General features: G+C 75.1%; 114 protein-coding genes (2 of these 114 running past the window's edge). 29 read left to right on the top strand and 85 right to left on the bottom strand.

Annotated features, from left to right (window positions below):
• From ACGBYP_RS05035 to ACGBYP_RS05020, 4 genes are all read left to right on the top strand, one after another.
• Positions 1-1502 carry the 3' portion of a putative bifunctional diguanylate cyclase/phosphodiesterase gene (locus tag ACGBYP_RS05035; RefSeq protein ID WP_411582164.1) on the top strand. 805 nt of this gene lie to the left of the window's left edge, so only the last 1502 of its 2307 coding nucleotides appear in the window; its start codon lies beyond the left edge, outside the window; its stop codon occupies positions 1500-1502.
• Between the two features lie 44 nt (positions 1503-1546).
• Positions 1547-2320, top strand: a complete 774-nt coding sequence (locus ACGBYP_RS05030) for a sulfite exporter TauE/SafE family protein (RefSeq protein WP_411582163.1) — start codon at positions 1547-1549, stop codon at positions 2318-2320.
• Positions 2317-3090 (top strand): sulfite exporter TauE/SafE family protein, encoded by a 774-nt coding sequence (locus ACGBYP_RS05025; RefSeq protein ID WP_411582162.1) that lies wholly within the window; start codon positions 2317-2319, stop codon positions 3088-3090. Before ACGBYP_RS05030 ends, ACGBYP_RS05025 begins: the two co-directional genes overlap by 4 nt.
• 68 nt (positions 3091-3158) lie before the next feature.
• A complete protein-coding gene (locus tag ACGBYP_RS05020; RefSeq protein WP_411582161.1) occupies positions 3159-3902 on the top strand; it encodes a hypothetical protein in 744 nt (247 codons plus the stop codon).
• Positions 3903-3945: 43 nt separating this feature from the next.
• Here ACGBYP_RS05020 and ACGBYP_RS05015 read toward each other — a convergent pair whose 3' ends face one another.
• From ACGBYP_RS05015 to ACGBYP_RS04975, 9 genes are all read right to left on the bottom strand, one after another.
• Positions 3946-4635: a hypothetical protein gene (locus tag ACGBYP_RS05015; protein WP_411582160.1), complete on the bottom strand. Its 690-nt coding sequence runs from the start codon at positions 4633-4635 to the stop codon at positions 3946-3948.
• Between the two features lie 130 nt (positions 4636-4765).
• Positions 4766-6445 (bottom strand): alpha-amylase family protein, encoded by a 1680-nt coding sequence (locus ACGBYP_RS05010; RefSeq protein ID WP_411582159.1) that lies wholly within the window; start codon positions 6443-6445, stop codon positions 4766-4768.
• A gap of 32 nt (positions 6446-6477) precedes the next feature.
• The gene (locus tag ACGBYP_RS05005) at positions 6478-7527 is read right to left on the bottom strand and encodes a TIGR03885 family FMN-dependent LLM class oxidoreductase (protein WP_411582158.1); all 1050 of its coding nucleotides are present in this window, start codon (positions 7525-7527) and stop codon (positions 6478-6480) included.
• An 82-nt stretch (positions 7528-7609) separates the two neighbouring features.
• Positions 7610-8215: a DNA-binding response regulator gene (locus ACGBYP_RS05000; RefSeq protein WP_411582157.1), complete on the bottom strand. Its 606-nt coding sequence runs from the start codon at positions 8213-8215 to the stop codon at positions 7610-7612.
• Positions 8212-9423 (bottom strand): sensor histidine kinase, encoded by a 1212-nt coding sequence (locus tag ACGBYP_RS04995; protein WP_411582156.1) that lies wholly within the window; start codon positions 9421-9423, stop codon positions 8212-8214. Before ACGBYP_RS04995 ends, ACGBYP_RS05000 begins: the two co-directional genes overlap by 4 nt.
• Positions 9424-9461: 38 nt before the next feature.
• Positions 9462-10274 carry an ABC transporter permease gene (locus ACGBYP_RS04990; protein ID WP_411582155.1) on the bottom strand — a complete coding sequence of 271 codons (813 nt, stop codon included), beginning with the start codon at positions 10272-10274 and terminating at the stop codon, positions 9462-9464.
• Between the two features lie 16 nt (positions 10275-10290).
• Positions 10291-11244: an ABC transporter ATP-binding protein gene (locus ACGBYP_RS04985; protein ID WP_411582154.1), complete on the bottom strand. Its 954-nt coding sequence runs from the start codon at positions 11242-11244 to the stop codon at positions 10291-10293.
• A 211-nt stretch (positions 11245-11455) separates the two neighbouring features.
• Entirely contained in the window at positions 11456-12379 is a 924-nt protein-coding gene (locus ACGBYP_RS04980; RefSeq protein ID WP_411582153.1) for a hypothetical protein, read from the bottom strand.
• Positions 12380-12487: 108 nt separating this feature from the next.
• Positions 12488-13087 carry a TetR/AcrR family transcriptional regulator gene (locus ACGBYP_RS04975; protein ID WP_411582152.1) on the bottom strand — a complete coding sequence of 200 codons (600 nt, stop codon included), beginning with the start codon at positions 13085-13087 and terminating at the stop codon, positions 12488-12490.
• Positions 13088-13431: 344 nt separating this feature from the next.
• Here ACGBYP_RS04975 and ACGBYP_RS04970 point away from each other — a divergent pair, with 344 nt between their 5' ends.
• Complete coding sequence (locus ACGBYP_RS04970; RefSeq protein WP_411582151.1) at positions 13432-14211, top strand: SDR family NAD(P)-dependent oxidoreductase; 780 nt, start codon at positions 13432-13434, stop codon at positions 14209-14211.
• Positions 14212-14337: 126 nt separating this feature from the next.
• Here ACGBYP_RS04970 and ACGBYP_RS04965 read toward each other — a convergent pair whose 3' ends face one another.
• Positions 14338-15366, bottom strand: a complete 1029-nt coding sequence (locus tag ACGBYP_RS04965) for an aldo/keto reductase (protein ID WP_411582150.1) — start codon at positions 15364-15366, stop codon at positions 14338-14340.
• Positions 15367-15546: 180 nt separating this feature from the next.
• Here ACGBYP_RS04965 and hrpB point away from each other — a divergent pair, with 180 nt between their 5' ends.
• The 6 genes from hrpB (at position 15547) to ACGBYP_RS04935 (ending at position 23016) form a co-directional block, all read left to right on the top strand.
• On the top strand, positions 15547-18015 hold the full coding sequence (hrpB, locus tag ACGBYP_RS04960; RefSeq protein WP_411582149.1) for an ATP-dependent helicase HrpB: 2469 nt from the start codon (positions 15547-15549) through the stop codon (positions 18013-18015).
• Between the two features lie 136 nt (positions 18016-18151).
• The gene (locus ACGBYP_RS04955) at positions 18152-18718 is read left to right on the top strand and encodes a sugar O-acetyltransferase (RefSeq protein WP_411582148.1); all 567 of its coding nucleotides are present in this window, start codon (positions 18152-18154) and stop codon (positions 18716-18718) included.
• A complete protein-coding gene (locus tag ACGBYP_RS04950; RefSeq protein WP_411582147.1) occupies positions 18715-19359 on the top strand; it encodes a TetR family transcriptional regulator in 645 nt (214 codons plus the stop codon). The genes ACGBYP_RS04955 and ACGBYP_RS04950 overlap by 4 nt, the downstream gene beginning before the upstream one ends.
• Positions 19356-20564, top strand: a complete 1209-nt coding sequence (locus ACGBYP_RS04945; RefSeq protein ID WP_411582146.1) for an MFS transporter — start codon at positions 19356-19358, stop codon at positions 20562-20564. The genes ACGBYP_RS04950 and ACGBYP_RS04945 overlap by 4 nt, the downstream gene beginning before the upstream one ends.
• Before the next feature lie 57 nt (positions 20565-20621).
• Positions 20622-22541, top strand: a complete 1920-nt coding sequence (gene malQ, locus ACGBYP_RS04940) for a 4-alpha-glucanotransferase (protein ID WP_411582145.1) — start codon at positions 20622-20624, stop codon at positions 22539-22541.
• 34 nt (positions 22542-22575) lie between these two features.
• Positions 22576-23016, top strand: a complete 441-nt coding sequence (locus ACGBYP_RS04935; protein ID WP_411582144.1) for a GNAT family N-acetyltransferase — start codon at positions 22576-22578, stop codon at positions 23014-23016.
• Between the two features lie 40 nt (positions 23017-23056).
• Here ACGBYP_RS04935 and ACGBYP_RS04930 read toward each other — a convergent pair whose 3' ends face one another.
• Complete coding sequence (locus ACGBYP_RS04930) at positions 23057-23881, bottom strand: alpha/beta fold hydrolase (RefSeq protein ID WP_411582143.1); 825 nt, start codon at positions 23879-23881, stop codon at positions 23057-23059.
• A 216-nt stretch (positions 23882-24097) separates the two neighbouring features.
• Here ACGBYP_RS04930 and ACGBYP_RS04925 point away from each other — a divergent pair, with 216 nt between their 5' ends.
• From ACGBYP_RS04925 to ACGBYP_RS04910, 4 genes are all read left to right on the top strand, one after another.
• Positions 24098-25126, top strand: a complete 1029-nt coding sequence (locus ACGBYP_RS04925; protein WP_411582142.1) for a helix-turn-helix domain-containing protein — start codon at positions 24098-24100, stop codon at positions 25124-25126.
• Between the two features lie 12 nt (positions 25127-25138).
• Positions 25139-25450, top strand: a complete 312-nt coding sequence (locus ACGBYP_RS04920; protein ID WP_411582141.1) for a hypothetical protein — start codon at positions 25139-25141, stop codon at positions 25448-25450.
• Between the two features lie 18 nt (positions 25451-25468).
• The gene (locus ACGBYP_RS04915; protein ID WP_411582140.1) at positions 25469-25909 is read left to right on the top strand and encodes a hypothetical protein; all 441 of its coding nucleotides are present in this window, start codon (positions 25469-25471) and stop codon (positions 25907-25909) included.
• A gap of 96 nt (positions 25910-26005) precedes the next feature.
• Positions 26006-26209: a hypothetical protein gene (locus tag ACGBYP_RS04910; protein ID WP_411582139.1), complete on the top strand. Its 204-nt coding sequence runs from the start codon at positions 26006-26008 to the stop codon at positions 26207-26209.
• A 62-nt stretch (positions 26210-26271) separates the two neighbouring features.
• Here the strand turns inward: ACGBYP_RS04910 and ACGBYP_RS04905 are convergent, their stop codons facing one another.
• Positions 26272-27483 carry an MFS transporter gene (locus tag ACGBYP_RS04905; RefSeq protein WP_411582138.1) on the bottom strand — a complete coding sequence of 404 codons (1212 nt, stop codon included), beginning with the start codon at positions 27481-27483 and terminating at the stop codon, positions 26272-26274.
• A gap of 44 nt (positions 27484-27527) precedes the next feature.
• Positions 27528-29111 carry a Mur ligase family protein gene (locus tag ACGBYP_RS04900; RefSeq protein WP_411582137.1) on the bottom strand — a complete coding sequence of 528 codons (1584 nt, stop codon included), beginning with the start codon at positions 29109-29111 and terminating at the stop codon, positions 27528-27530.
• 85 nt (positions 29112-29196) lie between these two features.
• Between ACGBYP_RS04900 and ACGBYP_RS04895 the strand changes: the two genes are divergently transcribed.
• Complete coding sequence (locus tag ACGBYP_RS04895; protein ID WP_411582136.1) at positions 29197-29634, top strand: hypothetical protein; 438 nt, start codon at positions 29197-29199, stop codon at positions 29632-29634.
• On the opposite strand, the gene ACGBYP_RS04890 is transcribed toward ACGBYP_RS04895, so the two are convergent.
• Entirely contained in the window at positions 29609-29941 is a 333-nt protein-coding gene (locus tag ACGBYP_RS04890) for a YnfA family protein (RefSeq protein WP_411582135.1), read from the bottom strand. The two genes, ACGBYP_RS04895 and ACGBYP_RS04890, sit on opposite strands and share 26 nt — an antisense overlap.
• Positions 29942-30039: 98 nt before the next feature.
• Between ACGBYP_RS04890 and ACGBYP_RS04885 the strand changes: the two genes are divergently transcribed.
• The gene (locus ACGBYP_RS04885; RefSeq protein ID WP_411582134.1) at positions 30040-30807 is read left to right on the top strand and encodes a DUF998 domain-containing protein; all 768 of its coding nucleotides are present in this window, start codon (positions 30040-30042) and stop codon (positions 30805-30807) included.
• Between the two features lie 256 nt (positions 30808-31063).
• On the opposite strand, the gene ACGBYP_RS04880 is transcribed toward ACGBYP_RS04885, so the two are convergent.
• Genes ACGBYP_RS04880 through arsM form a run of 3 tightly spaced genes read right to left on the bottom strand, consistent with a single transcriptional unit; the run spans position 31064 to position 33308 of the window.
• Positions 31064-31471, bottom strand: a complete 408-nt coding sequence (locus ACGBYP_RS04880; RefSeq protein ID WP_411582133.1) for an arsenate reductase ArsC — start codon at positions 31469-31471, stop codon at positions 31064-31066.
• Positions 31468-32580 carry an ACR3 family arsenite efflux transporter gene (gene arsB / locus ACGBYP_RS04875; RefSeq protein ID WP_411582132.1) on the bottom strand — a complete coding sequence of 371 codons (1113 nt, stop codon included), beginning with the start codon at positions 32578-32580 and terminating at the stop codon, positions 31468-31470. Before arsB ends, ACGBYP_RS04880 begins: the two co-directional genes overlap by 4 nt.
• Entirely contained in the window at positions 32577-33308 is a 732-nt protein-coding gene (gene arsM / locus ACGBYP_RS04870; RefSeq protein ID WP_411582131.1) for an arsenite methyltransferase, read from the bottom strand. The genes arsB and arsM overlap by 4 nt, the downstream gene beginning before the upstream one ends.
• A 96-nt stretch (positions 33309-33404) precedes the next feature.
• Here arsM and ACGBYP_RS04865 point away from each other — a divergent pair, with 96 nt between their 5' ends.
• Positions 33405-33725 carry an ArsR/SmtB family transcription factor gene (locus tag ACGBYP_RS04865; protein ID WP_411582130.1) on the top strand — a complete coding sequence of 107 codons (321 nt, stop codon included), beginning with the start codon at positions 33405-33407 and terminating at the stop codon, positions 33723-33725.
• Position 33726: 1 nt separating this feature from the next.
• On the opposite strand, the gene ACGBYP_RS04860 is transcribed toward ACGBYP_RS04865, so the two are convergent.
• Together ACGBYP_RS04860 and ACGBYP_RS04855 are read right to left on the bottom strand one after the other, a co-directional pair.
• Positions 33727-34638, bottom strand: a complete 912-nt coding sequence (locus tag ACGBYP_RS04860) for a DMT family transporter (RefSeq protein ID WP_411582129.1) — start codon at positions 34636-34638, stop codon at positions 33727-33729.
• Between the two features lie 106 nt (positions 34639-34744).
• Positions 34745-35599: an NAD(P)H-binding protein gene (locus ACGBYP_RS04855; protein ID WP_411582128.1), complete on the bottom strand. Its 855-nt coding sequence runs from the start codon at positions 35597-35599 to the stop codon at positions 34745-34747.
• 87 nt (positions 35600-35686) lie between these two features.
• Here ACGBYP_RS04855 and ACGBYP_RS04850 point away from each other — a divergent pair, with 87 nt between their 5' ends.
• Positions 35687-36412: a TetR/AcrR family transcriptional regulator gene (locus ACGBYP_RS04850; protein ID WP_411582127.1), complete on the top strand. Its 726-nt coding sequence runs from the start codon at positions 35687-35689 to the stop codon at positions 36410-36412.
• 38 nt (positions 36413-36450) lie between these two features.
• Positions 36451-36849 carry an SRPBCC family protein gene (locus ACGBYP_RS04845; protein WP_411582126.1) on the top strand — a complete coding sequence of 133 codons (399 nt, stop codon included), beginning with the start codon at positions 36451-36453 and terminating at the stop codon, positions 36847-36849.
• Positions 36850-36885: 36 nt separating this feature from the next.
• On the opposite strand, the gene ACGBYP_RS04840 is transcribed toward ACGBYP_RS04845, so the two are convergent.
• Entirely contained in the window at positions 36886-38769 is a 1884-nt protein-coding gene (locus tag ACGBYP_RS04840) for a PucR family transcriptional regulator (protein WP_411582125.1), read from the bottom strand.
• Between the two features lie 544 nt (positions 38770-39313).
• On the opposite strand from ACGBYP_RS04840, the gene ACGBYP_RS04835 reads away from it, so the two are divergent.
• Complete coding sequence (locus tag ACGBYP_RS04835) at positions 39314-40210, top strand: DUF2877 domain-containing protein (protein ID WP_411582124.1); 897 nt, start codon at positions 39314-39316, stop codon at positions 40208-40210.
• A gap of 21 nt (positions 40211-40231) precedes the next feature.
• Here the strand turns inward: ACGBYP_RS04835 and ACGBYP_RS04830 are convergent, their stop codons facing one another.
• The 9 genes from ACGBYP_RS04830 to ACGBYP_RS04790 form a co-directional block, all read right to left on the bottom strand.
• Complete coding sequence (locus tag ACGBYP_RS04830; RefSeq protein ID WP_411582123.1) at positions 40232-40687, bottom strand: SSI family serine proteinase inhibitor; 456 nt, start codon at positions 40685-40687, stop codon at positions 40232-40234.
• Between the two features lie 137 nt (positions 40688-40824).
• The gene (gene hisG, locus ACGBYP_RS04825; RefSeq protein ID WP_411582122.1) at positions 40825-41691 is read right to left on the bottom strand and encodes an ATP phosphoribosyltransferase; all 867 of its coding nucleotides are present in this window, start codon (positions 41689-41691) and stop codon (positions 40825-40827) included.
• 91 nt (positions 41692-41782) lie between these two features.
• Positions 41783-42046: a phosphoribosyl-ATP diphosphatase gene (locus ACGBYP_RS04820; RefSeq protein WP_411582121.1), complete on the bottom strand. Its 264-nt coding sequence runs from the start codon at positions 42044-42046 to the stop codon at positions 41783-41785.
• Positions 42043-42552: a 6,7-dimethyl-8-ribityllumazine synthase gene (ribH, locus tag ACGBYP_RS04815; RefSeq protein WP_411582120.1), complete on the bottom strand. Its 510-nt coding sequence runs from the start codon at positions 42550-42552 to the stop codon at positions 42043-42045. Before ribH ends, ACGBYP_RS04820 begins: the two co-directional genes overlap by 4 nt.
• 61 nt (positions 42553-42613) lie before the next feature.
• Positions 42614-43903, bottom strand: coding sequence for a bifunctional 3,4-dihydroxy-2-butanone-4-phosphate synthase/GTP cyclohydrolase II (locus ACGBYP_RS04810; RefSeq protein ID WP_411582119.1), 1290 nt, complete (start codon positions 43901-43903; stop codon positions 42614-42616).
• Positions 43900-44517 carry a riboflavin synthase gene (locus ACGBYP_RS04805; protein ID WP_411582118.1) on the bottom strand — a complete coding sequence of 206 codons (618 nt, stop codon included), beginning with the start codon at positions 44515-44517 and terminating at the stop codon, positions 43900-43902. Before ACGBYP_RS04805 ends, ACGBYP_RS04810 begins: the two co-directional genes overlap by 4 nt.
• 1 nt (position 44518) lies before the next feature.
• The gene (gene ribD / locus ACGBYP_RS04800; RefSeq protein WP_411582117.1) at positions 44519-45571 is read right to left on the bottom strand and encodes a bifunctional diaminohydroxyphosphoribosylaminopyrimidine deaminase/5-amino-6-(5-phosphoribosylamino)uracil reductase RibD; all 1053 of its coding nucleotides are present in this window, start codon (positions 45569-45571) and stop codon (positions 44519-44521) included.
• The gene (gene rpe / locus ACGBYP_RS04795; RefSeq protein WP_411582116.1) at positions 45568-46233 is read right to left on the bottom strand and encodes a ribulose-phosphate 3-epimerase; all 666 of its coding nucleotides are present in this window, start codon (positions 46231-46233) and stop codon (positions 45568-45570) included. The genes ribD and rpe overlap by 4 nt, the downstream gene beginning before the upstream one ends.
• 53 nt (positions 46234-46286) lie before the next feature.
• Positions 46287-46679, bottom strand: coding sequence for a VOC family protein (locus ACGBYP_RS04790; RefSeq protein WP_411582115.1), 393 nt, complete (start codon positions 46677-46679; stop codon positions 46287-46289).
• 63 nt (positions 46680-46742) lie between these two features.
• Here ACGBYP_RS04790 and ACGBYP_RS04785 point away from each other — a divergent pair, with 63 nt between their 5' ends.
• Complete coding sequence (locus ACGBYP_RS04785) at positions 46743-47399, top strand: cyclase family protein (protein ID WP_411582114.1); 657 nt, start codon at positions 46743-46745, stop codon at positions 47397-47399.
• A gap of 104 nt (positions 47400-47503) precedes the next feature.
• Positions 47504-48982 (top strand): aldehyde dehydrogenase family protein, encoded by a 1479-nt coding sequence (locus ACGBYP_RS04780; RefSeq protein ID WP_411582113.1) that lies wholly within the window; start codon positions 47504-47506, stop codon positions 48980-48982.
• A gap of 80 nt (positions 48983-49062) precedes the next feature.
• On the opposite strand, the gene ACGBYP_RS04775 is transcribed toward ACGBYP_RS04780, so the two are convergent.
• Genes ACGBYP_RS04775 through def form a run of 3 tightly spaced genes read right to left on the bottom strand, consistent with a single transcriptional unit; the run spans position 49063 to position 51970 of the window.
• The gene (locus ACGBYP_RS04775) at positions 49063-50478 is read right to left on the bottom strand and encodes an RsmB/NOP family class I SAM-dependent RNA methyltransferase (RefSeq protein ID WP_411582112.1); all 1416 of its coding nucleotides are present in this window, start codon (positions 50476-50478) and stop codon (positions 49063-49065) included.
• A complete protein-coding gene (gene fmt / locus ACGBYP_RS04770) occupies positions 50475-51488 on the bottom strand; it encodes a methionyl-tRNA formyltransferase (protein WP_411582111.1) in 1014 nt (337 codons plus the stop codon). The genes ACGBYP_RS04775 and fmt overlap by 4 nt, the downstream gene beginning before the upstream one ends.
• Positions 51413-51970, bottom strand: a complete 558-nt coding sequence (gene def, locus ACGBYP_RS04765; protein WP_411582110.1) for a peptide deformylase — start codon at positions 51968-51970, stop codon at positions 51413-51415. Before def ends, fmt begins: the two co-directional genes overlap by 76 nt.
• A gap of 62 nt (positions 51971-52032) precedes the next feature.
• On the opposite strand from def, the gene ACGBYP_RS04760 reads away from it, so the two are divergent.
• Positions 52033-52527, top strand: a complete 495-nt coding sequence (locus ACGBYP_RS04760) for a hypothetical protein (RefSeq protein ID WP_411582109.1) — start codon at positions 52033-52035, stop codon at positions 52525-52527.
• 10 nt (positions 52528-52537) lie between these two features.
• Here the strand turns inward: ACGBYP_RS04760 and ACGBYP_RS04755 are convergent, their stop codons facing one another.
• The 15 genes from ACGBYP_RS04755 to pyrR all read right to left on the bottom strand — a co-directional run bounded on the left by ACGBYP_RS04755 (position 52538) and on the right by pyrR (position 70256).
• Positions 52538-53254 (bottom strand): hypothetical protein, encoded by a 717-nt coding sequence (locus tag ACGBYP_RS04755; RefSeq protein ID WP_411582108.1) that lies wholly within the window; start codon positions 53252-53254, stop codon positions 52538-52540.
• Positions 53255-53390: 136 nt separating this feature from the next.
• Complete coding sequence (locus tag ACGBYP_RS04750) at positions 53391-55364, bottom strand: primosomal protein N' (protein WP_411582107.1); 1974 nt, start codon at positions 55362-55364, stop codon at positions 53391-53393.
• A gap of 76 nt (positions 55365-55440) precedes the next feature.
• Positions 55441-56664 carry a methionine adenosyltransferase gene (gene metK, locus ACGBYP_RS04745; RefSeq protein WP_411582106.1) on the bottom strand — a complete coding sequence of 408 codons (1224 nt, stop codon included), beginning with the start codon at positions 56662-56664 and terminating at the stop codon, positions 55441-55443.
• A gap of 127 nt (positions 56665-56791) precedes the next feature.
• Complete coding sequence (gene coaBC, locus ACGBYP_RS04740) at positions 56792-58012, bottom strand: bifunctional phosphopantothenoylcysteine decarboxylase/phosphopantothenate--cysteine ligase CoaBC (RefSeq protein ID WP_411582105.1); 1221 nt, start codon at positions 58010-58012, stop codon at positions 56792-56794.
• 134 nt (positions 58013-58146) lie between these two features.
• Positions 58147-58410, bottom strand: a complete 264-nt coding sequence (gene rpoZ / locus ACGBYP_RS04735) for a DNA-directed RNA polymerase subunit omega (RefSeq protein WP_014741310.1) — start codon at positions 58408-58410, stop codon at positions 58147-58149.
• An 83-nt stretch (positions 58411-58493) separates the two neighbouring features.
• Complete coding sequence (gene gmk / locus ACGBYP_RS04730) at positions 58494-59072, bottom strand: guanylate kinase (RefSeq protein ID WP_411582104.1); 579 nt, start codon at positions 59070-59072, stop codon at positions 58494-58496.
• Between the two features lie 47 nt (positions 59073-59119).
• Positions 59120-59476 carry an integration host factor, actinobacterial type gene (gene mihF / locus ACGBYP_RS04725; RefSeq protein ID WP_411582103.1) on the bottom strand — a complete coding sequence of 119 codons (357 nt, stop codon included), beginning with the start codon at positions 59474-59476 and terminating at the stop codon, positions 59120-59122.
• Positions 59477-59692: 216 nt separating this feature from the next.
• Positions 59693-60748, bottom strand: coding sequence for a hypothetical protein (locus tag ACGBYP_RS04720; protein WP_411582102.1), 1056 nt, complete (start codon positions 60746-60748; stop codon positions 59693-59695).
• Positions 60745-61566, bottom strand: a complete 822-nt coding sequence (gene pyrF / locus ACGBYP_RS04715) for an orotidine-5'-phosphate decarboxylase (RefSeq protein ID WP_411582101.1) — start codon at positions 61564-61566, stop codon at positions 60745-60747. The genes ACGBYP_RS04720 and pyrF overlap by 4 nt, the downstream gene beginning before the upstream one ends.
• Positions 61563-62921, bottom strand: coding sequence for a dihydroorotate oxidase (locus ACGBYP_RS04710; protein WP_411582100.1), 1359 nt, complete (start codon positions 62919-62921; stop codon positions 61563-61565). Before ACGBYP_RS04710 ends, pyrF begins: the two co-directional genes overlap by 4 nt.
• 26 nt (positions 62922-62947) lie before the next feature.
• Positions 62948-66259 carry a carbamoyl-phosphate synthase large subunit gene (gene carB / locus ACGBYP_RS04705; protein ID WP_411582099.1) on the bottom strand — a complete coding sequence of 1104 codons (3312 nt, stop codon included), beginning with the start codon at positions 66257-66259 and terminating at the stop codon, positions 62948-62950.
• Positions 66259-67419 carry a glutamine-hydrolyzing carbamoyl-phosphate synthase small subunit gene (gene carA, locus ACGBYP_RS04700; RefSeq protein ID WP_411582098.1) on the bottom strand — a complete coding sequence of 387 codons (1161 nt, stop codon included), beginning with the start codon at positions 67417-67419 and terminating at the stop codon, positions 66259-66261. Before carA ends, carB begins: the two co-directional genes overlap by 1 nt.
• A gap of 76 nt (positions 67420-67495) precedes the next feature.
• A complete protein-coding gene (locus ACGBYP_RS04695; protein WP_411582097.1) occupies positions 67496-68773 on the bottom strand; it encodes a dihydroorotase in 1278 nt (425 codons plus the stop codon).
• On the bottom strand, positions 68770-69690 hold the full coding sequence (locus ACGBYP_RS04690) for an aspartate carbamoyltransferase catalytic subunit (RefSeq protein WP_411582096.1): 921 nt from the start codon (positions 69688-69690) through the stop codon (positions 68770-68772). Before ACGBYP_RS04690 ends, ACGBYP_RS04695 begins: the two co-directional genes overlap by 4 nt.
• Positions 69687-70256 (bottom strand): bifunctional pyr operon transcriptional regulator/uracil phosphoribosyltransferase PyrR, encoded by a 570-nt coding sequence (gene pyrR, locus ACGBYP_RS04685; RefSeq protein WP_411582095.1) that lies wholly within the window; start codon positions 70254-70256, stop codon positions 69687-69689. The genes ACGBYP_RS04690 and pyrR overlap by 4 nt, the downstream gene beginning before the upstream one ends.
• A gap of 249 nt (positions 70257-70505) precedes the next feature.
• Here pyrR and ACGBYP_RS04680 point away from each other — a divergent pair, with 249 nt between their 5' ends.
• Complete coding sequence (locus ACGBYP_RS04680; protein WP_411582094.1) at positions 70506-71051, top strand: transcriptional regulator; 546 nt, start codon at positions 70506-70508, stop codon at positions 71049-71051.
• A 267-nt stretch (positions 71052-71318) separates the two neighbouring features.
• Here the strand turns inward: ACGBYP_RS04680 and nusB are convergent, their stop codons facing one another.
• The 16 genes from nusB to ACGBYP_RS04600 all read right to left on the bottom strand — a co-directional run bounded on the left by nusB (position 71319) and on the right by ACGBYP_RS04600 (position 85827).
• Positions 71319-71723, bottom strand: a complete 405-nt coding sequence (gene nusB / locus ACGBYP_RS04675; RefSeq protein ID WP_411582093.1) for a transcription antitermination factor NusB — start codon at positions 71721-71723, stop codon at positions 71319-71321.
• 4 nt (positions 71724-71727) lie between these two features.
• The gene (gene efp, locus ACGBYP_RS04670) at positions 71728-72288 is read right to left on the bottom strand and encodes an elongation factor P (protein WP_411582092.1); all 561 of its coding nucleotides are present in this window, start codon (positions 72286-72288) and stop codon (positions 71728-71730) included.
• The gene (locus ACGBYP_RS04665) at positions 72289-73386 is read right to left on the bottom strand and encodes a M24 family metallopeptidase (RefSeq protein ID WP_411582091.1); all 1098 of its coding nucleotides are present in this window, start codon (positions 73384-73386) and stop codon (positions 72289-72291) included.
• Positions 73383-73817 (bottom strand): type II 3-dehydroquinate dehydratase, encoded by a 435-nt coding sequence (gene aroQ, locus ACGBYP_RS04660; RefSeq protein WP_411582090.1) that lies wholly within the window; start codon positions 73815-73817, stop codon positions 73383-73385. The genes ACGBYP_RS04665 and aroQ overlap by 4 nt, the downstream gene beginning before the upstream one ends.
• On the bottom strand, positions 73814-74872 hold the full coding sequence (gene aroB, locus ACGBYP_RS04655; protein WP_411582089.1) for a 3-dehydroquinate synthase: 1059 nt from the start codon (positions 74870-74872) through the stop codon (positions 73814-73816). Before aroB ends, aroQ begins: the two co-directional genes overlap by 4 nt.
• Positions 74869-75390, bottom strand: a complete 522-nt coding sequence (locus ACGBYP_RS04650; protein ID WP_411582088.1) for a shikimate kinase — start codon at positions 75388-75390, stop codon at positions 74869-74871. Before ACGBYP_RS04650 ends, aroB begins: the two co-directional genes overlap by 4 nt.
• Positions 75387-76565: a chorismate synthase gene (aroC, locus tag ACGBYP_RS04645; protein WP_411582087.1), complete on the bottom strand. Its 1179-nt coding sequence runs from the start codon at positions 76563-76565 to the stop codon at positions 75387-75389. Before aroC ends, ACGBYP_RS04650 begins: the two co-directional genes overlap by 4 nt.
• Positions 76566-76580: 15 nt before the next feature.
• Positions 76581-77213, bottom strand: coding sequence for a prepilin peptidase (locus ACGBYP_RS04640; protein WP_411582086.1), 633 nt, complete (start codon positions 77211-77213; stop codon positions 76581-76583).
• Positions 77214-77223: 10 nt separating this feature from the next.
• Positions 77224-78015, bottom strand: coding sequence for a shikimate dehydrogenase (locus ACGBYP_RS04635; RefSeq protein WP_411582085.1), 792 nt, complete (start codon positions 78013-78015; stop codon positions 77224-77226).
• A gap of 40 nt (positions 78016-78055) precedes the next feature.
• Positions 78056-80071: an endolytic transglycosylase MltG gene (gene mltG / locus ACGBYP_RS04630; protein WP_411582084.1), complete on the bottom strand. Its 2016-nt coding sequence runs from the start codon at positions 80069-80071 to the stop codon at positions 78056-78058.
• Positions 80068-80559 carry a Holliday junction resolvase RuvX gene (ruvX, locus tag ACGBYP_RS04625; protein ID WP_411582083.1) on the bottom strand — a complete coding sequence of 164 codons (492 nt, stop codon included), beginning with the start codon at positions 80557-80559 and terminating at the stop codon, positions 80068-80070. Before ruvX ends, mltG begins: the two co-directional genes overlap by 4 nt.
• Complete coding sequence (locus ACGBYP_RS04620) at positions 80549-80818, bottom strand: hypothetical protein (protein ID WP_411582082.1); 270 nt, start codon at positions 80816-80818, stop codon at positions 80549-80551. The genes ruvX and ACGBYP_RS04620 overlap by 11 nt, the downstream gene beginning before the upstream one ends.
• Positions 80819-80895: 77 nt before the next feature.
• On the bottom strand, positions 80896-83577 hold the full coding sequence (gene alaS, locus ACGBYP_RS04615) for an alanine--tRNA ligase (RefSeq protein WP_411582081.1): 2682 nt from the start codon (positions 83575-83577) through the stop codon (positions 80896-80898).
• A gap of 65 nt (positions 83578-83642) precedes the next feature.
• Positions 83643-83933, bottom strand: coding sequence for a hypothetical protein (locus ACGBYP_RS04610; protein ID WP_411582080.1), 291 nt, complete (start codon positions 83931-83933; stop codon positions 83643-83645).
• Entirely contained in the window at positions 83933-84358 is a 426-nt protein-coding gene (locus ACGBYP_RS04605; protein WP_411582079.1) for a DUF948 domain-containing protein, read from the bottom strand. Before ACGBYP_RS04605 ends, ACGBYP_RS04610 begins: the two co-directional genes overlap by 1 nt.
• A 107-nt stretch (positions 84359-84465) precedes the next feature.
• A complete protein-coding gene (locus ACGBYP_RS04600; RefSeq protein WP_411582078.1) occupies positions 84466-85827 on the bottom strand; it encodes a replication-associated recombination protein A in 1362 nt (453 codons plus the stop codon).
• 66 nt (positions 85828-85893) lie between these two features.
• On the opposite strand from ACGBYP_RS04600, the gene ACGBYP_RS04595 reads away from it, so the two are divergent.
• Positions 85894-86769, top strand: coding sequence for an aldo/keto reductase (locus tag ACGBYP_RS04595; RefSeq protein WP_411582077.1), 876 nt, complete (start codon positions 85894-85896; stop codon positions 86767-86769).
• Positions 86770-86970: 201 nt separating this feature from the next.
• The gene (locus tag ACGBYP_RS04590) at positions 86971-87849 is read left to right on the top strand and encodes a DUF559 domain-containing protein (RefSeq protein ID WP_411582076.1); all 879 of its coding nucleotides are present in this window, start codon (positions 86971-86973) and stop codon (positions 87847-87849) included.
• 84 nt (positions 87850-87933) lie between these two features.
• On the opposite strand, the gene aspS is transcribed toward ACGBYP_RS04590, so the two are convergent.
• Genes aspS through ACGBYP_RS04570 form a run of 4 tightly spaced genes read right to left on the bottom strand, consistent with a single transcriptional unit; the run spans position 87934 to position 92724 of the window.
• On the bottom strand, positions 87934-89697 hold the full coding sequence (gene aspS, locus ACGBYP_RS04585) for an aspartate--tRNA ligase (RefSeq protein WP_411582075.1): 1764 nt from the start codon (positions 89695-89697) through the stop codon (positions 87934-87936).
• A gap of 45 nt (positions 89698-89742) precedes the next feature.
• On the bottom strand, positions 89743-90744 hold the full coding sequence (locus ACGBYP_RS04580) for an aldo/keto reductase (protein WP_411582074.1): 1002 nt from the start codon (positions 90742-90744) through the stop codon (positions 89743-89745).
• Entirely contained in the window at positions 90741-92003 is a 1263-nt protein-coding gene (gene hisS, locus ACGBYP_RS04575) for a histidine--tRNA ligase (RefSeq protein WP_411582073.1), read from the bottom strand. The genes ACGBYP_RS04580 and hisS overlap by 4 nt, the downstream gene beginning before the upstream one ends.
• A 37-nt stretch (positions 92004-92040) precedes the next feature.
• Positions 92041-92724, bottom strand: coding sequence for an MBL fold metallo-hydrolase (locus ACGBYP_RS04570; protein WP_411582072.1), 684 nt, complete (start codon positions 92722-92724; stop codon positions 92041-92043).
• A 149-nt stretch (positions 92725-92873) separates the two neighbouring features.
• Here ACGBYP_RS04570 and ACGBYP_RS04565 point away from each other — a divergent pair, with 149 nt between their 5' ends.
• Both ACGBYP_RS04565 and ACGBYP_RS04560 read left to right on the top strand, forming a co-directional pair.
• Positions 92874-93698, top strand: a complete 825-nt coding sequence (locus ACGBYP_RS04565; protein ID WP_411582071.1) for a peptidylprolyl isomerase — start codon at positions 92874-92876, stop codon at positions 93696-93698.
• Between the two features lie 89 nt (positions 93699-93787).
• The gene (locus ACGBYP_RS04560) at positions 93788-94429 is read left to right on the top strand and encodes a class I SAM-dependent methyltransferase (RefSeq protein WP_411582070.1); all 642 of its coding nucleotides are present in this window, start codon (positions 93788-93790) and stop codon (positions 94427-94429) included.
• Positions 94430-94554: 125 nt separating this feature from the next.
• On the opposite strand, the gene ACGBYP_RS04555 is transcribed toward ACGBYP_RS04560, so the two are convergent.
• From ACGBYP_RS04555 to thrS, 18 genes are all read right to left on the bottom strand, one after another.
• Positions 94555-96954 (bottom strand): RelA/SpoT family protein, encoded by a 2400-nt coding sequence (locus ACGBYP_RS04555; protein ID WP_411582069.1) that lies wholly within the window; start codon positions 96952-96954, stop codon positions 94555-94557.
• Positions 96955-97043: 89 nt separating this feature from the next.
• Positions 97044-99119, bottom strand: a complete 2076-nt coding sequence (locus tag ACGBYP_RS04550; protein WP_411582068.1) for an NAD(+) synthase — start codon at positions 99117-99119, stop codon at positions 97044-97046.
• A gap of 15 nt (positions 99120-99134) precedes the next feature.
• Positions 99135-99716, bottom strand: coding sequence for an adenine phosphoribosyltransferase (locus ACGBYP_RS04545; protein ID WP_411582067.1), 582 nt, complete (start codon positions 99714-99716; stop codon positions 99135-99137).
• Positions 99713-101149 (bottom strand): protein translocase subunit SecF, encoded by a 1437-nt coding sequence (secF, locus tag ACGBYP_RS04540; RefSeq protein WP_411582066.1) that lies wholly within the window; start codon positions 101147-101149, stop codon positions 99713-99715. Before secF ends, ACGBYP_RS04545 begins: the two co-directional genes overlap by 4 nt.
• The gene (gene secD / locus ACGBYP_RS04535; RefSeq protein ID WP_411582065.1) at positions 101146-102807 is read right to left on the bottom strand and encodes a protein translocase subunit SecD; all 1662 of its coding nucleotides are present in this window, start codon (positions 102805-102807) and stop codon (positions 101146-101148) included. The genes secF and secD overlap by 4 nt, the downstream gene beginning before the upstream one ends.
• Positions 102808-102821: 14 nt before the next feature.
• The gene (gene yajC, locus ACGBYP_RS04530) at positions 102822-103160 is read right to left on the bottom strand and encodes a preprotein translocase subunit YajC (protein ID WP_411582064.1); all 339 of its coding nucleotides are present in this window, start codon (positions 103158-103160) and stop codon (positions 102822-102824) included.
• 146 nt (positions 103161-103306) lie between these two features.
• A complete protein-coding gene (gene ruvB / locus ACGBYP_RS04525; protein WP_411582063.1) occupies positions 103307-104443 on the bottom strand; it encodes a Holliday junction branch migration DNA helicase RuvB in 1137 nt (378 codons plus the stop codon).
• Positions 104440-105078, bottom strand: coding sequence for a Holliday junction branch migration protein RuvA (ruvA, locus tag ACGBYP_RS04520; protein ID WP_411582062.1), 639 nt, complete (start codon positions 105076-105078; stop codon positions 104440-104442). The genes ruvB and ruvA overlap by 4 nt, the downstream gene beginning before the upstream one ends.
• A complete protein-coding gene (ruvC, locus tag ACGBYP_RS04515) occupies positions 105075-105644 on the bottom strand; it encodes a crossover junction endodeoxyribonuclease RuvC (RefSeq protein WP_411582061.1) in 570 nt (189 codons plus the stop codon). Before ruvC ends, ruvA begins: the two co-directional genes overlap by 4 nt.
• Before the next feature lie 149 nt (positions 105645-105793).
• Positions 105794-106546, bottom strand: a complete 753-nt coding sequence (locus tag ACGBYP_RS04510; protein ID WP_411582060.1) for a YebC/PmpR family DNA-binding transcriptional regulator — start codon at positions 106544-106546, stop codon at positions 105794-105796.
• Positions 106543-107208, bottom strand: a complete 666-nt coding sequence (gene pdxT / locus ACGBYP_RS04505) for a pyridoxal 5'-phosphate synthase glutaminase subunit PdxT (RefSeq protein WP_411582058.1) — start codon at positions 107206-107208, stop codon at positions 106543-106545. Before pdxT ends, ACGBYP_RS04510 begins: the two co-directional genes overlap by 4 nt.
• Entirely contained in the window at positions 107205-108116 is a 912-nt protein-coding gene (gene pdxS, locus ACGBYP_RS04500; protein WP_411582057.1) for a pyridoxal 5'-phosphate synthase lyase subunit PdxS, read from the bottom strand. The genes pdxT and pdxS overlap by 4 nt, the downstream gene beginning before the upstream one ends.
• A gap of 66 nt (positions 108117-108182) precedes the next feature.
• Positions 108183-108707, bottom strand: a complete 525-nt coding sequence (locus ACGBYP_RS04495) for a hypothetical protein (protein WP_411582056.1) — start codon at positions 108705-108707, stop codon at positions 108183-108185.
• 60 nt (positions 108708-108767) lie between these two features.
• On the bottom strand, positions 108768-109973 hold the full coding sequence (locus ACGBYP_RS04490) for a glycosyltransferase family 4 protein (RefSeq protein WP_411582055.1): 1206 nt from the start codon (positions 109971-109973) through the stop codon (positions 108768-108770).
• Positions 109973-110911, bottom strand: a complete 939-nt coding sequence (locus tag ACGBYP_RS04485; RefSeq protein WP_411582054.1) for a phosphatidylinositol mannoside acyltransferase — start codon at positions 110909-110911, stop codon at positions 109973-109975. Before ACGBYP_RS04485 ends, ACGBYP_RS04490 begins: the two co-directional genes overlap by 1 nt.
• Positions 110908-111561, bottom strand: coding sequence for a phosphatidylinositol phosphate synthase (pgsA, locus tag ACGBYP_RS04480; protein ID WP_411582053.1), 654 nt, complete (start codon positions 111559-111561; stop codon positions 110908-110910). The genes ACGBYP_RS04485 and pgsA overlap by 4 nt, the downstream gene beginning before the upstream one ends.
• Entirely contained in the window at positions 111562-112131 is a 570-nt protein-coding gene (locus ACGBYP_RS04475) for an HIT family protein (RefSeq protein ID WP_411582052.1), read from the bottom strand. It abuts the gene before it with no gap.
• A protein-coding gene (thrS, locus tag ACGBYP_RS04470; protein WP_411582051.1) for a threonine--tRNA ligase crosses the window boundary here: on the bottom strand, positions 112128-113132 show its 3' portion. The gene runs 1047 nt beyond the window's last position; the window shows 1005 of its 2052 coding nt (coding positions 1048-2052); its start codon lies beyond the right edge, outside the window; the stop codon is at positions 112128-112130. The genes ACGBYP_RS04475 and thrS overlap by 4 nt, the downstream gene beginning before the upstream one ends.

The following is a 113132-nucleotide window of genomic DNA, read 5'->3' as shown; positions in this document are numbered from 1 at the left end:
CGGTCGTGCCGCCGACGGCGCTGGTGCTCAGCTCGGGCATCCGCGGCGAGTGGCTGGCCGTGCCGATGCCGGACTCCCCCGGCGGACACATGCTGCTCGGCGGGCACCCCACGGTCCCGCGCGACGCGGTGCTCGCCGTCCAGTCGATGCTCAACCAGGTCGCCCTCGCCCTGCGCACCAGCAGCGCCCACCGGGAGCTGCGGGCCCAGGCGCTCACCGACCGGCTCACCGGCCTGGCCAACCGCACGGCCTTCTCCACCGCCGTGAACGCCGCCCTCGCCGACCCGGACTCCGAGGCGTGGGTGCTGTTCCTCGACCTCGACGACTTCAAGGTCGTCAACGACAGCCTCGGCCACCTCTCCGGCGACCGGCTGCTGGCCCACCTGGGCTGCGAGCTCACCGGCACGCTGCGCACCGAGGACCTGTGCGCCCGGCTCGGCGGCGACGAGTTCGCCGTCCTGCTGCGCGGCGCCACCGAGGCCGAGGCGCGCCGGATCGGTCAGCGGGTCGTGGAGATGATCTCCACCCCGGTCGAACTGCCCGAGGGCCTGGCCCGGATCGGCGCCAGCATCGGCGTCACGCGGGTGCTGCCCGGCTCGACCGAGACGGTGGTCGTGCACCAGGCCGACGTGGCCATGTACGCGGCGAAGTCCGCGGGCAAGAACCGCGTGCAGTTCTTCCACCCCGGGCTGCTCCAGCTCGAGGACGCCGCCAGCGCGGAGGCCGAGCTGCGGGCCGCGATCGACGGCGGCGAGCTGGTGCTGGCCTACCAGCCGATCGTGTCGGCCGCCGACGGCAGCTGCACCGCCGTGGAGGCCCTGGTCCGCTGGGCGCACCCCAGCCGCGGGCTGCTCTCCCCCGACGCGTTCCTGCCGCTGGCCGAGGAGACCGGCGCGATCGTGCCGCTGGGCGAGTTCGTCGTCCGCCGGGCGTGCGCGGACGCGGCCGGGTGGGCGCAGGCCGGCACCCCGGTCGCCGTCCACGTCAACGCCTCGCCCACCCAGCTGGCGCACCCGCGGTTCGTGGAGCTCGTGCGCGAGTCGCTGGCCGCGGCCGGCCTGCCGCCCGAGCGGCTGGTCGTGGAGGTGACCGAGACGACGGTGCTGGACTCCCCCGTCGTCACCGCGACCCTCGACGCGCTGGTCGCCCTCGGCGTGGGCCTGGCCCTCGACGACTTCGGCACCGGCTACTCGGCGCTGACCACGCTGCGCAGCCTGCCGATCGGCATCGTCAAGATCGACCGCTCCTTCGTGGCCGGGGTGCTCACCCAGGCCGCCGACCAGGCGGTGGTCGAGGCGATCGTGCAGATGGCCCACCGGCTGGGCCTGCAGACCGTCGCGGAGGGCGTGGAGTCGGGAGAGCAGCAGGACGTCCTGGAGCGCGCCGGCATCGGCTCGCTGCAGGGGTACCTGTACCTCCCGCCGGCCCCGCGCGAGGCGTTCACCCGCTGGCTGGCCGACAACCGGCGCCGCTCCTCGGCCGGGGAGCTCACCCCCGCGTGAGCCGGGGCCACCCACGGCTGTGACACGCTCGCCGGGATGCGGGCATGACGGCGTGGGAGATGGTCGCGGTGGCCGCCGCGGGGCTGGCGGCGGGCGGCATCAACGCCGTCGTCGGCTCGGGCACCCTGGTGACCTTCCCGGTGCTGCTGGCCGTCGGGCTGCCGCCGGTGACCGCCACCGTCTCCAACTCGCTGGGCCTGGTGCCGGGCAACCTGACCGGGGCGATCGGCTACCGGCGCGAGCTGGCCGGGCAACGCGGGCTGCTGCTGCGGCTGCTGCCGGCCTCGGTGCTCGGCGCGATGAGCGGGGCGTTCCTGCTGCTGCACCTGCCGGCGTCGGCGTTCGAGGCGGTCGTGCCGGCCCTGGTCGGGCTGGCCGTGGTCCTGGTCGCCGTCCAGCCGTGGCTGCAGCGTCGGCTGCGCACCCGCCCTCCCGGCGGAGAGGGCGGCGTGCGGGGAGCGCGGCTGGCCGGGCTGGTGGCCGGCGCGTACGCCACCGGCACCTACGGCGGGTACTTCGCCGCCAGCCAGGGCGTGCTGCAGGTGGGCGTCTTCGGCCTGCTGCTGCGCGAGTCGTTGCAGCGGCTCAACGCGATCAAGAACGTGCTGACCCTCGGCGTGAACGCGGTCGCCGCGCTCACCTACGTGGTGGTGGCCACCGACCGGGTCGACTGGCGCGCGGCCGGGCTGGTGGCCGGCGGCTCGCTGGTGGGTGGTCACGTCGGCTCGACCTACGGACGGCGGCTGCCCGCCCCGGTGCTGCGGGCGGCGATCGTCGTCCTGGGCCTGGTGGCCATCGGCGTGCTGGTGACCCGGTGAGCGTCCCGGAGTTCCTGCTCCTGGTGCTGGCCGGGGTGGGTGCCGGCCTGGTCGGCACCGTCGCCGGCCTGGCCTCGCTGATCAGCTACCCGGCGTTGCTGGCCACCGGCATCCCGCCGCTGTCGGCCAACGTCACCAACACCGTGGCCCTGGTGTTCAACGGCATCGGCGCGGTCAGCGCCTCCCGCCCCGAGCTCACCGGGCAGCGCGACCGGCTGGTGCGGCTGTCCGCGGCCGGGCTGGCCGGCGGCGTGGTCGGTGCGGTCCTGCTGCTGCTCACGCCCTCCTCGGCGTTCGAGAAGCTGGTGCCGTTCCTGATCGCGGCGGCCTCCGCGGCGATCCTGGTGCAGCGCCCACCCCGCGAGCTGGCCGCCGAGGGCGCCGCCGCGCAGGCCGCGCACCCGCATCGCGACCACTGGGGACTGGTGCTGGGCACCTTCCTCATCTCGATCTACGGCGGCTACTTCGGCGCGGCCGCCGGGGTGCTGATGCTCGCCACGTTCCTGCTCGTCATGGGCGTCGGGGTGCCGCAGGGCAACGCCTTGAAGAACGTGGTGCTGGGCGTGGCGAACTCGGTGGCCGCGCTCGGCTACGCCTTCCTCGCCGACGTCGACTGGACGGCGGTGCTGCCGCTGGCGATCGGCTGCCTGGTCGGTGGCCGGCTGGGGCCGGGGGTGGCCCGGCGGGTGCCGCAGGTGCTGCTGCGCCGGCTGATCGCGGTGGCCGGGCTGGGCCTGGCGGTGCACCTGGGCCTCGACGCGTTCGGCTGAGCGGGCAGAGTGTGCAGTGCAGGTCGTCCGGGGCACGCACCCGGGCGCGACGACGACGGAGGACTGAGATGACCGTGCCGGGTCCGGCAGCACGACGCTTCGAGACCGAGCTCGGCAAGCTGCCGCCGCCGGAGCTGCGCGGCCCGGAGATGCTCGCCGTCCGGCTGGCGCGCGCCGCGGTGGCCGCACTCCCGGTCGACGGCGCCGGCCTGAGCATCCACGACATGGAGGGCCACCGGACGCCGATCGGCGCCAGCGACCCGGTCGCCTCCCGCGCCGAGCGGCTGCAGTTCACCCACGGCGACGGACCCGCGCTGCGGGCGCACGACGACGGGGTGACCATCGCCTTCGACCAGGCGGCGATCGCCCGCAACTGGCCCGAGCTGCACGAGTCGCTGATCGGGCAGACCGACCTGCACGCCGTCCTGTCGGTGCCGCTGCTGCCGCCGCTGGGCCCGCTGGTGGTGCTGGACCTCTACGTGCGCGACGCCGACGCGCTGCCGGCCACCGACCGCGAGGACGTCGCCGACGTGACGATCGCGATGACCCGGGCGATGGTCACCGCCGCCCTGGGCGCCCCGGTCGAGGAGGGCCGCCGCGGCTGGTGGGACGGCCCGGACGCGCTGCGCCGGGCGCGGGTGTGGCAGGCCACCGGCATGGTCAACGTCGGCTTCGACCTCGACACCGCCGACGCGCTGGCCGTCCTCAAGGCGCACGCCTTCGCCACCGGCCGGGTGGTGGACGACGTCGCCGACGACCTGGTCGCCGGGCGGATGGGGCTCGACGAGCTGCACGTCCCGCGGCGGGACTGACCCGCCACCCGGCCGGCGCCCCGCAGGCGCCGGCCGGGTGCGCTCAGCTCCCGCTGGTGACGTAGGCGGACAGCAGCAGCGAGAACGCGCTGGCGGTGATCAGCAGCCGGGCCGGGGTGAGCCCGTTGAGCAGCCCGGCGATCATCCCGGCGTTGGCCGAGCGGGCCTCGACGGCCTGCGTGCCGCGGCGCAGCAGCCGCACCTCGTCGGCCAGCAGGGTGCCGCCGGCGCCCAGCAGCGCCATCCCGAGGACGACGAAGACCAGCGCCATCCGCTGGTCGAAGGTGTCGGCGGACGACGCCAGGAACGCCACCACGACCAGGCCGAGCAGCAGCCCGACGGCGGCGCCGGCGACGGGGGCCCACGGCCCCATCCGGATCATCGTCTCCGACCGGGGCATCCGCGGGCGCGGCCGGGAGCGGGCGGTGACCGGCGTCGTCGGCTGGTGCCCCGGCGTCGCGTCGTCCGCCGCCGGCTCCGCGGGCACCGGGACCGGCTGGGGCTCGCCCGCCGGGACCGCCGTCCCGCGCGGGCCCACCATCGGCACTCCGGGCTGGGTCAGGTGCCCGCTGTCCGGCTCGGCCGCCGCCACCGGCTGCGGCGCCGGCTGGGTCACCGGCGCGGTGGCCGGCGCGGCCTCCGTGCGCTGGCCGGGCACCACGGCGGTCGCCCCGGTCTCCGGTCGTCCCTGGTCGACCCGTCCGGTCGTCGCCACGTCCTGCTCGTCACTCATGTCTGTGATCACCTCGGGTCAGACGCTAGGTGGGTCCCCCGACCGGACCGGGAGGTGGGCGGGTGTGGCGCGCGGGGCGGGTGCGACCTCGGCGCGGAGTCACCCTCCGTGGTCCGCCGGGGTCGCAGGGTCAGAGCAGCCGGCGGCTGTCCTCGGCGACGACCCGCAGCCAGCGGTAGCCGTAGCCCTCCAGCGGCAGCTCGACCGAGCCGTCGTCCGCGATCGGGGTGCTGCCCACGGTGAGCAGGTCCTCCAGCCGGTGGGTCGACCCGCAGCCGGGCAGCACGAGGGGCACGGTGCGCGGCTCGGCGCCCAGGTTGTGCAGCGCCACCAGCGCGCCGTCGTCCCAGCTGCTCAGCGAGGCGAGCACCTGCGGGTGCGGCTGGCCGAGCACCTCGTACTCGCCCCAGCCCAGCTCGGGGCACTCGCGGTAGCGGCGCACCAGCAGCTTCATGAACGACAGCAGCGAGTCCGGGTCGCGCCGCTGCTGGGCGACGTTGACGAACTCCGGGGAGAAGCCGCCCTCGACGACCGGGCCGGGGAGCTTGCCCGGTGCGGCGGAGGAGAAGCCGCCGTTGGTGCCGGCGGTCCACTGCATCGGGGTGCGCACGGCCAGCCGGCCCTCGGCCGCCAGGTTCTCGCCCATGCCGATCTCCTCGCCGTAGAAGAGCACCGGGGTGCCGGGCAGGGAGAACATCAGGCTGTAGACCATCCGGACCCGGCGCGGGTCGCCGGCCAGCATCGGGGGCAGCCGGCGGGTGAGCCCGCGGTCGTAGACCTGCATGTCCGGGTCCGGGCCGAAGGCGGCGAACACCTCGGCGCGCTCGTCGTCCGAGAGCTTGTCCAGGGTCAGCTCGTCGTGGTTGCGCACGAACATGCCCCACTGGTTGTCCGGGGACGTCGCCGGGCGGGCAGTGATCGCGTCGACCAGCGGCGCGACGTCGCAGCGGGCCAGCGACAGGTACATGGCCTGCATCGCGATGAAGTCGAACTGCATGGTCAGCTCGTCGCCGTCCGGGCCGCCGAAGAACTCCAGCTGCTGGTCGTGCGGCAGGTTCACCTCACCCAGCAGCACGCCGTCGCCGGAGCGGCGGTCGACCAGCGAGCGCAGCGCCCGCAGGTACTCGTGCGGGTCGGGGAACCGCTCGGCCTCGGCCGGGTCGATGCCCTCGGTCTCCAGCAGGAACGGGACGGCGTCCACCCGGAAGCCGGCGAGGCCCAGCTGGAGCCAGAAGCCGATGACCTTGGCGATCTCGTCGCGGACCAGCGGGTTGGCGACGTTCAGGTCGGGCTGGGTCTTGTAGAACTTGTGCAGGTACCACTCGCCGGTCTTGTCGTCGAGCTCCCAGATGCTGTCCTCCTTGTCGGGGAAGACGACCTGGGCCGAGGTGTCCGGCGGGGTGTCGGAGCGCCAGACGTACCAGTCGCGGTACGGCGAGTCCTTGGACCTCCGCGCGGCCTTGAACCACGGGTGCTGGTCACTGGTGTGGTTGACCACCAGGTCGGCGATCACGCGCATGCCGCGGTCCTTGGCCGTGCGGATCACCTCGACCAGGTCACCGTGGGTGCCCAGCCGCGGGTCGACGCCGTAGAAGTCGGTGATGTCGTAGCCGTCGTCGCGCTCGGTGGTCGGGTAGAAGGGCATCAGCCACAGGCAGGTGACGCCCAGGTCGGCCAGGTGCTCGATGCGCTGGGCGAGACCGGCGAGGTCACCGATCCCGTCGCCGTTCCAGTCCATGTAGGTCTCGACGTCCAGGCAGTAGACGACGGCGTTCTTCCACCACAGGTCCGCGGTGTCGGTGATGCGCATGTCGCTCCTCTTCTCGGGGCCGTGGAGCGGGATCAGGGCAGGACGGCGGGCTGCGGCGCCTGGTGCGGGCGCAGCGGGTCGGCCGGGCCCGGCGGGTCGATGGCGACCGCCGGGGCGGGTGCGGTGACCTGCAGCTGGGGCAGCACGTGCTCGCCGAACGCGTCGAGGAAGGGGATCTGCTCCTTGGGCACGTGGTGCAGGTAGACCTGGTCGAAGCCGAGCTCGACGTACTCCTGGATCCAGGCCGTGTGCTGGCCCAGGTCGGCCGAGACGCGCACCGCGTCGTGCATGTCCTCGGGCCGCACGTGGGTGCTGGCCTGGTCGAAGGCGTGGGTGGTGTCGAGGTCCCAGCACAGCGGCGGCGGGAAGACGTTGCTGCGCCACTGGTCGTGGGCCAGCGCGAGCGCCCGGTCGGGGTCGGGGTCGTAGGAGACGTGCACCTGGATGGTCAGCGTGCCCTGGCCGCCGGCGTCGCGGTAGGCACCGATGACCTCGCGCAGCTTCTCGTGCGGCTGGTTGATGGTGACCAGCCCGTCGGCCCACTCGGCGTGCCGGGCGGCGGTCCTCGCGCTGACGGCCGGGGCGATGAGCGCCGGCTGCTGCTCGGGCAGCGTCCAGATGCGGGCGCGGTCGACGGTCACCAGGCCCTCGTGGCTGACCTCCTCACCGGCCAGCAGCGCGCGGATGACGTCGACGCACTCGCGCAGCCGGGCGTCGCGCAGCTCCTTGTTCGGCCACACGTGCCCGGTGACGTGCTCGTTCATCGCCTCGCCCGACCCCAGCGCCACCCAGAAGCGGCCGGGGAACATCGACCCCAGCGTCGCGATCGCCTGGGCGATGATCACCGGGTGGTAGCGCTGGCCGGGGGCGTTGACCGCGCCGAAGGGCAGGTTCGTGGTGGCCAGCGCAGCGCCGAGCCACGACCACGCGAAGCCCGAGTGGCCCTGCCGCTCGTTCCACGGTTCGAGGTGGTCGGAGCACATGGCGGCGGTGAAGCCCACCTGCTCGGCGTGCTGGACCGCACGCAGCAGGTCGGAGGGGTGCACCTGCTCGTGGGAGTTGTGGAAACCGATCACCGTCATGGGGCATGCCTACCGGGGGCGGTGATCATCCGCAGGCTCTGGTGCACCGCGCAACGACCGTCGACCGGCGACCGGCGACCGGCTAGATCCAGCCGTGCCGGCGCGCGACCTCGACGGCCGCGTGCCGGTTGGGCGCCCCCAGCTTGGTGGCGGCCGCGGACAGGTAGTTGCGCACCGTGCCCGGTGACAGGTGCGCCCGGACGGCGATCTCCTCGACCGGCGCGCCACCGGAGGCGAGTTCCAGGACGTCGGCCTCGCGCGGGGTCAGCGGGCTGTCACCGGAGCTGATCGCCTCCGCGGCGAGCTCGGAGTCGACGTACCTCCCGCCGCGGTGGACGGTGCGCACCACCTCGGTGAGCACCGTCGCGCTCACCGTCTTGGGCAGGAAGCCGCGCACGCCGGCCTCCAGCGCGCGCTTGAGGTGCCCGGGCCGGCCGTGGCCGGTGACGATCACCAGGCCGCAGTGCGGCAGCACCGTGGTCAGCTCGGCGGCGACGCTGATCCCGTCGCGGTCGGGCATCTGCAGGTCCAGCACGGCGACGTCGGGCCGGTGCGCCCGGGCCATCGCCAGCGCCTCGGCACCGGACGACGCCTGGGCGACCACCTCGAGGTCGTCCTCCAGGCCGAGCAGCGCAGCGAAGGCCGAGCGCACCAGGTTCTCGTCGTCGGCCAGCAGCACCCGGATCACCGGGCACCCCCGATCGGCAGCGTCGCGGTGAGCCGGAACCGGTCGCCGTCCCGGACGGCGTCCAGCGTCCCGCCGCCTGCGGCCAGCCGCTCGCGCAGGCCGGCCAGGCCGCTCCCGACGCCGGCCGGCTCGCCCGGCACCCCGTCGTTGGTCACCGTCAACCCGACCTCCCCGTCGCCGCGGGTCAGCGCGATGGCGCACTCGCCCGCCGCGCTGTGCCGCAGCACGTTGGTCACCGCCTCCCGCACCACCCAGCCCAGCGCCACCTGGACCGGCTCGGGCAGCGCACCGGCGGCGTCCTCCCCCTGCACCGTGCACGCCACCCCGGCCGCGCGCAGCACGGAACGGGCCCCGGCCAGCTCGCTGGTGAGGTCGGTGCTGCGGTAGCCGCGCACGACCTCGCGCACCTGCCGGAGCGACTCCTCGGCGATCCGGTGGATGTCGGCCACCTCGTCGGCGGCCTCGGGCCGCGACCGGCGCACCAGCTCGCCGGCCAGCTGTCCCTTCACCGCGATCGCCGACAGGTTGCGGCCCATGACGTCGTGCAGGTCGCGGGCGAAGCGCAGCCGCTCCTCGGCCACCGCGAGCTGCAGCTGCAGGCCCCGGGTGCGCTCCATCTCCAGCACCACGTCGAGCACCCAGACGGAGAACCGGAACGCCAGGACGACGGCGTAGACGGTCAGCCCGATGACCACGGCGCTGACGGTGGCCGCGACCACCGGCGACCCGCCGACCGCGACGGCGATCCCGGCCAGTGCCCCGACGAGCAGCGCCGGAACGGCGAGCTGCCGGCTGCTCCAGACGGTCGTGCAGGCGGTGAGCACCATGCCCAACGGCAACCCGATGGACCAGATCACCGGGGACTCGTCGGCACCGGGGCCGAACGCCCACGCACCGGCCGCGGCGGTCAGCAGCGCGGCCGCGACGGCGAGCGCCGGCACGGACACCGGGATGCGCCGGCCGGTGCGGTGCGCGGCCAGACCGCGGGCGGCCAGCAGGACGGCGGCGACGGCGGTGACCACCGCGCCGACGAGGAACAGCCGGACCGCCAGCACCTGCGCGGCACCGACGGGGCCGGCCGAGCCGACGATCGCCAGCGCGAGCAGCGGCAGGCCGCCGCCGAGGTAGGCGTAGAAGGACCACCGGGTGTAGAGGTCGATCCGCTGCGGCGCGGTGCGGCTGCTCCACCAGCGCGAGACGGTCGGCACGGCGGTCATGCTGCCGTACCGACCCACCCGCCCGGTGCTCACCGGCGAGGCGCCCACCGGAACCCCCGGCAGGCGACTCCGCCGACCAGCAGCCAGCCGGCCAGCACCGCCAGCGGCGGGACGGCGGCCGACCAGGCTCCGCCGGCGTCCACGGTCCCGCCGTCCCACGTGCGGCCGGCCAGGCCCAGCTGCAGCAGCTCGATGACGGGGGTGACCGGCAGCAGCCGGGCGACGGTGGCCAGCGTGTCCGGGAACGAGCTGAGCGGGTAGAGCAGGCCGGACAGCGACGTCGTCGCGACCATGAGCGGCAACGTGGTGATCTGCGCGCTCTCCGGCGTCCGGGTGAAGATCGTGCTGGCGGCCGCGAGGACGACCATCACCGCGACCCCGCCGAGCAGGGCGACCAGCGGGAGCACGTACTCCACCGGTGCGCTCCACTCCCCCAGCACGGCCACGCCCACCGCGACCAGGACGACCTGGCCCAGGGTGATCAGCAGGCTGGGGGCGGCGGTGCCCAGCAGCACCTCGGGGCCGGTCAGCTCCCCGGTGCGCATCCGCTGCAGCACCAGGTCCTCGCGCCGGGCCACGTAGGTCGCGACGAGGTTGTAGTAGGTCAGGAAGATCAGCGTGACGCCGACGGCGGTGGTCAGCAGCTGCGGGCCCAGCGGCACGTCGCCGCCCAGGTCGAGCGCCGGGACGGCGGCGACGAGCAGCAACGGCAGGAGCAACGAGTTGACGACGGCGGTGCGGTTGCGCAGCAGGAGCCGGAGCTCGCTGCGGGCCAGGGCGCCGACGCGGCGCACGCGGCTCGGGCCGGCGGCGGCCGTCGCGGGGGCGAGGGTGCTGGTCATCGCTGGTCCTCTCAGGTCAGGCGGTGGGGGTGGTCTCGGAGCCGGCGGCGACGGCGAGGAAGGCCTGCTCGAGCGAGGCGGCCCGCGCCTCCAGCGCCCGCAGGACGACGTGGTGCTCGGCTGCCCAGGCCAGCAGCTCGGCCAGCACCGGCTGGAGTGCGCGGGTGTGCCACTCGGTGCGGCGGCCCTCGGCGACCACCTGGGCGGCGGCCGGTCGCGGCGGCCGCGGCGCGTCGTCGTCGAGGGTGAACCGGATCGTGGCCGGCTGGGTCTCCGCGATCTCGGCCTGGGTGCCCGCCAGGACGATCTGGCCGGCGCGCAGGACCGCCACCCGGTCGGCGAGCTCCTCGGCCTCCTCCAGGTGGTGGGTGGTGAGGACGACGGCCACGCCGTCGGCGACCAGGTCGCGGACCAGCCCCCAGACCTGCCGCCGGCTCTCCGGGTCCAGGCCGGTGGTCGGCTCGTCCAGCACGACCACCCGGGGGTGGCCGAGCAGGGCGAGGGCCAGGTCCAGTCGTCGGCGCTCCCCGCCGGACAGGCTGCGCACCCGGACGTCGGCCCGGCCGGCGAGCTGCACCTGCTCCAGCGCCTCGGCGACCGGGCGCGGGTCGGTCAGGGTGCCGGCCCAGGTGCGCAGGGTCTCGACGACGGTGAGGTCGCCGGGCAGGCCGCTGGACTGCAGGAGGACGCCGAGGTGCGGGCGGACGCGGGCCCGGTCGCGCACCGGGTCCGCGCCGAGCACCCGGACGCTGCCGCTCCCGGCCGGGGCCAGCCCCTCGAGGACCTCCAGCGCGGAGGTCTTGCCCGCACCGTTGACCCCCAGCAGGGCGAGGACCTCACCGGGCTGCACCTCGAAGGAGATGCCGCGGACCGCCTCGAAGTCGCCGTAGCCGCGGCGCAGGTCGCGGACCTCGACCGCCGGGGCCGCGGTCCGGGCGGGTGGGGCGACGGGCGGGGCGCTGGGCTGCACGGGGACCTCCTCGGTGCGCCGCCGGCCCCTGGTGGGCCGGTCCGTCGACGCACCTCCGACGGTGCCGCCGAGGTCGGGCCGGCACAGGTGCAGCCGTGCACCTCTTCCCGGGGCGTGCGCACGGGTGGGCCATGACATGCGTCATGCGACGTCCGTCCCCCGACGGCAGGTCGCGCGGGGGCCAGGTGCGGGCGGCCCTGGGGCAGTACCCCTAGTCGATCGGCTCCAGCTGACTCGACAGACGGACGGCGCCCGCGCCGAACTGCTCGTCCAGCGCCCGCTGCTGCTCCAGCGTGCCGCGGACCACCGCGAGGTCGACCGTGCCGGCGAACGGATCGGGCACCGTGTACAGCGCTTCCGGGACGTCGCGGAGCGCCTCCTGGACGGCGAGGAGATCTGCCTCGCTGCGTGGCGCACTGCTGACGCACAACGACCCGCCCCACACCTGGCGCAGCGCAGCCTCCAGCTCCCGCACGTCCGCCGTCGTCGAGGCGTTCAGCACGATGCGCTGGGGGTCGTTGCCGTTCTCCCCGGTGAGCTCGGCGGCGGGGACCCGCTGGTCGATCCACAGGCCGGCGTACCCGGGCGACCCGGCCGCCACCTCCTGCGCGGCCCGCAGGGCCCCCTCGGTCGCCCGGGCGGGGTCCGGGGGCATCCAGCCGCCGGCCGGCGGCGCGCAGGGCGTCGCGAAGCGGTCCTCCTCGGGCCGGGTGCTGCCGGGACCGGCGCCGGGGTCACGGGCCAGCGCCGGCTCGGTGAGGGTGAACGCGCCGTCGGCGAAGGTGCCCACCAGCTCGTAGTGGCCCCAGGTCGTGCCGGCGACCGACTCGGCCGGCACCGCCGACCAGTCCCACCCCCGGACGTCGGGACCGCCACACTGCGGAGGCAGCGACTCGGCCATCGACCAGCACAGCTGCGGGCCGCGGGCCGGGCTCTCCAGGACGCTGGCCACCGCCCGGTAGCGACCGTCGTAGGCCTCGGCGACGAGGTTGCGCTCACCGGCGAGCGCCGCGGGCGTCTCGACCACGGCGGCTGAGGGCGCGTCCGCGGCGGCCGACGGCGAGCCGCAGCCAGCGACGGCCGCGGTGCCCACGCCGCCGGCGATGAGTGCTGCACGTCGCCACGACCGGTCCATGCGCTCAGGCTGTCAGCTGGGGACTGCGCTGACCATGACGCCCGCGCCGTCTTCCCGGTGGCTGCGCCATTGCCCCGCGGCGTGGAACAGGCCGGCGGCGACGCGCGGTCAGCCGGTCGACCCGGAGTCGAGTCCGCGTGCCCACGCGCGCACTGCGCCCGCCACGACCGTGTCCGCTCCTGCGGCACCGACCACGTGCGCGAGACGGTGCTCCACCAGGAGCGCGGCGACACCGTGCGCGATCGACCAGAGCTCCGCCGCACGGCGGACCAGCCCCGCGGCATCGTCGCCCACCAGTTCGCGGAGCGCGTCCTGGAGCCGGGACTGCACCTGGCCTGCGCACTCCAGCAGCTCGGGGTGCCGCTCCTTGTCGATGCCCGCGGCGAACATCACCTCGAAGCGTGCGGTGTCCGCTCGCGCGAAGTCGACGTAGACCTCGGCCGTGGCGACCGCTCTCGCGACCGGGTCTGCCGGATCGGCGATGCCGTCGAGCACCTGCTGCAGCTCGGCGAAGCCCCTCGTCGCGACGGCGGCCAGCATGGCCTCGCGATCGTCGAAGTGCCGGTAGGGCGCGGCGATGGAGACACCCACCCGGCGGGCAGCCTCCGAGACGCTGAAGCCGCGGGCCCCCTTCTCCCGCACCAGTTGCGCCGTCACCTCGAGCAGCGCGCTGCGCAGGTCGCCGTGGTGGTACGAGCCCTTCGACACGCGCGTCCCTCCGCCCGAACAGGTGTTGAAGTCTCTTACATCGTCGCATAGCCTCCCCGATGAGAGAGCCTCTTACATTGGAGACGTCGGTGAGCGCAGCGAAGGGACGGTCCCGGTCGAGGGCGGCTCGGGGCCTGGCCTGCGCGCGTTCTCGGGGACGCCCTGGCCGCACCGCTGCCGTCCCTGCCGGACGGCAGTTCCCGACGCACGGCCACGGTCACCGACGTCGTCCGGACAGCCCACCGGCGACGCCGCCCGGTGTGACGACCCTCCACCTGTCGCCTCCGCGACCTGTTCACAGATCCACCGTCCGATGCCCTGCCGACCACTCCCGGGAGCCCTTCGTGCAGTACGCCCACACCACCGCACTCATCACCGGAGCGAGCTCGGGCATCGGCGCCGAGTTCGCTCGCGCCCTGGCCCACCGGGGTGCCGACCTCGTCCTCGTCGCGCGCCGGGGCGACCTGCTGGAGACACTGGCCGCCGAGATCCGCAGCTCCAGCGGGCGAGCGGTCCACACGATCCCCCTGGACCTGACGGCGGACGGCGCGGGCCACGACCTCGCACGCCGCGTGGCCTCGATCGGCCTGGCCGTCGACACCGTGGTCAACGCGGCAGGCACCGGCCGCACCGAGCACTTCGCCGTCTCGGACGCCGCCACGCTCCACCAGCAGCTCGCGCTGAACGTCCACGCCGTCGTGGACGTGTCGCACGCCTTCCTGCCCCAGCTGGTGAGCTCGGGGCGGGGCGCCCTCGTGAACATCGCCAGCCTGACGGGCTACATGCCCGTGCCCGGCATGGCCGTGTACGCCGCGTCGAAGGCCTTCGTCATCCGGTTCACCGAGGCCCTCGCCCACGAGACACGGACCTCGGGGACCGCGGTGCTCGCCGTCTCCCCCGGACCGACCCGGACCGGCTTCTACGCGGACTCGGGGACCGCCACGGCCGGCGTGCGGTTCGAGACACCCGCCCAGGTCGTCGCGACCACCCTCTCCGCACTCGAGCGGCGCCACCCCCCGGCGAGCGTCATCTCCGGTGCCGGCAACCGACTGACCCGCCGGGTGGTCGGACTGCTCCCCACCCGGCTCGTGCTCCGCATGGCGGAGTCGCAGCCGGCGCAGTGAGGGCCGGACCGGATCGGCCCCTGCCTGGGGCTCCGCGGTCGGCTCACGACAGGACGGGCACGCCCGCCGGCCCGGCCACGCGTCGCGTGACCGGGCCGGCGGGCGCATGGGTGGCCCGACCGGCCGTCAGAGGCTCTGGCCGGCAGCCGCCGCGAGGGGCTCGATGGCGGCGAGCTCGTCGTCGGTGAGGTCGGGACCCTGCAGGGCCTGGAGGTTGCCCTCCAGCTGGGCCACCGAGCTGGCGCCGATGATCGCGGTGGTCACCCGCTGGTCGCGCAGCACCCAGCGCAGCGCGAGCTGGGCCAGCGTCTGCCCGCGGCCGGCGGCGATCTCGTTCAGCGACCGGGCGCGCTCGGTGAGCTCCTCGGTGACGTCGTCGGCGGACAGGTAGATGCTGTGCGTCGCTCGCGAGCCCTCCGGCACGCCCTGCAGGTACCGGTCGGTGAGCCGGCCCTGGGCCAGCGGGGAGAACACCGCCACCCCGGCCCCTGCGGTCGCCGCCGCGTCGAGCACGCCGCCCTCGGGGGTGCGGTCGAAGATCGAGTACCGCGGCTGGTGCAGCGTGAGCGGCGTCCCCAGGTCGGCCAGGATCTCCGCAGCGCGTGCGGTGTCCTCGGGCGAGTAGTTGGAGATGCCGACGTACAGCGCCTTGCCCGCGCGGACGACGGCGTCCAGGGCGCCCATCGTCTCCTCGAGCGGGGTCTCGACGTCGCGCCGGTGGGAGTAGAAGACGTCGACGTGGTCCAGGCCCGTGCGGCGCAGCGACTGGTCCAGGCTGGCCACCAGGTACTTGCGGGAGCCGCCGTCGCCGTAGGGGCCGGGCCACATGTCGTAGCCGGCCTTCGTGGAGATGACCAGCTCGTCGCGGTACGGGCGCAGGTCGCTGGCCAGCACCTGCCCGAACGTCGTCTCCGCCGAGCCGTAGGGCGGGCCGTAGTTGTTGGCCAGGTCGATGTGCGTGACGCCGAGGTCGAAGGCCCGCCGCAGGATCGCCCGCGGGGTGGCCAGCGGCCGGTCGGCGCCGAAGTTCTGCCACAGGCCCAGCGACACCGGCGGCAGCAGCAGACCGCTGCGCCCGGCTCGCCGGTAGGCGGTGCCCTCGTAACGGTCGGGCGCGGGAGCCCAGGTCTGGTCGGTGCGGTCGTCGGTGATCACGGTCGCCGATCCTCCCAGGACCAGCCGCTCCGGGCGCGTCCTCCCGGCCCCGGACGCGGCACCTGCGCACGGCGGTTGGAGCCGAGCCGGGACGGCAGCCGCCGCGCGGCGGGCTCCCACCACCGACGCTGACCGGGTCGGTCCAGGAGAGGACACCGCGGCGTCGGCCAGACTGTCCGCGTGCTGCCACCGACCGGGACGCCGGGGACCGACCTCCCGGTCCGCGCGGTGCTCCCGGCCCTCGACACCGCGCTCGACCACGGTGGCGCCGCCGTCCTGGTCGCCCCGCCCGGCACCGGCAAGACGACGCTGGTGCCGCTCGCGCTGGCCGACCGGCTGCCCGGCCGGGTCCTCGTTGCCGAGCCGCGCCGGGTCGCCGCCCGCGCCGCCGCCCGCCGGATGGCCGCCCTGCTGGACGAACCGGTGGGCCGCTCGGTCGGCTACAGCGTCCGCGGGGACTCCCGGCACAGCGCCGCGACCCGGGTCGAGGTGGTCACCACCGGGCTGCTCGTGCGCCGGCTGCAGGCCGACCCGGAGCTCCCCGGCGTGGACGCCGTGGTGCTCGACGAGTGCCACGAGCGCGCCCTGGACACCGACCTCGCGCTGGCCTTCACCCTCGACGTCCGCGGCTCGCTGCGCCCGGAGCTCGAGCTGCTGGCCATGTCGGCCACCGCGCAGGCCGGCCGGCTCGCCGAGCTGATGGGCCGGGCGCCGGTCGTCGAGGCCACCGGATCGCTGCACGACGTCGAGCTGGTGTGGTGCCCGCCCGCACCCCCGGTCGCGCCGGCGCACGGGCTGCACGTCGATCCGCGGCTGCTCACCGCCGTCGCCGACACGGTGCGCCAGGCACTGGCCGAGACCACCGGCGACGTCCTGGTCTTCCTGCCCGGCGCCGCCGAGATCGGCCGGGTGGCCGGTCTGCTCAGCGGCGTCGACGCCGACGTCCGGCCGCTGCACGGGCGGCTGCCCAGCGCCGAGCAGGACGCCGCGCTGACCGCCGGGCCGCGCCGGCGAGTGGTGCTGTCGACCGACGTCGCCGAGACCAGCCTGACCGTCCCGGGCGTGCGCACGGTGGTGGACGCCGGGCTGGCCCGGGTGCCGCGCTACGACGTGGCCCGCGGCCTCGGGTCGTTGATCACCGTCCGGGTGTCGCGGGCCGCGGCGACCCAGCGGGCCGGCCGCGCGGGGCGCGAGGCACCGGGCCGGGTGTACCGGCTGTGGTCGGCCGCCGAGCACGACCGGCTGCCCGCCGCGCCCGAGCCGGAGATCGCCGTCGCCGACCTCACCGGGCTGGCGCTGGAGCTGGCCTGCTGGGGCGAGCCCGACGGCACCGGCCTGGCGCTGCCCGACGTCCCGCCGGACGCCGCCTTCACCGTCGCCCGCAGCACGCTGCGCCAGCTGGGCGCGGTGGACGACGCGGGCCGGGTCACCCCGCGCGGCCGGTCGCTGACCGCGGTCGGCGCGCACCCGCGGCTGGCCCGGGCGCTGCTCGACGGCACGCCGCTGGTCGGCCGGCGCCGGGCGGCGGAGGTGGTCGCGCTGCTGTCGGCCGACGTCCCGTCCCGCTCCGACGACCTGGTCGCCGACTGGCGGGAGGTCCGGCGCTCCCGCGACGGGCGCTGGCGCGACGAGGTGGCCCGGCTGACCCGCGCCGCCCCGGACTCCCCCGACACCCGGCTGCCCGACGACGTCGCCGCCGGTCTGGTGGTCGGGCTCGCCCACCCCGAGTGGCTGGCCCGCCGCCGTCCGGGCACCGAGCGCACCTACCTGCTGGCCGCCGGCACGGGCGCCGAGCTCGCCCCCGGCACCGCGCTGGCCGGCGCACCCTGGCTGGCGGTCGCCGCGGCCGACCGGGCGCCGGGACGCCGCGACGCCCGGGTGCGCACCGCGGTCGCCGTCGACGAGGCCACCGCGCTCGAGGCGGGGGCGGCCGGGCACACCGACGGCCCGGAGGTCACCTGGCGGGACGGCGACGTGTCCGCCGCCCGGGTCGAGCGGGTCGGCGCGATCGTGCTGGCCGAACGCCCGCTGCCCGACCCCGACCCGGCCGCCGTCACCGCCGCACTGGCCGAGGGGCTGCGCCGGGAGGGCCTGGCCCTGCTGCGCTGGACGCCGGCGGCCACCGCGCTGCGCGAGCGACTGGCCGCCGCCCACGCCGGGCTCGGCGACCCGTGGCCGGCCGTGGACGACGCGTCGCTGCTCGCCGCCCTGGGCGAGAGCCCGGCGCTGTCCGGCGCCCGCAGCCGGCGCGACCTCACCCGGGTCGACGTCGTGACCGCGCTGCGCTCGCTGCTGCCGTGGGAGCTGGCCGGCCGGCTCGACGAACTGGTGCCCGAGCGCGTCCCGGTGCCCACCGGCTCGGCGATCAGGGTCGACTACAGCGACCCGGACGTGCCGACGCTCTCGGCGCGGGTGCAGGAGCTGTTCGGCTGGGCGGCGGCCCCGGTGGTCGCCGGCCGGCCGCTGCGGCTGCAGCTGCTCTCCCCCGCCTCCCGGGTCGTGGCCACCACCGCTGACCTGGCCGGCTTCTGGGTCACCGGCTACCCCGCGGTGCGCAGCGAGCTGCGCGGCCGGTACCCGCGCCACCCGTGGCCCGAGGACCCGGCCGCGGCGACCCCGACCCGGCGCGCCAAGCCCCGCGGCAGCTGACCTCCCCCGTCGTCGCGCCTGGCCTTCCCACTTTTCCCGTGCGGAGTCGTTGGGGATAACGGTCGACGGAGAACGGTGGGCGCGTCGCCGCGCCGTCCGTGTACAGGCGTACGCATCACTGTGTACGGTCGTACGCATGGCCGACGAGCGCTCGATGCGCGACCGCATGCTGGCCGGCGAGCCCTACATCGCCGACGACCCCGAGATCGCCCGGGACAGCACCCGCGCCCAGGCGCTCACCCACCGCTACAACACGATGGACCCCACCGACGGCGCCCAGCGGCGCGCCGTGCTCGAGGAGCTGCTGGGCGCGTTCGGGCCGGGCAGCGAGCTCCGCGCCCCGTTCCACTGCGACTACGGCTACCAGACCACCATCGGGGCCCGGACGTTCGCCAACTTCGGTCTGGTCTGCCTCGACGTCGCCCGGGTGACCATCGGCGACGACGTCCAGATGGGCCCCGGCGTGCAGCTGCTCACCGCCACCCACCCGCTGGAGCCGGGTCCGCGCCGGGACAAGTGGGAGTCCGCCGAGCCGATCACCATCGAGGACAACGTCTGGCTCGGCGGCGGCGTCATCGTCTGCCCCGGCGTCACGATCGGCGCGGACACCGTGGTCGGCGCCGGCTCGGTCGTGACCCGGGACCTGCCCGCCGGCGTCGTGGCCGTCGGCAGCCCGGCCCGGGTCGTCCGGTCGCTCGGGTGACTGCCGAACCCACCTCCGAGCCCACCGCCGAGCCCACCGCCGAGCCCACCTCCCAACCCGCGGCCGACCCGCTGGAGCGCCCGGCGCGCCGGCACGACCCCGACCGCCGGCAGCGCATCGTCGAGGCGGCCATCGGGGTCATCGCCGAGCACGGGGTCGCCGGCACCACGCACCGGCTGGTCGCCGCCGCCGCCGACGTCCCGCTGGGCTCGATGACCTACCACTTCACCGGCCTGGACGACCTGCTCGCGCAGGCCTTCGCCCTGCACGCCGAGCGGATGGCGGTGAAGTACGAGGCGCACTTCGCCGAGGTCCGCAGCACCGAGGACGTCGTCGAGGCCGTCACCGCGCTCATCCACGCCGACGCGGACGCCGACGAGCGCGACTGGGCGGTGTCCTACGAGCTCTTCCTGGCCGCCCTGCGCGACCCGGCGTTGCGCACGGTCACCGAGGCCTGGATGCGCCGCAGCCGCGGCGTGCTCGAACGCTTCGTCGACCCGACGACGTCCCGCGGGGTCGACGGGCTCATCGAGGGCCTGGTCATGCACAAGGTCCTCTCCACCGGCCCGGTCTCCCGAGCCGAGACGCACGAGATCATCGCCCGGGCCGTCCGGCCCACCACCGAGGGAGCAGCACCGTGACCACCACCGACGCCCGACGGGCACCCGGCCCGGCCCAGGTGGAGGCCGCCAAGCGCGGGGTCTACGTCGCCTTCGTCGGTGCCGGGTTCGCCTTCGCCAGCTGGGCCTCGCGGATCCCGCAGGTGCGCGACCGGCTCGAGCTCGACCCGGCCGCGCTGGGCCTGATCCTGCTGGCGATCGCGGCAGGGTCGGTGATCGGCCTGCCGCTGGCCGGCACCGTGATCGCCCGCCTCGGCTCGCGCCGCACGGTCGTGGTCATGTCGCTGGTGCTGGCCGCGTCCCTGGGCGTCGTCGCCGTCGGCTCGGTCACAGGAGTCGCCGTCCTGGTGGCCGGGCTGTTCGTGATGGGCCTGTCCAACGGCGCCTGGGACGTCGCGATGAACGTGCAGGGCGCGGTCGTCGAGCGGCACCTGGGCCGGGCCACGATGTCCCGCTTCCACGCCGGCTTCAGCCTCGGCACGGTCGCCGGCGCGCTGCTGGGCGCGGCGATGGTGCACCTCGGCGTGGGCGTCCCCGCGCACCTGGCCGGCGTCGCCGTGCTGATCGCGGTGCTCGTGCCGGTCGCCGTCCGGGGCTTCGTCAGCGACGTCCACGTCTACGACGACGGCGTCCCGGCCGAGAAGGGCAGCGCGCTGACCGCCTGGCGCGAGCCGCGCACCTGGCTCATCGGCGTCGTGGTGCTGGCCTTCTCCTTCGCCGAGGGCACCGCCAACGACTGGCTGGGCGTCGCGCTCATCGACGACCACGGCACGTCGGAGACCGCGGGCACGCTGGGCTTCGCGCTCTTCCTGACCGCGATGACCGTGGCGCGGTGGTTCGGCGGTGGACTGCTGGACCGCTACGGCCGGGTGCAGGTCATCCGGCTGCTGGCCGGACTGGCCGTCGTCGGGCTGCTGCTGTTCGTCCTCGGCTCCCCCGAGCTGGCCTTCGTCGGCGCCCTGCTGTGGGGGGCCGGGGCCTCGCTGGGCTTCCCGACCGGCATGAGCGCCGCCGCCGACGAGCCGGCCGCGGCCGCCGCCCGGGTGAGCGTCGTCGCCTCGATCGGCTACTGCGCCTTCCTGGCCGGCCCGCCGCTGATCGGGCTGCTCGGCCAGCAGGTCACCGTGCTGCGCGCGCTCACCGTGGTCGCCGTCCTGCTGGGCATCGCCGCCCTCGTCGCCGGCGCCCTCAAGCCGCCGGCCGGGGCCACGGGCACGCCGGTGTGACCTCTCGCGCAGCCGCTCCACCGGGCAGAACGGGCCGCGACCGGTGAGGATCGGGGCGTGACCAGCACCGCCCCGAAGCCGAAGCCCACGACCGACGCCTGGGGCATCGACGCCAGTTGGCTCGACGCCTTCGACGAGGAGCACACGGTCGCGCCCGCGACGATCGAGCGGCTTCGGGAGGTCATCGGCACCCCGCCGGAGGACCTCCTGGACCGGGCGCCGATCGTGGCCCGCCCCGGTGACGCCCTCGAGGTCGAGGCCGGCGACGTCGAGTGCGAGGACGGGACGACGCGGCACGTCGACGGCGCGCTGCCCGAGGACTTCCCGCTGGGCTACCACCGGCTGCGCACCCCCGAGGGCCGCACCCGCTCGCTGATCGTCTCCCCCGGCCGCTGCTGGCTGCCGCAGGACTGGCGCGCCTGGGGCTGGGCCGTGCAGCTGTACGCCACCCGGGGCAGGAGCAGCTGGGGCATCGGCGACCTCGGCGACCTGCGCACCGTGCGCGAGTTCGCCCAGGCGCAGGGCGCGGGCTTCGTGCTGGTCAACCCGCTGCACGCGGTCGCCCCCACGCCCGAGCAGGAGGCCAGCCCCTACCTGCCGGCCACCCGCCGCTTCCGCAACCCGCTCTACCTGCGCATCGCCGACGTCCCCGGCGCCGACGCCGTCGAGGTCGAGGGCGACGCCGGGCAGGCGCTGAACGACGGCGAGCTCATCGACCGCGACGCCGTCTGGGCGCTCAAGCGCCGGGTGCTGCAGCGGGTCTTCGACGCCGGCTTCGACGAGACGCCGTTCCGCGACTGGTGGTGGCACCAGGGCCAGGCGCTGATGGACTGGGCGACCTGGTGCGCGGTCGCCGACGAGCACGGCCCCGACTGGCACGCCTGGCCCGAGGAGCTGCGCGACCCGCGCGGCGCCGGGACCGCCGACTTCGCCGCCGCGCACGAGCGGGAGATCGCCTTCCACGCCTGGCTGCAGTGGCAGCTCGACGTCCAGCTGCGCGCCGCCGCCGACGGCATCACCGTGATCCAGGACCTGCCGATCGGCGTCGCCGGTGGCGGCGCGGACGCGTGGGCCTGGCAGGGCGTGCTGGCCCAGGGCGTGAGCATCGGCGCCCCGCCGGACGCGTTCAACGCCCTCGGCCAGGACTGGGGCTCCCCGCCGCTGGTGCCCTGGCGCCTGCAGGCCGCCGACTACGAGCCGTTCATCGAGTCGATCCGGGCCACCATGGCCGGCGCCGGGGGCTTGCGCGTCGACCACGTCATGGGCCTGTTCCGGCTGTGGTGGGTGCCCTCGGACGGCTCGGCCGCCGACGGCGCCTACGTGCGCTACCCCTACGAGGACATGCTCGACATCGTCGCGCTGGAGAGCCACCGCGCCCAGGCGATCGTCGTCGGCGAGGACCTCGGCACCGTCGAGGACGGCGTCCGCGAGGCCATGGCCGAGCACGGGATCCTGTCCTACCGCCTGCTGTGGTTCGAGGACGACGCCCCCACCGCGTGGCCGGCCGAGGCGATGGCCGCGATCACCACCCACGACCTGCCGACGGTCGCGGGGCTGTGGACCGGGTCCGACATCGCCGAGCAGCGCGAGCACTCCCTGGGCTCCGACGCCGACCTCGAGCGCGGGCGCAGCTCGCTGCTGGAGCACCTGGCCGGGGTCCCGGAGGACGCGACCCCGGCCGAGGCGGTCCTGGAGGCCCACCGCCGGCTGGCGACGGCGCCGTCGGTGCTGCTGTCGGCGACGCTGGACGACGCCCTCGCCGAGGAGCGCCGGCCCAACATGCCCGGTGCGAACAACCGGCCCAACTGGTGCCTGCCGCTGCCGGTGGCCACCGAGGACCTCGCCGCCCACGCCGGCGTGCAGGCCGTGGCGACGGTGCTGGCCGAGGGGCTGCGGCCCGCGCCGCCGAAGAGCAAGCACAAGGGCGGCAAGAAGCCCGAACACGGCAAGAGCGGCGGGAAGAGCAGGAAGAGGTGACGGCGGCGCGGGTCACCGCGCCGACCGAGGAGGAGTGGGGCGTCGTCCGGGACGTGCGGCTCGCGGCGCTGGCCGACGCCCCGGACGCCTTCGAGTCCTCCCTGGCACGCGAGCAGGGCTGCCCGAGGACGACTGGCGCGGGCTGCTGCGCGCCGGCGGGCAGCGGCTGGCCTGGCTGGGCGACGTGCCGGTCGGGCTGGCCCGCGGCGCGGTGCACCGGGACGAGCACCACCTGGTGGGCATGTGGGTCTCCCCCACCGCCCGCGGGCACGGCGTGGCGGCCGCGCTCGTGCAGTCGGTGGTCGAGTGGGCACGCGGGCTGGGCGCGCCCCGGCTCCTGCTGTGGGTGGTCGGCGACAACGCGGCCGCGCAGGAGCTCTACCGCCGGGCCGGGTTCGCCCCCACCGGCCGCACCCAGCCGCTGTCGACCCGCCCGTGGCAGACCGAGGCGGAGTGGGCCCTCGAGCTGGGCTGACGCCGTCCCCCGGTGACCCTCGGAGGACGGCGCCGGCCGGTCAGCCCTGCACGAAGGCCAGCAGGTCGGCGTTGATCGTGGCCGCCTCGGTGGTCGGCATGCCGTGCGGGAAGCCGGCGTAGGTCTTCAGCGTGCCGTTGGGGAGCAGCTCGGCCGACAGCGGGCCCGAGTCGGCGTAGGGCACGACCTGGTCGTCGTCCCCGTGCATGACCAGCACCGGCACGGTGATTTTCTTCAGGTCGTCGGTGAAGTCGGTCTGGGAGAAGGCCACGACGCCGTCGTGGTGCGCCTTGACGCCGCCGGCCATCCCCTGGCGCCACCAGTTCTGGACGACGGCCTCCTGCGGCTCGACGCCGTCCCGGTTGAAGCCGTAGAACGCCGTCGCGGGCAGCTCGCGGTAGAAGTTCGACCGGTTCGTGGCCACCTGCTCCTGGATGCCGTCGAACACGCTCCTGGGCAGCCCACCGGGGTTGGCCTCGGTCTGCACCATGATCGGCGGCACCGCGCTGATCAGCACCGCCTTCGCGACGCGGTCCTGGCCGTGCCGGGCGATGTACCGGACGACCTCCCCGCCGCCGGTGGAGTGGCCGACGTGGACGGCGTCGCGCAGGTCCAGGTGCGCGACGACGGCGGCCAGGTCGTCGGCGTAGTGGTCCATGTCGTGGCCGTCGGCGACCTGGGCCGACCGGCCGTGGCCGCGGCGGTCGTGGGCGACGACCCGGTAGCCGTGGGACACGAAGAACATCAGCTGGGCGTCCCAGTCGTCGCTCGACAGCGGCCAGCCGTGGCTGAACACGATCGGCTGACCGGTGCCCCAGTCCTTGTAGAAGATCTCGACGCCGTCGGGGGTGGTGACGAAGGGCACGGTGGCTGCTCCTCTGCTCGGGTCGGGTGCGTCCGGCCGGCGGCCCGGGCCCGGACAGGCGTGGACGCTAGGCCCGGGGCGCCCTCGTCGGGTGTGCCCTGCCTGCCCGGCCCTGGACCCTGACTGCCGACCCGGTGCTTGCCACGACGCGGGCGGACGGCCCAGGATCGGTGGGGTCAGGGCAGTGCCGCCACGGACCCGACCCCGGGGGCTGTCATGGTCGTGCTGGTCGACACCGACCTCCTCCCACCGCCCGAGCGGCGACCGGCGCAGGTCGGCGCCCTGCTGGAGGCGGCGATCGGCTCCCGCGTCCGCTTCCCGGGCCGTCGTCCACCCACGCACGCCCGGATGGACACCTGGCCCCTCGGCGGGCTGTCGGTCACGCGCGCCGACCTCACCGGCGAGCTCGAGCTGACCCAGTCCGTCCGCCAGTCCCGGCAGGACGTCGAGCCGCTGGTCTCCTTCGCCGTCCAGGAGGTGGGCGTGGCGCTGCAGGACCACCTCGGTGGCCGCCGGGTCGTGCCGGTCGGCGGGCTGACGCTGACCGACGTCACCTCCCCGTACGAGTACCGGTGGTCCGGCCACGGGGTGTGCCGGTCGCTGCAGATCCCGGTCGCGCGGCTGGGGCTGTCCGTCGACGTCGTCCGCCGGGCGCTCCCCCTGGTCGGGCACAGCCCGTTGCACGGCCTGGTGAGCGCCCACCTGGAACAGGTGACGCTGCACGCCGAGGAGCTGGGGGCCGAGCCGATGGTGCAGGCGCTCGCGTCGGCGACGGTCGACCTGACCCGGGCACTGCTCGCCTCGGCCGTCGACGCCGGCCGGGCGGCGCAGGACGCGGCGGCCGAGACGCTGCTCAGCCAGGTGCGGGCGTACGTGCGCCAGCACCTCACCGACCCCGGGCTGGACGCCGGACGGGTCGCCGCGGCGCTGGCCGTGTCGGTGCGCCAGCTGTACCGGGTGTGCGCCGCGGCCGGGTTCAGCCTCGAGCAGTGGGTGATCGAGCAGCGGCTGGAGGGTGCCCGCGCCGAGCTGGCCGACCCCGGCAGCCGGAGCCGGTCGATCGCGGTGGTGGCGCGGCGGTGGGGCTTCACCGACGCGTCCTACTTCAGCCGCCGCTTCCGCGCGGCGTACGGGGTCGCCCCCCGTGAGTGGCGACAGGCCGGGGCGAGGTCTGGACGCCGCCCGTCCCCCGACGAGGCGGCTGACGGCGCCCGCATCGATCGAACAGGTGTTCGACCGACGTGAGAGCATCTGCCGGTGGCCGGGGGGATGCAGCGCGGACAGCACGGCATCTCGCTGGCCGACCGCGCCGCGCGCTCCGGCGTGCCCGCACCGCCGTCCGGGCCCGAGCCGCGCCCGGCACCGCGCCGCCCCGCCGGCGACGGGTCCGGCCGGCACTGCTGGGTGCTCGACCCACCCGACGCCCCCGGCACGTGGCCGGGCCTGCTGGTCGAGTGGCGCCAGCAGGAGGACGGCTGGCACGGCCGGGTCGCCTACGCCGTCCCCGGGGCGCACGGGCCGGTGCTGGTCGAGGCGTGGCTGCCTGCCGACCAGCTGAAACAGGGCTGAGCGTCCTACGCTCCACGCGTGACCGAGCAGCCGCGGGCGCCGGCCCGACGCCGTCCGTTCTCGGGGCTGGAGGTCGCCGCGATCGCGAGCGGCGTCTTCGCCGGCGTGTTCGTCGGCCTCCCCGGGCTCGCTCTGGCCCTGTGGCCGCCGCTCACGTGGTCGGCCGTCGGGGTGCTGGCGCTCCCGCTCGGCCTCGCCCAGGTCGCCGGCGCCGTCCGGCACCGGTCCGGCGGACGGGCGCGCCGGCTGGTGGTCCCGCCCCTGGGGATCGTTGGCACGGTGGTGGCGGTGGCCTGTTCCGACGAGGAGCTGGCCGGCGACGGCCGGGCGGGTCAGGCGGTCTACGCCGTCCTGGCCTCCGCGCCGGCCACGGCGGTGCTCCTCGCCGCCGTCCTCGCGACCTGGTCGGTCACCCGGCAGGGACGCCGCGCGCAGCGACCGGCCCGACCGCGCCGGTGACCGTCCTCCCGGGTCGGTTTGCGCAGGCACCGTCACGGGATAGGGAGGGGTGGACGACGTCCGGGAGATGCCCGGACACCGAGAGCGGAGGCAGAGATGACCAGCCCGCACGACGAACCGACGCTCGACGACGTGATCCTCCCCGAGGAGCCGGTGACCCGGGACCGCACCGAGCACGCCAAGGACCCGCACCCCTCCGACGAGGTCCTGGAGCACCGCACCGAGCTGGAGCGCCAGGCCGTCGGCTCCGACGACGCCGACCCCGCGGGGGCCTACGAGCACGACGCGACCGAGGCCTGACCGCACCGGTCCCGACCAGGGGCGGCGTCCCGGCATCGCCGGGTCGCCGCCCCTGGCGCGTGTCAGGGGGTGAGCGCGCGGGTGCGCCCGAGCAGCACGGCGAGCACCAGCGCCCCGGCGGTGCACCCCCCGGCGAGCAGGACGACGCCGGTCCACCCGGCGCCCTGCCAGGCCCGGCCGGCCAGCGTGCCGGCCACCGAGGAGCCGACGTAGTACCAGAACGAGTACAGCGAGGCCGCCTGTCCCACGGCCCGGCCACCCAGCTGCGCCCGCACCGCCACCCAGCCGCTGGCCACCCCGTGCGCGGCGAAGAAGCCGGTGGACAGGACGCACAACCCGAGCACGACGCACCACAGCGGGTCGAGCAGGGTCAGCGCGATGCCACCGCCCATCACCGCCACCGTCGCCGGCACCACCAGCCGGCGCCCGAACCGGTCGGACAGCGCACCGGCCACCGGCGAGCTGGCCGACCCCGGCAGGTAGGCCAGGAACACCAGCCCGGCGAGCGCGGGGGTGAGCAGGTAGGGCAGCGCCTCCAGCCGGAACGTGACCGCGTTGTAGACCGCCACCGACCCGCCCATCAGCAGCGCGGCGATCCCGTAGAGCGCCAGCAGCGCCGGGTCGGTGAAGGCCCGGGCCAGCTGGGGCAGCAGCCGGCCCTCAGCGACCACCGGCGTGAACAGCCGGGAGCCGGGCAGCAGCAGCCGGACGGCGACCGCGCAGGCCACCGCGAGGACGGCGGTCCCGCCCAGCGCCGTCCGCCAGCCGCCGAGCTCGGTGAGGAACCCGGTGACCAGCCGCCCGGACAGCCCACCGATCGCCGTCCCGCTGACGTAGAGCCCGATGGCCCGTGAGCTGACGCCCGGGTGCAGCTCCTCGCGCAGGTAGGCCACCGCGACCGCGGGCAGCCCGGCGAGCGCGAAGCCCTGCAGCCCGCGCAGCACGAGCAGCACCGGCCAGGCCGGCGCGAGCGCGATCAGCACCCCCAGCACCGCGTTGGCGGCCAGGCTGGCGTGCAGGATCCCGGTGCGCCCGCGCCGGTCCGACAGCGGCCCGAGCACCAGCAGGCCCACGGCCAGCGCGGCGGTGCTCACCGAGATCGACAGGGTGGACGCGGCCGGGGTGACGGCGAAGGACCGGGTGAGCTCGGGCAGCAGCGCCTGCGGGGCGTAGAGGCTGGAGAACACCGCGACCCCGGCGAGGAACACCGCGACGGCGGCGCGCCGGAAACCGGGCTCCCCGGTGCGGTGCCCGACCCACTCCCCCGTGCTCATCGCGGCCAGCCTGCCCCGGTGCGCCGGGTCCCCGGCAGCGGGGGTCAGGAGGCCCGGTCGGCGAGCTCCCCGGCCAGCTCGACGGTGGCCACCTCGTTGAGGGCGGTCACCACGTTGGGCGCGGCCCCGCGGGCCCGCGCGGCCCGTGCCTCCAGCGCCTCACGGGCCACGCCGGCGTCCTCGAAGGCCACCGGAGGGCCGTCGTCGGTCATCGTCGTCTCGTGACCGCGGCCGACCACGATCACCACGTCGGCGTCCCCGGCGGTGTCGACGGCGGCGGTGATCGCCGCCCGGCGGTCGAGCACGGTGCGCACCTCGGCGCTGCCGCCGAGCAGCCCGACCCGCAGCTCCTCGACGATCGACGCGGGCCGCTCCCCGTGGCTGCCCTCGTTGGTCAGCCACACGGTGTCGGCGGCGCGGGCGGAGACGCCGAGGCCCTGCCGCTTGTACCGGTCGCGCCGGCCGCGGGCACCGAGCACCAGGTGCACCCGGCCACCCTCACCGGTCAGTTCCTGGGCGGTCTGCAGCGCCGCGGCCAGGGCGCGCGGGGTGTGTGCGTAGTCGACGACCACGAGCGGCCCGACGTCGGCGCGCAGCAGGGTGTTGCGGCCGACCGGGGGCGCGGTGGTGGCCAGCCCCGCGGCGACGGTCTGCGCCGGGATGCCCAGCACCCGGCCGGTGGCCCAGGCGGCGGCGAGGTTGCCCACGTGCACCCGGCCGACCAGCGGCGAGGACAGCCAGTGCCGCCCGTCGCCGTCCTCGAGCACCAGGCTGGTGCCCGAGGCGCCGGTGCGCCAGCTGAGCACCCGCACGTCGGCGGTGGGGTCGTCGGTGGCCGAGACCCGGGTGATCGGCACCCGGGCCTGGTCGGCGAGCCGGCGTCCCCACGGCTCGTCGACCACGACCACCGCGCTGTCGGTGCGCTCGGGGCTGAACAGCCGCGCCTTGCTGGCCCAGTACTGCTCGATGGTGCCGTGGTGGTCGAGGTGGTCCTCCTCGAACCCGGTGAACACCGCGACCTGCACGTGCACGCCGTCGACCCGGCCGACGTCCAGGGCGATCGAGGAGGCCTCCACCACCGCACTGGTGGCGCCCGCGTCGAGCATCCAGGCCAGCAGTCCGTGCAGCTCGGGCGCCTCCGGTGTGGTCAGCCGGGTGCCCCGCTGCTGGTCGCCGACCCGGGCGCCGAGCGTGGTGACCACCCCGGCGCACTCGCCGGCGGCCTGCAGCACGCCGCGCACCAGGGTGCTCGTCGTCGTCTTGCCGTTGCTGCCGGTGACCCCCACCAGGCGCAGCCGGTCGGCCGGGTCGCCGGCCAGCAGGGCGCCCAGCGGCCCGAGTTGCGCGCGCACCGAGGGCACCAGCAGCTGCGGGACGTCGGCGTCGACCGGCCGGTCGACCAGCAGCGCCGCGGCGCCGGCGGCCACCGCCGCGGCCGCGAACCGGTGGCCGTCGCTGCGCCCGCCCCGCACGCAGGCGAACAGGCAGCCCGGGGTCACCGCCCGCGAGTCGGTGACCAGGCCGTGCAGCACGAGCCCGTCGGTCGCACCGGAGGCCACGACCGGGCCGGTCGCGGCCGTACGGGCCCGCCCCTCGACGGCTGACCAGGGGACCCCGGGGAGCGACACCCGGTCCACGGTAGGGGGAACCGCCGCGATCAGCAGCACGAGACCGTGCCGTGCACCACCGGTCACGGCCTGGTTGGCTGCCGCCATGGGCCGACTGACCACCGCCGACGTCGCCTGCTGGGTGATCAAGAGCTCCCGCCCACCCGGCGAGGTGCTGCCCGGGTGGCTGCCCGGCGCCACCGCCGAACTGGACCGCTGCGTGCGCCCGTCCTACCGGCTGGAGCTGGTGCGCGCCGGGCAGCCGGTGCTGCTGTGGGTCAGCGGCCGCGACCGCCCCGGTGTGCAGGCCCTCGGCGAGGTGGCCGGCCCGGTCCGGGACACCGACGGCGGGCCGGCGGTGCTGGTGCGCCTCACCCGGCTGGCCGAGCCGGTCGACCGCGCCGAGCTGCTGGCCGACCCCGCGGCGCGGGACGCCGAGGTGCTGCGGATGCCCGCGGGCAGCAACCCGTCGTGGCTGTCGGCCGAGCAGTACGCCGCGGTGCTGGCGCTGGCCGGAGTCAGCCGCCGCGGGGCGCGTACATGATCAGCGCCACCCCGGCCAGGCAGACCGCCGCGCCCAGGACGTCCCACCGGTCGGGCCGGAAGCCGTCGGCGACCACCGCCCACAGCAGCGACCCGGCGACGAAGACCCCGCCGTAGGCGGCCAGCACCCGGCCGAAGGCCGCCTCGGGCTGCAGGGTGGCGACCATCCCGTACAGCGCGAGCGACACCATGCCCACGCCCACCCAGAGCCAGCCGCGGTGCTCGCGCAGCCCCTGCCAGACCAGCCAGGCGCCGCCGATCTCCAGCAGCGCGGCCAGCACGAACAGGGCGATGGAGCGGATGGTCACACCACCCACTCTGCCGCCCCGCCCCCCGGGCCCAGGATCGGGTGGGACGATGACTCCTCGTGACGGACAGCCGGTACCGCCTGGGCGGACTCGCGTGGGTGCTGACTCTGCAGTTCTTCGTCGTGGAGGCCATCGCGGCCTCCCGGTTCGGGGGCTACTCCTACACCCGCGACACGATCAGCGACCTCGGGACGGCGGAGTCCTCGGCCCGGCTGCTGATGAACGGCTCCTTCATCGTGCAGGGCGTGCTCATCGCCGCCGGCGCGCTGCTGCTCGGACCGGGGCTGGCCGGCACCGGCGGGCGGCTGACCCGGGTGCTGCTGACGCTGTCGGGCATCGGCGTCCTGCTGGTCGGGGTCTTCCCCTCCGACGGCGACGGCACCGTGCACGCGGTCGCCGCCGGCGTGCACCTGTTGGGCGGCGCGATCGGGCTGACCGCGCTGGCCTACGGCGTGCGGCCCCGCTCCGAGGGCCTGGGCACCCTGCTGGCGGTGCTCGGCCTGCTGGGCGTCATCGCCACGATCTTCTTCGGCGCGGCCGTGTTCCTCTTCCTCGGCGAGGGCGGCACCGAGCGGGTCGCGGCCTACGTGCTGCCGATCGGGCTGACCGCGGCCGGTGTCGCGCTGTGGCGGCAGAAGGACGACTGGCTCGCCCTCACCAACCCCGACGGGACGCCGAGCCGCCGCCAGCTGCGCGAGGACGCCCGGCTGCAGCGCGCCCAGCAGGCCGCGGCCCGCGACGCGGCCCTCGAGGCCGCCGCGAACCGCCGTCCCGAGCCCCGCCCGGCCCCGCAGCCGGCCTCGCAGCCCGCGGCCGAGGACGACGACTTCGACCCCGAGGACCCCTGGGCCCCCCGCCGCCGCTGACCCCGGCGACCGCCCCTCGACGCTGCCGGGATCAGGTGACCTGATCGTGGTTGCTCCTGGCTCACGGCGTGTCCTGAGCCAGGAGCGAGCGGGGTGAGCCAGGACGGCGCCCGGCCGCGGCTCAGCGGGCGAGCCACTCCTCGCCGCAGCGCAGGCGGGGCGCCAGGCACCGCATCGTCCAGGTCCACCTCGAGCCCGACGTGCACGTCCGACGACGGCTCCAGCAGCAGCCGGTCGGTGCGCAGGACGGCCTGGGTCACCGGGCGGTGACGTCCAGCTCGGTGAGCAGGCCGCGGATGCGGGCCTCGAGCTCGTCGCGGATCGGGCGCACCGCGTCCACGCCCTTGCCGGCCGGGTCGGTCAGCGCCCAGTCCAGGTACCGCTTGCCCGGGAAGACCGGGCAGGCGTCGCCGCAGCCCATGGTGATGACCACGTCGGAGGCCTCGACGGCGTCGGTGGTGAGCACCTTCGGGCGCTGGTCGGAGATGTCGATGCCGACCTCGGCCATCGCGGCGACGGCGGCGGGGTTGACCTGGTCGCCCGGGACCGAGCCGGCGGAGCGGACCTCGACGGCGTCGCCGGCCAGGTGCCGCAGCCAGCCGGCGGCCATCTGGGAGCGGCCGGCGTTGTGCACGCAGACGAACAGGACGCTGGGGGTGCTCACGGGGTGGTCCTCCTCGGGACGGTGGGGTCGTCGGGCAGCCAGCGGCGGCCTGCCCACAGCGAGACGTACACGAGCGCGACGAGCGCGGGCACCTCGATGAGCGGTCCGACCACGCCGGCCAGGGCCTGCCCGGAGGTGACGCCGAAGGTGCCGATGGCCACCGCGATGGCCAGCTCGAAGTTGTTGCCGGTGGCGGTGAAGGCCAGCGTGGCGGTCTTCGCGTACCCCAGCCGCAGCCGCAGGCCGAGCACGAACGAGCCGCCGAACATCAGGACGAAGTAGGCCAGCAGCGGCAGCGCGATGCGGACGACGTCCCAGGGCGCGGACGTGATCGCGTCGCCCTGCAGCGCGAAGAGCACGACGATGGTGAACAGCAGCCCGTACAGCGCGACCGGGCCGATGCGCGGCAGGAAGCGGCTCTCGTACCAGTCGCGGCCCCGGGTGCGCTCACCGATCGTGCGGGTGGCGAACCCGGCGACCAGCGGGATGCCCAGGAAGACCAGCACGCTGAGCACGATGGCGCCGACGCTGAACTCCGCCGAGGTGGTCGGCAGACCCAGCCAGCCGGGCAGCACCTGCAGGTAGAACCAGCCGAGCGCGGCGAAGGCCACGACCTGGAACACCGAGTTGATCGCGACCAGCACCGCGGCGGCCTCGCGGTCACCGCAGGACAGGTCGTTCCAGATCAGCACCATGGCGATGCAGCGGGCCAGACCGACGATGACCAGGCCGGTGCGGTACTCGGGCAGGTCGGGCAGCAGCAGCCAGGCCAGGGCGAACATCAGCGCCGGGCCGATGAGCCAGTTGAGCGCCAGCGAGGCGCCGAGCAGCCGGCGGTCGCCGGTGACCCGGTCCAGCTCGGAATACCGGACCTTCGCCAGCACCGGGTACATCATCAGCAGCAGGCCGAGCGCGATCGGCAGGCTGACCTCGCCCACCCGGACGGCGTCCAGCGCGTCGTCCAGGCCGGGCACTGCCCGGCCGAGCAGCAGCCCGGCGGCCATCGCGGTGAGGATCCAGACCGGCAGGAAGCGGTCGAGGCGGGAGAGCCGGGCCAGGACCGGCGCATCGGGGGCCGGGCTGGCGAGGTCGCCGACGACGTCGCTCACGCGGGCTTCCCGGCGCGCACGATCGCGCCGTGCATGCCGTCGGCGACCGGGTGGGTGAGCACGACCTCCGGGTCGGCGAAGCCGGCGGCCAGCAGCCCGGCGGTGTACTCGCCGATCGACAGCGCCCCGGCGATGCAACCGACGTGGCTGCCGCGCGCGGCCCGCTCGGCCGGGGTCAGCGCGTCGTCGGCGACGACGTCGGAGATGCCGAACCGCCCGCCGGGTGCCAGCACCCGGAAGGCCTCGGCGAGGACCGCGGCCTTGTCGGTGGACAGGTTGACCACGCAGTTGCTGATCACCACGTCGACGCTGGCGTCGGCGAAGGGCAGCGCCTCGATCTGCCCGCGGCGGAACTCGACGTTGGTGGCGCCGGCCCGCTCGGCGTTCCGCCGGGCGAGCGCCAGCATCTCCTCGGTCATGTCCACCCCGTAGGCGAAGCCGGTCGGCCCGACCCGCCGCGCGGACAGCAGGACGTCGATGCCCCCGCCGGAGCCCAGGTCGAGCACCCGCTCCCCCGGCCGCAGGTCGGCGACCACCATCGGGTTGCCGCAGCCCAGGCTCGCCGCGACCGCCTCGGCCGGCAGCCCCGCGGTCTCGCCGTCGGCGTACAGCCCGGCGCCGAAGCGCTCGTCGACCTCGACCGGCTGCGGACCGCAGCACCCGGCGTCGGTCACCTGCCGGGCGGCCGCGGCGTACCGCTCGCGCACCTGCTCACGGAGCTCGCTCATCGTCCCCTCCTCCATCGACGTCCGTCGATGCCTCGTCGGAGGCAACTGTGACCCAACAGATCGACGGATGTCAATGTCTGCGGCACGATGGGCGTCATGACCACCGTCGCCTGCTGCTCGCCCCTGCAGGGCGCCCCCCTGTCGGCCGAGGACGCCCAGGCGCTGGCCCGCACGGTGAAGGCGCTGGCCGACCCGACCCGGCTGCGGCTGGTGTCGCTGGTCGCCGCACACGGCGGCGAGGCCTGCGTCTGCGACCTGACCGAGCCGGTCGGCCTGTCGCAGCCGACGGTCTCCCACCACCTCAAGGTGCTGGTCGACGCCGGGCTGATGACCCGCGACAAGCGCGGGGTGTGGGCCTACTACGCCCTGGTGCCCGGCGCACTGGCCGACCTGGCCCGGGTGCTGTCGACCCCCTGACTCACGCCGAGGCCCCTGCCTCGGCGGGCGCCGGCACCGGCGGGCGCACCCGCCGCCGGGACACCGCCACCCCCACCAGGCAGACGGCGCCACCGACGAAGGCCAGGCCCGGGGGCACCTCGTCCAGCAGCGCCCAGCCCAGCAGCACGACGATCGGCGGGACCAGGTAGGTGGTGACCGCCAGCCGCCCGGCGTCCATCCGGCCCAGCGCGTAGGCCCAGGTGCTGAACGCCAGCGCCGTCGGCACCGCGCCCAGGTAGACCATGCCCAGCACCGACGACGCCGGGGCGGCCCCCAGGTCGGCGACCAGGGCACCGGCCCAGGGCAGGCAGCACACCGCGCCGATGGCGCAGGCGGTGAAGGTGACCTGCAGCGCCGGCAGCCGGCGCAGCAGCGGCTTCTGCGACACGACGCCGATGGCGTAGGTGAGTGCGGCGACCAGGCACAGGACGACGCCCAGCAGGTCGGCGCCCGCCTCACGGGTGGCGAAGCCGATGAGCAGGACGCCACAGAAGGCGACCGCCAGCCCGATGACCAGCCAGCGCGGGAACCCCTCACCGAGCAGCAGGCCGGCGAACACCGCGATGAGCACCGGGCCGATGTTGACCAGCATCGCGGTGGTGCCGGCGTCCAGGTGCTGCTCGGCGGCGTTGAGCGCGACGTTGTAGACGCCGAACCAGCCCACGCCGCAGACCACCAGCAGCCGCCACTCCCCCGCCGTGGGCCGCACCCAGCCGCGCGGGGCGAGCAGCAGACCGAGCACGAGCGTGCCGACGGCCAGCCGGCCCAGCGCGAGCGCGCCGGGCGAGAGGTCCTCGCCGACCGCGCGGATGCCGATGAAGGCCGACGCCCAGGCGAGCACGGTCACCGAGACCGCGAGCAGGACCAGGGGCGAGCGTGGGGTGGCGGGCACGTCGCCGACCCTAGGTGGCGCCGGCGACGTCCTCCGGCGGCTTCCGGCCACGGCACCCGGGACTGGCCGTCCCGGAGCGATGAGTGGCAGGAGCGGTGCGGTCGGGTCAGTGCGCGGGTGCGGCCAGCAGGTCGCGCACGGTGCGCGGCTCCCGGCCCAGCAGCTCGCCGAGCAGCGGGTCGACGCCGGCGAAGAAGCCCTGCTCGGCGGCGGAGTACATGCCGAGCATGAAGCGGGCGACGAACTCCGGCGTGCCGCCGGCCACCTGGCCGGCGAGCCACTCCCCGGGGTCGACCAGCACCCGCTCGACCGGCCGCCCGGCCACCTCCGCGGCGGTCGCGGCGACGTCGGCGAAGGTGGGCGCCGCGGTCGCGGTGAGGGTCACCGGCCCGTCGTACCCGCCGTCGGAGAGCAGGACGAGCGCAGCGGCCTCGGCCTGGTCCTCCCGCGAGGTCCAGGACACCGGGCCGTCGGCGGGGACCTCGATCCGGCCGGTCTCCCGCCACGCCCCGGTCATGAAGAGCAGGCTGTGCGCGTAGAAGCCGTTGCGCAGCGACGTCCACGCGAGGCCCGAGTCGGCCAGCTTCTGCTCGGTGGCGGCGTGGTCGCGCCCGGGGCCGAACGGCGTCGCGGGCGCGGCCCCCTGGTGGCTGGTGTACAGGACCCGGCCGACGCCCGCCGCGACCGCCGCCTCGATCGCGGTGCGGTGCAGGGCCACCGCGTCGGCGGCCGGGTCGCTGGAGGACACCAGCAGCAGCTGGTCGGCCCCGGCGAAGGCGGCCGGCAGGGACGCCGGGTCGGCGTAGTCGCCGTGGCGCACCTCGACCCCCCGGTCGGCGAACCGCCGGGCCGCCGCGACGTCGCGGGCGACGACCACGAGCTGGTCGGCGGGCAGGCGTTGGAGCAGGTGGTCGACGGTCGCGCCGTTGAGGGCGCCGGTCGCTCCGGTGACGGTGATCATGAGGGGCTCCTGAGGTCGTATCGCTGGAAACGGTGAAGCGCTTCCAGTGATATCACACTGATATCTGCAGTGCGATAACGTTGATACGTGAGCGAGACCGACCGGGGCGACCTACGCACCCGCATCGTCGACGGCGCCGCCCAGCTGCTGCGCGAGCACGGCCCGGCCGCGGTGACCACCCGTGGCGTGGCCGAGGCGGCCGGCGTGCAACCGCCGGCGATCTACCGCCTGTTCGGCGACAAGGACGGCCTGCTCGACGCCGTGGCCGAGCACGTGATGACCACCTACGTCACCGCCAAGGCCGCCCAGGTCGAGGCCGCGAGCGCCGACGACGTCGACCCGGTCGCGGACCTGCGCGCCGGGTGGGACCGGCAGATCGACTTCGGCGTCACCAACCCGACGCTGTTCCGACTGCTCAGCGACCCCGACCGGGTGCGCCCCTCCCCCGCCGCGCAGCAGGGCCGGGAGGTGCTCGCGGCCCGGATCCGACGGGTGGCCGCGACCGGCCGGCTGCGGGTGAGCGAGCAGCGCGCCGTCGCGGTGTTCCAGGCAGCCGGGATCGGCGCCATCCACGTGCTGCTGGCCACCCCGCCCGACCGGCGCGATCCCGGGCTCGCCGACAGCATGTTCGAGGCGGTCCTGCGCGAGGTGCTCACCGACGCACCGGCCACCGCCGACGCCGGGCCGATGGCCGCGACCGTCGCCTTCCGCGCGGTGGCGCCACAGCTCGACGTGCTGACCCCGGGCGAGCAGCACCTGCTGGGCGAGCTGCTCGACCGCGCCGTCGAGGCGCTCGCCGCCGGGCAGCCGTAGCCCCCCGTCCGGCCGGTCCCACGCGCCAGGATGGGCCCATGCGCGAGTCCCTGCACCTGGCCGTCGCGATCGACCGGCCCGCCCGCGAGGTCTACGACTACGTCCGCGACCCCGCCCACCTGCCCGCATGGGCCGCCGGGCTGGCCGGGGGCATCGCCGAGGTGGACGGCGAGTGGGTCGCGGACTCACCGATGGGGCGGGTCGTCGTCCGCTTCGCCGAGCGCAACCCCTTCGGTGTCCTCGACCACGACGTGACGCTGCCCGACGGCACCGCGGTCACCAACCCGCTGCGCGTGCTGCCCGACGGCGAGGGCTGCGAGGTCGTGTTCACCCTGCGCCGGGCACCGGGCACGGCCGACGAGGACTTCGCCGCCGACGCCGCGGCGGTCACCGCCGACCTCGCCACCCTCAAGCGGGTGGTCGAGGCCGGGCGGTGAGGCCCGGAGCTGCCGGCCCCACTGCGGGGCCGGACGTCACACCAGCGACTCGAGCCCGTCGTCCAGGACGGCGGCGGCGACGCTCTCCACCGGCGGGCGGTGCGGCTGGTCCAGCCCGCGGATCCGCGCGGCGTGCAGCGCGAGGAGCAGGTTCAGCCGCAGCGTCGGGTCGGTGGTGAAGGGCCCCAGCAGCCGCTCGAGCTTGCCGATCCGGTAGCGCATCGTGTTGTAGTGGAAGTGCAGCCGGCGCGCGGACTCCGCGACGTTGAGGTTGGTCTCCAGCAGCACCCGCAGGGTGTCGCGCAGGTCGACCGAGTCCGGGTCGGTGGAGTCGGCCAGCGGGCCGAGCACCTCGTCGACGTAGGACCGCAGCTCGGAGCTGTCGGGGATGAGCGAGAGCAACCGGAAGACGCCCAGCTGGTCGAAGTGGGTGACCGCGTGCCCGCCGTGGATCTCCTGGCCGACGACCAGCGCGCGCTGGGCCTGCTGGTAGGCGTCGCCCAGCACCTGCAGCGACTCGGCGGGGCGGCCGATCCCGGTGCCCAGCAGCCGGCCGACCCGGCGCAGCCGCGCGTTGACCCGGGCGGTCACCGCGGCGACCAGGCCCGACAGCTCCTCGGGGGTGCGCCCGTCCAGGGGCAGCACGGTGACGATCTCGGTCGCCAGGCCCGCGACCGCGGCACCGGCGACCTCGCTGTCGACCGCGGACCGCCAGCCGTCGGCCAGCCGGTCGAGCACGTCGAGCGCCCGGGTGGGGTCGGCGCCGGCGTCGGCGACGGTCTCGGTGGCGGTCACCAGGACCACGACCGGGCCGTCGAGCCGCCAGCCGAAGGAGCGCGCGTAGGCCAGTGCCCGTTCGGTGTGGGCGAACGAGCCACCGACCAGCCGGCGCACCATGTCGCCCTGGAAGCGCAGCTCGACCGAGTGCACGGCCTGCATCCGGATCTCCGACAGCGCGGCGATGACCGCGGCCTGCTCGAGCACCGCACCGGCGCCGAGCAGCATCGGCCCGTGCCGGTTGACCGCGACCAGCCAGCCGTGCCGCTGCTCGCCGGCCATGACCGGGGCGACGGCGTACTCGCCCACCCCGCCGGGGAGCTCGTGGTGGCCGGGCACGAGCAGGATGCCGTCGGCCGGTGACAGGTCGGCGTCGGCGAGGACGTCGGCGGGGGTGACCACGCTCTGGTCGGCGCGGTTGCCCGACAGCCGGCGGGACGGCGTGAGGTCGGCGAACGCGTCGTCGGCGGCGGCGTCGAGCAGCCACAGCCAGTCGCGGATCTCGGCGACCTCCTCCGGCGGGCCGGCGCTGGTGGCGACCTCGCGGTCGGGCCCGAGCCCGAGCACCGCGGCACCCGCCAGGAAGGTCGACACCTGGGTGGTCACCTCGGCCAGCCCACCGCCGGACAGCGCCACGTCGATGAACTGGTTGTGCATCCGGTTGGCGAGGCTGAGCGCCTGGGTCTGCTTGTCGATGATCGCGCCGAGCACCTCGGCCACGACCTCGTCCAGCCGGGTGGACGACGGCAGCGCCAGCACCGGGAAGCCACGGCGGTCGGCCTCGGCCAGCACCTCGGCAGGCACCTCCCCGGCGGCGTTGCCCTGCCCGCCCTCGGAGCGGAAGGCGAGCGCCCCGCTGCCGGCGCGGTGCAACCGCTCGATGACCGCGCGGCTCTGCGCCGGGTCACGGGACCCGAGCCGCCCGGCGAGCACCACCAGGACGTCGGGCCCGGCGCTGCCGAGCGGGTCGTGCGGCTCCTCGACGACGACGTGCCGCACGATGCGCCGGGTGCCGGTGGCGCCGCCGACGACGATCGTGCCGGTCAGGCCGGGCAGGTCGAGCAGCTGGTCGACGGTGAGCCCCATGCTGTCCTGCAGGGCGGTGCGGTCGGCCGGGGGCAACTGCGAGAGCACCGGTTCCACCGAGGGTGGGACCGTGCTGAACGTGGCCGAGCGGTCACTATGTGCAGCGTATGTCACGGACGTCTCACGTTCAGTCACTGTACGTACCCCCAAAACGCCGTGTCACGTAGAACCAGGCGAGATTCTGTCAGACGTCTCTGGACGCGAGAACCAACGCTTGGCGAGAATCGCCATACAGGCCCGGGGGACGCGCCACATACGTTCGTCCCCCGACCTGTGTCCCGATCGGATGGTAGGCGGCTCCGTGCAACCAGGGGCCGGCGCCGCCGCCCGGGTGAGCAGTTGGGACGGCAGTCGGCACATCGACCGCTGCCGGCGACCGCACGGGGGTGGAGGTCAGATGCGCACGATCGACGAGAGCACCGGCGGGCAGGGTGACGCCGTGACCAGCGAGGTCACGACCGGGACCGGCCCGCACCGCACAGTGGCACCACGGTCGGCCGCGAACCGGCCCACCGCGGCACGCAGCACCGCGCCGTCCGAGCCACAGCGTTCCGCGCCGGCTCCGCGGTCCGGCCGTCCGGGGCGGGCCGCCCGCGCCGGGATGCCGACGCTCCACCTGTCCGGGGCCATGCCGTCCGGCGCCCGCCCGTCGGTGCCGGCCCAGGCCAGCACCGGGGTGGCCGAGCTGCTCCGCGGCCCGCTGCGCCAGGGCACGGTCCTGCTGTCGGCGCCCACCGCGCTGTACGTCAGCGTCCCGACGCCGTCCGGGCCCGAGGTGGTCGGCGTGCTGACCTCCGACGCCGCGCGGCTGCCCCTGGGGCTGGTGCTGTTCCGCCCGTCCAACGGCCACCCGTTGGTGTCGGCGCCCAGCGGGGCACCGGCCCAGGTCGGCGGCGGCCGGCTGGTCGTCGGCGACCTGACGGTGAGCGCGGCGGCGTGGTGGGACCCGCGGCCCAAGCTGCCCACCGCCCGGCCGGCGCTGCTGCCCGAGGGGGTCCGTGAGCTGCGGTCCGCCCTCTACGGCGAGGGCGTCCCGCACAGCGCGTTCGTCCTGCCCGGCCTGGCCGGCGGGCCGAGCGGCCCGCTCGCCGCGCTGCGCGGTGCGGTCCGCCGCGCCGACCTCGACGCCGCCCTGCGCACCGCGACCCGGCTGGTCGGCGAGGGCCCCGGCCTGACCCCGGTCGGCGACGACGTGCTGGCCGGCACCACCGCCGGGCTGGTGCTGCTGGGCCACCCGGCCGCGGAGCGCTTCGGCAGCGGGGTCACCGGCCTCGCCGCCGGCCGCACCACCGAGCTGTCCCGGGCGCTGCTGCGGCACGCGGCGGCCGGCCGGGTCACCGGCGAGTACGCCGCCGTGCTGCGGGCGATGGTCGGCGACGGCCCGCTGGTCCCGGCGATCCGGGCGCTGCTGGCCAGCGGCGCGACCAGCGGCCGCGCGCTGGCCCTGGGGCTGTGCACCGCGATCGACCTGGTCGAGCGCACCAGCCGTCCCCGCTGAGCGGTCCCGGTCCGGCCGGCGTCAGCCGGTCGGACCGGGCAGCAGCGCAGCGAGGCGGTCCCACTGGGCGATCCGGCAGCCGTCGGTGCGGGAGAGCTGCAGGTCCACCGGCTCCCCCGCCCACCGGCCGGTGACGTGCGCGGTCTGCGGGCCGCCGAACAGCTGGGTGCACATGGTGTCGGCCGACAGCTCGGCGAACGGGTCCGGCTGGCCCGCCAGCTGGGCGCAGGCGGCGGCCGGGTCGGGGAGGTCGCCGGCGGGCTGCCCGGCGCAGGAGAGCCGGTAGGTCTGCGCGGCCTCGCCCTGCTCGGGCACCAGCTCGACGACCAGCTCGCCGTCGGCCGGGCCGCTCGACGCGGCCGCCGTGCTCGACGCCGGCGCGCCGGTACTGCCGGTGGCGGAACCGCCGCCGTCCCCGCCGCACGCGGTGAGGACGGCGAAGGGCAGCAACAGGACCGGCACGGCGATGCGGCGCATCCCCCCAGCATGCCGCCTCCACGGGCACGCCCGGCCGAGGACACGGCCCGCGCTGCGGCGTCCGTGCCCGTGTCGACAGCCCGCGGGGACGACGTCCCGCCTCGGCGCGACCGGCCGCCGCGCCGGACCGCCCGGACTCAGATCCGGGAGGCGGCGATGCTGGTGACCAGGATGGCGCGGGCGCCGAGCTCCCAGAGCTCGTCCATGACCCGGTTGGTGTCGTCCTTGCCGACCATCGCCCGCACCGCCGACCAGCCCTCGGTGTGCAGCGGGCTGACCGTCGGGCCCTCGAGCCCGGGGGTGATGGCGGTGGCCCGGGCGAGCAGCTCGTTGGGGCAGTCGTAGTCGAGCATCACGTAGCGCCGGGCGACCAGGACGCCCTGCAGCCGGCGGCGCAACTGGGCGACGGCCGGGATCTCCTCGGCGCCCTCGCGGCGCACCAGCACCGCCTCGCTGGCCAGCACCGGCTCGCCGATGATCCGCAGCCCGGCCGCGCGCAGCGTCGTCCCGGTCTCGACCACGTCGCACACGGCGTCGGCGACGCCGAGGCGGCAGGCGGTCTCGACCGCGCCGTCGAGCTTGACGACGTCGGCCTTCATGCCGGTCGAGTCGAGGAAGCGCTGCAGCAGGCCGGGGTAGGCGGTGGCGATCCGCCTGCCCTCGAGCTTGGCGACCTCGTCGACCGTGGACTCCGCGGGGCTGGCGAAGCGGAAGGAGGACCGCCCGAAGCCCAGCGCCATGACCTCGGCCGCGACCGCCCCGGCGCCGTCGGTCGGGGTGGTCTCCAGCAGCATGTCGCGGCCGGTGATCCCGACGTCCAGCGTGCCGGCGGCGACGTAGATCGCGATGTCCCGCGGCCGCAGGTAGAAGAACTCGGTGTCGTTCTCCGGGTCGTACACCGCGAGGTCCTTGAGGCTGCGCCGCTGCCGGTAGCCGCTCTCGGCGAGCATCGCCTGGGCGGGTTCGCTCAGGACGCCCTTGTTCGGGACGGCGACGCGCAGCACAGCAAGCTCCTTCAACGGGCGGTTCGGGCGGCCCCCTTGCAGGGCCCCGCCACGAGCCTGCGAGTGGTGGGGGGCAAGGGGGTCCTCACGTTCAGAGGTGAGCGTAGACGTCGGCCAGGGACAGGCCCCGGGCCAGCATCAGCACCTGCACCCGGTAGAGGAGCTGGCTGATCTCCTCCGCGGTGCGCTGCTCGTCCTCGAACTCGGCGGCCATCCAGGACTCGGCCGCCTCCTCGACGACCTTCTTGCCGGCCGCGTGCACGCCGTCGGCGACGGCGGTGACGGTGCCGGAGGCGGGGTCACCGGCGGCGACCTTGTCGCTCAGCTCGGCGAAGAGCTCGTCGAAGGTCTTCACGCCGGGGTCACCCCGAAGCCGGTGCCCTGCTTGGGCGTGCGCAGCTCGCGCAGGACCAGCGCGGTCTGCAGGGCGGCTGCGGCGGCCTCCCAGCCCTTGTCCTCACCGGAGTCGTCCATGCCGGCGCGGTCGCGGGCCTGGCGCTCGCCCTCGGTGGTGAGCACGCCGTTGCCGACGGGCTTGCCGGAGTCCAGCGCCACCCGGGTCAGGCCGGCGGTGAAGGAGTCGCAGACGTACTCGAAGTGCGGCGTCCCACCGCGCACGACGACGCCGAGGGCGACGACGGCGTCGTGGGTGGCGGCCAGCGCCTGGGCGACCACCGGCAGCTCGAGCGCGCCGGGCACCCGGACGACGGTCGGCGAGGGGATGCCGGAGGCCTCGGCGCAGGCGACCGCGCGGGCCAGCAGGGAGTCGGCGATCTCGCTGTGCCAGGTCCCGGCGACGATCCCCAGGGTCAGCCCTGCGGCGTCGATCGGCTGCTGGCCCGGTGCTCCGGCCCCGCTCATGGGTGCTCCTCGGTGTTCGTGGGGAAGGACGCTGCAGTGTGCCCGGTACCGACGGCGGCGCTCACAGCGGCTGCTCCTCGTTGCGCCGCACGGGCACCGCGAGCTCGTCGGCGAGGTCGGGGCCCTCCGGCTCGATGATCTCGAGCAGGTGGCCCATCCGGTCGCGCTTGGTGCGCAGGTAGCCGATGTTGTCGGCCGTGACGTGGGTGGGCAGCGCGACCCGGCCGGTGATCTTCAGGCCGTAGCCCTCGAGCCCGGCGCGCTTGGTCGGGTTGTTGGTGAGCAGCCGCATGGTGCGGATGCCCAGGTCGACCAGGATCTGTGCTCCGGTGCCGTAGTCGCGGGCGTCGGCGGGCAGGCCCAGACCCAGGTTGGCGTCGATGGTGTCGGCGCCGGAGTCCTGCAGCTGGTAGGCCTGCAGCTTGTGCAGCAGGCCGATGCCCCGGCCCTCGTGCCCGCGGATGTACAGGACGACGCCGCGGCCTTCCTGGGCCACCGCGGTCAGCGCGGCGTCCAGCTGGGGGCCGCAGTCGCAGCGCAGCGAGCCGAAGACGTCGCCGGTGAGGCACTCGGAGTGCACCCGCACCAGGACGTCCTCGCCGTCGGCGATGTCGCCGTAGACGAAGGCCACGTGCTCCCGCTCGTCGTAGGAGCTGCGGTAGCCGACCGCGGTGAACTCGCCGGCGCGCAGCGGCACCCGGGCCTCGGCGACCCGCTCGACCAGCTTGTCGAAGCGCTTGCGGTAGGCGATGAGGTCGGCGATAGCGACCATCACCAGGTCGTGGGCGTCGGCGAATTGGCGCAGCTCCGCGCCGCGGGCCATGCCGGTGGGGTCCTGCTCGCTGACGACCTCGCACAGCGCGCCGGCCGGGCGGAGCCCGGCGAGCACGGCCAGGTCGACGGCGGCCTCGGTGTGGCCGGGGCGCCGCAGCACCCCGCCGTCCCGGGCGCGCAGCGGGACGACGTGGCCGGGGCGGGCCAGGTCGCCGGAGGTGGTCTCGGCCGAGGCCAGGGTGCGGATCGTGTGCGCCCGGTCGACGGCGGAGATGCCGGTGGTCACGCCCTCGCGGGCGTCGACGGTGACCGTGTAGGCGGTGCCGCGCCGGTCCTGGTTGACCCGGAACATCGGGGGCAGGTCGAGCCGGTCGGCGTCGGCCTCGGTGACGGCCACGCAGATGTAGCCCGAGGTGTAGCGGACCGTGAAGGCGACGACCTCGGGGGTGGCCAGCTCGGCGGCGAAGATGAGGTCGCCCTCGTTCTCCCGGTCCTCGTCGTCGATGACGACGACGGGGCGGCCGCCCTTGATCGCGGCGATGGCGTCCTCGATGGTGTCCAGCCGCAGCTCGCTCATCGACGTGCCCCCAGCAGCCGCTCGACGTACTTGGCGATGACGTCCACCTCCAGGTTGACCGGGCTGCCCGGGGTGCGGGCGCCCAGCGTGGTCTCGCGCAGGGTGGTCGGGATGAGGCTGACCTCGAACCACGGCTCGGGCTCGTCGGCCAGTGCGCTGACGGTGAGCGAGACGCCGTCGACGGTGATGGAGCCCTTCTCCACGACGTAGCGGGCCAGCTCGGCCGGGACGGCGATGCGCACGACCTCCCACTGGTCGCCGGGCGTGCGGGAGACGACGGTGCCGACGCCGTCGACGTGGCCCTGCACGATGTGCCCGCCGAGGCGGGTCTCGGCGGTGACGGCGCGCTCGAGGTTGACCGCGTCGCCGACGCCGGTGGCGCCCAGGCTCGAGCGGCGCAGCGTCTCGGCCATCACGTCGGTGCGCCACACGGAGCTGCCGTCGGCGCCGGGCTCGACGCCGGTCACGGTCAGGCACACGCCGTTGACCGAGATCGAGTCGCCCAGGGCGACGCCCTCGAGGGTCTTGCGCGCGCGGATGCGCAGCACGGCGCTGTCCGCGCCGTCCTCGCGCACCTCCAGGGTGCCGAGCTCCTCCACGATGCCGGTGAACACGTCAGCTCCCTCCGCCGGTCGTCTGCCCACCAGTGTGCCGGGTGGGACGCAACCGGATCTGCACGTCCCCGCCCAGGCGGGTGACGTCGGTGATCGCCAGGTGCAGCGCATCGGTGATCGTGGCGATTCCCAGGCCGCCCACCATGGGTGCACCGTCACCCAGGAGCAGCGGCGCCTGGTGCAGCACGACCTCGTCGACCAGGCCCGCGGCGAGGAGGGACGCCGCCAGCGTGGGGCCGCCCTCCAGCAGCAGCCGGCGCACGCCGCGGTCGAACAGCTCGGCCAGCAGCGCGGTGGGGTCGGCGACCCGGCTGACGTGGGTGGCGGCCGCGTCGTCGTGCACCCGGGCGGTGGCCGGCACCCGGCCGCGGCGGTCGAGCACCACCCGCAGTGGCTGCCGGGCGGCGTTGCGCCCCTCGGCGTCCCGGACGGTCAGCTGCGGGTCGTCGGCCAGCACGGTGCCCGACCCGACCAGGACGGCGTCGCAGGTGGCGCGCAGCCGGTGCACCTCGGCGCGGGCCTGCGGACCGGTGATCCACCGGCTGGTGGAGTCGGCGGCGGCGACGCGGCCGTCGAGGGTGGTGGCGACCTTCCAGACGACCTGCGGGCGGTGCTCGCGCACGCCGGTGAGCCAGCCGGCCAGCGCGCCCTCCTCCGCCGCCTGCTGCTCGGCGCCGAGCTCGACGTCGATCCCGGCGGCGCGCAGCCGCTGCGCGCCGCCGGTGGCCAGCCGGGTCGGCTCGGGGACGGCGACGACGACGCGGCGCACCCCGGCGGCGATCAGCGCGTCGGCGCACGGGCCGGTGCGGCCGGTGTGCGCGCACGGCTCCAGGGTGACCACGGCCGTGCCGCCGCGGGCGCGCCCGCCGGCCTGGGCGAGGGCGTGCACCTCGGCGTGCGGGCCGCCGACGGGCGAGGTGGCGCCCTCACCGGCGACCGCGCCGCCGGCGTCGAGCACGACGGCCCCCACCGGCGGGTTCGGGCTGGTGGTGCCCAGCACCCGCTCCCCCAGCTCGCGGGCGCGGGCCATGGCCGCCTGCTCGGCGGCGTTCACCGGCTGGACGCGGCCTTGGCCCGCAGCGCCCTGATCGCCGCGGCGGGGTCGTCCGCGCCGTAGACGGCGGAGCCGGCGACGAAGACGTCGGCCCCGGCGGCCGCGGCCTGCTCGATGGTGTCGGCGTTGATGCCGCCGTCGACCTCGACGAAGAGCTGCAGGTGGCCGGTGTCGACCAGCCGGCGGGCCTCCCGGACCTTGTCCATCGTCTCCGGCATGAACGACTGCCCCCCGAACCCGGGCTCCACGGTCATGACCAGCAGGGTGTCGAAGTCGGGCAGCACGTCGAGGTAGGCCTCCAACGGCGTCCCCGGCTTGATCGCCAGCCCGGCCAGCGCGCCGGCGGCCTTGAGGTCGCGGGCGACGGCGCGGGGGTCGGTGCACGCCTCGGCGTGCACCGTGACGTTGCGGGCACCGGCCTCGGCGTACCCGGGGGCCCACCGCTCGGGGTCGGTGATCATCAGGTGGCAGTCCAGCGGCACCGGGCTGACCGCCTGGATCGCCTGGACGACCGGCAGCCCCAGGGTCAGGTTCGGGACGAAGTGGGCGTCCATGACGTCGACGTGCACCCAGTCGGCGTCGGTGATCCGCTGCACCTCGTCGGCGAGCCGGGCGAAGTCGGCGGACAGCAGGCTGGGCGCGATCATCGGTTCCTGGGCCACGCGGTGATCGTAGGGGCGGGCCCCGGTCGACCCCGTGGACCCGGGCCGGGCCGTCAGCCGGCCGCGGTCACCTCGGCCTCGCCGCGCAGCAGGCAGAACTCGTTGCCCTCCGGGTCGGCGAGCACGAACCAGCCGCCGCCGTCGGGACGCCGCCGGTCCTCGACCAGGACCGCGCCCAGCTCCAGCAGCCGCAGCAGCTCCTCGTCGCGGGTGCCCGAGGCCGGCCGCAGGTCCAGGTGCAGCCGGTTCTTGACCGTCTTCGCGTCGGGCACCTCGATGAACAGCAGCCGCTGGTGCCCGTCGGGCGAGAGAACCAGGCACTCCTCGTGCCCGGGCTCGTTCGGGTCCTCGGGGTCCTCGCCCCAGCCGAGCACGGCGGACCAGAACAGCGACTGGGCGTGCGCGTCGCGGCTGTCGACGGTGACGTGGGAGAGCAGCGCGGTCATGCCCGGCAGCGTCCCCATCCGCCGTCCGCACGTCCAGCCGGTCCCACCTGCCAGGATCCCGGCATGCGCCTGATCGACCTGAGCCACGTCGTCGAGCACGGGATGACCACCTACCCCGGCCTGCCCACCCCCGAGATCGGCGTCCACCTGGGCTTCGAGGAGTCCGCCGGCGTGTACGCCGCGGGCACCGAGTTCCAGATCGGCCGCATCGCCATGGTGGCCAACACCGGCACCTACCTGGACACCCCCGCGCACCGGTACCGCGACGGCCACGACCTCGCGGGCCTGCCGCTGGAGCGCTGCGCCGGGCTGCCGGCCGTCGTCGTCCGGGCCGCCGGGCACGGGCACGCCCTCGACGCCGGTGTGTTCGCCGGTCTGGACGTCGCCGGCCGTGCGGTGCTCGTGCACACCGGCTGGGACGACGCCTGGGGCACCGACGCCTACCTGGACCGCGACCACCCACACCTGACCGAGGACGGCGCCCGCGCGCTGGTGGACGGCGGGGCGACGCTGGTGGGCATCGACTCGGTCAACATCGACGACACGGTGGGCACCGCCCGCCCGGCGCACAGCGTGCTGCTGGCCGCCGGCATCCCGGTCGTCGAGCACCTGACCGGGCTGGCCGCGCTGCCCGACACCGGCGCGACCTTCACCGCCGTCCCGGTCGCCGTCCGCGGGCTGGCCACCTTCCCGGTGCGCGCCTTCGCGGCCGTCGACTGAGGTCCGCGTCCTCGCGGCCTCCCGGGCCGGGAGGCCACGAGAGCGCAGCCGTCGCCGGCGGCGCCGCTCGTGTCGGCCCGGGGCACGGGGGTACCGGGGCGGCCATGGCAGCCGAGACGACAGCACCCACCCGGTACGACGGCTTCGACACGATGCCCATCGCGGGCACCTGGCGGGCCGGCCGGGCCGGGAAGACCGCGACCGACACCGACCCCTACACCGGCGAGACGCTCACCGAGATCCCGCTCGCGGACGCCGGCGACCTCGACGAGGCCTACGCGACGGCGAAGACCGCCCAGCGCGACTGGGCGGCGCGGCTGCCCAGCGAGCGGGCCGACGTGCTGCGCCGGGCCGCGCGGATCATGGAGGACCGCAAGGCCGAGATCGTCGACTGGCACATCCGCGAGAGCGGCGCCGCCGCCCCGGCCGCCGAGTTCGAGTACGCGATCACGCTGCGGGACTTCCACGAGGCGTCGTCCTACCCCTACCGGGTCGAGGGCCGGATCCTGCCCGCCGACATCGAGGGCAAGGAGAGCCGGGTCTACCGCCGTCCGGTCGGGGTGGTGGCGGTCATCAGCCCGTGGAACGTGCCGATGCACCTGTCCAACCGCTCGGTCGCCCCGGCCCTGGCGACCGGCAACGCCGTCGTCCTCAAGCCCGCCGGCGACACCCCGGTCACCGGTGGCCTGCTGCTGGCCAAGGTCTACGAGGAGGCCGGGCTGCCGCCGGGCCTGCTGTCGGTGGTGATCGGCTCCGGCAGCGACATCGGCGACGCGATGGTCTCCCACCCGACGCCGCGGGTGGTGTCCTTCACCGGCTCGACGCCGGTCGGCAAGGGCATCGCCGCGAAGGCCGGGCTGAAGAAGCTGTCGCTGGAGCTCGGCGGCAACGGGCCGCTCGTCGTCCTCGACGACGCCGACCTCGGCTACGCCGTCGACGCCGCGGTGTTCGGGAAGTTCTTCCACCAGGGCCAGGTCTGCATGATCACCAACCGGATCGTCGTCGACGACTCGGTGCACGACGAGTTCGTGGACCGCTACGTCGAGCGGGTGCGCGGGCTCAAGGCCGGCGACCCGCGGGAGTCCGACACGGTGATCGGGCCGATCATCAACGCCAAGCAGCTCGAGGGCATCCAGGACAAGGTGGCCCAGTCACTGTCCGACGGCGCGCAGCAGCTGCTCGGCGGTGATCCGACCGGGCCGATCGGGTCGGTGCTCCCGCCGCACGTGCTACTGGGCAGCAACGACGTCGCCAGCGCCCGCAACGAGATGTTCGGGCCGGTCGTGACGATCATCCGGGCCCGCGACGAGGCCGACGCGCTGGCCATCGCCAACGACACCGAGTACGGGCTGTCCAGCGCCGTCTTCACCGAGGACACCCTGCGCGGCGTCGACTTCGCGCTGCAGGTCGAGGCGGGGATGACGCACGTCAACGACTCGCCGCTCAACGACGAGAACAACACAGCGTTCGGCGGCGAGAAGGAGTCCGGGCTGGGCCGCTTCGGCGGCGACTGGGCGATCGAGGAGTTCACCACCGACCACTGGGTGAGCGTCCAGCACACCAAGCGCGCGTTCCCGTTCTGACGCCGGCGGCGGCTCTCCGCTGAGCCGGTGTGCGGTGGGTGCCCACCCCACGGCGGGAGCGGGCACCCACCGCACAGTGCTCAGCGGGTGCGGCGGAGCAGGGCCAGGAACATCGCATCGGTGCCGTGCCGGTGCGGCCACAGCTGCCCGTACTCGCCGCGCGCGAGGCCGGGCACCTCCGGGAACAGCGGCGCGACCGGCAGCACCTCGACGTCGTCGCGCCCGGCGGCGGCGTCGACGACGGCGACCGTCTCGGCGGTGTGCGGGGAGCAGGTCACGTAGGCGACCACTCCCCCGGGCCGCACCGAGGCCAGCGCGCTGTCCAGCAGTCGGGTCTGCAGCTCGGCGAGCGGCGCGACGTCCGCAGGCTCGCGGCGCCAGCGCACCTCCGGACGGCGGCGCAGCGCGCCCAGCCCGGTGCACGGGGCGTCGAGCAGCACCCGGTCGAAGGAGCCGGCCGGCCAGTCGGGCGAGGTGGCATCGGTGACCCGCACGTCGACGTCGTCCTCGCCGGCCAGCGCCCCGCGGACCAGCTCGGCCCGGTGCGCGGCGCGGTCGGCGGCCGTCAGGTGCACCCCGGCCGGGCGGACGGCGGCCAGCAGCCCGGCCTTCCCGCCGGGGCCGGCGCACATGTCCAGCCAGGCGGCGTCCGGGCCCTCGAGCGGGGCGCGGGTGAGGGCGAGCGCGGCCAGCTGGCTGCCCTCGTCCTGTACCGCGGCCGCGCCGGTGCGCACCGAGGCCACCTTGCCGGGGTCGCCCCCGGGCAGCCGGACGGCGTAGGGCGACCACGGGCCGGCCTCACCCCCGGACTCGGTGACCAGCGCGTCGCGGTCGACGTGCCGGGCCACCAGGTGCACCTCGGGGGCCACGTCGTCGGCCAGCAGCGCCGGCTCGACCTCGGCGTCGTCGGCCAGGGCGTCGCGCCAGGCCTCGACGATCCAGCGCGGGTGGTCGGTGCTCAGCGCCAGCCGGTCGGCGTCGTCGGCCGGGGCCAGCGCGGCCACCCACGCGGCGCGGTCACCGCCGGCCGCGACCTTGCGCAGCACCGCGTTGACCAGCCCGGAGGCGCCCGTGCCCACGATCGCCCGGGTGAGCGCGACGGTGGTGTCGACGGCCGCGTGCGCCGGGACCCGCAGGTCGACGATCTGGTAGGTGCCCAGCCGCAGCAGGTCGAGCACCTTGCGGTCGAGCTCGGCCAGCGGCCGGGAGACCAGCGTGGTCAGGACAGCGTCGAGCGTGCCGGTCGCGCGCAGCGTGCCGTAGGCCAGCTGGGTGGCGAAGGCGGCGTCGCGCGGCTCGAGCCGGCGCTCGCGCAGCAGCTGGGGCAGCAGCAGGTTGGCGTACGCGTCGCGGCTGGAGACGCCGTCGAGGACGTCGTAGGCGGTCAGCCGGGCACCGTCCAGCACCGGCCGGTGCCGGCGGGACTGCGGGCGCTGGTTGCCGCGGCCGGGGTCGTTGCGGCGCTTGGAGGCGGCGCGGCGCTCGGGGCCGGTCACGCGCCCCCCTGCTCGCCCAGGCGCTCGCCGGGCTCGAGCCGGGCGCCGCGCGCCCAGTCGGCCGCCGCGAGCACCTTCTTGCCGGCCGGCTGCACCTCGGTGAGCCGGACGGCGCCGCGCGCGGTGCCGACCAGCACGCCGGTGGGACCGACCGACAGCTCGCCGGCCTCCAGCGCCAGCGACGCCGTCAGCGGCTCGACCGGGGCCAGCCGCAGCCGGTTGCCGCGGAAGGTGGTCCAGGCGCCGGGGGCCGGGGTGACCCCGCGGACCCGCCGGTCGACCACGTGCGCCGGCAGCGCCCAGTCGACCCGGGCGTCCTCGGTCTGGATGCGCGGCGCCAGGCTGACGCCCTCGGCCGGCTGCGGCTCGGCGCGCAGCGAGCCGTCGGCGATCCCGTCGAGGGTGGCCACCAGCAGCCCGGCGCCGCTGACGGCCAGCCGGTCGAGCAGGTGCCCGGCGGTGTCGCGGGGGCCGATCGGCTCGGTCACCACGCCGAAGACCGGGCCGGTGTCCAGGCCGGCCTCGAGCTGGAAGGTGGCCGCGCCGGTGACCTCGTCGCCGGCCATCACCGCGTGCTGCACGGGTGCGGCCCCGCGCCAGGCGGGCAACAGCGAGAAGTGCAGGTTGACCCAGCCGTGGGCCGGGACGTCCAGGGCCGCGGGCGGCACGAGCGCGCCGTAGGCGACCACCGGCGCGCAGTCGATGCGCAGGTCGGCCAGCTGGGCGAGGAACTCCGGCTCGCGGGGCGAGCGGGGCTGCAGCACCGGGATGCCGGCGGCGTCGGCGCGCTCGCCGACCGGGGACCGGCTGGTGCGCCGGCCGCGGCCGGCCGGGGCGTCGGGCCGGGTGAGGACGGCGACGACCTCGTGCGCGGAGCCCAGCAGCGCCTCGAGGGAGACGACCGCCGGCGCCGGGGTGCCGGCGAACAGGAGCCTCAGTGGGGGCTCACTTTCACGACGGGGGCCGGCAGCGGCGAGCCGTCGGGCACGTAGGACGGGTGGCCCTGCCACTCGGCGCCGGCCAGCACCGACAGCGCGGCCTCGCGGGCCTCGGCGTCCAGGCGGTCGACGAACAGGACGCCGTCGAGGTGGTCGGTCTCGTGCTGGATCGCGCGGGCCAGCTTGTGCGAGCCCTCGACCCGGATCGGCTCGCCGTGCATGTCCCAGCCGGTGGCGGCGACGGTCAGGTAGCGGTCGCAGTCGAAGCGGTAGCCGGGGATCGACAGGCAGCCCTCGGCGTCGCGCTCGACGTCCTCGCCCACCGGGACGACGTCGGGGTTGACCAGGTGGCCGACCTCGCCGTCGACGTACCAGGTGAACACCCGCAGGCCGACGCCGATCTGGGGCGCGGCCAGGCCGGCGCCGCCGGCGGCGTGCATGGTGTCGGTCAGGTCGGCGACGAGCTGGTGCAGCTCCTTGTCGAAGTCGACGACGGGGGCGGCGGGGGTGCGCAGCACCGGGTCGCCCATGATCCGGATCGGGGTGACGCTCACCCGGCGAGTCTAGGCGGCGCTCAGGGAGCCGGGAGCACCGCGACCTCGCTACCGTGCTGAGGATGAGCCCGGTGACCGCCCACCACGCCCGTGCCGTCGTCCGCTGCGCCACCGACGGCCTGCTGCTCGGCCTGGCCGAGGCAGCCCTCGACCACCCTGCCCGCTCACGCGACCGCCGCCGGCTGTACCTGGCCGCCGCAGCCGCCGTGGCGGCCGACAGCGTCGTGCAGGAGGAGCCCTGGCTCCGCCAGCTGCTGGAGGGGACCCAGCCCGACCCGCCGGCCACCGAGGACCTGCACGTGCTGCTGCGCCAGGGGGTCGTCGCCTGCGGGTGGGGGCTGCTGGTCACCGTCGTCGACGGGCCGCTCGCCCCGGTGCTGCGCCGGCACGGCGTGCAGCGCCCGCACGCGCTGATGGGCCTCGTCGTCGGGGTCGCCACCGCGCTCAGCACGCTGCCGGGCTGGTGGCGGCAGGCCGACGAGCGGGCCGCGATCGACCAGGCCACCGCCCGGCTGGACGAGGAGCTCGCGGAGCTGCTCGACCAGCCGGCCGGCTGACCACCGGGGGTCAGTCGCTGAGCTGCACCGAGCCGCGGTCGGCCTCGACGTGCTGGGCCTGGGCGGCCAGCTGGGCCGCGCCCTCGGCGTCGTCCACGCCGACCGTGGCGGGGAACCCGCCGTCGTGGCCGGCGACGGTGCCGGTGAAGTCGACGCGGTCGCCCTGCCGCACCTGGTACGGCGACTCGCCCGCCTCACCGGCGAGCTGCACCCACACGCGCTGGGCGTCGGAGCTGCCCACCCAGAAGCCCTCGTCGGCGGGGACGGAGAGCACCTGGACGGCGGTGCCGGTGACCTGCTGGCCGGTGACCTGCCCCAGCACGGGCGCCGGGTCGGCGGGTGCGGCCGGGTCCAGGACGGCGGTGCCGTCGGCGGCCACGAGCGAGCTCGGCTGACCGGCCGCGGCACCGCCGGCCGCGCCACCCGACGGGGAGGCCGAGGCGCTCGCCGAGGCGGAGGTGCTCGCCGAGGCGGAGGTCGACGTGCTCGCGCTCGACGACGGGCCGGCGGACGAGGACGGAGCGGCCGAGGAGGCGCCGGTGGCGCTGGACGCCGCACCCGGCTGGGGGTCGTCGTCGCCGCCGCACTGGCTCAGCAGCAGCAGGAGCGCGATCAGCGCGGCGGCCAGGGCCAGCCCGAGCCACAGGCCCTTCCGGCTCTTCTTCTCCGGGCCGACGCTGGTGGCGCCGCGGGTGGTGCCGGCGGCAGGCGTACGGGGGTCGCTCATGGGTGCTCCTGACGTGAGGACGCCGCCCGGCGGAGGGCCGGGCGGCGTCGGGGCGCGGCACCCCGAGGGACGGGGCGCCGTCAGCCGTCCCCCGCTACCCGACCCGTTTACAACGTAAACCGGCCTGGTCGGCGGCTCAGGCGAGCTCCAGCGGGTCGAGCTGCACCCGCACGTGCTCCAGCGCCTTGCGTGCGCTGCGCACGCCCTGGACGTCGTGCAGGGCGCGGGCCAGCGCGACCCCCTCGCTGCGCCGGATGCGCACCAGGTACCGCTCGCGCTCGCCCTCCTGCCCCGGCCGCGGTGGCTCCGGGACCGGCCCCAGGACGTCGGCGCCCTCGGGCAGCCGCAGCGCGTCGAGGAACTCCTGGAGAGCCGCCGGGGACGCCGACAGCGAGGCCATCCGGGTCACCGGCGGGAACCCCAGCTCGCGGCGGTCGGCGAGTTCGCGGGTGGCCAGCCCGGCCGGGTCCCAGCGCACCAGCGCCTGCACGACCGGGTGGGCGGCGTCGGCGGAGACCACGACCCGGCCACCGGCCCGCACGAGCGCCGCGGCGTTCATCCAGCGCCGCATCGTCTCCTCCCCCGCCCGCAGGTCGGCCCGACCCAGCAGCGCCCAGGAGTCCAGCAGCAGCGCGGCGCCGTAGCCGCCCGCGGCGACCGGCTCGGCGCCCGGGGTGGCCACGACGATCGCCGGGTCACCCGAGACCGTCGCCAGCACCCCGGAGCTGCGGCCGGAGACCCGCACCGCGGCCCCGGGGAACGCCCGGCCCAGCTCCTCGGCCGTGCGGGAGGCGCCGATGACGGCGGCGCGCAGCTTGGTGCCGTGGCAGTGCGGGCAGTCGAACGTCGCCGCCGGCCGCGCGCACCAGCGGCAGGCCGCGATCCGCACACCGCCCTGCCCGGGTTGCGGGGCGATGCCCAGTGGCCCGGCGCAGTGCGCGCAGCGGGCCGGGGCCCGGCAGCGGTCGCAGACCAGCGAGGGCACGTAGCCCGACCGCGGCACCTGGATGAGCACCGGCGCACCGGCCTGCAGCGCCCTGCGTGCCACGTCGAACCCGAGGGTGGGCAGCCGGGCCGAGCGGGCCGCGGGGTCGCGGGCCAGCTCGAAGTCGCTGCCCAGCGCCTCGACCCGCGGGGCGGTCGTGCGCAGCGTGGCGCGGTCGGCGACCAGCTCGTGCGCCCAGCCGGACTCGACCAGCAGCGCGGCCTCGGCGGTACGCGCGGTGGCGGCGACCACGGCAGCACAGGAAGCCAGGTGGGCGCGGTGCACCAGCACGTCGCGGGCGTGCGGGTAGGGCGCGCGGGGCTCGGCGTGCAGGTCGTCGCCGTCGTCCCAGATGACCACCAGGCCCAGGTCACGCACCGGGGCGAAGACCGCCCCGCGGGTGCCCAGCACCACCTGCGCCGTCCCGCGGGAGGCGGCGAGGAACCGGCCGTAGCGGGTGTCGGGCGAGGAGTCGGCGCGCAGCACGGCGACCGACCCCGCCGGCAGCAGCCGCTCGGTCGCGGCGGCGAGCCGGTCGAGGTCCTTGCCGTCGGGGACGACGACGAGCGCGCCCCGCCCACCGGACAGCGCCGCCTGGCACAGCTCGGCGAGCCGGGTGGGCCAGTCCTCCCCCGGCAGCGCGGTCCACACCGCCCGGGCCGCGTGCCCCTGGGCGACGGCCTCCAGCAGCAGGGGCCCGGTCGGGTAGCGGGCGAACCCGGCCGGGTCCGGCGCCGGTGGGGGCGGCGGCGGGTCCTGGCGGGGCCGCTTCTCCGGTGCACCACGGCGCGGCGGGAGAGCCAGCCGCAGCACGTCGGTCATCGACCCGGCGTACCGGTCGGCCACCGAGCGGGTCAGCTCGGCGACCTCCGGGGTGAGCACCGGCTCGGGCGAGACGACCTTGGCCAGCGGGGCCAGCTTGCCGGTGTGGTCGGTGCTGCCGGCCAGCTCGAGCACGACGCCGTCGACGAGCTTGCCGGCGAACCGCACCCGCACCCGGCAGCCGGCCACCACATGCTCGGCCAGCTCCTCGGGCACGGCGTAGTCGAAGGGCCGGTCCAGGTGCGCCAGCGGCACATCGACGACGACCCGGGCCACCCGCACCGCGTCAGTCTCCCCGCTCACCCCGACAGTTCCTGCGGCCCCCTCGCAGGGACCCGGCCCGCGCGGAGCGTGGCGTGGGGGGCGAGGGGGTCCTCCCTCAGGCGCCCGTGGCCGCGCGGAGGGCGTCGACCCGGTCCAGCCGCTCCCAGGGCAGCTCGACGTCGGTGCGCCCGAAGTGGCCGTAGGCGGCGGTGGGGGCGTAGATCGGCCGCAGCAGGTCCAGGTCGCGGACGATCGCGCCGGGGCGCAGGTCGAACACGGAGGTGATCGCCTTCTCCAGCACCTCCTCCGGGACGGCGTTGGTGCCGAAGGTCTCCACGAACAGGCCGACCGGGTGCGCGGCGCCGATCGCGTAGGCCACCTGCACCTCGCAGCGCCGGGCGAGGCCCGCGGCGACGACGTTCTTGGCCACCCAGCGCATCGCGTAGGCGCCGGAGCGGTCGACCTTCGACGGGTCCTTGCCGGAGAAGGCGCCGCCGCCGTGCCGGGCCATGCCGCCGTAGGTGTCGACGATGATCTTGCGACCGGTCAGCCCGGCGTCGCCCATCGGGCCGCCGATGACGAACTTGCCGGTGGGGTTGACCAGCAGCCGGTGCCCGGTGGTGGGCAGGCCCAGCTCCTCGAGCGCCGGGACGACCACCAGCTCCTCGATGTCAGGGGCCAGCAGGGTGTCGATCGAGATGTCCTCGGCGTGCTGGGAGGACACGACCACGGTGTCGACGGCGACCGGGCGGTCGTCCTCGTAGACGACGGTGACCTGGGTCTTGCCGTCGGGCCGCAGGTAGGGTACCGAGCCGTCCTTGCGCACCGCGGACAGCCGGCGCGAGAGCCGGTGCGCCAGCGCGATGGGCAGCGGCATGAGCTCGGGGGTCTCGTCGGTGGCGTACCCGAACATCAGGCCCTGGTCGCCGGCACCCTGCCGCTCGATCATGTCGTCGGCCAGCGCGGCGCGGTGCTCGGCGCCGCTGAGCTCGGCCCGGCGCGCCTCGTAGGCGGTGTCGACGCCCTGGGCGATGTCCGGGGACTGCGCGCCGATGGACACGCTGACACCGCACGAGGCGCCGTCGAAGCCCTTGCGGGAGGAGTCGTAGCCGATCCGCAGGATCGTCGCGCGCACGATGTCGGCGATGTCGACGTAGCCGGAGGTGGTCACCTCACCGGCGATGTGCACCTGCCCGGTGGTGATCATCGTCTCGACGGCCACCCGGCTGCGCGGGTCCTGGTCCAGCATCGCGTCCAGGATCGCGTCGCTGATCTGGTCGGCGATCTTGTCCGGGTGCCCCTCGGTCACCGACTCGGACGTGAAGAGACGGCGTGGCACTGGGTTCTCCCTGCAGTCGGCTGACGACCACGAGGATCGTGGTCGGGCGGCCCCCCGGCGGTGGTCGGGAGCCTGGCGGTGCGAGGGTACCGGCGGGCGCCGACCGGAGTCGTCGGCGGCAGTCGCCTCAGCCGCGCGGAGGCAGCCCCGCCACCACCCGGTCCCAGATCGCGGCGGCCACGACGTCCTTGCCCGCGGCCGGGACGGCGGTCGCCGTGCCGGCGGCGTCGAGCAGGGTGACCTCGTTGTCGGGGCGGCCGAAGACCCGCCCGGCGGAGACGTCGTTGACCACGAGCAGGTCGACGCCCTTGCGGGCGAGCTTGGCGCGGGCGTGGGCCAGCACGTCGCCCTCGTCGTCCCCTGTCTCGGCGGCGAAGCCGACCACCCGCTGACCGGCCGGGCGGGCGGCGACGAGCTCGACCAGGACGTCGGGGTTGCGCACCAGCTCCAGCGACGACGGTTCGGCGGCGCCGCCCTTCTTCAGCTTGCTGGCCGCGATGCTGACCGGCCGGAAGTCCGCGACCGCGGCGGCCATGACCACGACATCGGCGCCGGCGGCCTCGGCGTGCACCGCCGTGCGCAGCTCCTCGGTCGACTCCACCGCGACGACGCGGACGCCGAAGGGCGCCGGGGCCTCGACGTTGGCCGCGACCAGGACGACGTCGGCGCCGCGGGCGGCGGCGACCCGGGCCAGCGCCCAGCCCTGCCGACCCGAGGAGCGGTTGCCCAGGAACCGGACCGGGTCCAGCGCCTCCCGGGTGCCCCCGGCGCTGATGACGACGCGGCGGCCGGTGAGGTCCTGGGCCAGCGCGGCGGGGCCGGCGGCGAGCACCAGCCCGGCGAGCGCGGCCACGTCGGCGGGCTCGGGCAGCCGCCCGGGCCCGGAGTCCGGTCCGGTGAGCCGGCCGACGGCCGGGGGCAGCACGATCGACCCGCGCCGGCGCAGGGTGGCGACGTTGTCCTGGGTGGCCGGGTGCAGCCACATCTCGGTGTGCATGGCCGGCACGAACACCACCGGGCAGTGCGCGGTGAGCAGCGTGGCGGTGAGCAGGTCGTCGGCCCGGCCGGCGGCGGCGCGGGCGAGCACGTCGGCGGTGGCCGGGTTGACCAGCACCAGGTCCGCGGTCTGCCCGATGCGCACGTGGGCGACCTCGGGGACGTCGTCCCAGACCTCCGTGGACACCGGGTTGCCGCTCAGCGCCTCGAAGGTCGCCGCGCCCACGAAGCGCAGCGCCGAGGCGGTGGGGACGACGCGTACGTCGTGACCGTGCTCGGTCAGGGCGCGCAACAGCAGGGCGGACTTGTACGCGGCCACGCCGCCACCGACGCCCAGCACGATCCTGCTCATGCGCCCATCCTGCGCCAGACACGACGAAGTCCCCGGCACCAGGTGCCGGGGACTTCATCCGTCCGGGTGGGGTCGGCCCCCTCGCAGGGGCCCGCCGCGAGCGTGCGAGCGGTGGGGGGCGAGGGGGTCCTTCCTCAGTTCTCGCCGGCGGTGTGGGTGAGCAGGCCCTCGTTGATCTCGCGCAGCGCGATCGACAGCGGCTTCTCCTGGGGAGCGGTGTCGACCAGCGGGCCGACGTACTCCAGCAGGCCCTCGGAGAGCTGGCTGTAGTAGGCGTTGATCTGGCGCGCGCGCTTGGCGGCGTAGATGACCAGGCCGTACTTGCTGCTGGTGCGCTCGAGCAGCTCGTCGATCGGCGGGTTGGTGATGCCCTCAGGGGCGGGTGCGACTCCGGACACGGGCGGGCGTGCTCCTCAACTCGGTGTGCGGGCGGGCGGCGGATGTGCTCCGCACGGTCGCCTCGGGCGCGTCTCCGCTGCGGTCAGGGACCAGCGGGCGGAGGCGCAGTCAGCAAGCCTACCAACTCGTCCGCCGCCCTGGCCACGTCGTCGTTGACGACCACCACGTCGAACTCACCCGAGGCGTCCAGCTCGGCCTGCGCGAGGGCCAGCCGGCGCTCCTGGACCTCGGGGTGCTCGGTGCCGCGGCCGGCCAGCCGGCTGACCAGCTCCGCCCACGACGGCGGGGCCAGGAACACCAGCTGGGCCTCCGGCGCGCGCTCGCGCACCTGCCGGGCGCCCTGCAGCTCGATCTCCAGCAGCGCCGGTGACCCGGCCCGCAGCTGCTCCTCGACCGGTGCGCGGGGCGTGCCGTAGCGGTTGCCGGCGTACTCCGCCCACTCCAGCAGCCCGTCCTGGGCGATCAGGTCGTCGAAGAACTCGGCGTCGACGAACCAGTAGTGCTCGCCGTCGACCTCACCCGGACGCGGGGCGCGCGTGGTGACCGACACCGACACCCAGACCTCGGGGTGCCGGCGCCGGACCTCCGCGACGACCGTGCCCTTGCCGACCCCGGAGGGGCCGGAGAGCACGGTCAGCCGCGCGCGGTTCAGGTCGGCCACTCGTCGTCCCTCGGTCCGGGGCGGCCGGAGGCCACCGCGGGGTCCGCTCAGAGGACGCCCTCGGCCGGGATCTGCTCGGGCTGGACCTGTTCGCCGGCGAACTCGGCCTCCAGCGCCTTGCGCTGGTTGGCGCCCAGGCCGCGGACGCGGCGGGTCGGGGAGATCTCCAGCCGCTCCATGATCTTGGCCGCGCGGGCCTTGCCGACGCCCGGGAGGGACTCCAGGACGGCGGAGACGCGCATCTTGCCGATGACCTCGTCGGTCTCGCCCTGCTTGAGGACGTCACCGACCGTGGTGCCCTTGGCCTTGAGCTTCTCGCGGAGCTCGGCGCGGGCCTTGCGGGCCGCGGCGGCCTTCTCCAGGGCAGCGGCGCGCTGTTCGGGGGACAACTCGGGAAGGGGCACGGAGCAACCCAATCGTGTTCGTGCCGGCCCTGCGACCGGCGGGGTGTTCGAGGTCTGGGTCAGCCTGCAGGCGGCCCTGCTGTTGAGCCTGGCCGCCAACCTAGTCACCCTGAACCGGCTGGTCACGCTGGACCCCGTGCGCAAACCGGTCGACCGGTGTGCTTCACCGGACGCGCGGCGGACCGATCGGTCCGGTGACCGTCCCGTCACTGCTGGTCAGCGCGGTGGTCGCTCCCCCGTCACCTGCCGGACACCAGCACCGAGCAGCGCGCCGCCGACCAGGACGACGACGAGCCCGGCCCACAGCCCCGGCCCGGCCAGCCGGCTGTGCGCCGCGACCTCGACGGCCTGCTGGGACGTGTGCGCCGACCACAGCAGGGCGCCACCGAGGACGGTCAGGCCGACGGCCGCCCCGAGAGCCGCCCCGGCCACCCGCGAGGCCCGCCCCGACCGGTCGGCGCGCAGCAGCTGCGGGACGGCCGCAGCGGCGAGCAGGGCGCCCACCGCGAGCAGGACCCGGCCCACGCCGGCCAGCCAGGCTGCGTCCACCAGCTGGTCGTACTGCTCCGGCGACAGGAACACCAGCTCCGGGACGGCGGCCGTCGCGCTCCAGGCCAGGGCGACGCCCCCCACCGCCAGCAGCGCCCCGGCCACGACGGCTCCCCGGGCCGCCGCACGCCGCGGTCCGGGCACGTCCGGTCCGGCACCGGTCACCGCCGCCGCCCCCGCCGCAGCCGCCAGCACCGCCCCGAGCACGGCGGTGCCGAGCCCGGCCAGCTGCGCGGCCCCCAGCTGGACCGGCCGCAGCCCGGTGCCGCAGCCCAGCAGGTCGGCGCACGCCAGCGGTTCGTAGCTCCCGCCGTAGGTGACCACCGGCACCGGGGCCCGGGTGACCACCAGGACGGTGCCGGCCACCACGAGCAGCCCCGCGAGGACGCCCAGGGCCGGGAGGACGCGACGGGCACCGGGGCGGCGGCCCAGCGACCGGCCGGCCCAGCCGCCGAGGACCAGCGACCCGAGGACGGCCAGCGCGACGCCCACGAGGTGCCCGGGGGTCCACAGCAGCGACCAGGGGGCGTCGTCGAAGGCGAGCGCGAGCTCGCTCTCGTACGCCGGGTCGAGCGGCGGCAGCTCCTGCCCCAGCGGGGCGTAGGCGAACCAGCCGGCGTCCGCCGCGGCGGACGAGACGTTCGTCCGCCAGAACACCGCGACGCCGGCGGCACACAGCCCGGCGCCCAGCGCCGGTACCAGCCAGGGCGCCGCGCGGCTCATGCGCCCAGCTCGGCCGTCCACCGGTCGGCGGCGGCACGCAGGGCCGCGGCGTCCGCCCCGGCCCGCAGCACGTCGCGCGACACCGACGGGACCACCGCCCGGTCGCCGAACAGCCGGCGCAGGTCGGCCACCGACCCGCCCTGGGCACCGAGCCCCGGGGCGAGCACCGGCCCGCCGAGGGCGGACAGGTCGACGTCCAGCGCGGCCAGCGTGGCGCCGACGACGACGCCGTGCGAGCCGGTGCCCGGACCCCAGCCGCCCTCCCCCGAGCCGTTCCAGCCCCCGACGGTGTCGACGACGGTCTGGGCCACCGTGCGGCCACCGGCGACGGCGGACTGGAAGGTGGCGGCGTCCGGGTTGGAGGTGCGGGCCAGCACGAACAGCCCGCCTCCGGACTCGTCGGCGGTCCGGCGTGCGGGCTCCAGGGAGTCCGGCCCCAGGTAGGGGCTGACGGTCAGCGCGTCGACCGCGAGCGGGTGGTCCGGGCGCAGGTAGTCGGCGTAGCCGGCCATGGTCGAGCCGATGTCGCCGCGCTTGGCGTCCAGCAGCACGAGCGCACCGGCCGCCCGCGCGCGGACGACGGCGTCCTCGAGCACGGCCAGCCCGGCCGAGCCGTGCCGCTCGTAGAAGGCCAGCTGGGGCTTGAGGACGGCGACATGCCCGGCCAGCGCGTCGACGACGGCGTCGGTGAACCGGCGCAGGCCCGCGACGTCGTCGGTCAGCCCCCACGCCAGCAGCAGCTCCCGGTGCGGGTCGATGCCGACGCACAGCGGCCCGCGGGCGGCGACGGCCGCGGCGAGCCGGGCACCGAAGGTCATGCCAGGTCCTCGACGCACGCCCGGGCGAGGAACGGGTCGGCGAAGGCGCCGGTGGCGGTCTGCACCCCGGCCGCGCCCAGCTCCAGCAGCGCCGCGGCGCTGGCCGGGTCGGTCACCCCGCCCATGGCCAGGACGTCGAAGCGGTGGCCGCCGGCCCGGCGCAGCTCGACCAGTCGCGCGGTGAGGTCCAGCGCCAGGTCGCGCACCGCCCGGCCCGACACCCCGGCCAGCGGCCGGCCGGGGAAGGTGGGCGTCCCGTCGGTGCGCTGCACCGCGCACTGCACGGTGTTGATCGCCGCGATGCCGTCCAGGTGCGGGGCGATCCGCGGCAGCAGGCCGGCCAGGGCCGGCCCGTCGAGCCAGGACAGCTTGGCGACCAGGCCGGTGCTCGACGACAGCGCGCGCCGGGTGGTCTCGACGATCGCGGTGGTCAGCTCGACGTCCAGGCAGATGGGCGGCCGCACACCGCCGCCGGAGCCCAGGGTGTTCGGGCAGGAGAGGTTGAGCTCCACGACCGGGGCGCCGGCGGCCTCGGCCAGCCGCGCGGTGCGGGCGAAGTCGTCGGCGATGGCCTGCAGCTGCGCGGGCCCCTCGCCGTCGTCCTCGCCCAGGACGCTGACCAGCAGCAGCTGGTCGTCGGCCAAGCAGCGGACGGCGGCGGCGACGTCCTCGGTCCAGACCGCGGGGTCGGGCGAGGGCACGCCGAAGGAGTTGGTGCTGGTGACCGCCGGGTCGCCGGGGGTCACCCAGTCCGAGGGCTCGGCGACGACCACCGGCGGCGCACCGGGCCCGAACGGCTCCCGCACTCCGGGCACGAACGCCCAGTTGGGGAACGGGTTCGCGGCGTGCTCGCGGCTGCGCACGGTCTTGTAGGTGAGCAGGTTGAAGCCGTTGCCGGCCAGGTACTGCACCCAGGCCGCGGTGCCGGTCATCGGGCAGGCCGGCACCCCGATCGGGAAGCCGGTGCGCCGGCCCAGCACCTCCCAGCTGCCCGCCGCGCGCGGCCGCACCGGCAGCCGCGGACCGGGCGGGCCGACCCGCGCGCCGGCCACGTCGTCGGTCAGCGCGTAGGCCGGGTAGCGCACCCCGGAGCGGGCCAGCAGCCGGTGCTGCCCCGTGGTGGCCAGCAGCCGCACCAGCGCCGGCAGGTCACCGTCGTCCAGCCCGCCGGTGTCCAGCCGGGCGGTCACCTCGGTCGCCCAGGTCGGCACGGCGGGGGCAGTGCCGTCCAGCCGGCTGACGGCGGCGGCGGCCAGGCCGCGGAGGACGCTGCCGGTCAGCCCGGCGGCCCGCAGCTCGCGCTCCAGCTCCCCTGCGACGTCCCCCGCCGTCCGCTCGGGGGCGGAAGTGGCCACTTCCGCCCCCGAGGTGGAGGGGTCGGTCACGGGGTCGCCTTGGCGGCCTGGGCGTCGGCGAGCACCTGGTGCAGCTCCTGCAGGCTCCGGACGCCGAGGTCGCCGCGGCGCAGCGCCTCGACGCCCTGCACGGTGGCCGCCATGCCCTGCACCGTGGTGATGCACGGGATGCCCATGCCCACGGCGGCCGCGCGGATCTCGTAGCCGTCCAGCCGCGGCCCGCCGTTGCCCGGGGTGCCGAACGGGGTGTTGACCACGAGGTCGACGTCCCCGGCCTGGATCCGCTCCACGCAGTTGCCCGGGCCGTCGGAGAACTTGCCGACGACCTCGCAGGCCACGCCGTTGCGGCGCAGCACCTGGGCGGTGCCCTCGGTGGCCAGCACGCGGAAACCGAGGTCGGCCAGCCGCTTGACCGGGAAGACCGCCGAGCGCTTGTCGCGGTTGGCCAGCGACACGAAGACCGTGCCGGAGGTGGGCAGGTCGCCGTAGGCGGCGGCCTGCGACTTGGCGAACGCGGTGCCGAACTCCGCGTCGATGCCCATCACCTCACCGGTGGACTTCATCTCCGGGCCGAGGATCGTGTCGACGCCCTGGCCCTCGACGGTGCGGAACCGGTGGAAGGGCAGCACGGCCTCCTTCACCGAGATCGGCCCGTCGACCGGCAGGTCGGTGCCGTCACCGGTCGCGGGCAGCACGCCGGCGGTGCGCAGCGAGGCGATCGTCTCCCCCACCGCGATCCGGGCCGCGGCCTTGGCCAGCTGCACCGCGGTCGCCTTGGACACGAACGGCACCGTGCGGCTGGCCCGCGGGTTGGCCTCCAGCACGTAGAGGACGTCGTCCTTGAGGGCGTACTGCACGTTCATCAGCCCGCGGACGCCGATCCGGGCGGCGAGCGCCTCGGTGGCGGCCCGGATGCCGCGCAGGTCGGCGCCGCCCAGGGTGATCGGGGGCAGCGCGCACGCCGAGTCGCCGGAGTGGATGCCGGCCTCCTCGATGTGCTCCATGACCCCGCCCAGGTACAGGTCGGTGCCGTCGTAGAGCGCGTCGACGTCGATCTCGATGGCGTCCTCGAGGAACCGGTCGACCAGCACCGGGTGGTCGGTGCTGACGTCGGTGGCCTTGCGGATGTAGGACTCGAGCGTGGCGTCGTCGTAGACGATCTCCATGCCGCGCCCACCGAGGACGTAGGAGGGACGCACCAGCACCGGGTAGCCGATGGTGGCCGCGATGTCCTGCGCCTGCGCGAAGGTGGTGGCCATGCCGTGCTTGGGCGCGAGCAGCCCGGTGTCGGCGAGCACCCGGGAGAACTCCCCGCGGTCCTCGGCGGCGTCGATGGCCTCGGGCGAGGTGCCCAGCACCGGGACGCCGGCGTCCTTGAGGCGCTGCGCCAGGGCGAGCGGGGTCTGCCCGCCCAGGGTGCAGATGACCCCGGCCACCGGGCCGGCGGCGCGCTCGGCCTCGACGACCTCCAGCACGTCCTCGAACGTCAGCGGCTCGAAGTACAGCCGGTCGGCGGTGTCGTAGTCGGTGGAGACGGTCTCGGGGTTGCAGTTGACCATCACCGCCTCGTAGCCGGCGTCCTGCAGGGCCATCACCGCGTGCACGCAGGAGTAGTCGAACTCCACGCCCTGCCCGATCCGGTTGGGCCCCGAGCCCAGGATCAGCACCGCGGGCTTGGTGCGCGGCTCGACCTCGGTCTCCTCGTCGTAGGAGGAGTAGTGGTACGGCGTGCGGGCCGCGAACTCGGCGGCGCAGGTGTCGACGGTCTTGTAGACCGGCCGGATGCCCAGCCGCCAGCGCAGCAGCCGGACGCCGTCCTCACCGGCGAGCTCCGGCCGCAGCGCGGCCACCTGCCGGTCGGACAGGCCGTGCCGCTTGGCCCGGCGCAGCAGCTCCGCGGTGAGGGCGGGCGCGGCGCGCAGCTCCTCGCCGACCTCGTTGACCAGCGCGATCTGGTCGACGAACCACTCGTCGTACCCGCTGGCGGCCGCCACCTCGGCCACCGTCGCGCCGGCGGCCAGGGCCCGCTGGGCGGTGTAGAGCCGGCCGTCGACCGGGGTGCGCAGCTTGTCGACCAGCCTGGCTGCGTCGGCGGGCTCGGCGGCGTCGGTCCAGAACCCGGCGGCCTTCGTCTCCGTGGAGCGCATGGCCTTGCCCAGGGCCTCGGTGAAGTTGCGGCCCATGGCCATGACCTCGCCGACGCTCTTCATGGTGGTGGTCAGCCGCGGGTCCGCGCCGGGGAACTTCTCGAACGCGAAGCGCGGGATCTTCACGACCACGTAGTCCAGCGACGGCTCGAACGAGGCGGGGGTGACCCCGGTGATGTCGTTGGTGATCTCGTCGAGGGTGTAGCCGATGGCCAGCTTCGCGGCGATCTTGGCGATCGGGAAGCCGGTGGCCTTCGACGCCAGCGCACTGGAGCGGGAGACGCGCGGGTTCATCTCGATGACGACCAGCCGGCCGGTCTCGGGGTGCACGGCGAACTGGATGTTGCAGCCGCCGGTCTCGACGCCGACCTCGCGCAGCACGGCGATGCCGACGTCGCGCATCTGCTGGTACTCGCGGTCGGTGAGGGTCATCGCCGGGGCGACGGTCACCGAGTCACCGGTGTGCACGCCCATCGCGTCGATGTTCTCGATCGAGCAGATGACCACCACGTTGTCGCTGCGGTCGCGCATCAGCTCGAGCTCGTACTCCTTCCAGCCCAGCACCGACTCCTCGATGAGGACGGTGTGCACCGGGGAGTCGGCCAAACCGTGGCCCGCCATCCGGCGCAGCATCGGCTCGTCGGTGGCGATGCCCGAGCCGAGCCCGCCCATGGTGAAGCTGGGCCGGATGACGACCGGGTAGCCGACCTCCTCCGCGGTGGCCAGCGCCTCCTCGACGGAGGCGCAGACGGTCGACCGCGGGGCGTCGGCGCCGATCGAGCGGACGATGTCCTTGAACTTCTGCCGGTCCTCGCCGCGGTTGATCGCGTCGACGTCGGCGCCGATCAGCTGGACGCCGTACTTCTCCAGCACGCCGTTCTGGAACAGGCCGATGGCGATGTTGAGCGCCGTCTGCCCGCCGAGGGTGGCCAGGACCGCGTCCGGGCGCTCCTTGGCGATGACCCGCTCGACGAACTCCGGGGTCAGCGGCTCGACGTAGGTGGCGTCGGCGACCTCGGGGTCGGTCATGATCGTGGCCGGGTTGCTGTTGACCAGGCTGACCCGCAGCCCCTCGCTCTTGAGCACCCGGCAGGCCTGGGTGCCGGAGTAGTCGAACTCGCTGGCCTGGCCGATGACGATCGGGCCGGAGCCGATGACCAGGACGTGCTGCAGGTCGGTGCGCTTGGGCATCAGACGTTCTCCCCGGTGCTCGAGTCGACGACGGGTGCAGGCGTCACCGCGCTGCCCTCCTTGTTGGCTGCCATCAGGTCGACGAAGCGACCGAACAGCGGGTTGGCGTCGTGCGGGCCGGCCGCCGCCTCGGGGTGGAACTGCACGCTGAACGCCGGGGTCTCCAGCAGCCGCAGCCCCTCGACCACCTGGTCGTTGAGGCCCACGTGGCTGACCTCGACCGGGCCGAACGGGGTGTCGGTGGGCCGGTCGAGCGGGGCGTCGACGGCGAAGCCGTGGTTGTGGCTGGTGACCCGCACCGTGCCGCTGACCCGGTCGAGCACCGGCTGGTTGAGCCCGCGGTGGCCGAAGCGCAGCTTGTAGGTGCCCAGGCCCAGCGCGCGGCCGAGGATCTGGTTGCCGAAGCAGATGCCGAACAGCGGACGCCGGGCCTCCAGCACCCCGCGCACCGCCTCGACCGCGTAGTCGGCGGCCGCCGGGTCGCCGGGGCCGTTGGAGACGAAGACGCCGTCGACGCCGGCCTCGAGCAGCTGCTCGGCGGTCGCGGTCGCCGGGAAGACGTGCGTCTCCACGCCCAGCTCGGCCAGGTAGCGCGGGGTGGCGGTCTTGATGCCCAGGTCCAGCGCGGCGATGGTGAACCGCTTCTCCCCCACCGCCGGGACGACGTAGGCCTCGCGGGCGCTGACGCCCGGCGCCAGGTCCGCGCCGGTCATCGACGGGCTGCCGGTCACCTGGGCCAGCAGCTCCTCGGCGCCCAGCTCGGTGCTGATGCCCGCGCGCATGGCGCCGCGGTCGCGCAGGTGCCGGGTCAGCGCGCGGGTGTCGATGCCGCTGATGCCGACCACGCCCTGCGCGACGAGCTCGTCGTCCAGGCTGCCGGTGGCGCGCCAGTTCGCCGGGCGGCGCGCGGGGTCGCGGACCACGAATCCGGCCACCCACATGCGGCGGCTCTCGTCGTCCTCGCCGTTGACGCCGGTGTTGCCGATGTGCGGCGCGGTCATCGCCACGATCTGGCCGGCGTAGCTGGGGTCGGTGAGCGTCTCCTGGTAACCGGTCATCCCGGTGGAGAACACCGCCTCGCCGACCGTGGTGCCGGTCGCGCCGTAGGACTCACCGCGGAACGTGCGCCCGTCCTCGAGGACGAGCAGTGCCTCACTCACTGCTGTGCTCCTGTTCCCGGCCACGCTCGCTCCGCTCCTCGCTCGTTCCTCGCTGCGATGCTCACTCGCTGCCGGTTCACTTCGTCGCCTTTCCGTCGAGCACGGTCGGCACGCCCCGCAGGAACGTGGCGACCACCCGGCCGGGGAGCTCCCGGCCGGCATAGGGGCTGTTGCGGCTGCGGCTGGCCAGCGCGGCCGGGTCGACGACCGAGGAGTGCGCGGGGTCCAGCAGCAGCAGGTTGGCCGGCTCGCCGACGGCGAGCGGGCGGCCGTGGGTCTCCAGGCGACCGATGACCGCCGGGCGGACCGACATGCGGTCGGCGACGCCGCGCCAGTCGAGCAGGCCGGGTTCGACCATGGTCTGGACCACGATCGCGAGCGCCTGCTCCAGCCCGAGCATCCCCGGGCGGGCGGCGGCCCACTCGCTCTCCTTGTCCTCCACCGCGTGCGGGGCGTGGTCGGTGGCGACGGCGTCGATCGTGCCGTCGGCCAGCCCGGCCCGCAGCGCCTGGACGTCGGCGTCGGTGCGCAGCGGCGGGTTCACCTTGTAGACCGGGTCGTAGGTCTCGGCGAGGGCGTCGGTGAGCAGCAGGTGGTGCGGGGTGACCTCGGCGGTCACCTGCACGCCGCGGGCCTTGGCCCAGCGCAGGATGTCGACCGAGCCGGCGGTGGAGACGTGGCAGACGTGCAGCCGGGCGCCCACGTGCTGGGCCAGCAGGACGTCGCGGGCGATGACCGCCTCCTCGGCGGCGGCCGGCCAGCCGGCCAGCCCGAGCCGGGCGGAGCGCTCGCCCTCGTTCATCTGCGCCCCGACGGTCAGCCGCGGCTCCTCGGCGTGCTGGGCGACGACGCCGTCCAGGGCCTTGACGTACTCCAGCGCCCGGCGCATCAGCGCGGGGTCGGCGACGCAGTGCCCGTCGTCGGAGAACACCCGCACCCGGGCCGCGGAGTCGGCCATCGCGCCCAGCTCGGCCAGCTGCTCCCCGCCCAGGCCCACGGTCACCGCGCCCACCGGGACGACGTCGACCAGCCCGGCCTCCTGGCCCAGGCGCCACACCTGCTCGACCACGCCGGCGGTGTCGGCGACCGGGTCGGTGTTGGCCATGGCGTGCACCGCGGTGTACCCGCCGAGCGCGGCGGCGCGGGAGCCGGTCTCGACGGTCTCGGCGTCCTCGCGGCCGGGCTCGCGCAGGTGGGTGTGCAGGTCGACCAGGCCGGGCAGCGCGATGAGGCCGCCGCCGTCGAGGACGTCGTCGTCCCCGTCGAGACCGGGACCGATCTCGGTGATCCGGCCGTCGGCGATGCGGACGTCGACGGCGTCCTCGCCGTACGGGCGGACGTTCCTGAGGATCATTCGGGTGCGCCTCCCAGCAGCAGGTACAGGACGGCCATGCGCACGCTGACGCCGTTGCCGACCTGCGCGACGATCGTGGAGCGGGGCGAGTCGGCCACCTCGGCGGCGATCTCCATCCCGCGGTTCATCGGGCCCGGGTGCATGACGATCGCGTCGTCGGCCAGTGCGGCCATCCGCCGTCCGTCCAGGCCGTAGCGGCGGCTGTACTCGCGGGCGCTGGGGAAGAACGAGGCGTTCATCCGCTCGGCCTGCACGCGCAGCATCATCACCACGTCGGCCTTGGGCAGGACGGCGTCCAGGTCGTAGCTGACCGTCACCGGCCAGGTCTCCACGCCCACCGGCAGCAGCGTCGGCGGGGCGACCAGGGTGACCTCGGCGCCCAGGGTGGTGAGCAGGCCGACGTTGGAGCGGGCGACCCGGGAGTGCAGCACGTCGCCGACGACCGCCACCCGCACGCCGTCGAGCCGGCCCAGCCGCTGGCGGATCGTGTAGGCGTCCAGCAGCGCCTGGGTGGGGTGCTCGTGGGTGCCGTCGCCGGCGTTGACCACGCTGCCCTGCACCCACTGCGCCAGCCGGTGCGGGGCACCCGAGGCGTGGTGCCGGACGACGATGCCGTCGGCGCCCATCGCCTCGAGGGTGAGCGCGGTGTCCTTGAGGCTCTCGCCCTTGGAGACGCTGCTGCCCTTGGCCGAGAAGTTGATGACGTCGGCGCTCAACCGCTTGGCCGCCAGCTCGAAGCTGATCCGGGTGCGGGTGGAGTCCTCGAAGAAGAGGTTGACCACCGTGCGGCCGCGCAGCGTCGGGAGCTTCTTGACCTCGCGGCCGGCCAGCGCCTGCTCGATCTGCGCGGTGGTGTCGAGCACCAGGGTGGCGTCGGTGCGGTCGAGGTCGGCGACCTCCAGCAGGTGCTTCCTCACGCCTCGCCCCCGGTGAGCAGGACCTCGTCCAAACCGTCGATCTCGGCCAGGTGGACCTCGACCTTCTGCGTGCGCGAGGTGGGCACGTTCTTGCCCACGTAGTCGGCGCGGATCGGCAGCTCGCGGTGCCCGCGGTCGACCAGGACGGCGAGCTGCACCGCGCGCGGCCGGCCCAGGTCGCGCAGCGCGTCCAGCGCGGCGCGGACCGAGCGGCCGGAGAACAGGACGTCGTCGACGAGGACGACGAGGCGGCCGTCGATGCCGGACTCCGGGAGCCGGGTGTCCTCCAGCGCGCGCACGCCGCGCAGCCGCAGGTCGTCGCGGTAGAGGGTGATGTCGACGGTGCCGACGTCGATGCGGGTGCCGCTGAAGGCCTCGATGCGGGCGGCGAGCCGGCGGGCCAGCGGGGCGCCGCGGGTCGGGATGCCGACCAGGACCAGGTCGCCGAGGTGCGCGCCGGCCTTCTCGATGAGCTGGTGGGCCACGCGGTCGACGACGCGGGCGACGTCCTCGGCGGTCAGCAGCGGAGGAACGGGTGGAGCGGGCAGCTCTGATGACATGGTCATCAAGCCTCCTTCCCCGCCTCACGGGACGGGTCGTTAAAGGAGATCCCGCCGGCGACCTGGGCCGACGGCGGGCGGGACCGGCAACGACGGTACTGCACCCCCGGCGACGGCTCCCCACCCGCCGGATGCGGGGACCCTGCGGACCGGGATCCCCCGTTCGGGTCTCCTGACTGTCGCCGCTTCCAGAAGACAAGTACTCTCCGTCACCAGAACACTTCCGAACCGACGACAGTCAGTGAGCAGAGGGTCATGAGCACCGACTACTCCAGGGCGCTGGGCGCCCGCCTGCGGGCCATCCGCAACCAGCAAGGGCTGTCGTTGCAGGGCGTGGAGGACAAGTCCCACGGCCGCTGGAAGGCCGTGGTGGTGGGCTCCTACGAGCGCGGCGACCGTGCGGTCACCGTGCAGCGGCTGTCCGAGCTCGCCGTGTTCTACGGCGTCCCGGTGTCCGAGCTGCTGCCCGACCCGCGCCCGAGCTCGGCGGTGACCAAGAGCATCAAGATCGTGCTCAACCTCGAGTCGCTGGGTTCGCTCCCCGCCGACGAGGCCGGCCCGCTGGCCCGCTACGCCTCCACCATCCAGGCGCAGCGCCACGACTACAACGGCAAGGTCCTGTCGATCCGCGCCGAGGACCTCAAGTCGCTGGCGATCATCTACGACATGAGCCCCGACGAGCTGACCACCCGGCTCATCGAGTGGGGCGTACTCTCCCCCGGTGCCGACGGCAGCATCTACGCCGACGCCGACGAGGACGAGGCGGCCAGCTACGGCGACCGCCGGCGCACCCCGCGCTGACCCCAGCGACACCGGGAAGCCCCATCCGCTGCGCGGGTGGGGCCTCTCTGCGCGTCAGGGTGGTGCCTGAGCTGCGTTCCCGTGGCCAACGGGCCCGGTGTGCGGTCACCCGGCCGTCGTCGTCGCCCCGGCCGCGCCGGCGGGCGATGTGCGTCCAGGGCGCACCCTGGGGCCGGATGCGCCGTGTGCGCACACTGCCGACCCGGCGGGTGGACGCGGACGGCCCACTCCGGGAGCCGGAGTGGGCCGTGGGCGTTCAGCGGTGGGTCAGGTGGGGATCTCGGCGCGGACGATGCCGCCGAGGACGCCGTTCACGTAGGACGGGCTGTCGTCGGTGGACAGCGTCTTGGCCAGCTCCACCGCCTCGTCGATGACCACCGCGTCGGGGACGTCGTCGACCCAGAGCAGCTCGTAGACCGCCATCCGCAGGATCGCGCGGTCGACGTCGGGCAGCCGGTCCAGCGACCAGCCGGAGGCGTGCGCCTCGATCAGCTCGTCGATCCTCGCCTGCTGCTCCACGACGCCCTCGACGAGCCGGACCGCGTGGTCGGGCACGGGCGGATTGCCGTCGGCGACCCGGTCACGGAGGACGGCGAGCGGGTCGCCGCTGCGGAGGTCGGCCTCGTAGAGGACGTCGACCGCGCGCTTACGTGCCTTGGTACGGGCTGCCACGAGGTCAGCTGACCCGGCCGAGGTAGCGGCCGTCGCGGGTGTCGATCTTCAGCTTCTCGCCGGTGGTGATGAACAGCGGGACCTGGACCTCCGCACCGGTCTCCAGGGTCGCGGGCTTGGTGCCACCGGTGGAGCGGTCGCCCTGCAGGCCCGGGTCGGTGTGGGAGACCACGAGCTCCATGGTCACGGGCAGCTCGACGTAGAGCGGGGTGTCGTTGTGCACCGCCACGGTGACCTCGGTGTTGTCCAGCAGGTACTTCGACCCGTCGCCGACGGTCACCTCGGGGACGTACACCTGCTCGAAGGTGTCGCCGTCCATGAAGACGAAGTCGGTGCCCTCCTTGTAGAGGAAGGTCATGTTCCGCTTGTCGACGTTCGCCGTCTCGACCTTGGTGCCGGCGTTGAACGTCCGGTCGACGACCTTGCCCGACAGCACGTTCTTGAGCGTCGTGCGCACGAAGGCGCCGCCCTTGCCCGGCTTGACGTGCTGGAAGTCGGTGACGGTCCAGAGCTGGCCGTCCAGGTTGAGGACGATGCCGTTCTTGAGGTCGTTGGTGGTAGCCATCTAGAGGACCAGGAGTTCCTTGCTCGTGAGGGTCAACAACTCGGGCTCGTCGTCCGTGACGATCAAGGTGTCCTCGATCCGGACACCGCCGTGGCCGGGCAGGTACACCCCGGGCTCCACGGTGACGGCCATGCCGGCAGCCAGACTACCTGCGCCGAGGGCCGAGATGCCCGGTGCCTCGTGGATCTCCAGCCCCACCCCGTGCCCGAGGCCGTGCGTGAAGTGCTCGCCGTGCCCCGCGGCGACGATGACGTCGCGGGACGCGGCGTCGACGGCGGTGACGTCGGCGCCCACGGCCAGCGCCGCCCGCCCGGCCGCCTGGGAGGTCGCGACGAGCTCGTAGACCTCGCGCTGCCAGTCGGCGGCATGGCCCAGCACCAGGGTGCGGGTCATGTCGGAGTGGTAGCCGTCGACGGTGGCGCCGAAGTCGAGCTTCAGGAAGTCGCCGTCCCGCAGCTCGGTGGCGTCGGGGCGGTGGTGCGGGATGGCGGAGTTGGCGCCGGCGGCGACGATCGTCTCGAAGCTGGGTGACTCGGCGCCGAGCGCCAGCATCCGGGCGTCGAGCTCGCGGCCGACCTGCAGCTCGGTGCGGCCCGGGCGCAGCGCCCCCTCGGCCGCCAGCTCGGCCAGCGCCTGGTCGGCGACCGCGCAGGCGCGGCGCAGCGCCTCGATCTCACCGGCGTCCTTGATCGCGCGCAGCGTCTCGACCGTGCGCCGGACGCTGACCAGCTCGACGGCGCGGCCGGCCTCACCGACCAGTGCCTCGAGGCCGCGCAGCTCGTCGACGGTGACCACGTGCGACTCGTAGCCCAGCCGGGTCGCGCCGCCGCCGAGCGCCGCGCGGGCCAGCGCCGGCATCGTGCTGCGGTCGACGAGCAGCTCGACGTCGGGCACCTGGGTGCCGGCCTGGGTGGTGTAGCGGCCGTCGGTGCCGAGGAGGTCGCGGCCGTCGGTGCGCACCAGCAGCGCGCCGTTGGAGCCGGTGAACCCGGTCAGGTACCGGACGTTGAGCAGGTCGGTGACCAGGACGGCGTCCAGCCCGTTCGCCGCCGCGGTCTGCCGCAGCCGGTCGCGGCGCCCCGCCTCGCGCCCGCTCACCGCAGGCCCTTGAGCACGAGCCACTGCAGCGCCAGGACGTACCCGTGCACGCCCAGCCCGGTGATCACACCGGTGGCCGCCGGGGAGACGTAGGAGTGGTGCCGGAACGGCTCGCGGGCGGCGATGTTGCTGATGTGCACCTCGACCACCGGCGCGGACACCGCGGCCAGGGCGTCGTGCAGCACCACCGAGGTGTGCGACCAGCCACCGGGGTTGACCACGATCGGGTCGCCGGCGTCGGTGGCCTCGTGCACCCAGCGCAGCAGCTGGCCCTCGTCGTCGGTCTGGCGGACCACCACCTCCACGCCGAGCTCGGTGGCCGCGGCCTGCAGCAGCGCCTCCAGCTCGGCGTAGGTGGTGGTGCCGTAGACCTCGGGCTCGCGGGTGCCGAGCCGTCCGAGGTTGGCGCCGTTGAGCACCTGGATGGTCATGCGTCCTCCACAGCGGACCAGGCGGCGTCGAGCCAGGCCTGGTCGGGGTCGGTCAGGATCGAGGGGGCGCCGAGTCCGTCGAGGACGACGAAGCGCAGCGAGGCACCCCGGGCCTTCTTGTCCAGCCGCATGACCGACTGCAGCTGCGCCCAGTCGCCGGCGTAGCGGGTGGGCAGGCCCAGGGCGTCGACCAGCCGGCGGTGCCGGTCGGCGTCGGCACGGGAGAGCCGGCCGGCCTGCACCGCCAGCTCGGCGGCGAACACCAGGCCCACGGCCACCGCTTCGCCGTGCCGCCAGCGGAAGTCCTCGACCCGCTCGATGGCGTGGGCGAGGGTGTGGCCGTAGTTGAGGAACTCGCGGCGGCCGGTGTCGAAGAGGTCCTCGCCGACCGCGTCGGCCTTGACCTGGACGGCGCGGGCGATGAGCTCGGCGGTGTCGGCGCGGCCGGTCGGGTCGGCCTCCAGCAGCTCCAGCACCCGGCCGTCGGCGATGAACCCGCACTTCACGACCTCGGCCAGCCCGGAGCGGAACTCGGCCTCGGGCAGCCCGGCGAGCGCGTCGGTGTCGGCCAGGACGGCGGCCGGCGGGTGGAAGGCGCCGACGAGGTTCTTGCCGGCCGCGGTGTTGATGCCGGTCTTGCCACCGACGGCGGCGTCGACCATGCCCAGCAGGCTGGTGGGGACCTGCACCACGGGCACGCCGCGCACCCAGGTGGCGGCGAGGAACCCGGCGAGGTCGGTGACCGCTCCCCCGCCGACGCCCACGACCGCGTCGGAGCGGGTGAGCCCGAGGCGGCCGAACTCCTCCCAGGTCGCGGCTGCGACCTCGGCGGTCTTGGCCGCCTCGCCGTCGGGGACGACGACCGCCTCGGCGGCGATGCCCGACTGCTGCAGCGTCTCGACCGCCGCGCCGGCGGCCGCGGCCAGCGCCGGGCTGTGCACGACCGCGGCGCGGGCGGTGCCGTCGAGCACCAGGCCCAGCTGGGCCTGCACGCCGGGGCCGATGAGGACGTCGTAGGGCCGTTCGCCGGCCACGGTGATCCGCCGGGCGGTCACGGGGTCACCTGCCCGGTGGCGGCGAGCACGTCGGCGACGACGTCCTCGATCGGGCGGCCGGCGGTGGGGACGGTCACGGTGGACACCTCGGCGTAGAGCGGGGCGCGGGCCTCGAGCATGGTGCGCAGCATGGCGCGGGGGTTGACCGCCAGCAGCGGCCGGTCGCGGGACAGGCCCACCCGGTGCGCTGCCGACGCGACGTCGACGTCGAGCCAGACGACGGTGCACCCCGATGCGACGAGCCGCTCCCGGGTCGCCGGGCTGAGCACCGCTCCCCCGCCCAGGGCCAGGACGCCGTCGTGCTCGGCCAGCGCCCGGGCCACGGCGGCCTCCTCCAGCGCGCGGAAGTGCGGCTCGCCGGAGGCGACGAACAGGTCGGCGACCGTCGTCCCGGTGGTGGCCTCGACGTCGGCGTCGGTGTCCCGGAAGCCGACGCCCAGCGCCGCGGCGACTGCCGTGCCCACCGTCGTCTTGCCCGCCGCCGGCGGGCCGACGACGACCAGCACCGGCCCGCTCACCGGTAGGTGAGCGCGTCGAGGTAGCCCTGCACGTTGCGCCGGGTCTCGGGCACCGAGTCGCCGCCGAACTTCTCCAGCACCGCGTCGGCCAGCACCAGGGCGACCATCGCCTCCATCACCACGCTGCCGCGCGGGACGGCGCAGGCGTCGCTGCGCTGGTTGATCGCGACCGCGGCCTCACCGGTGGCGGTGTCGACGGTGGCCAGCGCGCGGGGCACCGTGCTGATCGGCTTCATCGCGGCGCGCACCCGCAGCACCTCGCCGTTGGTCATGCCGCCCTCGATGCCGCCGGCGCGGTCGGTGCGCCGGGACAGCTGCCCGTCGGCGACGTCGATCTCGTCGTGGGCCACCGAGCCGCGGCGGCGGGCGGTGCCCAGGCCGTCACCGATCTCGACGGCCTTCACCGACTGCACGCCCATGAGGGCACCGGCCAGCCGGGAGTCCAGCCGCCGGTCCCAGTGCACGTGGCTGCCCAGGCCCGGCGGCAGCCCGTGGACCACGACCTCGACCACGCCGCCCAGGGTGTCGCCGGACCTGCGGGCGTCGTCGATCTCGGCGGTCATGCGCGCGCTGGTCTCGGGGTCGGCGCAGCGCACCGGGTCCTCGTCGAGCCGCGGGTTGTCCTCGGGGCCGGGCAGCACGCCGTCGGGGACCGTGACCGGGCCGATGCCCACGACGTGGCTGACCACCCGGACGCCGAGCACCTGGTGCAGGAACGCCTGCGCGACCGTGCCCAGCGCGACCCGGGCCGCGGTCTCGCGCGCGCTGGCGCGCTCGAGCACCGGCCGGGCGTCGTCGAAGCCGTACTTCTGCATGCCGGGCAGGTCGGCGTGGCCCGGGCGCGGGCGGGTGAGCGGCGCGTTGCGGGCCTGGCCGGCCAGCACCTCGGGGTCGACCGGGTCGGCCGACATCACGCTGGCCCACTTGGGCCACTCGGTGTTGCCGACCTGGACGGCGATCGGCCCGCCCTGGGTGACCCCGTGCCGGACGCCGCCGGTGAGGGTGACCACGTCCTCCTCGAAGCTCATCCGCGCGCTGCGGCCGTGGCCGAGGCGGCGGCGGGCGAGCTGGGCGTCGACGTCGGTGGTCTGCACCCGCACCCCGGCCGGCAGGCCCTCGAGGATCGCGGTGAGCTGCTGCCCGTGGGACTCGCCTGCGGTCAGCCAACGCAACATGCCCGCGATTCTGCCCTAGGCCGCCGACAGGACCAGCGCGACGGTGGCGCCGGCCAGCAGCGGCGGGCCGAGGGCGACCGCGGTGCGCCACCCGGCCCGGCCGAGGAGGACCAGCAGCAGCGACCCGAGCGCGCCGATCAGCAGCCCGGCGGACACCCCGGCGACCAGCACCTCCCAGCCCACCCAGCCGAGCACCAGGCCGAGCAGCCCGAGCAGCTTCACGTCCCCGCCGCCGAGGCCGCGGGGCTGCACCAGCCGCGCCGCCGTCCCGAGCAGGTACGCGACTCCCCCGGCGGCGACCGCCCGCAGCAGCGCACCCCACGCGCCGGTGACGGCGGCGTCGGCGGCCAGCGCGGCGGTGACCACCCCGACGGCGGGGAAGGTGACCCGGTCGGGCAGCCGGTGGCTGGCCAGGTCGACCCCGGCCAGGACGACGGCCGCGCCGCCGGACCACGCGAAGGCCAGCACCGCGGGCCGGTCCCCGGTGAGGAGCGGCGCGGCGCCGACCGCGGCCGCGGCGACCAGGGACGTGACGGCCACCCGCAGCGGACCCGGTCGCGCCGCGGGGTCCCGGGTGGCCAGCCGGACGGTGACGGCGGCCAGCCACGGGCCCAGCGCCAGCCCGGCGGCCGCGAACAGCCAGCTCACGGTGCGGCGGTCAGGCGTCCAGCGCGGCGCGCATGGCCTCGATCGGGGCGGGGTGCCCGGTCATCAGCTCGACCTGGGCGGTGGCCTGCCAGAACAGCACCTCCAGCCCGCTGATGGTGCGGCCCCCGGCCTCGGTCACCCGCTGGGCCAGCGGCGTGGGCCAGCCGGCGTAGAGGACGTCGAGCACGGTCTGCCCGCGCCACCAGGCGAGCTCGGCGACCGCGGGCTGCCCGGACACCGGCACGGTGCTCACCACGACCGGGGCGGTGAGCGTGCCGGTGCGGTCCAGCCGCTGCACGTCGGCGGTGACCCCCAGGGTGTCGAGCACCCGCAGCAGGTCACCGGCGCGGGCCGGCTCCCGGACGACGACGTCGACGTGGCGGGCACCCAGCGAGGCCAGCGCGGTGACCGCGGCCGACGCCGTCCCGCCGGCGCCGAGGACGGCGGCGTGCTCGACCTGCGTCACGCCCCCGAGCTGCAGCGCCATGCCGACCCCGGTGACGTCGGTGTTCTCCGCGCGCCACCCGGTGTCGGTGCGCACGAGGGTGTTGGCCGCGCCCAGCAGCCGGGGCAGCAGCTCGACCTCGTCGGCGACCGCCACGGCGGCCTGCTTGCAGGGCATGGTGACCGAGAAGCCGCGCCATTCCGGGCCCAGCCCGGCCAGCAGGACGGGGAGGTCCTCGGCGCCCACGTCGAGGGCGTCGTAGGTCCAGTCGTCGAGCCCGAGTGCCGCGTAGGCCGCCCGGTGCAGCAGCGGGGACAGGGAGTGGCCGACGGGCCGGCCGAGGACAGCTGCCCTCATGCCGGCCCGCCGAGGGAGCCTGGTGTCACCTGGTGGGTCCTCAGTTGCCCGGGTTGTCCCGCAGCCACTGCTGGAACAGCAGCACGTTGGCCTGGTGCTCCTCGCCGGTGTTCGCGAAGCGGGTCTCCCCGGTGTCGGGGTTGGTCACCACGAAGAACAGCCAGTCGCCCGGGGTCGGGTCCAGCGTCGCCTGGATGGCCTCCTCACCGGGGTTGCTGATCGCACCCGGCGGCAGCCCGTCGTTGGCGTAGGTGTTGTAGGGCGAGGGGTTGGCCCGGTCCTCCGGGGTCGTGGTCACGCCGCTCTTGCCGTTGGCGTAGTTGACCGTGGTGTCCAGCTGCAGCCGCATGCCCTGGGCGATCCGGTTGTCCAGGACCCGGGCGACCTTGCCCATGTCCTCCACCGACCCGGCCTCGGCCTGGACGATGCTGGCCTCGGTGAGCACCCGGAGGCGCTGGTCGACCGGGATCTGCAGCCCGGTGAGCACCTGGTCGGTGCGGGCCACCATCTGGCTGAGCACCTGCGCGGCGGTCTGGCCGGGCTCGATGTCGTAGGTGGCCGGGAAGAGGAAGCCCTCGAGCAGCCCGTTGGCGTAGGCCGGCAGGCCCAGCTGCGCCGGGTCGGCGGCGGCGGCCTGGAAGTCGGCCAGCGGGATCTTGCTGCCGTCGGCCAGCCGCTGCAGGACGGCGGTGACGGTCATCCCCTCGGGGATGGTCACCCGGCTCACCATGCGGGAGGTGGGGTCCAGCAGCAGGTCGAGCGCGGCCTGGCCGGACATCTGCGCCCGCAGGCTGTAGACGCCGGGCTGGATGCCGGCGGCGGCCGGGTTGGCCGCCGCGGCGTCCTCGAACGGTCCGGGCGAGGCGATGACGTCGGCGGCGACCAGCGTCGCGCCGATGGTCCGCAGCGAGTCGCCGTCGTTGACCCGGACCTCGACCGCGCCGGTGCCCGCACCGGTGTAGTCCTCGGCCATCGGGTTGAGGGTGTTCCACAGCGTCCGGCCGCCGACGACGGCGCCGGCGACGATGCCGACGAGCACGAGGAGCGACAGCACCACGATCACCGGGCCGCGACGACGGCGCCGGGGCCGGCCCGAGCCGCTCCCGCCGCGCCCGCCCCGGCCGCCACCGCGACCGCGACCGCCGGAGTGGCCCCCGTGGTCGTCGTGGTGGTCGTCGTGGTGGTCGCCGGCGATGACCTCGAGGCCGCCGGTCTCGTCGAACACCGTCGCCGGTCCGGCGTGCTCGTGGTCGTCGTGGTCGTCGTCGTGCGCGTCCGGGTGACCGCCGGGCTCGTGGTGCCGCTGCTCCGCGGGCGACCAGTCGTCGTGCGGGTCGTGCTCGTCGGGCTGGTCGGCGTAGGGGTCGTGGCCCCACAGGTCACCGGCCGGCACCGGGTGCGCCTGGGTGGCCAGGTCGTCGAAGCGCTGCCGGGGGTGGGCACCGGTCGGGTGGGTCTCGGCGAAGAGGGCGGCCAGCGAGGCCGCACCGGCCACGGTGTGCTGCGGTGCGGGCGCGCCGTCCCGGGCGGGGGTCCGGCCGGCGCGGTCGGCGTCGTCGCGCTCGGTCGCCGGGCGCGGGGCCGGGACGACGCGGCGCCCACCGACCGGCACGGCGCCGGTGGGGTCGCCGGGGGCGAGGGAGGGCACGGCCGGAGCGGCGGACATCTCGGTGGTGCGCGGGGCGGCGGCGCGGGCGAAGCCGACGGCGCTGCGGGCGGGGGCCGGCGCCGGCGGCAGCGGGCGCCGCTCGGCGACGGAACGGCCGATGCCCAGTGAGCTTACGTCCAGCCCGGCGGCGGCCAGGCCGACGTCGGCCATGCCGGTGGCGTCCAGGCCGCCGGCGGTGTCGCCGTCCGAGCGCGCGGGCAGCACCTGGACGCCGGTGCCCGCGGTCTCCGGGGCGCGGCGCCGGCGGGGACGCCGGGAGGCGTCGTCGGTGAGCTGGGTCGTCGAGGCGCCGTTCCAGGCTGCCAGCAGGTCGGCTGCGGAACGGCCCGCGTCGCTGTCGGCGGAGGAGTGGCGGCCGCGACTGCGCGGCTGGGTCGGGTCCGTCACGAGTGGCGCCCCCAAGCGTCGGGGCCAGTACGAGGTCGCCCGTCGAGGTGGCTCTGCAGGATGACCACCGCGGCTGCCTGGTCGATCACCGAGCGCTGGTTGCGGGCGGTGATGCCCCCGGCGCGCAGATGACTCGCAGCGGTCACGGTGGAGAGCCTCTCGTCGACGAGGTGCACCGGGACGTTCCCGATGCGACTGGCCAGGGCTTCAGCGTAGGCACTGGCATCTCTTGCCGAGGCGCCCGACGCACCGGACAGGTGCTTCGGCAGTCCCACCACCACCTCGACCACCTCTTCTGTCACAACCAGCTCAGCGAGGCGGTCCAGGTCGCTCTGGTCCTTGGCACGGCGGAGGGTGACCAGCGGGCTGGCGAGCATCCCGGTGGCGTCGGAGACGGCCACCCCGACGCGCACGGTGCCGACGTCGACACCCAGCCGGCGGCCGGGCACCCAGGCCGGGGCGGCGTTCCCGGCGTCCTCAGCGGGCATCGTCGTCGTCCGCGGCCGGGGGCGGGTCGGCCGGGCGCTGCCGGGCCGGGCCGGGCACGCGCGGCGGGTAGCCACCGAGCTGGAGCTGGCCGGTCTCGGGGGCGGCGGCCGGCTGGCGGGCGGGGGCGCCCGGGGCGGGCTGGGCCGGCAGCTGCTCGGTGGGCGGCGCCGTCGGGCGGTCGCCCTGCAGCGGCGGCAGCGGGAAGGGCACCCGCTCGGTGCGGTGCCGGCCGTCGCCGGCGTCGGGCTCCGACGGCACGGGCGCGGGCACCGGGGGCCGCCCGGACCGCCGGGTCCGCTCGTCCGCCGGTCCGGTCCCCGTGCCGTCGGTACCGCTCACGCCGAGGTCGCTCCGATCGTCTGCTCGACCGCCGCCAGCGCGGCCGGGATGCCGTCGGGCTCGGTGCCGCCGCCCTGGGCGACGTCCGCCTTGCCCCCGCCACGACCGCCGACGGCGGGCGACGCCGCCTTCAGCAGGTCGTTGGCCGACAGGCCGCGCTGCTGCGCCGCGGGGTTCACCGTGGCGATGAGGGACACCTTGCCATCGGAGGCCGAGGCCAGCACGACGACGGCGGGCTGCTCACCGAGCCGGCCGCGGACGTCGAGGGCCAGACCCCGCAGGTCCCCGCCGGACAGGCCCGCCGGGGAGGCGGTCACGACCGCGACCCCGCCGACGTCCTTCGCCGAGGCGGCCAGGTCGCCGGCGGCGGCCAGGGTCTGCTTGCCACGCAGGTCGGCGAGCTCGCGGTCGGCGTCGCGCAGCCGGCCGAGCATGCCGCTGACCCGGTCGACGATCCCGTCCTGCGGGGTCTTGAGCAGATCGGCGAGCTGGCGGACCAGGTCGCGCTCGCGGGCCAGGTAGCGGAAGCCCTCCAGCCCGACGGCGGCCTCGACGCGGCGGGCGCCGGAGCCCACCGAGCTCTCCGCGGTCAGCGCGAGCGTGCCGATCTGGGCGCTGCCGCGCACGTGCGTGCCACCGCACAGCTCCCGGGACCACTCGCCGCCGATCTCCACGACGCGCACCTGCTCGCCGTAGGTCTCGCCGAACAGCGCGATCGCGCCGAACTCGCGGGCCTCGGGCAGCGTCATGTACAGCGCGCGGACGCCGTGGTCGGCGCGGACGGCGGCGTTGGCGACGTCCTCGATGTCCAGCCGCTGCTGCGGGGTGAGCGCGCCCTGCCAGGCGAAGTCCAGCCGCAGGTAGCCGGGGCGGTTGTAGGACCCGGACTGCAGGGCCTGCGGGCCGAGCACCTGGCGCAGCGCGGCGTGCACGACGTGGGTGCCCGAGTGCGCCTGGCAGGCAGACAGCCGCCACTCGCGGTCGACCTGGGCGTGCAGCTCGGTGCCGGCGCGCAGCTCGCCCTCGAGCACCCGCACCTGGTGGGCGACCAGGCCCTTGACCGGGCGCTGGACGTCGATGACCTCGGCGCGGCCGCCGTCCCAGGTCAGCTCGCCGGCGTCGGCGACCTGACCACCGGACTCGGCGTAGAACGGCGTGCGATCGAGCACGACGCGGGTGATGCCGCCGGGGCCCACCACCGGCTCGCCCTCGCTGGTCGTCGCGTCGTCGGACTCCTCGACCACGCCGAGGACCCGCGACTGCGTGTGCAGGGTGTCATAGGCCCGCCAGTCGGTGGGGCCGAACTCGGCCAGCAGCCGGCGGTAGGCCAGCACGTCGACCGAGCCGGTGCGCTTGGCCCGGGCGTCGGCGCGGGCGCGGTCGCGCTGCTCCTTCATCAGGGCGCGGAAGCCGGCCTCGTCGACGGTGACGCCCTGCTCGGCGGCCATCTCCAGGGTGACGTCGATCGGGAAGCCGTAGGTGTCGTGCAGCGAGAACGCCTGCTCACCCGACAGCGCCGGGGTGCCCGCCTTCTTGGCCGTGCTCACCGCGGTGTCGAACAGGGTGGTCCCGGCGACGAGGGTGCGCCGGAACGCCTCCTCCTCGGCGTACGCGGTGCCGGAGATGCGCGCGAAGTCGGTGGCGAGCTCGGGGTAGCTCGGGCTCATCGCGTCCCGGGACACCGGCAGCAGCTCGGGCAGCGTGGGCTCGTCGACGCCGAGCAGCTTCATCGACCGCACGGCGCGGCGCAGCAGCCGGCGCAGGATGTAGCCGCGGCCCTCGTTGCCCGGGGTCACGCCGTCGCCGATGAGCATCAGCCCGCTGCGCACGTGGTCGGCGACCACCCGCAGCCGCACGTCGGTGTCTTGGTCGGCGCCGTAGCGGACGCCGGCGAGGTCGGCGGCCCGGTGCAGCACCGGGGCGACCTGGTCGATCTCGTACATGTTGTCGACGCCCTGCAGCAGGAAGGCCACCCGCTCCAGGCCCATGCCGGTGTCGATGTTCTTCTTCGGCAGCTCGCCGAGGATCGGGTACTCCTTGCCCTCCCCCGGGCCCCGCTCGTACTGCATGAAGACGAGGTTCCAGATCTCCAGGAACCGGTCGCCGGTGGGGTCGACCGCCGGACCGCCGTCCGGGCCGTAGGCCGGGCCGCGGTCGTAGTGGATCTCCGAGCAGGGGCCGGCCGGGCCCGCGGCACCGGTGTCCCAGTAGTTGTCGTCCTTGCCGCGGCGCTGGATCCGCTCGGCCGGGACGTAGGCCTGCCACGCCTCGAAGGCCTCGTCGTCGTCGAGGTAGACCGTCGGCCAGATCCGGTCGGCCTCCAGGCCCAGGCCGCCGTCGGCGACGGAGCCGGTGACCAGGTCCCAGGCGAAGGCGATCGCCTCGGCCTTGAAGTAGTCGCCGAAGGAGAAGTTGCCGTTCATCTGGAAGAACGTGCCGTGCCGGGTGGTCTTGCCCACCTCCTCGATGTCGAGGGTGCGCACGCACTTCTGCACGCTGGTGGCCCGCGGGTAGGGGGCGGGCTCGCGGCCGGTCAGGTACGGGATGAAGGGCACCATCCCGGCGACGGTGAACAGCAGCGAGGGGTCCGGCGACACCAGCGAGGCGCTGGGGACGACGGTGTGCCCGCGCTGCTCGAAGTGCGCCAGGAAGCGACGGCGGATCTCAGCGGTCTGCATGGGGGTGGTCTCCTGCGGGCGCGGCCCGGCCCGGGGAGGGCCGGACCGCGGATGGGGGATGAGGCTCAGTTGTCCGCGGCGTGCGCGCCGCGGCGGGGCAGCGCGTCGGGCAGGGCGCCACGGTCGGGCAGCGGGGCGTCGAGCCCGGTGCCCGAGCGCAGCTCGTCCTCCCGGGCGGCGGCGGCGGCGCGCACGTCGGCGCCGAAGTCGCCGATCGCGTCGGCCAGGTCGCGCAGCCCCTCGGCCAGCTGGCCGGCGATGCCCTGCGGCGTGAGCTTCTCCGCCGTGCGGGACAGCTTGCGGACGACGAGGGCACCGATGGTGATGCCCATGGCGAGCCAGAACAGCCGGCGCATCAGGCGGCCCGCCGGGACTCACGACGAGCGCGGCGCTCGTCCTTGGCCGAGCGCTGGGCGGTGGCCAGGGCCGCACCCTCGCGCTTCTTCTTGGCGGCGGTGCGCACGCCGTAGCTGAACGCGGCGACCTTGATCAGCGGGCTGCCCAGCGTGGCGGCGAAGACGCTGGTCAGCGCGGCCACGTTGGAGGAGACGTTGGCGGCGTTGCCGGTGATGTCGTCGACCCGCTCGAGGTTGGCGTTGACGTGGGTGACCGTCGTCGACGCCTGGCTGAGGATGGGCTGGCTCTGCTCCCGGACCTGCCGGATGGTCAGCGTCGTCTCGTCCAGCGTGCGCCCGAGCTTGAGCAGCGGCACCGCCAACAGGACGACCAGCAGCACCACGGCGATGGCTGCGATCAGCCCAGCGATCTCTCCTGCGGACACTCGAGGGTCCCCTTCGTCGTCTCGTGCACGGCCCCGGCGGGTGTTCCGCCGGTCGGGCAACACTAGCCGTCGGCGTCCCGGCCGACCGCTGCTGCTGTGGACGCCGGTCAGCGACGGCGGACGATGGCCCGCAGCCGGGCCAGCCGGGCGCCGATCTGCGCCTCGACGCCGCGGCCGGTGGGCCGGTAGTAGTCGCGGCCCACCAGCGCGTCGGGCGGGTACTGCTGCGGCACGACGCCGTCGGGGTGGGCGTGCGGGTAGACGTACGTCGCACCGTGGCCCAACTTCTTCGCGCCCGCGTAGTGGGCGTCGCGCAGCCCCGGCGGCACCGGGCCGGCCAGCCCCGCGCGCACGTCGGCGACGGACTCCCCGATGCCCACGGTGATCGCGTTGGACTTCGGCGCGGTGGCCAGGTGGACGACGGCCTGGGCCAGCGGGAAGTGGCCCTCGGGCATGCCGATGAAGGCGACCGCGTCGGCGGCGGCGACCGCGGTGACCAGCGCGGTGGGGTCGGCCATGCCGATGTCCTCGCTGGCGGAGATGACCAGCCGGCGGGCGATGAAGCGCGGGTCCTCCCCCGCCTCGACCATCCGGGCCAGGTAGTGCAGCGCGGCGTCGACGTCGCTGCCGCGGATGCTCTTGATCAGCGCGCTGGCGATGTCGTAGTGCTGGTCGCCGGAGCGGTCGTAGCGCACCGCGGCCTGGGCGACCGCGGTCTCCAGGGTGGGCAGGTCGAGCACCGTGCTGCCGATCGCCCGGGCCGCCCCGGCGCCGGACTCCAACGCGGTCAGCGCCTTGCGGGCGTCCCCCCCGGCCACCCGGAGCAGGTGCGCCTCGGCCTCCTCGGTGAGCGTCACGGCGCCGTCCAGGCCGCGGTCGCTGGTGAGCGCCCGGCGCAGGACCGCCCGGACGTCGTCGTCGGAGAGCGGCTGCAGGGCCAGCACCAGGCTGCGGGACAGCAGCGGGCTGACCACGGAGAAGAACGGGTTCTCGGTGGTCGCCGCGATCAGGCTGACGATCCGGTCCTCGACCGCGGACAGCAGCGAGTCCTGCTGGGTCTTGGAGAACCGGTGGACCTCGTCGATGAACAGCACGGTGCGCCGGCCGGCGTGGGTGAGCTCGCGCTTGGCGGTGGCGATGACCGCCCGCACCTCCTTCACCCCGGCGTCCAGCGCCGACAGCTGCACGAAGGAGCGCTTGGTGGCCAGCGAGATGACGTGCGCCAGCGTCGTCTTGCCGGTGCCGGGCGGGCCGTAGAGCACCAGCGACATCGGCTCGTCGGCCTCGACCAGGCGGCGCAGCGGGGCACGCGGGCCGAGCAGGTGCTGCTGGCCCACGACCTCGTCGAGCGAGCGCGGCCGCATCCGCACCGCCAGCGGGGCGCCCCAGTCGACGGGTGCGGCGGCCGGGTCGGCCTCGGCGTCGGCGAACAGCCCCTCGCCGAACAGCCCGGCGTCCCCTGCGGTCACGGTTGCGAAGTTACCCGCGGGGCACGACAGGTCCGACCACCTGACCCCGAGCGCGAAGGCCTCCCCATGCAGCAGCGCACGATCGGCAACGCCGCCGTCGGCACCGTCTCCCTCGGCGCGGTCGGCCTCGGCGCCATGCCGCTGTCGACCAAGCCCGACCGCCCCTCCCCCGCCGACGCCGAGGCCGTGGTGCACGCGGCGCTGGACGCCGGGGTGACCCTGATCGACACCGCGGACGCCTACTCCGCCGACGAGCGGGACTTCGGGCACAACGAGGAGCTCGTCGCCCGCGCGCTGGCCTCCTACGGCTCGTCCACCGACGGCGTCCTGGTCGCGACCAAGGGCGGGCACACCCGGCGCGGCAGCGACTGGGAGATCGACGGGTCGCCGGCCCACCTGCGCCGGGCCTGCGAGGCCTCGCTGCGCCGGCTCGGGGTCGAGCAGATCGGGCTGTACCAGTACCACCGCCCCGACCCGACCGTGCCGTGGGAGGACACCATGGGCGCGCTGCGCGAGCTGGTGGACGCCGGCCTGGTGCGGATGGCCGGCATCTCCAACGCCGACGTCGGCCAGATCGACGCCGCCCGGGCGATCGTGGGCGACGCACTGGTCAGCGTGCAGAACCAGTTCTCGCCGGGCTGGCGGTCCTCGGCCGGCGAGCTGGCCCACTGCGCGTCGGTCGGGCTGGCGTTCCTGCCGTGGAGCCCCTTCGGCGGGGTGTCGGCGGCCAAGTCGCTGGGCTCGACGGCCGCGGAGTTCGGTGCCGTCGCCGACGAGCTGGGCGTCTCGGTGCACCAGGTGACCATCGCCTGGCACCTGGCGCAGGCCGACGTCGTCCTGCCCATCCCCGGCGCCAGCCGCCCGCAGTCGATCACCGACAGCGCAGGGGGCGCCGACCTGGAGCTGTCACCCGAGCACCTGGCCCGCCTGAACGCCGCCTGACGACCCTCGTCGCCCCCACCCGGCTGTTGATCATGGGCGTCTGGCCAGTGACACGCCGGCACGCGGCGTGCCGGCGAGCCAGGGGACCATGATCAACACACCCGCGCAGTACTTACAGCGGCTGTATCCACAGTCGTCAGGCCCGTCCACAGCTGGGCTCGACCACTGGTCGAGGGTCGCCCTGGCGGCCACGGTCGACGGGTGGACGGGATCCGGCTCGGCAGCAGCTACACGTGGTCGGCGGCCCGGGCGGCCGGCGTCACCCGACGGCAGGTCGAACGGGACGGGCGGCGCATCGGCCAGGGGCTCTACCTCTCGGCCGCGACGGAACCGACCCTGCTGGAGCGCTGCCGGGCGTGGGCACGGGTGCTGCCGTCCAGTGCTGCGTTCGGTGGCGTGACGGCGGCCGTGCTCGCCGGGGCGCCGCTGGCCGAGCCGTCGCGGCCCACGGTGGTGACCCCGCCGGACGTCGTCGTCCCCGCCCGCCGGGAACTCGTCACGCTCGTCCGGACGCTCGCACCCGCTGACGTCCGGCTCCTCGACGGCCTCCGCGTGACCTCGGGCGCGCAGACCTTCCTGGACCTGGCTGCAGTCCTGCCGCCGCACGACCTGGTCGCCGTGGGCGATGCGCTCCACCGCGGACGGCACCTGGACGCCGACGGCCTGCAGGAACGGCTCGCGCGCGCGGACCGCGTCCGGGGCGTCGTCCGGGCGCGTGCGTGCGCACCGTTGCTCAGCCCGCTGGCACAGTCCCGGCCGGAGAGCCTGATCAGGTACTGGCTGCTCACCAGCGACCTGCCGGCCCCCACGCCCCAGGTGGCCGTGACCGACCGCTGGGGTCGCGAGGTGGCTCATGGCGACCTGGGCTACAGCGACTGGCGGGTGGTGATCGAGTACGAGGGACGCCAGCACGCCGAGCTCGACCAGTTCCGGCGGGACGTCGACCGGTACTCGCTGATGGGTGCCGACGGTTGGCTGCTGCTCCGCTTCGCCGACCAGCACCTGCGGGCGCCGCACACCGTCGTCGACCGCACCCGCCGCGCCCTGCTCAGCCGCGGCTGGCGCCCTGGCCAGAGATGATCATGGGCGTCCTGCCGGGCGACACGCCGTCTGACGGGGTGCCACTGGCAAGACGCCCATGATCAACAGAGGCGGGACGGCCTACTACGAGGGGTCGGTCGGGCCGGGCTCGGCCGGCAGGGGCTCGGCCGTCGGGTCGATGTCGATGCCGGCCTCGACCCGCTGGGCGTCGGTGATCGGCGTCGGGGCCCCGGTCAGCGGGTCGTAGCCGGCGCCGGTCTTCGGGAAGGCGATGACCTCGCGGATGGAGTCGACGCCGGCCAGCAGCGCGGTGAGCCGGTCCCAGCCGATGGCGGCACCGGCGTGCGGCGGCGGGCCGTAGTCGAAGGCCTCGAGGAAGAAGCCGAAGCGCTCGCGGGCCTCCTCCGTCGACATCCCGATCGCGGCGAACACCCGCTCCTGCAGGGTGGCGTCGGCGATGCGCACCGAGCCGCTCATCAGCTCGTTGCCGTTGCAGACCAGGTCGTAGGCGTCGGAGAGCGCAGCGCCCTTGTCGGCCTCGAACGAGTCGCGGAACTCCGGCGTGGGCGAGGTGAACGGGTGGTGCATGAACGTCCAGTCGCCGTCCTCGGTCTCCTCAAACATCGGGAAGTCGACGACGAACAGGAACGACCAGGACCCGGGCGTGATGAGCTCCAGCCGCTTGGCCACCTCATTGCGCGCCGCGCCCAGCAGCTCCTGGGCACCCCGGCGGGCACCGGCGGCGAAGAAGACGCAGTCACCGGGCTTCGCGCCCACGGCCTCGACCAGCCCGGCCCGCTCGGCCTCGGAGATGTTCTTCGACACCGGACCACCGAGGGTGCCGTCCTCGGCGACGGTGACGTAGGCCAGGCCCTTGGCACCGCGCGAGCGGGCCCAGTCCTGCCAGGCGTCGAACGCCCGCCGCGGCTGCGAGCCGCCGCCGGGCATCACGATCGCGCCGACGTAGGGCGCCTGGAACACCCGGAACGGGGTGTCGGCGAAGTAGGACGTCAGCTCGGTCAGCTCGATGCCGAAGCGCAGGTCGGGCTTGTCGGAGCCGAACCGGTCCATCGCCTCGCGGTAGGTCATCCGCGGGATGGGCGGCAGCTCGTAGGAGGCCAGCTGTGCCCACAGCGCCCGGACGACGTCCTCGGCGACGGCCAGGACGTCGTCCCGGTCGACGAAGCTCATCTCGAAGTCCAGCTGGGTGAACTCCGGCTGCCGGTCGGCGCGGAAGTCCTCGTCCCGGAACGCCCGGGCGATCTGGTAGTACCGCTCCAGCCCACCGATCATGAGCAGCTGCTTGAACAGCTGCGGCGACTGCGGCAGGGCGTACCAGTGCCCGGGCTGCAGCCGCACCGGGACGACGAAGTCGCGGGCGCCCTCGGGGGTGGAGCGGGTCAGCGTCGGGGTCTCGACCTCGACGAAGCCCTTCTCGGCCATGACGGTGCGCGCGATCCGGTTGATCTCGCTGCGCAGCCGCAGCACCGACGCCGGGCCCTGGCGGCGCAGGTCCAGGTAGCGGTACTTGTAGCGGACGTCGTCGCCGGCGGCCTGCGCGGTCTCGATCGGGAACGGCAGCGGTGCGGACTCCGACAGCACCTCCAGCGTCGAGGCGACGACCTCGATCTCCCCGGTCGGCAGCTCGGGGTTCTCGTTGCCGGCCGGCCGCGCCTGCACCTGCCCGGTCACGAGCACGCAGTACTCGTTGCGCAGCGCGTGCGCCTCCTCCTCGCGGACGACGACCTGGGCGTAGCCCGAGGCGTCGCGGAGGTCGAGGAAGACGACCCCGCCGTGGTCGCGCCGGCGGGCGACCCAGCCGGCGAGGGTGACCGTGGTGCCGGCGTCGGTGGCGCGCAGCGTGCCGGCGTCGTGGGTGCGGAGCAAGGTAGTGCCTCTCTCGGGGGTGCAGCTGTCAGGAGGAGCGGGGAGTCACCAGCGGTCGTGCACGTGGGCGCGGATGCGCTCGTCGTACACGCGCTCGAGGTCGTCGAGCTGGCCGTCGGTCAGCGACGGGATCGAGGCCGCGGCCACGTTGCCCAGCGCCTGCTGCACGTTGCGCGCGCCGGGGATGACCGAGGTGACCCCGGCCTGGTCGATGACCCAGCGCAGCGCGAAGGCGGCGGTGCTGACGTCGGGACCGGCGATCTCGGCGACCTCGCGGGCGGCGGCGACGCCGACCTCGAAGGGCACGCCGGAGAACGTCTCGCCGACGTCGAAGGCCTCGCCGTTGCGGTTGTAGGTGCGGTGGTCGTCGGCGCCGAAGGTCGTCGACTCGTCGTACTTGCCGGTGAGCAGGCCGCTGGCCAGCGGCACCCGGGCCAGGACGCCGACCTCGGCGCGCGCGGCGGCGGGCAGCAGCTCCTCCAGCGGCTTGCGCCGGAAGATGTTCAGGATGACCTGGATCGACTGGACGCCGGGGTGCTGCAGGGCGGTCAGCCCCTCCTCGACGGTCTCCACCGAGACGCCGTAGGCGGCGATGGCCTGCTCGGCGACGAGCGCGTCGAGGGCGTCGTACACCCGCTGGTCGGAGTAGACGGCCGGCGGCGGGCAGTGCAGCTGCACCAGGTCGAGGGTCTCGACGCCGAGGTTGCGGCGCGAGCGGTCGATCCAGGCGCGCAGGTTCTCCGGCGTGTACTGCTCGGCGGTGAACGGGTCGGCGCGGCGGCCGGCCTTGGTGGCCACGAAGGGGCGCTCGCCGCGGGCGGCCAGCGACTGGCGGATCCGCTCCTCGCTCTTGCCGTCGCCGTAGACGTCGGCGGTGTCCAGCAGGGTGACACCGGCGTCGAGGACGGCGTCCAGCACCGCGGCGGCGTCCTCGGAGGACACGTCGCCCCAGTCGCCACCCAGCTGCCAGGTGCCCAGGCCGACGACGGAGACGTCGGCGCCGGTGCGGCCGAGCGGGCGGGTCTCCAGCGGAGTCGAAGAGGTCATGCCCCCACCGTCGCACGCACCCGGTCGAACAGCTCACCCAGGGGGACGGCGACCTGCTCGTGGGTGCGCAGGTCGCGCAGCTGGGCCACGCCCTCGGCCAGGTCCCGGTCGCCGACCACCACCGCGTGCGTGGCGCCGGAGCGGTCGGCGGCCTTCATCGCGCCCTTGAGCCCGCGGTCGCCGTAGACGGTGTCGGCGGAGACGCCGGACTCCCGCAGCTGACCGACCAGCCGGACGGCGAACCGCTTGGCCTCCGCGCCCAGCGGGACGACGAAGGCCTGCACGCCGGCGGAGGTGACGACGTCGAGCCCCTCGGCGCGGATGGCCAGCAGCGTGCGGTCGACGCCCACCGCGTAGCCGATGCCGGACAGGTCGGGGCCGCCGAGGGCCGCGGACAGCCCGTCGTAGCGTCCGCCGCCGCCGATCGCGGACTGCGCGCCCAGGCCGTCGTGGACGAACTCGAACGTCGTCTTCGTGTAGTAGTCCAGCCCGCGCACCAGCCGCGGCGCCTCGGTCCAGGTCACGCCGAGGTCGGTGAGGTGCTGCCGGACGGCGTCGTAGTGCGCCCGCGTGGAGTCCGAGAGGTGGTCGACCATGAGCGGGGCGTCGGTGAGCTGGGCCTGCACCTCGGGGCGCTTGTCGTCGAGCACCCGCAGCGGGTTGATCTCCGCCCGCCGCCGGGTGTCGGCGTCCAGGTCCAGCTTCGACAGGAAGGCCACCAGCAGGTCGCGGTACTGCGGCCGGCAGGTCTCGTCGCCCAGCGAGGTGAGCAGCAGCTCGAACCCGATCAGGCCCAGGTCGCGGTAGCCCTGCGCGGCCAGCGCGACCATCTCGGCGTCCAGGGCGGGGTCGTCGACACCGAGCGCCTCGACATCGACCTGGGTGAAGTGCCGGTAGCGGCCGGCCTGCGGGCGCTCGTAGCGGAACACCGACCCGACGCTCCACAGCTTCACCGGCAGCGCCCCGGAGTACAGCCGGTGCTCGATGAACGCGCGCATCAGCCCGGCGGTGAGCTCCGGGCGCAGGGTCAGCGACCGGCCGCCGCGGTCGGTGAAGGTGTACATCTCCTTGGAGACGACGTCGGTCGACTCCCCCACGCCGCGGGCGAAGACGGTGGTGTCCTCGAACGTCGGGGTCTCGATGTAGCCGTAGCCGGCCCGCACCAGCGGCGCGACGAGGGTGTCGCGGACGGCCAGGAACTCCGCCGACGCCGGCGGCAGGGTGTCGAACGTGCCCTTGGGGGCGTTGAAGGTGCTCACAGCTCGATGACTCGCTTCGCTCGGAGGTCCGGCCGGCTCACAGGCCCCGGCCCCTCGGGGCCTCGGCAGCCTGCGCCAGGTACGGGTTGGTGGCGCGCTCGCGCCCGATCGTGGTCGCCGGACCGTGCCCGGGGAGGACGACCGTCTCGTCGTCCAACGGCAGGACGACGTCGCGCAGCGAGCCGAGCATGTCGGTCCACGACCCGCCGGGCAGGTCGACCCGGCCCACCGACCCGGCGAACAGCACGTCGCCGGCCAGCAGCCCGGGGGCCTCGCCGAGGTCGAGGGAGAACACGACCGACCCCTGCGTGTGCCCGGGCGCGTGCCGGACGGTCAGCTCGACGCCGGCCAGTGACAGCACCGCGCCGTCGTCGAGCGGGCGCACCTCGTCGGGGTCGGGCAGCGCGACGCCGGTGATCAGCGGGGCCAGCTGCGGGCCGTGCCAGCGGGCGGGGTCGGACAGCATCCCGTTGTCGGCCGGGTGCAGGTAGGCGGGGATGTCGTAGCCGGAGCAGACCGGCAGCACGGAGAAGGTGTGGTCCAGGTGCCCGTGGGTGAGCACGACGGCGACCGGCTTGAGCCCGTCCTCGGCCAGCATCGCCTTCAGCGGCTCGACGGCGTCCATCCCCGGGTCGACCACGACGCACTCGGCCCCGGCACCGGAGGCGATGGCGTAGCAGTTGGTGCCGAACGCGCCGGCGGGGAACGAGCGGATGAGCACCCGTGCAGGTTACGCGGGGCCGATCCGCCCAGGTGGCGCTGCCAGGGAGCGGACAGGCGGCCCACCTAGACTGCGCACTCGACACCGCGGGGCGGGGCCGTGGAGACGGCCGCCTGCCCCGGAGCGCCAGCCCGAGGAGCCCGAGAGACGTGCCGACGAACAAGCAGGCCCGCGAGGCCGCCCAGCGACGACTGCAGCGCCAGCTGGAGCGGCGTGCGCAGCTCGCCCGCAAGCGCCACCGGAACCTGCTCGCCGGGTTGTCCGTGCTCGCCGTCCTGGCCATCGTCGGGGCGATCTTCGCCATCACCAGCGTCGCCGGTGACGACGACGACGTGACCGCGGCGCCGGCGACCAGCTCGGCCCCGTCGTCGGACCCCGCGGCCACCGGCGCCGCTGCGCCGAGCACCAACGCCGACGGCACGGTCGCGTGCACCTTCACCGTCGACGACTCCGGCACCTCGGCGGGCACGCCGTCGCCGAACGTGCCCGGCACCGGCACCGTCGCGGCCACCATGACCACCAGCGCCGGCGACATCGGCCTGACCCTCGACCAGGCGAACGCCCCCTGCGCCGCGGCCAGCTTCGTACACCTGGCGACCACCGGGTTCTTCAACGGCACGCCCTGCCACCGGGAGACCGCGTCCGAGGGCCTGAAGGTGCTGCAGTGCGGCGACCCGACCGGCACCGGCACCGGCGGCCCCGGCTACTCCTTCCCGACCCAGCTCGCCGGCACCGAGACCTACGGCCGGGGCACCCTGGCCATGGCCAACGCCGGCGCGGGCACCGACGGCAGCCAGTTCTTCCTGGTCTACGCCGACAGCCAGCTGCCCCCGAGCTACACCGTGTTCGGCACCATCGACGAGGCCGGGCTGGGCGTGCTCGACGCGATCGCCGCGAAGGGCATCGAGGGCGGCGCCACCGACGGCGCCCCGGCCGAGCCGGTCACGATCACCACGGTGACCGTCCAGCAGTAGCCGCACCCGCCCGAGGGCCCGGTCTCCGCACGGAGGCCGGGCCCTCGTGCGTCCGGGCCGGCCTCCGTGCGCGGCCGCACACTGGGGCCATGGACGCCGACCCGTACGCGGGCTTCCCACCGGGCTTCTTCGACCGCGCCGACGACGCCCCCGACGCCCGGTTCTACGACCGCCCCCGGCTGGTGACCCACATCGACGACGCGGCGATCGCCGCTGTCGGTGAGCTGTACGCCGAGCTCGGCATCGACGGGTCCGCGCCCCGGGCGACCCGGGTGCTGGACCTGATGTCGTCGTGGGTGTCGCACTTCCGCACCCCGCCGGCCGAGCTGGTCGTGCTGGGCATGAACGCCGAGGAGCTCGACGCCAACCCGGCGGCCACCCAGCGCCTGGTGCACGACCTGAACGCCGACCCGACCGTGCCGCTGCCCGACTCCGACGTCGACGCCGCGGTCTGCTGCGTGTCGATCGACTACCTCACCCGCCCGGTCGAGGTGCTCGCCGAGGTGGGCCGGGTGCTGCGCCCGGACGGGGTCCTGGCGGTCACCTTCTCCAACCGGTGCTTCCCGACCAAGGCGGTGCGCGGCTGGCTGGCCACCGACGACGAGCAGCACGGCGCCGTCATCTCCGAGCTGGTGCGCCGCAGCGGCCGGTTCACCGAGCCCACCGTGCAGCTGCGCACCCGCCCCGGTACGGGCGACCCGCTGTACGCCGTCGTCGCCACCCGCCGCTGACGGCAGCCGTTGATCAGGTGACCTGATCAACGTCTGTCCCCCCTCACCAGCGTTGGTGCAGGAGGACAGATCCTGATCAGGTCACCTGATCCACGTCTGTCCCAGCCGGTCGCCCGGAGCGCGGGTCAGGCGGTGACGCGCTCCACGTCGAAGACGCCGTCGACGTTGCGCACCGTCTGCAGCACCGCGCCCAGGTGCGCGGGGTCGGCCAGCTCGAAGGTGAACCGGCTGATCGCCACCCGGTCGCGGCTGGTCTGCACCGACGCGGACAGGATGTTGACCCGCTCGTCGGCCAGCGCCTTGGTGACGTCGGAGAGCAGCCGGTGCCGGTCGAGGGCCTCGACCTGGATGGCGACCAGGAAGACCGACCCCGGCGAGGACGCCCAGTCGACCTCCACCAGCCGCTCCGGCGAGCGCTGCAGGTCCGCGGCGTTCGTGCAGTCGGTGCGGTGCACGCTCACGCCGCCGCCGCGGGTGACGAAGCCGAGGATCTCGTCGCCGGGCACCGGGGTGCAGCACTTGGCGAGCTTGGCCCACACGTCGTGCATGCCGTGGACGACGACGCCCGGGTCGCCGCCGGCGGTGCGGGCGACCGTGCGCTTGGTCGGGATCGCGGTCTCGGCGATGTCCTCGGTGGCGCCCTCGGTGCCGCCCAGGGCGGTGAGCAGCTTCTCGACCAGCGAGTGCGCCGAGACCTGGTTCTCCCCCACCGCGGCGTACAGCGCGCTGATGTCGGGGTAGTGCAGGTCGGCGGCCAGGGTGGCCAGCGACTCCCCGCCCATCAGCCGCTGCAGCGGCAGCCCGGCCTTGCGCATCGCCTTGGTCAGCGCGTCCTTGCCGGCCTCGACGGCGTCCTCGCGGCGCTCCTTGGTGAACCACTGCCGGATCTTGGTGCGGGCGCGGGAGCTGCCGACGAACGCCAGCCAGTCCTTGGAGGGCGCGGCGGTGGGCGAGCGGGAGGTGAAGACCTCCACGACGTCGCCGTTGGACAGCTTGCTGTCCAGAGAGACGAGGTTGCCGTTGACCCGGGCGCCGATGCAGCGGTGCCCGACCTCGGTGTGCACCGCGTAGGCGAAGTCGACCGGGGTGGCCTCGCCCGGCAGGCTGATCACGTCGCCCTTGGGCGTGAAGACGAAGACCTCCTGCGGACCCAGGTCGTAGCGCAGGGTCTCCAGGAACTCGCCGGGCTCCTGCGCCTCGCGCTGCCAGTCCAGCAGCTGGCGCAGCCACAGCATGTCGTCGCCGGGGGCGCCGGGGGCCGGGGTGAGCTCGGTCTTCCCGCCGGCCCTGGCCTTCTCCTTGTACTTCCAGTGCGCGGCGATGCCGTACTCGGCGGTGCGGTGCATGTCGAAGGTGCGGATCTGCAGCTCGACGGGCTTGCCCTGCGGGCCGATCACCGTGGTGTGCAGCGACTGGTACATGTTGAACTTCGGCATCGCCACGAAGTCCTTGAAGCGGCCGGGCACCGGCTGCCAGTGGGCGTGCATGATGCCCAGCGCCGCGTACACGTCGCGCACCGACTCGACCAGGATGCGGATGCCGACGAGGTCCCAGATGTCGGTGAAGTCGCGGCCGCGCACGATCATCTTCTGGTAGATCGAGTAGTAGTGCTTGGGCCGGCCGGTGACCGTCGCCTCGATCTTGGCGGCCTTGAGCTGGTCGGTGACCGCCGAGGTGACCTCGGACAGGTAGGTGTCGCGGGAGGGCGCCCGCTCGGCCACCAGCCGCACGATCTCGTCGTAGCGCTTGGGGTAGAGCGTGGCGAACGCGAGGTCCTCCAGCTCCCACTTGATCGTGTTCATGCCCAGCCGGTGGGCCAGCGGGGCGAGGATCTCCAGCGTCTCGCGCGCCTTCTTCTCCTGCTTCTCCGGCGGGAGGAAGCGCAGCGTGCGCATGTTGTGCAGCCGGTCGGCGAGCTTGATGACCAGCACCCGGGGGTCGCGGGACATCGCGACGATCATCTTGCGGATCGTCTCGGCCTGCGCACCGTCGCCGAACTTGACCTTGTCGATCTTGGTGACGCCGTCGACGAGGTGGGCGACCTCCGGGCCGAAGTCGGCGGTGATCGACTCCAGCGTGGTGCCGGTGTCCTCGACGGTGTCGTGCAGCAGCGCGGCGACCAGCGTCGTGGTGTCCATGCCCAGCCCGGCCAGCACGGTGGCGACGGCCAGCGGGTGGGTGATGTAGGGGTCGCCGCTCTTGCGCTTCTGCTGGGCGTGCGCCTCCTCGGCGACGTCGTAGGCCCGCTGCAGCAGCGCCAGGTCGGCCTTGGGGTGGCTGGCGCGGTGCAGGGCGGCCAGCGGCTCGAGGACGGGCCGGATGCCGGTGGACCGCTGCCCGGCGACGATCCGGCGGGCCAGCCGGTCGCGGACCCGGCGGCGCGGGGCCGCCTCGTTGTCGCCCGGCTCCGGCGCGACGTCGTCGGGACGGCGGACGGCGGGCCGCTCGGGCAGCGTGACCCGGGGCGCCGCCTCCGCTGCGGGGGGCGCGTCCGACGTCCGGGGTACGGCGACGTCTGAGGCCACGGGAGCTCCTGCACTGTTGAGGAGGGTGTTCTGCCCATGTTAACCGTGACTCCCCCGCCCCCGCCGGTGCCCGCCCCGGGAGGGGGAGGTCAGCTCTCGGGGACCCCGGACCGCAGCTCGGCCAGCCAGACCCGCGCGGAGGCGTCCGAGGGCGCCCGCCAGTCACCGCGCGGCGACAGCGACCCGCCCGCGGACACCTTCGGGCCGTTGGGCATCGCCGACCGCTTGAACTGGCTGAAGGCGAAGTACCGCTGGCAGAAGACCTCCATCCAGTGCCGGATCTCCGCGAGCGCGTAGGAGTGCCGGCGGTCCGCGGGGTAGCCCGAGGGCCACTCCCCCGCCTCGGCGTCGGCCCAGGCGTGCTCGGCGAGGAACGCGATGCGGGAGGGCCGCATGCCGTACCGGAGGACGTGGAACAGCGTGAAGTCCTGCAGCGCGTAGGGCCCGATCGCGGCCTCCGTGCTCTGCACCGGGGCGTCCTCGCTGGCCGGCACCAGCTCCGGGCTGATCTCCGCCGCCACGATCACCGACAACGTGTCGAGCACCTCCTGGTCGAACTGCCGCGACGCGACGACCCAGCGGATCAGGTGCTGGATCAGCGTCTTGGGCACCCCGGAGTTGACGTTGTAGTGCGACATCTGGTCACCGACGCCGTAGGTGGACCAGCCCAGCGCGATCTCCGACAGGTCACCGGTGCCCAGCACGATCCCGCCGCGCTGGTTGGCCAGCCGGAACAGGTAGTCGGTGCGCAGCCCGGCCTGGACGTTCTCGAAGGTGACGTCGTAGACCGCCTGCCCGGCAGCGGCCGGGTGCCCCATGTCGGTGAGCAGCTGGGTGGCGGCCGGGCGGATGTCGATCGTCTCCAGCGTCACCCCCAGCGCCGTGGCCAGCCGGACGGCGTTGGCGCGGCTCTCCTCGCCGGTGGCGAAGCCGGGCAGCGTGAAGGCCAGGACGTCGCTGCGCGGGCGGCCGATGCGATCCATCGTCTGGGCGGCCACGATGAGCGCGTGGGTGGAGTCCAGGCCACCGGACACCCCGATGACGACCTTCGGCTGCCCGACCGCCCGCAGCCGCTGCTCCAGCCCGACGACCTGGATGTTGTAGGCCTCGTAGCAGTCCTGCGCGAGCCGGGCGGGGTCGGCGGGCACGAAGGGGAACCGGTCGACCCGGCGGCGCAGCCCGAGGTCGCCGGCCGGGGGGTCGAGCCGGAACCCGACCCGCCGGTGGGGTGCCCGCGCGGTCGCCCGCCGGTTGTCGTCGAAGGTGCCCATCCGCGCCCGCTCGGACCGCAGCAGCTCCAGGTCGACGTCGGCGACCGTGCGCCGGGGCCCGTCGGGGAACCGGTCGGACTCGGCCAGCAGGACCCCGTTCTCGAACACCATGGTCTGCCCGTCCCAGGACAGGTCGGTGGTGGACTCGCCCTGCCCGGCCGCGGCGTAGACGTAGGCGGCCAGCCCGCGCAGCGACGACGCCTGGGCCAGCAGCTTGCGCTGGTCGGCCCGGCCCACCGTGATCGGGCTGCCGGACAGGTTCGCCAGCACCGTCGCCCCGGCCAGCGCGGCCTCGGCGCCGGGCTGCACCGGGACCCACATGTCCTCGCAGATCTCGACGTGCAGCACCAGGCCCGGCACGTCGGTGGCGTCGAAGAGCAGGTCCGGCCCGAACGGGACCACCTCGCCGGCCAGCACGGTGCTGCCGCCGGCCTCACCGACGCCCGAGGCGAGCTGCCGCGCCTCGTAGAACTCCCGGTAGGTGGGCAGGTAGGACTTCGGCACCACGCCCAGCACCCGACCGCGGTGCACGACGACGGCGGTGTTGTAGACGCGGTGCCGGTGCCGCAGCGGCGCGCCCACGACCAGCACGGTGGCCAGGTCGGCGCTGGCGGCGACGACGTCGGCCAGCGCGGCCTCCACCGCGTCCAGCAGGGGGTCCTGCAGCAGCAGGTCCTCGATGGAGTAGCCGGTGAGGCACAGCTCCGGGAACACCGCCACCGCCACGCCGTCCGCGGAGCACAGCCGCGCCTGCTCGACGACCGCGCCCGCGTTGGCCCGGGGGTCGGCCAGGGCGATCGGCAGGGTCACCGCCGCCACCCGGGCGAAGCCCTGGCGGTAGAGGGAGCGGAAGGGAGCTGGGGACGACGCCGCGTCGGCAGGCTGACCGGTCACGGACCGATCATGGCCTCAGGTGCGCCAGAGCGCGTGGACCGGGTGCGGGGCGACCCGCTCGCGCCCGCCGAGGGCGGCGAGCTCCACGACCACCGCCACCGACGTCACCACCCCGCCGAGCCGCTCGACCAGCGCGACCGCCGCCTGCAGCGTCCCGCCGGTGGCGAGCACGTCGTCGACGACGAGGACCCGCTGGCCGGGGCGGATCGAGTCGGTGTGCAGCTCCAGCGTGGCCGTGCCGTACTCCAGGTCGTACTCGGCGGCGACGACCTCCCGGGGCAGCTTCCCGGCCTTGCGCACCGGGACGACGCCGGTGCCGGCGTCCAGCGCGACCGCGGCCGCGAGCAGGAAGCCGCGGGCCTCGACGCCGGCGACGACGTCGAAGCCGGGGCCACCGCCCGGGCCGCTGAGCGCGGCCATCCGGGGGTCGACGTCGGCGGGCTCGGTGAGCGCGGCCACCACCCGGCGGAACGCCCCCGCGTGGGCGAAGACCGGGGTCAGGTCCCGGAACACCACCCCGGGCACGGGGAAGTCCGGGACGTCGACCGACAGCGAGGCGATGAGCGCGTCGACCGGCAGCTGGTCGGCCGACGTCACCGGCGCTTCCTGCCCGACGGGCGGGTGCCCGGGCGCTGCCCCGGCCGGGGCGCCGTCGTCGCGCCGCGGGTCGGCTGCGTCTCGCGCTGCACCGAGGACGGCGACTCGATGACGACGTCGGCCTCGGGGCGCTCGGGCAGGGAGTCCGGCCGGTCGGCGACGGCGACGGCGGACCGCCGGGCCGCACCGCCACCGCGCCGGGCGCTGGCGACCGGGCCTGCCGCGCGGGCGCCACCGGTGCGCGCCTCGGCGGCCCGGCGGGCGAGGACCCGCTTGCGGAGAGCGATGTTCTCCGGCTTGCGCTCCTCGAGCTCGGCCAGGATCGGGGTGGCCAGGAAGATCGAGCTGTAGGTGCCGGCGGCGAGGCCGATGAACAGCACCAGCGCGAGGTCCTTGAGCGTGCCGGCGCCCAGCAGCCCGGCGCCGACGAACAGCAGCCCGGCCACCGGCAGCAGCGCGATCACCGAGGTGTTGATCGACCGCATGAGCGTCTGGTTGACCGCCAGGTCGGCGGCCTCGCCGTAGGTGGAGCGGGCGCTCTTGGTGAGGTCCTTGGTGTTCTCGTCGACCTTGTCGAAGACCACCACGGTGTCGTAGAGCGAGAAGCCGAGGATGGTCAGCAGGCCGATGACCGTGGAGGGGGTGACCTCGAAGCCGATCAGCGCGTAGACCCCGGCGGTGACGACGATGTCGTGCACCAGCGCGACGATCGCGGCGACCGCCATGGTGGGCCGGAAGCGGATGGCCAGGAAGGCGACGACGGCGACGAGGAACACCGCCAGGGCCAGCAGCGCCTTGTTCGTGACGTCGCCGCCCCAGTCGGCGCTGACCGCCTGCGGGCTGACCTCGGTCTCGGCGACACCGGCGGCCTGGGCCACGGCGGTGACGACCGACTGCTCGGCGGCCGGGTCGAGCGCCTCGGTGCGCAGCAGCACCGAGTTGCCGCCCACGACCTGGGCGCTGGACACCTCGGCGCCCGCACCCTCGGCGGCCTCGCGGATCTCGGTGAGCTGCTCGCTGGTGGCCGGCACCCGCAGGCTGTTGCCGCCGGCGAACTCGATGCCGAAGTTGAAGCCGCGGACGACCATGAGCAGGGCGCACAGCAGCACGACGACCGCGGTCACCTTGAACCACAGGCGCCGCTTGCCGACGACGTCCAGGCCGGCCTCGCCGTTGTAGAGCCGGTGGGCCAGCGACGCGCGGGACGGCGCCCGGCGGCCGGAGTCGCCCTCGGCGGGCAGGCCGGCGTCGGCCAGCGCCTGGTCGCCGGTGCTGTCGCCGGCGGCCTCGTCGCGCACCTCGGACTCGTCGACGACCTCGTCGGCGGCGGTCCCGACGGGGACCGGCTCCTCCGCGGTGGTCGCAGGCCGGGCCGCGTCGCCGGCACCGAACGCGGTCGAGCCGGTCGAGCCGGGCTCACGGGGGGTGGTCATCGGTTGCTCCCGTTCGTGCTGCTGCCGGTACCGGCACCGACCAGCTGCCGGTCACCGCGGGTCGGCGACCCCGGACGACGGCTGTGGTCGACCTGGCCCAGGCCGGAGAAGCGGTTGGTGCCGAAGCTCTTGACCCGGCTGAGCACCGCCATGAGCGGGTGGGTGAAGAGGAAGACGACGACGAGGTCGAGCACCGTGGACATGCCCAGGGTGAACGCGAAGCCCTTCACGTCACCGATGGCCAGCCAGTACAGGATCGCCGCGGCCAGGAAGCTGACGGCGTCGGCGGAGAGGATCGTCCGGCGTGCCCGCACCCAGGCCCGCGGGGTGGCGCTGCGCAGCGTCCGCCCCTCCCGGACCTCGTCCTTGAGCCGCTCGAAGTAGACGACGAAGGAGTCGGCGGTGATGCCGATGGAGACGATGAACCCGGCGATGCCGGCCAGGCTCAGCGCGAAGCCGATCTCCCGGCCCAGCAGCACCAGGCAGCCGTACACGACCACCGCCGACAGGACCAGGCTGGCGATCATGACCAGCCCGAGCAGTCGGTAGTACAGCAGCGCGTAGACGAACACGAGCGCGACGCCGATGGCCCCGGCGATCAGCCCGGCGCGCAGCTGCTCGCTGCCCAGCTCGGTGGAGATCGACTGGGCCGTGGCCTGGCTGAAGGTCAGCGGCAGCGCGCCGTACTTGAGCTGGTTGGCCAGCTCGGTGGCCGACTCCTGGTCGAAGCTGCCCGAGATCTGGGTGGTGCCGCCGTTGATCGCCGAGTTGATGGTCGGGGCGGAGACCACCCGGCCGTCGAGGGTGATCGCCACGTTGTTGCCGACGTTGGCGGCGGTGTACTCGGCCCAGGCGGTCTGGCCGGGGCCGGTGAAGTCGAGGTTGACGATCCACTCACCGGTGGCCTGCTCGGTACCGGCGGTGGCGTCGGCGACGTCGGTGCCCTCGATGACCGCCTGGCCCAGCAGGTACTTGGCCGTGCCGTCGTCGGAGCAGGCGGCGATGAAGTCGTCGGGCCGGTCGACCTCGGTGGTGGTCGTGTCGCAGGTCAGCGTGGCGTACTCGGCCTGCGCCTGCTCCTGCGTCACCGCCGGGGCGTCCGGGTCGGGGACGGCCGGGTCGGTGACCGCGCCGGTGTCGGTCGCGGCGGCGCCCGACGTGGGGGCGGCCGACTCGCTCGGGGCGGCCGGGTCCGTGGGCGCGGCCGGGTCCGTGGGTGCAGCGGAGTCCGTCGGGGCGGCGGGGTCCGTGGGCGTGGCCGACGGGTCGGCGGCGGGCGTGGCCGCCTCCGGGCCGGCGACGACCGGGCGGAAGCGCAGCTGGGCGGTGGCGCCGAGCTCGCGGGCGCGGTCGCCGTTGTCGCCGGGGACGGAGATGACGATGTTGCTGCTGCCCTCGGTGACGACCTCGGCCTCGGCCACGCCCAGGCCGTTGACCCGCTGCTCGATGATCTGGCGGGCCAGCTCGAGGTCGGCGGACTCCGGCGGCTGGCCGTCGGGGGTGCGCGCGGTCAGGGTGACCGTCGTGCCGCCCTGCAGGTCCAGGCCCAGCTGCGGGGTGCGCCGGTCCCCGGTGAAGTAGATGAGCGCGTAGAGGCCCACGACGATGAGCAGGAAGGCGGCGAAGTAGCGCCGCGCGGGGATCTGTCGGGCTGCCATGACGGGTACCCGGCTCAGCGCGCGCGGTCGGTGGGGTCGCCGTCGCCGTCGACCGTGCCGGTGGCCGCCGTGCTGCCCCCGGTGGTCGGGTCGCCGGCCGGCTTGCGGACCTCGAGGATCGCCGGGCGCGCGACGGTGATGACGACACCGGGGGCGACCTCCAGGTCGACGGTGCCCTCACCGAGCGCGGCGACGGTGCCGTGGATGCCACTGGTCAGCATCACCGGGGTGCCCGGGGTGAGCGCGGCCTGCATCGCCGCGGCGTCGGCCTGCATCTTCTTGCGCTGCCGGGCGGGCAGCACGATGAGCAGGCCGAACAGCAGGACGAGCACGAGCAACGGCAGGTATTCCACGACTGGTGAGCCTCTCTACCGCAGCAGGTCGCGCGGTGGGTGCGACCCGCCATCGGGCCGCTCGGGTACATCGGCGCCGGCGCACGTCCACGGGCTCCGCCGGAGCGGGACGCCCGGACGAGCCGGGTGCGCCAGCGCGTCGGAGTCTAGGCGTCGAAGAGCGTGGAAGCGGTAGACCCGTCCGACGGACGGTCGCCTGTGCCCCCGCTGAGCGGCACGCCACCGCGCGGGACGGCGTGCCCGAGGTGACGGAACGCGGCCTCGGTGGCCACCCGCCCGCGGGGCGTGCGGGCCAGCAGCCCGGCGCGCACCAGGAACGGCTCGCACACCTCCTCGACCGTGTGCGGCTCCTCCCCCACGGCGACGGCCAGGGTGGCGACGCCGACCGGGCCGCCGCCGAACTTCGTCACCAGCGCGTCGAGCACCGAGCGGTCCAGCCGGTCCAGGCCCAGGTCGTCGACGTCGTAGAGGGTCAGCGCGGCCCGGGCCACCTCCAGGGTGACCCGCCCGTCGGCCTTGACCTCGGCGAAGTCGCGCACCCGGCGCAGCAGCCGGTTGGCGATCCGGGGTGTGCCCCGGGAGCGGCCGGCGATCTCCGCCGAGCCGTCGGCGGTCAGCTCCACGCCGAGCAGGTCGGCACTGCGCGCCAGCACCTTCTGCAGGTCGGAGGTCTCGTAGAACTCCATCTGGCCGACGAAGCCGAACCGGTCCCGCAGCGGGCCGGTGAGCAGCCCGGCCCGGGTGGTGGCCCCGACAAGGGTGAACGGGTTGATCTCCAGCGGGATCGCCGTCGCGCCCGGCCCCTTGCCGACGACGACGTCGACCCGGAAGTCCTCCATGGCCATGTACAGCAGCTCTTCGGCGGGCCGGGCGATGCGGTGGATCTCGTCGATGAACAGGACGTCGCCGGGCGCCAGGTTCGACAGCATCGCGGCGAGGTCGCCGGAGCGCTCGATCGCCGGCCCGCTGGTGATCTTGACCGCGGTGCCCAGCTCGGAGCCGATGATCAGCGCGAGGCTGGTCTTCCCCAGCCCGGGCGGGCCGGACAGCAGCACGTGGTCCGGCGGCCGGCCGCGCCGCTTGGCGCCCTCGAGCACGAGGTCCAGCTGGCGGGCCACCTTGGGCTGGCCGATGAAGTCGGCCAGCGAGTTCGGCCGCAGCGCGGACTCGACGACCCGTTCCTCGTCCCCGGCCCGCGGGTCGACGGCGTCGTCCCAGTCGGGGGCGGTGTACCGGCCGGGCCCGGCGTCGGCGGCGGGCAGCCCGCGGTCGAAGGAGCTCATGACCGGCCCAGCATCCGCAACGCCTGCCGGAGCAGGACGGCGACCTCGACCTGGCCGTTCTCGGCGAGCTGCGCGTCGGCGACCGGGACCAGCTCGAGGACGGCGATGTCGGCCTCGCGGGTCGACCAGCCCAGGCCGACGAGGGCCTGGCCGAGCTGGTCGCGCCACGGCGACACGGGGGCGACCCCGGGCAGGCCGGGCACGGCCGGGCCGTCGAGCGAGGTGTCGGTGGCGGTGGTGCCCAGCCGGTCGCGCAGCTCCAGCACCAGCCGCTCGGCGCCCTTCTTGCCGATGCCGGGGACCTGCATGAGCGCCTTGAGGTCGCCGAGGGAGACCGCGCGGCGCACCTCGCGGGGCGGGTGGATGGCCAGCACGGCCTGGGCCAGCCGCGGGCCGACGCCGTTGGCGGTCTGCAGCAGCTCGAACAGCTGGCGCTCGTCGTCGTCGGCGAAGCCGTAGAGGGTCAGCGAGTCCTCGCGGACCACCAGGCTGGTGGCCAGCCGGGCCTGCTCCCCCACCTGCAGCCGGGCGATGGTGCCCGGGGTGCACTGCACCGACAGCCCCACGCCGCCGACCTCGACCACGGCGCCGTCGGGCGAGACCGCGGCCACCCGGCCGTTCACGCTCGCGATCACCGCGACACCCCCTGCCAGCGGGGCAGCGTCCGGGACGCCGGCACCGGTGCCCCGATCCCGCCGGCGAGCGCGGCGACCCGGAGCCGGGCCTGCGCCGGGGCGCGCCACACGTGGCAGACGGCCAGCGCCAGGGCGTCGGCGGCGTCGGCGGGCTTCGGCGCCTCGGTGAGCCCGAGGACCCGGGTGACCATCATCGTGACCTGGTCCTTGTCGGCGCGGCCGTTGCCGGAGATCGCGGCCTTGACCTCGCTCGGGGTGTGCCAGGCGACCGGAAGGTCGGCCTGGGCGGCGGCCAGCGCCGCGACACCGGCGGCCTGGGCGGTGCCGGTCGCCGTCCCCTTGTTGTTCTGGGTGAAGACGCGCTCGATGGCGACGGCCTCGGGACGGTGCGCCCGCAGCAGGGCGGTCACGGCGGTGTGCACCTCCAGCAGCCGCAGTTCCAGGTCGAGGTCGGGCGAGGTGCGGACGACACCGACCCCGATCGCCGTGGGCCGCGCCCCGGGACGCCCCTCGACCACACCCCACCCGCACCGGGTCAGACCCGGGTCGATGCCGAGCACCCGCATGGGACCTCCTCCGGTCGGCGCGAACACGTGTTCGAACCCACGCTAACCGGCGGAGAGCGACACGCCGCCCACCGACACGCCGTCGGCCTGGTCCCCTCGCAGGGTCCCGCCCTGAGCCTGCGAAGGGTGGGGGGCGAGGGGGTCCTTCCTCAGGCGTCGATGGTCTCCATGACCTCGTCGGAGACGTCGTAGTTCGCGTAGACGTTCTGCACGTCGTCGAGGTCCTCGAGGGCGTCGATGAGCTTGAACACCTTGGCCGCGCCGTCGGCGTCGAGCTCGACCTGCACGCTGGGCACGAAGCCCATGTCGGCCGAGTCGTACTCGATGCCGGCCTCCTGCAGGGCGGTGCGCACGGCCACCATGTCGCCGGGCTCGCTGACGACCTCGAAGGTGTCGCCGAGGTCGCGGACCTCCTCCGCGCCGGCGTCCAGGACGGCCATCAGCACGTCGTCCTCGGTGTGGCCGGCGGCCGGCACCACGACGACGCCCTTGCGGGAGAACAGGTAGGACACCGAGCCCGGGTCGGCCATGGTGCCGCCGTTGCGGGTCATCGCGGTGCGCACCTCCATCGCCGACCGGTTCTTGTTGTCGGTGAGGCACTCGATGAGCACGGCGACCCCGGCCGCGGCGTACCCCTCGTAGGTGATGCTCTGGTAGTCGACGCCGCCGGCCTCGGCACCGGACCCGCGCTTGACGGCGCGGTCGATGTTGTCGTTGGGGACCGAGCTCTTCTTGGCCTTCTGCACGGCGTCGTAGAGCGTCGGGTTGCCCGACAGGTCACCGCCGCCGGTGCGGGCCGCGACCTCGATGTTCTTGATCAGCTTGGCGAAGAGCTTGCCCCGCTTGGCGTCGATCCCGGCCTTCTTGTGCTTGGTCGTCGCCCACTTGGAATGGCCGCTCACGACACTCTCCCCTCACTGTCGGCGCCAGCAGTGGCGCCGTCGGTTCCCAGACCGCGGACACGGGCTGCCCGCACCAGCTCCACGAACACCGCGTGCACCCGGGTGTCGCCGGTGAGCTCGGGGTGGAAGCTGGTGGCCACCAGGTGACCCTGGCGGACGGCGACGATCTTACCGTCGGCCGCTCCGCCCACGACCCGGCCGAGGACCTCCACGTCGGGACCGGCCTCCTCGACCCACGGCGCGCGGATGAAGACCGCGTGCACCGGGCCCCCGTCGACGCCGGCCACCTCGACCTCGGTCTCGAACGAGTCGACCTGCCGGCCGAAGGCGTTGCGGCGCACCGTGACGTCCAGGCCGCCGATGGTCTGCTGGCCCGGCGGTGCGTCGAGCACCGTGTCGGCCAGCATGATCATCCCGGCGCACGACCCGTAGGTGGGCAGCCCGGCCCGGACGGCGTCCCGCAGCGGCCGGAGCAGGCCGAACCGCTGGGCCAGGTTGGCCATGGTGGTGGACTCCCCGCCCGGGACGACGAGCCCGTCGACGGCGGCCAGCTCCTCCGGGCGCCGCACGGTCACCGCCTCGGCACCCAGCGAACGGAGCACGGCCAGGTGCTCGGCGACGTCGCCCTGCAGCGCGAGGACCCCGATGGTGGGGGCGCTCACCAGCCGCGGGTGGCGTAGCGCTCGGACTGCGGCAGCGTGCTGACGTTGATCCCCACGATCGCCTCCCCCAGGCCGCGGGAGACCTTGGCGATCACGTCGGGGTCGTCGAAGAAGGTGGTGGCCTGCACGATGGCGGCCGCCCGCTGGGCCGGGTCACCGGACTTGAAGATGCCCGAGCCGACGAACACGCCCTCGGCGCCCAGCTGCATCATCATCGCCGCGTCCGCCGGGGTGGCGATGCCGCCGGCGGTGAAGAGCACGACCGGGAGCTTGCCGGCGCGGGCCACCTCGACCACCAGGTCGTGCGGTGCACGCAGCTCCTTGGCCGCGACGAAGAGCTCGGTGTCGTCCAGGGTGCCCAGCCGCTTGATGCCGCTGCGCAGCGCCCGCATGTGCCGGGTGGCCTCCACGACGTTGCCGGTGCCGGCCTCGCCCTTGGAGCGGATCATCGCCGCGCCCTCGGCGATGCGCCGCAGCGCCTCGCCCAGGTCGGTGGCCCCGCAGACGAACGGGACGGTGAAGTCGGTCTTGACGATGTGGTGCGCCTCGTCGGCAGGGGTGAGCACCTCGGACTCGTCGATGTAGTCGACGCCGAGGGCCTGCAGCACCTGCGCCTCGACGAAGTGGCCGATGCGGGCCTTGGCCATCACCGGGATGGAGACCGCGTCGATGATGCCGGCGACCATGTCCGGGTCGCTCATCCGCGCGATGCCGCCCTGGGCGCGGATGTCGGCGGGGACCCGCTCGAGCGCCATGACCGCGACCGCGCCGGCGTCCTCGGCGATCTTCGCCTGCTCCGGGGTGACGACGTCCATGATGACGCCGCCCTTGAGCTGCTCGGCCATGCCGCGCTTGACCCGCACCGTGCCGGTGCTCGTGTCGGTGGACTCGCTGTGCTGCTGGGACACGGTGGCCGCCTCGCTGGTCGTGGGGGTGCCGGTGGTCTCCCGGCAACGCCCCAGCGTACGGCCGGCTCAGCGGCCGGCCGTCGGCCCGCCGGAGAGGACGGCGTCCAGCCCGTCGTCGATGTCGAAGTAGCGCGGCAGCGGCCGGCGGGCGTGCAGCCGCGACACCCGGGTCAGCCGGCGGCGGCGCAGTGCCCGGGTGTCGCGGACGGCGTCGTTGTAGAAGCGGCGGGCCAGCCCCACCCGGACGGCGGCCTCGTCGAGCTCGGGCGGGCGGGCCCCGGTCGGCACCTGGCCCAGCAGCCGGCCCAGCCGGTTCTCCGCCGCCTCGCGGTCGCCCGCGGCCGGGGTCCGGGAGGCGGCCGCAGCGGCGGCCAGCCCGGTGGCCAGCGGCGCGCCCAGCGCGTCCGCGCGCTCCCGGGCCAGCGCGGCGGCCAGCTCGGCCCGGCGCAGCAGCGCGGCGTCGAGCACCTCACGGGCCCGGCGCACCCGCCCGTCCAGCCGGCGCAGCCGGATGAGCGTCCAGCCGGTCCACAGCAGGTGCAGGGCGACCAGGAGCCCGGCGACGAGGAGCAGCCAGGTCCCGGTGGTCATGACGGCCCAGGCTAGTCAGCCCGGCGGTGCGCGCGGGCCTCCCGGTCGCGCGACGGGGCGTCAGCGGTGCACGCGGCGGCGGAACGGCCCGTGCGGTGCGCCCGCGACGTCGCCGAGCAGCGCGGCGTCGTCGGCGGCGGAGCCGGTGACCCCCGCGCCGCCGGGTGGGGCAACGGTCTCGTAGACGGTGAGGATCCGCTGGGCGACCACCGACCAGTCGTACTCGGCGACGACCGCTCGGCCGGCCGCGGTGAGCTCCGCCCGGCGGCCCGGGTCGGCGAGCAGCCCGCTGACGGCGGTGGCCAGCGCGTCGGCGTCCCCGCGGGGCACCAGCACCCCGGCCGTGCCGCCGGCCAGCACCCGCCCGAAGGCGTCGAGGTCGCTGGCCACGACCGGCGCCCCGGAGGCCATCGCCTCCAGCAGGATCACCCCGAAGGACTCGCCGAGCAGGTTCGGTGCGCAGTAGACGTCGACCGAGCGCAGGAACGCCGCCTTGTCCTGCTCGGTGAGCTCCCCGAGCAGGGTCACGTGCCGGCGGAGGTCCTCCCCCACCAGCGCGGCCAGCGCGTCGGGGTCGCCGCGGCCGGCCACCAGCAGGCGGGCGTCCGGGTGCGCGCGGACGACCTGCCGCAGTGCCTCCAGCAGCACCGGCAGCCCCTTGCGCGGCTCGTCGTAGCGGCCGAGGAAGCCGATCGTGGGCACCGCCGGGTCGTGGATCGCCAGCCGGGGCCCCTCGGCGAACGCGGGCACGTGCACACCGTTGGGTATCACGACCGCGTCCCCGCCCAGGTGCTCGACCTGCACGCGGCGGGCGAAGTCCGACACCGCGATCCGGCCGCTGATCTTCTCCAGCCAGGGGCGCACCACCGGACCCCAGGCGGCGAGGAACTTGGACCGGGTCGTGGCGGCGTGGAAGGTGGCCACCAGCGGGCCGTCGGCGATCATGCAGACCAGCAGCGAGGCCGAGGGCGGGGCCGGCTCGTGCACGTGGACGACGTCGAAGGCGCCGTCCCGCAGCCAGCGGCGCACCCGCGCCGCCGACACCAGGCCGAACTGGAAGCTGGCCATCGAGCCGTTGTACGGGACGGGCACCGCCCGCCCGGCCCACGTGACGTGCTCGGCGGGGAGGTTCTCCTCGTGCTCGGCGGGGGTGAGCACCTCGACGTGGTGGCCGAGCTCGCGCAGGGTCTCGGCGAGGTCGCGCACGTGGTACTGGACACCGCCGGGCACGTCCCACTGGTAGGGGCAGACGAGGCCGATGCGCATCAGGACACCCCCGCCGGCGCCGCGCGGTCGCCGGGTCCCACCTCGGGCCAGATCCGGCCCAGCACGTGCCAGTCCTCGGGTGCCTCGGCGATCGAGGTCGCGAACGCGTCGGCCACCTGCTGCATCGCCGCGGTCACCCGGTCCCGCAGCCGGCCCGCGCCCTCGACCGGCACGGGGGGATGGACGACGAAACGCCAGCCGGCGCCGTCGAAGCGGCACACCGCCGGCAGCAGCACGGCGCCGGTCTGGGCGGCCAGCAGCGCCGGCCCGCCGGGCATCGTCGTCCGCCGGCCGAAGAAGGTGACCGGGACGCCGCTGCCGGAGAGGTCGCGGTCGACGAGCAGGCACGTCGTCCCGCCGCCGGCCAGCCACTCGCGCAGCACGGTGGAGCTGGGGCGCTCGCCACCGGTCAGCGGCACCACCCGCATGCCCAGGCCCTCGCGGTAGGCGACGAACCGGCGGTACAGCTGCTCCGGCCGCAGCCGCTCGGCGACGGTGAGGAACGGCCCGCCCAGCAGGTGGACCAGCCAGACGCCCGCGGCGTCCCAGTTGCCGCTGTGCGGCAGGGCGATGACCACGCCGCGGCCCTCGGCGACGGCGCGCTCGAGGTGCTCCCGGCCGACCATGGTCGAGCCGGCGACGATCCGCTCGGCGCCCAGGACCGGCAGCCGGAAGGCCTCCTGCCAGTACCGGGCGTAGGACCGCATGCCCCGCCGGGTCAGGTCGGCGAGCGCGGCGTCGTCCAGCCGGCCGCCGGTGACCACGTCGAGGTTGGCGCGCAACTGCTGCACGCCCCGGCCGCCGCGGCGCGCGGCGTACGCACCCCCGGCGGCGAAGGCGGCCCGGGCCACGGGCTCGGGCAGCAGCCGGACGGCCCGCCAGCCGGCCGCGTAGCCGCCGTCGGTCAGCCGGTCGCGCAGCTGCCCCGCCCGGCTCACGACGCGGGTCGGCCGCTGGGCTCGCCGGGCGACCGGGTGGGCAGCTGCCTGCCGCGCGACTCCCGCCGGACGGCGGCGAACCGCTGCGCGACGGTGACCGCGCTGCCCACCAGCAGCACCCAGAGCGCCACGTGCACCGCATAGGGGATGCCCAGGCCGCTGAACCCGGTGCCGACCAGCACCAGGATCAGCCGCTCGGTGCGCTCGACGATGCCGACGTCGGCCGACAGCCCCACGCCCTCGGCGCGCGCCTTGACGTAGGAGGTGAGCACGCCGAGCACCAGGCACAGCAGTGCGAGCAGCACCAGCAGCCGGTTGTCGCCGGCGCCGGAGAACCACCACACCAGCCCGCCGAAGATCGCGGCGTCGGCGGCGCGGTCGCCGGTGGAGTCCAGCACCGCCCCGAACACCGAGCCGCCGCCCCGGGCGCGGGCCAGCGCGCCGTCGAGCATGTCCAGCAGCACGAACACGGTGACCGCGAACGCACCCCAGAACAGGTGGCCGGTCCCGATCAGGAACACGGCGGACAGGATCGCCCCGACCGTGCCGGTGAGGGTGACCGCGTTGGCGGTGACCCCCGCCCGGAGCAGGCCACGGACGACCGGTGCCCAGAAGCGGGCGACGGCCGGCCGCAGGTTGACCCCGAGCACTCAGACCACCGGACCGGTCGCCGGCCACGCCGCGGCCAGCAGCGCCCGGGTCTCGGCGAGCACCTGCGGCAGCACCCGGGTCAGCCCGAGGACGGGCATGAAGTTGGTGTCGCCGCCCCAGCGGGGCACCGCGTGCTGGTGCAGGTGGTCGGCGATGCCAGCGCCGGCGACCGACCCCTGGTTCATGCCCACGTTGAACCCGTGGGCGCCGCTGACCCCGCGCACCACCCGCATCGCCGTCTGGGTGAAGGCGCCCAGCTCGGCGACCTCGGCGACGGTGAGGTCGGTGTAGTCGGGCACGTGCCGGTACGGGACCACCATCAGGTGACCGGCGTTGTACGGGTACAGGTTGAGGACGGCGAAGACGGTCTCGCCGCGGGCCACGACCAGCCCGTCCTGGTCGCTCATCGCCGGGATGAGGCAGAACGGGCAGTCGTGGTCGCCGGTGGGCTTGTTCTCGCCGCGGATGTAGGCCATCCGGTACGGCGTCCACAGGTGCTCGAAGACCGCCGAGGGGCCCCCGTCGTCGTTGACGACGGGGACCCGGGCCTCCTGCGGCTCGTCGGTCACTGGGCCGGCTCGGCGGTCGGGTCGGTGTTGTGCCGGGCGGCGACCCAGGCCGCGACCTGCTCGACGGCCTCGGCCACCGGCACCCCGTTGCGCTGCGACCCGTCGCGGTAGCGGAAGGAGACCGCCCCGGCCTCGGCGTCGGTGGCCCCGGCGATGAGCACGAAGGGCACCTTCTGCTTGCTGGCGGTGCGGATCTTCTTCTGCATCCGGTCGTCGGAGTCGTCGACCTCGACCCGGATGCCGCGCTCGCGCAGCTGCAGGGCCACGTCGGTCAGGTAGGGCACCTGCTCGTCGGTGATCGGGATGCCGACGACCTGCACCGGCGCGAGCCAGGCCGGGAAGGCGCCGGCGTAGTGCTCGGTGAGCACGCCGAAGAACCGCTCGATCGAGCCGAACAGCGCCCGGTGCAGCATGACCGGGCGTTGCCGGGAGCCGTCGGCGGCGCTGTACTCGAGGTCGAACCGCTCGGGCAGCTGGAAGTCGACCTGGATGGTCGACATCTGCCAGGTGCGGCCGATCGCGTCACGGGCCTGCACGGAGATCTTCGGGCCGTAGAAGGCCGCGCCCTCCGGGTCGGGCACCAGCTCCAGCCCGGACTCGACCGCCGCCTGGCGCAGCGCCTCGGTGGCGGCCTCCCAGCTCTCGTCGCTGCCGACGGACTTCGCCGGGTTGCGGGTGGAGAGCTCCAGGTAGAAGTCGCTCAGCCCGTAGTCGGCCAGCAGCCCCAGCACGAAGTCCAGCAGGCCGCGCAGCTCACCGGGCATCTGCTCGGGGGTGCAGTAGATGTGCGCGTCGTCCTGGGTGAAGCCGCGGGCCCGGGTGAGGCCGTGGATCACGCCGGACTTCTCGTAGCGGTAGACGGTGCCGAACTCGAACAGCCGCAGCGGCAGCTCCCGGTACGACCGGCCCCGCGAGGAGAAGACCAGGTTGTGCATCGGGCAGTTCATCGGCTTGAGGTAGTAGTCCTGGCCCTGCTTGCGGACGTTGCCCTCGGCGTCGCG

This window comes from Modestobacter sp. SSW1-42 (genome assembly GCF_046635825.1).
Classification (GTDB): domain Bacteria; phylum Actinomycetota; class Actinomycetes; order Mycobacteriales; family Geodermatophilaceae; genus Modestobacter.
This window is presented reverse-complemented; position numbering and strand designations above follow the sequence as displayed.

What these genes read in the sequence shown, in the direction of transcription:
- alaS (WP_411582081.1), bottom strand. Translation starts at nt 83,577, where the DNA reads ATGCAGACCGCTGAGATCCGCCGTCGCTTCCTGGCGCACTTCGAGCAG.
- ribH (WP_411582120.1), bottom strand. Translation starts at nt 42,552, where the DNA reads ATGAGCGGGGCCGGAGCACCGGGCCAGCAGCCGATCGACGCCGCAGGG.
- aroC (WP_411582087.1), bottom strand. Translation starts at nt 76,565, where the DNA reads ATGTTGCGTTGGCTGACCGCAGGCGAGTCCCACGGGCAGCAGCTCACC.
- ACGBYP_RS04955 (WP_411582148.1), top strand. Translation starts at nt 18,152, where the DNA reads ATGGCCGACGAGCGCTCGATGCGCGACCGCATGCTGGCCGGCGAGCCC.
- ACGBYP_RS04790 (WP_411582115.1), bottom strand. Translation starts at nt 46,679, where the DNA reads ATGACCGCGCTGCTCTCCCACGTCACCGTCGACAGCCGCGACGCGCAC.
- ACGBYP_RS04780 (WP_411582113.1), top strand. Translation starts at nt 47,504, where the DNA reads ATGGCAGCCGAGACGACAGCACCCACCCGGTACGACGGCTTCGACACG.
- ACGBYP_RS04925 (WP_411582142.1), top strand. Translation starts at nt 24,098, where the DNA reads ATGGTCGTGCTGGTCGACACCGACCTCCTCCCACCGCCCGAGCGGCGA.
- ACGBYP_RS04595 (WP_411582077.1), top strand. Translation starts at nt 85,894, where the DNA reads ATGCAGCAGCGCACGATCGGCAACGCCGCCGTCGGCACCGTCTCCCTC.
- coaBC (WP_411582105.1), bottom strand. Translation starts at nt 58,012, where the DNA reads ATGAGCAGGATCGTGCTGGGCGTCGGTGGCGGCGTGGCCGCGTACAAG.
- ACGBYP_RS05030 (WP_411582163.1), top strand. Translation starts at nt 1,547, where the DNA reads ATGACGGCGTGGGAGATGGTCGCGGTGGCCGCCGCGGGGCTGGCGGCG.
- carB (WP_411582099.1), bottom strand. Translation starts at nt 66,259, where the DNA reads ATGCCCAAGCGCACCGACCTGCAGCACGTCCTGGTCATCGGCTCCGGC.
- ACGBYP_RS04905 (WP_411582138.1), bottom strand. Translation starts at nt 27,483, where the DNA reads ATGAGCACGGGGGAGTGGGTCGGGCACCGCACCGGGGAGCCCGGTTTC.
- ACGBYP_RS04760 (WP_411582109.1), top strand. Translation starts at nt 52,033, where the DNA reads ATGAGCCCGGTGACCGCCCACCACGCCCGTGCCGTCGTCCGCTGCGCC.
- ACGBYP_RS04695 (WP_411582097.1), bottom strand. Translation starts at nt 68,773, where the DNA reads ATGATCCTCAGGAACGTCCGCCCGTACGGCGAGGACGCCGTCGACGTC.
- ACGBYP_RS04895 (WP_411582136.1), top strand. Translation starts at nt 29,197, where the DNA reads ATGGGCCGACTGACCACCGCCGACGTCGCCTGCTGGGTGATCAAGAGC.
- ACGBYP_RS04720 (WP_411582102.1), bottom strand. Translation starts at nt 60,748, where the DNA reads ATGAGCCGCGCGGCGCCCTGGCTGGTACCGGCGCTGGGCGCCGGGCTG.
- pyrR (WP_411582095.1), bottom strand. Translation starts at nt 70,256, where the DNA reads ATGACCATGTCATCAGAGCTGCCCGCTCCACCCGTTCCTCCGCTGCTG.
- ACGBYP_RS04580 (WP_411582074.1), bottom strand. Translation starts at nt 90,744, where the DNA reads ATGACCTCTTCGACTCCGCTGGAGACCCGCCCGCTCGGCCGCACCGGC.
- ACGBYP_RS05010 (WP_411582159.1), bottom strand. Translation starts at nt 6,445, where the DNA reads ATGCGCATCACCGACACCGCGGACCTGTGGTGGAAGAACGCCGTCGTC.
- ACGBYP_RS04910 (WP_411582139.1), top strand. Translation starts at nt 26,006, where the DNA reads ATGACCAGCCCGCACGACGAACCGACGCTCGACGACGTGATCCTCCCC.
- ruvX (WP_411582083.1), bottom strand. Translation starts at nt 80,559, where the DNA reads ATGCCCGCTGAGGACGCCGGGAACGCCGCCCCGGCCTGGGTGCCCGGC.
- ACGBYP_RS04845 (WP_411582126.1), top strand. Translation starts at nt 36,451, where the DNA reads ATGCGCGAGTCCCTGCACCTGGCCGTCGCGATCGACCGGCCCGCCCGC.
- ruvC (WP_411582061.1), bottom strand. Translation starts at nt 105,644, where the DNA reads ATGCGGGTGCTCGGCATCGACCCGGGTCTGACCCGGTGCGGGTGGGGT.
- ACGBYP_RS05005 (WP_411582158.1), bottom strand. Translation starts at nt 7,527, where the DNA reads ATGACGGTGATCGGTTTCCACAACTCCCACGAGCAGGTGCACCCCTCC.
- ACGBYP_RS04990 (WP_411582155.1), bottom strand. Translation starts at nt 10,274, where the DNA reads ATGACCAGCACCCTCGCCCCCGCGACGGCCGCCGCCGGCCCGAGCCGC.
- ACGBYP_RS04865 (WP_411582130.1), top strand. Translation starts at nt 33,405, where the DNA reads ATGACCACCGTCGCCTGCTGCTCGCCCCTGCAGGGCGCCCCCCTGTCG.
- ACGBYP_RS04785 (WP_411582114.1), top strand. Translation starts at nt 46,743, where the DNA reads ATGCGCCTGATCGACCTGAGCCACGTCGTCGAGCACGGGATGACCACC.
- ACGBYP_RS04680 (WP_411582094.1), top strand. Translation starts at nt 70,506, where the DNA reads ATGAGCACCGACTACTCCAGGGCGCTGGGCGCCCGCCTGCGGGCCATC.
- aroQ (WP_411582090.1), bottom strand. Translation starts at nt 73,817, where the DNA reads ATGACCATCCAGGTGCTCAACGGCGCCAACCTCGGACGGCTCGGCACC.
- secF (WP_411582066.1), bottom strand. Translation starts at nt 101,149, where the DNA reads ATGACCACCCCCCGTGAGCCCGGCTCGACCGGCTCGACCGCGTTCGGT.
- ACGBYP_RS04490 (WP_411582055.1), bottom strand. Translation starts at nt 109,973, where the DNA reads ATGCGCATCGGCCTCGTCTGCCCCTACCAGTGGGACGTGCCCGGCGGT.
- arsM (WP_411582131.1), bottom strand. Translation starts at nt 33,308, where the DNA reads ATGAGCGAGCTCCGTGAGCAGGTGCGCGAGCGGTACGCCGCGGCCGCC.
- ACGBYP_RS04980 (WP_411582153.1), bottom strand. Translation starts at nt 12,379, where the DNA reads ATGGACCGGTCGTGGCGACGTGCAGCACTCATCGCCGGCGGCGTGGGC.
- pyrF (WP_411582101.1), bottom strand. Translation starts at nt 61,566, where the DNA reads ATGACCTTCGGTGCCCGGCTCGCCGCGGCCGTCGCCGCCCGCGGGCCG.
- ACGBYP_RS05020 (WP_411582161.1), top strand. Translation starts at nt 3,159, where the DNA reads ATGACCGTGCCGGGTCCGGCAGCACGACGCTTCGAGACCGAGCTCGGC.
- ACGBYP_RS04810 (WP_411582119.1), bottom strand. Translation starts at nt 43,903, where the DNA reads ATGAGCGAGCTGCGGCTGGACACCATCGAGGACGCCATCGCCGCGATC.
- ACGBYP_RS04830 (WP_411582123.1), bottom strand. Translation starts at nt 40,687, where the DNA reads ATGCGCCGCATCGCCGTGCCGGTCCTGTTGCTGCCCTTCGCCGTCCTC.
- efp (WP_411582092.1), bottom strand. Translation starts at nt 72,288, where the DNA reads ATGGCTACCACCAACGACCTCAAGAACGGCATCGTCCTCAACCTGGAC.
- ACGBYP_RS05015 (WP_411582160.1), bottom strand. Translation starts at nt 4,635, where the DNA reads ATGAGTGACGAGCAGGACGTGGCGACGACCGGACGGGTCGACCAGGGA.
- ACGBYP_RS04755 (WP_411582108.1), bottom strand. Translation starts at nt 53,254, where the DNA reads ATGAGCGACCCCCGTACGCCTGCCGCCGGCACCACCCGCGGCGCCACC.
- ACGBYP_RS04855 (WP_411582128.1), bottom strand. Translation starts at nt 35,599, where the DNA reads ATGATCACCGTCACCGGAGCGACCGGCGCCCTCAACGGCGCGACCGTC.
- ACGBYP_RS04610 (WP_411582080.1), bottom strand. Translation starts at nt 83,933, where the DNA reads ATGCGCCGGCTGTTCTGGCTCGCCATGGGCATCACCATCGGTGCCCTC.
- secD (WP_411582065.1), bottom strand. Translation starts at nt 102,807, where the DNA reads ATGGCAGCCCGACAGATCCCCGCGCGGCGCTACTTCGCCGCCTTCCTG.
- ACGBYP_RS04495 (WP_411582056.1), bottom strand. Translation starts at nt 108,707, where the DNA reads ATGACCACCGGGACCTGGCTGCTCCTCGTCGCCGGGCTCCTGGTCGCC.
- ACGBYP_RS04835 (WP_411582124.1), top strand. Translation starts at nt 39,314, where the DNA reads ATGCCGACGCTCCACCTGTCCGGGGCCATGCCGTCCGGCGCCCGCCCG.
- ACGBYP_RS04635 (WP_411582085.1), bottom strand. Translation starts at nt 78,015, where the DNA reads ATGAGGGCAGCTGTCCTCGGCCGGCCCGTCGGCCACTCCCTGTCCCCG.
- ruvB (WP_411582063.1), bottom strand. Translation starts at nt 104,443, where the DNA reads ATGAGCTCCTTCGACCGCGGGCTGCCCGCCGCCGACGCCGGGCCCGGC.
- ACGBYP_RS04560 (WP_411582070.1), top strand. Translation starts at nt 93,788, where the DNA reads ATGGACGCCGACCCGTACGCGGGCTTCCCACCGGGCTTCTTCGACCGC.